The organism is Qaidamihabitans albus (assembly GCF_016464705.1).
Lineage (GTDB): Bacteria > Actinomycetota > Actinomycetes > Mycobacteriales > Pseudonocardiaceae > Qaidamihabitans > Qaidamihabitans albus.
In genome coordinates, this window is record NZ_JAEHOB010000006.1 from 223,449 (window position 1) to 326,922 (window position 103,474).

Annotated in this window: 85 protein-coding genes and 2 pseudogenes (1 of these 87 running past the window's edge); 39 read left to right on the forward strand and 48 right to left on the reverse strand. The window is 72.4% G+C overall.

The window, feature by feature from the left end; translation table 11 throughout:
* The 5 genes from JAP66_RS14560 to JAP66_RS14580 form a co-directional block, all read right to left on the reverse strand.
* A protein-coding gene (locus JAP66_RS14560; RefSeq protein ID WP_199432254.1) for a sensor histidine kinase crosses the window boundary here: on the reverse strand, window positions 1-1,197 show its 5' portion. It extends 537 nt beyond the left edge of the window; the window shows 1,197 of its 1,734 coding nt (coding positions 1-1,197); it begins with the start codon at window positions 1,195-1,197; the stop codon falls past the left edge of the window.
* Between the two features lie 106 nt (window positions 1,198-1,303).
* On the reverse strand, window positions 1,304-2,047 hold the full coding sequence (locus JAP66_RS14565) for a nitroreductase family protein (RefSeq protein WP_199432255.1): 744 nt from the start codon (window positions 2,045-2,047) through the stop codon (window positions 1,304-1,306).
* Window positions 2,037-3,023: an Acg family FMN-binding oxidoreductase gene (locus JAP66_RS14570; RefSeq protein ID WP_199432256.1), complete on the reverse strand. Its 987-nt coding sequence runs from the start codon at window positions 3,021-3,023 to the stop codon at window positions 2,037-2,039. Before JAP66_RS14570 ends, JAP66_RS14565 begins: the two co-directional genes overlap by 11 nt.
* Window positions 3,020-4,153: an acetate/propionate family kinase gene (locus tag JAP66_RS14575; protein ID WP_199432257.1), complete on the reverse strand. Its 1,134-nt coding sequence runs from the start codon at window positions 4,151-4,153 to the stop codon at window positions 3,020-3,022. The genes JAP66_RS14570 and JAP66_RS14575 overlap by 4 nt, the downstream gene beginning before the upstream one ends.
* Window positions 4,153-6,513 carry a phosphoketolase family protein gene (locus JAP66_RS14580; RefSeq protein WP_199432378.1) on the reverse strand — a complete coding sequence of 787 codons (2,361 nt, stop codon included), beginning with the start codon at window positions 6,511-6,513 and terminating at the stop codon, window positions 4,153-4,155. Before JAP66_RS14580 ends, JAP66_RS14575 begins: the two co-directional genes overlap by 1 nt.
* Before the next feature lie 214 nt (window positions 6,514-6,727).
* On the opposite strand from JAP66_RS14580, the pseudogene JAP66_RS14585 reads away from it, so the two are divergent.
* A pseudogene (locus tag JAP66_RS14585) lies at window positions 6,728-7,913 on the forward strand (cytochrome ubiquinol oxidase subunit I); the annotation flags it as partial.
* A gap of 11 nt (window positions 7,914-7,924) precedes the next feature.
* Here the strand turns inward: JAP66_RS14585 and cydB are convergent.
* Window positions 7,925-8,253: pseudogene (gene cydB / locus JAP66_RS14590) on the reverse strand (cytochrome d ubiquinol oxidase subunit II); the annotation flags it as partial.
* A gap of 125 nt (window positions 8,254-8,378) precedes the next feature.
* Here cydB and cydD point away from each other — a divergent pair.
* From cydD to JAP66_RS14605, 3 genes are all read left to right on the forward strand, one after another.
* Window positions 8,379-11,450, forward strand: a complete 3,072-nt coding sequence (gene cydD / locus JAP66_RS32930) for a thiol reductant ABC exporter subunit CydD (protein WP_199432379.1) — start codon at window positions 8,379-8,381, stop codon at window positions 11,448-11,450.
* A 71-nt stretch (window positions 11,451-11,521) separates the two neighbouring features.
* Complete coding sequence (locus JAP66_RS14600; protein ID WP_199432258.1) at window positions 11,522-11,986, forward strand: universal stress protein; 465 nt, start codon at window positions 11,522-11,524, stop codon at window positions 11,984-11,986.
* 25 nt (window positions 11,987-12,011) lie between these two features.
* Window positions 12,012-12,425: a CBS domain-containing protein gene (locus JAP66_RS14605; RefSeq protein ID WP_199432259.1), complete on the forward strand. Its 414-nt coding sequence runs from the start codon at window positions 12,012-12,014 to the stop codon at window positions 12,423-12,425.
* A 91-nt stretch (window positions 12,426-12,516) separates the two neighbouring features.
* Here the strand turns inward: JAP66_RS14605 and JAP66_RS14610 are convergent, their stop codons facing one another.
* The 6 genes from JAP66_RS14610 to JAP66_RS14635 form a co-directional block, all read right to left on the reverse strand.
* Window positions 12,517-13,143, reverse strand: coding sequence for a CBS domain-containing protein (locus JAP66_RS14610; protein WP_199432260.1), 627 nt, complete (start codon window positions 13,141-13,143; stop codon window positions 12,517-12,519).
* Complete coding sequence (locus JAP66_RS14615; RefSeq protein WP_199432261.1) at window positions 13,143-14,063, reverse strand: universal stress protein; 921 nt, start codon at window positions 14,061-14,063, stop codon at window positions 13,143-13,145. The genes JAP66_RS14610 and JAP66_RS14615 overlap by 1 nt, the downstream gene beginning before the upstream one ends.
* Before the next feature lie 137 nt (window positions 14,064-14,200).
* Window positions 14,201-15,109: a universal stress protein gene (locus tag JAP66_RS14620; RefSeq protein ID WP_199432262.1), complete on the reverse strand. Its 909-nt coding sequence runs from the start codon at window positions 15,107-15,109 to the stop codon at window positions 14,201-14,203.
* Window positions 15,110-15,200: 91 nt separating this feature from the next.
* On the reverse strand, window positions 15,201-15,908 hold the full coding sequence (locus JAP66_RS14625) for an RraA family protein (RefSeq protein ID WP_199432263.1): 708 nt from the start codon (window positions 15,906-15,908) through the stop codon (window positions 15,201-15,203).
* A 12-nt stretch (window positions 15,909-15,920) separates the two neighbouring features.
* Window positions 15,921-16,823: a MarR family winged helix-turn-helix transcriptional regulator gene (locus JAP66_RS14630; protein ID WP_199432264.1), complete on the reverse strand. Its 903-nt coding sequence runs from the start codon at window positions 16,821-16,823 to the stop codon at window positions 15,921-15,923.
* Between the two features lie 57 nt (window positions 16,824-16,880).
* Window positions 16,881-19,583 carry an HAD-IC family P-type ATPase gene (locus tag JAP66_RS14635; RefSeq protein ID WP_307849562.1) on the reverse strand — a complete coding sequence of 901 codons (2,703 nt, stop codon included), beginning with the start codon at window positions 19,581-19,583 and terminating at the stop codon, window positions 16,881-16,883.
* 184 nt (window positions 19,584-19,767) lie between these two features.
* Here JAP66_RS14635 and JAP66_RS14640 point away from each other — a divergent pair, with 184 nt between their 5' ends.
* The 3 genes from JAP66_RS14640 to JAP66_RS14650 are packed head-to-tail and all read left to right on the forward strand — an operon-like array spanning window position 19,768 to window position 23,681.
* Window positions 19,768-21,231: a wax ester/triacylglycerol synthase domain-containing protein gene (locus JAP66_RS14640; protein ID WP_199432266.1), complete on the forward strand. Its 1,464-nt coding sequence runs from the start codon at window positions 19,768-19,770 to the stop codon at window positions 21,229-21,231.
* 27 nt (window positions 21,232-21,258) lie between these two features.
* Complete coding sequence (locus JAP66_RS14645) at window positions 21,259-22,167, forward strand: universal stress protein (protein WP_199432267.1); 909 nt, start codon at window positions 21,259-21,261, stop codon at window positions 22,165-22,167.
* A gap of 14 nt (window positions 22,168-22,181) precedes the next feature.
* Complete coding sequence (locus JAP66_RS14650; protein WP_199432268.1) at window positions 22,182-23,681, forward strand: bifunctional aminoglycoside phosphotransferase/ATP-binding protein; 1,500 nt, start codon at window positions 22,182-22,184, stop codon at window positions 23,679-23,681.
* A gap of 14 nt (window positions 23,682-23,695) precedes the next feature.
* On the opposite strand, the gene JAP66_RS14655 is transcribed toward JAP66_RS14650, so the two are convergent.
* Both JAP66_RS14655 and JAP66_RS14660 read right to left on the reverse strand, forming a co-directional pair.
* Entirely contained in the window at window positions 23,696-24,670 is a 975-nt protein-coding gene (locus JAP66_RS14655; RefSeq protein ID WP_199432269.1) for a DUF3048 domain-containing protein, read from the reverse strand.
* Between the two features lie 92 nt (window positions 24,671-24,762).
* A complete protein-coding gene (locus tag JAP66_RS14660; RefSeq protein ID WP_199432380.1) occupies window positions 24,763-25,764 on the reverse strand; it encodes a zinc-binding alcohol dehydrogenase family protein in 1,002 nt (333 codons plus the stop codon).
* A 189-nt stretch (window positions 25,765-25,953) separates the two neighbouring features.
* On the opposite strand from JAP66_RS14660, the gene JAP66_RS14665 reads away from it, so the two are divergent.
* Window positions 25,954-26,565 (forward strand): DoxX family membrane protein, encoded by a 612-nt coding sequence (locus JAP66_RS14665; protein ID WP_199432270.1) that lies wholly within the window; start codon window positions 25,954-25,956, stop codon window positions 26,563-26,565.
* Between the two features lie 51 nt (window positions 26,566-26,616).
* Here JAP66_RS14665 and JAP66_RS14670 read toward each other — a convergent pair whose 3' ends face one another.
* Window positions 26,617-27,204: an Rv1733c family protein gene (locus tag JAP66_RS14670; protein WP_199432271.1), complete on the reverse strand. Its 588-nt coding sequence runs from the start codon at window positions 27,202-27,204 to the stop codon at window positions 26,617-26,619.
* Between the two features lie 306 nt (window positions 27,205-27,510).
* Between JAP66_RS14670 and JAP66_RS14675 the strand changes: the two genes are divergently transcribed.
* A complete protein-coding gene (locus JAP66_RS14675; RefSeq protein WP_199432272.1) occupies window positions 27,511-28,338 on the forward strand; it encodes an alpha/beta fold hydrolase in 828 nt (275 codons plus the stop codon).
* 79 nt (window positions 28,339-28,417) lie between these two features.
* Here the strand turns inward: JAP66_RS14675 and JAP66_RS14680 are convergent, their stop codons facing one another.
* The 3 genes from JAP66_RS14680 to JAP66_RS14690 all read right to left on the reverse strand — a co-directional run bounded on the left by JAP66_RS14680 (window position 28,418) and on the right by JAP66_RS14690 (window position 32,939).
* Window positions 28,418-29,404, reverse strand: a complete 987-nt coding sequence (locus JAP66_RS14680) for a universal stress protein (RefSeq protein ID WP_199432273.1) — start codon at window positions 29,402-29,404, stop codon at window positions 28,418-28,420.
* A gap of 116 nt (window positions 29,405-29,520) precedes the next feature.
* Complete coding sequence (locus tag JAP66_RS14685; RefSeq protein ID WP_199432274.1) at window positions 29,521-32,172, reverse strand: bifunctional acetate--CoA ligase family protein/GNAT family N-acetyltransferase; 2,652 nt, start codon at window positions 32,170-32,172, stop codon at window positions 29,521-29,523.
* Window positions 32,169-32,939 (reverse strand): CBS domain-containing protein, encoded by a 771-nt coding sequence (locus JAP66_RS14690; RefSeq protein WP_235999000.1) that lies wholly within the window; start codon window positions 32,937-32,939, stop codon window positions 32,169-32,171. Before JAP66_RS14690 ends, JAP66_RS14685 begins: the two co-directional genes overlap by 4 nt.
* A gap of 217 nt (window positions 32,940-33,156) precedes the next feature.
* On the opposite strand from JAP66_RS14690, the gene JAP66_RS14695 reads away from it, so the two are divergent.
* From JAP66_RS14695 to JAP66_RS14715, 5 genes are read left to right on the forward strand one after another with little or no spacing between them, the layout of a single operon-like run.
* The gene (locus tag JAP66_RS14695; RefSeq protein ID WP_199432275.1) at window positions 33,157-34,161 is read left to right on the forward strand and encodes an ABC transporter substrate-binding protein; all 1,005 of its coding nucleotides are present in this window, start codon (window positions 33,157-33,159) and stop codon (window positions 34,159-34,161) included.
* Complete coding sequence (locus JAP66_RS14700) at window positions 34,161-34,952, forward strand: ABC transporter permease (protein WP_199432276.1); 792 nt, start codon at window positions 34,161-34,163, stop codon at window positions 34,950-34,952. The genes JAP66_RS14695 and JAP66_RS14700 overlap by 1 nt, the downstream gene beginning before the upstream one ends.
* Window positions 34,949-35,725: an ABC transporter permease gene (locus JAP66_RS14705; protein ID WP_199432277.1), complete on the forward strand. Its 777-nt coding sequence runs from the start codon at window positions 34,949-34,951 to the stop codon at window positions 35,723-35,725. The genes JAP66_RS14700 and JAP66_RS14705 overlap by 4 nt, the downstream gene beginning before the upstream one ends.
* A gap of 20 nt (window positions 35,726-35,745) precedes the next feature.
* Window positions 35,746-36,531, forward strand: coding sequence for an ABC transporter ATP-binding protein (locus JAP66_RS14710; protein WP_199432278.1), 786 nt, complete (start codon window positions 35,746-35,748; stop codon window positions 36,529-36,531).
* A 22-nt stretch (window positions 36,532-36,553) separates the two neighbouring features.
* A complete protein-coding gene (locus JAP66_RS14715; protein ID WP_199432279.1) occupies window positions 36,554-39,313 on the forward strand; it encodes a patatin-like phospholipase domain-containing protein in 2,760 nt (919 codons plus the stop codon).
* Between the two features lie 38 nt (window positions 39,314-39,351).
* On the opposite strand, the gene JAP66_RS14720 is transcribed toward JAP66_RS14715, so the two are convergent.
* From JAP66_RS14720 to nhaA, 9 genes are all read right to left on the reverse strand, one after another.
* A complete protein-coding gene (locus JAP66_RS14720) occupies window positions 39,352-40,827 on the reverse strand; it encodes an aldehyde dehydrogenase family protein (RefSeq protein ID WP_199432280.1) in 1,476 nt (491 codons plus the stop codon).
* Window positions 40,824-41,945, reverse strand: a complete 1,122-nt coding sequence (locus tag JAP66_RS14725; protein WP_199432281.1) for an NDMA-dependent alcohol dehydrogenase — start codon at window positions 41,943-41,945, stop codon at window positions 40,824-40,826. The genes JAP66_RS14720 and JAP66_RS14725 overlap by 4 nt, the downstream gene beginning before the upstream one ends.
* Window positions 41,946-42,207: 262 nt before the next feature.
* The gene (locus JAP66_RS14730; protein ID WP_199432382.1) at window positions 42,208-43,026 is read right to left on the reverse strand and encodes an IclR family transcriptional regulator; all 819 of its coding nucleotides are present in this window, start codon (window positions 43,024-43,026) and stop codon (window positions 42,208-42,210) included.
* Between the two features lie 223 nt (window positions 43,027-43,249).
* Window positions 43,250-44,488: a styrene monooxygenase/indole monooxygenase family protein gene (locus JAP66_RS14735; protein ID WP_199432282.1), complete on the reverse strand. Its 1,239-nt coding sequence runs from the start codon at window positions 44,486-44,488 to the stop codon at window positions 43,250-43,252.
* Window positions 44,481-45,146, reverse strand: coding sequence for a GTP-binding protein (locus JAP66_RS14740; RefSeq protein ID WP_199432283.1), 666 nt, complete (start codon window positions 45,144-45,146; stop codon window positions 44,481-44,483). The genes JAP66_RS14735 and JAP66_RS14740 overlap by 8 nt, the downstream gene beginning before the upstream one ends.
* Window positions 45,121-45,462 carry a DUF742 domain-containing protein gene (locus JAP66_RS14745; RefSeq protein ID WP_199432383.1) on the reverse strand — a complete coding sequence of 114 codons (342 nt, stop codon included), beginning with the start codon at window positions 45,460-45,462 and terminating at the stop codon, window positions 45,121-45,123. Before JAP66_RS14745 ends, JAP66_RS14740 begins: the two co-directional genes overlap by 26 nt.
* 59 nt (window positions 45,463-45,521) lie before the next feature.
* Window positions 45,522-45,974 (reverse strand): roadblock/LC7 domain-containing protein, encoded by a 453-nt coding sequence (locus tag JAP66_RS14750; RefSeq protein WP_199432284.1) that lies wholly within the window; start codon window positions 45,972-45,974, stop codon window positions 45,522-45,524.
* Window positions 45,971-47,323 (reverse strand): sensor histidine kinase, encoded by a 1,353-nt coding sequence (locus tag JAP66_RS14755; protein WP_199432285.1) that lies wholly within the window; start codon window positions 47,321-47,323, stop codon window positions 45,971-45,973. Before JAP66_RS14755 ends, JAP66_RS14750 begins: the two co-directional genes overlap by 4 nt.
* A 192-nt stretch (window positions 47,324-47,515) precedes the next feature.
* Window positions 47,516-48,850: a Na+/H+ antiporter NhaA gene (nhaA, locus tag JAP66_RS14760; RefSeq protein ID WP_199432286.1), complete on the reverse strand. Its 1,335-nt coding sequence runs from the start codon at window positions 48,848-48,850 to the stop codon at window positions 47,516-47,518.
* 187 nt (window positions 48,851-49,037) lie between these two features.
* Here nhaA and JAP66_RS14765 point away from each other — a divergent pair, with 187 nt between their 5' ends.
* The gene (locus JAP66_RS14765) at window positions 49,038-49,544 is read left to right on the forward strand and encodes an ATP-binding protein (RefSeq protein WP_199432287.1); all 507 of its coding nucleotides are present in this window, start codon (window positions 49,038-49,040) and stop codon (window positions 49,542-49,544) included.
* Between the two features lie 21 nt (window positions 49,545-49,565).
* Here the strand turns inward: JAP66_RS14765 and JAP66_RS14770 are convergent, their stop codons facing one another.
* From JAP66_RS14770 to iolC, 8 genes are read right to left on the reverse strand one after another with little or no spacing between them, the layout of a single operon-like run.
* Complete coding sequence (locus tag JAP66_RS14770) at window positions 49,566-50,426, reverse strand: sugar phosphate isomerase/epimerase family protein (RefSeq protein ID WP_199432288.1); 861 nt, start codon at window positions 50,424-50,426, stop codon at window positions 49,566-49,568.
* 1 nt (window position 50,427) lies between these two features.
* The gene (locus JAP66_RS14775; RefSeq protein WP_199432289.1) at window positions 50,428-51,435 is read right to left on the reverse strand and encodes a Gfo/Idh/MocA family protein; all 1,008 of its coding nucleotides are present in this window, start codon (window positions 51,433-51,435) and stop codon (window positions 50,428-50,430) included.
* Window positions 51,432-52,406: a TIM barrel protein gene (locus JAP66_RS14780; RefSeq protein ID WP_199432290.1), complete on the reverse strand. Its 975-nt coding sequence runs from the start codon at window positions 52,404-52,406 to the stop codon at window positions 51,432-51,434. The genes JAP66_RS14775 and JAP66_RS14780 overlap by 4 nt, the downstream gene beginning before the upstream one ends.
* Before the next feature lie 9 nt (window positions 52,407-52,415).
* Complete coding sequence (locus JAP66_RS14785) at window positions 52,416-53,912, reverse strand: CoA-acylating methylmalonate-semialdehyde dehydrogenase (RefSeq protein ID WP_199432291.1); 1,497 nt, start codon at window positions 53,910-53,912, stop codon at window positions 52,416-52,418.
* 7 nt (window positions 53,913-53,919) lie between these two features.
* The gene (gene iolD / locus JAP66_RS14790; protein WP_199432292.1) at window positions 53,920-55,803 is read right to left on the reverse strand and encodes a 3D-(3,5/4)-trihydroxycyclohexane-1,2-dione acylhydrolase (decyclizing); all 1,884 of its coding nucleotides are present in this window, start codon (window positions 55,801-55,803) and stop codon (window positions 53,920-53,922) included.
* On the reverse strand, window positions 55,800-56,660 hold the full coding sequence (gene iolB / locus JAP66_RS14795) for a 5-deoxy-glucuronate isomerase (RefSeq protein WP_199432293.1): 861 nt from the start codon (window positions 56,658-56,660) through the stop codon (window positions 55,800-55,802). The genes iolD and iolB overlap by 4 nt, the downstream gene beginning before the upstream one ends.
* Window positions 56,657-57,526 (reverse strand): Cgl0159 family (beta/alpha)8-fold protein, encoded by an 870-nt coding sequence (locus tag JAP66_RS14800; protein ID WP_199432294.1) that lies wholly within the window; start codon window positions 57,524-57,526, stop codon window positions 56,657-56,659. Before JAP66_RS14800 ends, iolB begins: the two co-directional genes overlap by 4 nt.
* Window positions 57,519-58,478: a 5-dehydro-2-deoxygluconokinase gene (gene iolC / locus JAP66_RS14805; protein WP_307849564.1), complete on the reverse strand. Its 960-nt coding sequence runs from the start codon at window positions 58,476-58,478 to the stop codon at window positions 57,519-57,521. The genes JAP66_RS14800 and iolC overlap by 8 nt, the downstream gene beginning before the upstream one ends.
* Window positions 58,479-58,623: 145 nt before the next feature.
* On the opposite strand from iolC, the gene bluB reads away from it, so the two are divergent.
* Window positions 58,624-59,250, forward strand: coding sequence for a 5,6-dimethylbenzimidazole synthase (gene bluB / locus JAP66_RS14810; RefSeq protein ID WP_199432295.1), 627 nt, complete (start codon window positions 58,624-58,626; stop codon window positions 59,248-59,250).
* Here the strand turns inward: bluB and JAP66_RS14815 are convergent.
* Together JAP66_RS14815 and JAP66_RS14820 are read right to left on the reverse strand one after the other, a co-directional pair.
* The gene (locus JAP66_RS14815) at window positions 59,238-60,551 is read right to left on the reverse strand and encodes a pyridoxal phosphate-dependent decarboxylase family protein (RefSeq protein ID WP_235999034.1); all 1,314 of its coding nucleotides are present in this window, start codon (window positions 60,549-60,551) and stop codon (window positions 59,238-59,240) included. The genes bluB and JAP66_RS14815 overlap by 13 nt on opposite strands.
* Window positions 60,457-61,482: an EamA family transporter gene (locus JAP66_RS14820; RefSeq protein WP_235999001.1), complete on the reverse strand. Its 1,026-nt coding sequence runs from the start codon at window positions 61,480-61,482 to the stop codon at window positions 60,457-60,459. Before JAP66_RS14820 ends, JAP66_RS14815 begins: the two co-directional genes overlap by 95 nt.
* A 69-nt stretch (window positions 61,483-61,551) precedes the next feature.
* On the opposite strand from JAP66_RS14820, the gene JAP66_RS14825 reads away from it, so the two are divergent.
* Window positions 61,552-62,406, forward strand: a complete 855-nt coding sequence (locus JAP66_RS14825; protein ID WP_199432296.1) for a LysR family transcriptional regulator — start codon at window positions 61,552-61,554, stop codon at window positions 62,404-62,406.
* Window positions 62,407-62,507: 101 nt separating this feature from the next.
* The gene (locus tag JAP66_RS14830; protein ID WP_199432297.1) at window positions 62,508-63,653 is read left to right on the forward strand and encodes a cysteine--tRNA ligase; all 1,146 of its coding nucleotides are present in this window, start codon (window positions 62,508-62,510) and stop codon (window positions 63,651-63,653) included.
* A gap of 61 nt (window positions 63,654-63,714) precedes the next feature.
* Here the strand turns inward: JAP66_RS14830 and JAP66_RS14835 are convergent, their stop codons facing one another.
* The 5 genes from JAP66_RS14835 to JAP66_RS14855 form a co-directional block, all read right to left on the reverse strand.
* A complete protein-coding gene (locus JAP66_RS14835) occupies window positions 63,715-65,046 on the reverse strand; it encodes an ABC transporter substrate-binding protein (RefSeq protein WP_199432298.1) in 1,332 nt (443 codons plus the stop codon).
* Entirely contained in the window at window positions 65,043-66,164 is a 1,122-nt protein-coding gene (locus JAP66_RS14840) for a branched-chain amino acid ABC transporter permease (protein WP_199432299.1), read from the reverse strand. Before JAP66_RS14840 ends, JAP66_RS14835 begins: the two co-directional genes overlap by 4 nt.
* Complete coding sequence (locus tag JAP66_RS14845; protein WP_199432300.1) at window positions 66,164-67,042, reverse strand: branched-chain amino acid ABC transporter permease; 879 nt, start codon at window positions 67,040-67,042, stop codon at window positions 66,164-66,166. The genes JAP66_RS14840 and JAP66_RS14845 overlap by 1 nt, the downstream gene beginning before the upstream one ends.
* A 64-nt stretch (window positions 67,043-67,106) precedes the next feature.
* The gene (locus tag JAP66_RS14850; RefSeq protein WP_199432301.1) at window positions 67,107-67,829 is read right to left on the reverse strand and encodes an ABC transporter ATP-binding protein; all 723 of its coding nucleotides are present in this window, start codon (window positions 67,827-67,829) and stop codon (window positions 67,107-67,109) included.
* Window positions 67,822-68,655, reverse strand: a complete 834-nt coding sequence (locus JAP66_RS14855; RefSeq protein ID WP_372448970.1) for an ABC transporter ATP-binding protein — start codon at window positions 68,653-68,655, stop codon at window positions 67,822-67,824. Before JAP66_RS14855 ends, JAP66_RS14850 begins: the two co-directional genes overlap by 8 nt.
* 185 nt (window positions 68,656-68,840) lie before the next feature.
* On the opposite strand from JAP66_RS14855, the gene JAP66_RS14860 reads away from it, so the two are divergent.
* From JAP66_RS14860 to JAP66_RS14895, 8 genes are all read left to right on the forward strand, one after another.
* On the forward strand, window positions 68,841-70,061 hold the full coding sequence (locus tag JAP66_RS14860; protein WP_199432303.1) for a PucR family transcriptional regulator: 1,221 nt from the start codon (window positions 68,841-68,843) through the stop codon (window positions 70,059-70,061).
* Between the two features lie 122 nt (window positions 70,062-70,183).
* Window positions 70,184-70,897 carry an iron-containing redox enzyme family protein gene (locus JAP66_RS14865; RefSeq protein ID WP_199432304.1) on the forward strand — a complete coding sequence of 238 codons (714 nt, stop codon included), beginning with the start codon at window positions 70,184-70,186 and terminating at the stop codon, window positions 70,895-70,897.
* Window positions 70,898-70,968: 71 nt separating this feature from the next.
* Complete coding sequence (locus JAP66_RS14870) at window positions 70,969-71,346, forward strand: Rieske (2Fe-2S) protein (RefSeq protein ID WP_199432305.1); 378 nt, start codon at window positions 70,969-70,971, stop codon at window positions 71,344-71,346.
* The gene (locus JAP66_RS14875) at window positions 71,325-72,545 is read left to right on the forward strand and encodes an NAD(P)/FAD-dependent oxidoreductase (protein WP_199432306.1); all 1,221 of its coding nucleotides are present in this window, start codon (window positions 71,325-71,327) and stop codon (window positions 72,543-72,545) included. The genes JAP66_RS14870 and JAP66_RS14875 overlap by 22 nt, the downstream gene beginning before the upstream one ends.
* Window positions 72,542-73,987, forward strand: coding sequence for an aldehyde dehydrogenase family protein (locus JAP66_RS14880; RefSeq protein ID WP_199432307.1), 1,446 nt, complete (start codon window positions 72,542-72,544; stop codon window positions 73,985-73,987). The genes JAP66_RS14875 and JAP66_RS14880 overlap by 4 nt, the downstream gene beginning before the upstream one ends.
* Before the next feature lie 22 nt (window positions 73,988-74,009).
* The gene (locus tag JAP66_RS14885; protein ID WP_199432308.1) at window positions 74,010-74,366 is read left to right on the forward strand and encodes a Rieske (2Fe-2S) protein; all 357 of its coding nucleotides are present in this window, start codon (window positions 74,010-74,012) and stop codon (window positions 74,364-74,366) included.
* A 6-nt stretch (window positions 74,367-74,372) separates the two neighbouring features.
* The gene (locus JAP66_RS14890; protein ID WP_199432309.1) at window positions 74,373-75,986 is read left to right on the forward strand and encodes a gamma-glutamyltransferase family protein; all 1,614 of its coding nucleotides are present in this window, start codon (window positions 74,373-74,375) and stop codon (window positions 75,984-75,986) included.
* Window positions 75,979-76,449, forward strand: coding sequence for a RidA family protein (locus JAP66_RS14895; protein ID WP_199432310.1), 471 nt, complete (start codon window positions 75,979-75,981; stop codon window positions 76,447-76,449). Before JAP66_RS14890 ends, JAP66_RS14895 begins: the two co-directional genes overlap by 8 nt.
* A gap of 60 nt (window positions 76,450-76,509) precedes the next feature.
* Here the strand turns inward: JAP66_RS14895 and JAP66_RS14900 are convergent, their stop codons facing one another.
* Entirely contained in the window at window positions 76,510-76,962 is a 453-nt protein-coding gene (locus tag JAP66_RS14900; RefSeq protein WP_199432311.1) for a GlcG/HbpS family heme-binding protein, read from the reverse strand.
* A gap of 124 nt (window positions 76,963-77,086) precedes the next feature.
* Here JAP66_RS14900 and JAP66_RS32935 point away from each other — a divergent pair, with 124 nt between their 5' ends.
* The gene (locus JAP66_RS32935; protein WP_199432312.1) at window positions 77,087-78,757 is read left to right on the forward strand and encodes a PucR family transcriptional regulator; all 1,671 of its coding nucleotides are present in this window, start codon (window positions 77,087-77,089) and stop codon (window positions 78,755-78,757) included.
* 10 nt (window positions 78,758-78,767) lie between these two features.
* On the opposite strand, the gene JAP66_RS14910 is transcribed toward JAP66_RS32935, so the two are convergent.
* Window positions 78,768-80,144, reverse strand: coding sequence for an MFS transporter (locus tag JAP66_RS14910; protein ID WP_199432313.1), 1,377 nt, complete (start codon window positions 80,142-80,144; stop codon window positions 78,768-78,770).
* Between the two features lie 291 nt (window positions 80,145-80,435).
* Here JAP66_RS14910 and JAP66_RS14915 point away from each other — a divergent pair, with 291 nt between their 5' ends.
* The 5 genes from JAP66_RS14915 (at window position 80,436) to JAP66_RS14935 (ending at window position 89,989) form a co-directional block, all read left to right on the forward strand.
* Window positions 80,436-81,944 carry a hypothetical protein gene (locus tag JAP66_RS14915; RefSeq protein WP_235999002.1) on the forward strand — a complete coding sequence of 503 codons (1,509 nt, stop codon included), beginning with the start codon at window positions 80,436-80,438 and terminating at the stop codon, window positions 81,942-81,944.
* A gap of 147 nt (window positions 81,945-82,091) precedes the next feature.
* Window positions 82,092-83,891 carry a thiamine pyrophosphate-requiring protein gene (locus JAP66_RS14920; protein ID WP_199432315.1) on the forward strand — a complete coding sequence of 600 codons (1,800 nt, stop codon included), beginning with the start codon at window positions 82,092-82,094 and terminating at the stop codon, window positions 83,889-83,891.
* Complete coding sequence (locus JAP66_RS14925; protein WP_199432316.1) at window positions 83,891-85,024, forward strand: enolase C-terminal domain-like protein; 1,134 nt, start codon at window positions 83,891-83,893, stop codon at window positions 85,022-85,024. Before JAP66_RS14920 ends, JAP66_RS14925 begins: the two co-directional genes overlap by 1 nt.
* A 32-nt stretch (window positions 85,025-85,056) precedes the next feature.
* Window positions 85,057-88,206, forward strand: coding sequence for an FAD-binding and (Fe-S)-binding domain-containing protein (locus JAP66_RS14930; protein WP_199432317.1), 3,150 nt, complete (start codon window positions 85,057-85,059; stop codon window positions 88,204-88,206).
* Between the two features lie 55 nt (window positions 88,207-88,261).
* Complete coding sequence (locus JAP66_RS14935) at window positions 88,262-89,989, forward strand: glycoside hydrolase family 15 protein (protein WP_199432318.1); 1,728 nt, start codon at window positions 88,262-88,264, stop codon at window positions 89,987-89,989.
* A 96-nt stretch (window positions 89,990-90,085) separates the two neighbouring features.
* Here the strand turns inward: JAP66_RS14935 and JAP66_RS14940 are convergent, their stop codons facing one another.
* Window positions 90,086-90,979, reverse strand: a complete 894-nt coding sequence (locus tag JAP66_RS14940) for a manganese catalase (RefSeq protein WP_199432319.1) — start codon at window positions 90,977-90,979, stop codon at window positions 90,086-90,088.
* Between the two features lie 120 nt (window positions 90,980-91,099).
* Here JAP66_RS14940 and JAP66_RS14945 point away from each other — a divergent pair, with 120 nt between their 5' ends.
* A complete protein-coding gene (locus JAP66_RS14945; protein ID WP_199432320.1) occupies window positions 91,100-91,591 on the forward strand; it encodes a GNAT family N-acetyltransferase in 492 nt (163 codons plus the stop codon).
* Here JAP66_RS14945 and JAP66_RS14950 read toward each other — a convergent pair.
* Together JAP66_RS14950 and JAP66_RS14955 are read right to left on the reverse strand one after the other, a co-directional pair.
* Window positions 91,575-93,941, reverse strand: a complete 2,367-nt coding sequence (locus JAP66_RS14950; RefSeq protein WP_372448971.1) for a beta-xylosidase/alpha-l-arabinosidase — start codon at window positions 93,939-93,941, stop codon at window positions 91,575-91,577. The two genes, JAP66_RS14945 and JAP66_RS14950, sit on opposite strands and share 17 nt — an antisense overlap.
* A gap of 68 nt (window positions 93,942-94,009) precedes the next feature.
* Complete coding sequence (locus JAP66_RS14955; RefSeq protein WP_199432321.1) at window positions 94,010-95,014, reverse strand: LacI family DNA-binding transcriptional regulator; 1,005 nt, start codon at window positions 95,012-95,014, stop codon at window positions 94,010-94,012.
* 290 nt (window positions 95,015-95,304) lie between these two features.
* On the opposite strand from JAP66_RS14955, the gene JAP66_RS14960 reads away from it, so the two are divergent.
* The 6 genes from JAP66_RS14960 (at window position 95,305) to JAP66_RS14985 (ending at window position 102,668) form a co-directional block, all read left to right on the forward strand.
* The gene (locus JAP66_RS14960; protein WP_199432322.1) at window positions 95,305-96,597 is read left to right on the forward strand and encodes an ABC transporter substrate-binding protein; all 1,293 of its coding nucleotides are present in this window, start codon (window positions 95,305-95,307) and stop codon (window positions 96,595-96,597) included.
* A 39-nt stretch (window positions 96,598-96,636) separates the two neighbouring features.
* Window positions 96,637-97,512, forward strand: coding sequence for a carbohydrate ABC transporter permease (locus tag JAP66_RS14965; protein WP_199432323.1), 876 nt, complete (start codon window positions 96,637-96,639; stop codon window positions 97,510-97,512).
* A complete protein-coding gene (locus tag JAP66_RS14970) occupies window positions 97,509-98,432 on the forward strand; it encodes a carbohydrate ABC transporter permease (protein WP_307849565.1) in 924 nt (307 codons plus the stop codon). Before JAP66_RS14965 ends, JAP66_RS14970 begins: the two co-directional genes overlap by 4 nt.
* Before the next feature lie 164 nt (window positions 98,433-98,596).
* The gene (locus JAP66_RS14975) at window positions 98,597-100,999 is read left to right on the forward strand and encodes a wax ester/triacylglycerol synthase domain-containing protein (protein WP_307849566.1); all 2,403 of its coding nucleotides are present in this window, start codon (window positions 98,597-98,599) and stop codon (window positions 100,997-100,999) included.
* Window positions 100,996-101,931, forward strand: coding sequence for a DMT family transporter (locus tag JAP66_RS14980; RefSeq protein ID WP_199432324.1), 936 nt, complete (start codon window positions 100,996-100,998; stop codon window positions 101,929-101,931). Before JAP66_RS14975 ends, JAP66_RS14980 begins: the two co-directional genes overlap by 4 nt.
* A complete protein-coding gene (locus tag JAP66_RS14985; protein ID WP_199432389.1) occupies window positions 101,928-102,668 on the forward strand; it encodes an SDR family NAD(P)-dependent oxidoreductase in 741 nt (246 codons plus the stop codon). The genes JAP66_RS14980 and JAP66_RS14985 overlap by 4 nt, the downstream gene beginning before the upstream one ends.
* A 41-nt stretch (window positions 102,669-102,709) precedes the next feature.
* On the opposite strand, the gene JAP66_RS14990 is transcribed toward JAP66_RS14985, so the two are convergent.
* On the reverse strand, window positions 102,710-103,378 hold the full coding sequence (locus tag JAP66_RS14990; RefSeq protein WP_199432325.1) for a VC0807 family protein: 669 nt from the start codon (window positions 103,376-103,378) through the stop codon (window positions 102,710-102,712).
* Window positions 103,379-103,474 lie beyond the last annotated feature (96 nt).

Consider the following 103,474-nt stretch of genomic DNA (forward strand, 5'->3'; position numbering starts at 1 on the left):
CAGCCGCTGGATCACGTGGTCGTGCAGGTCCTGGGCGATCCGGTCGCGGTCCGCCAGCAAGTCGAGCAGCCGCTGGTTGCGCTGCTTGTCGGCGAACTCGAGCGCCACCGCCGCCTGGTCGGCGAACGACGAGAGCATCGGCAGCTGGTCGGCGAGGAACTGGGCCGCGCCCTTGGCCCTTGCCGCGAGCAGCACCGCCCCACCCCCGGAGGCGCTGGTCAGGGGAACCGCGACCGCCGGACCGAGACCGGCGGCGGAGACCCGCGAATCGTCCGGCAGGATGGCGGCGACCTCGGGCAGCACCACCGGCTCACCCGAACGCAGAATCTCCGCGACGCCGGATTCGCCGGTGGCGTCCACGGAGAGGCCGACCAGACCGGCGCCACGCTCCCCCGACGCGACACTCACCGACATCTCGGCGCCGTCCTCGGCCCCGGGCAGCAGGATGAGCGCGTCGTCGGCACCGGCCAGCTCCCGGACCCGCCGGACCACCAGTTCGAGGGTGGCCTTCACGGACGCGCCGCCGAGCAGCTCACCGTTGATCTCGGCGACCGCGCCGAGCCAGCGCTCGCGCATCCGCGAGTTCTCGAACAGCCGGGCGTTGTCCACGGCGACTCCGGCGGCGGCCGCCAGTGCCTGGAGCACGACCTCGTCGTCGGGGGTGAACTCGGCGCCGTCGCGCTTCTCGGTGAGGTAGAGGTTGCCGAACACCTTGTCGCGAACCCGCACCGGAACACCGAGGAAGCTGTGCATCGGCGGATGGTTGGGCGGGAACCCCACCGACGCCGGATGCTCCGCCAGGTCGGCGACGCGGACCGGCTTCGGGTCGTCGATCAGCAGCCCGAGCAGGCCGCGCCCCTCGGGGAGGTGGCCCATCCGCGCCCGGGTCTTCTCGTCGATGCCCACGTAGACGAACTCGGAGAGGCCGTTGCCGTCGTCCGAGAGCACGCCGAGCGCCCCGTACTGGGCGTCGACCAGTTCGGTCGCGGCCTGCACGATGCGCTGCAGCGTGGAGTCGAGCTCCAGCCCGGTCGCCACCGCCAGCACGGCGTCGAGCAGTCCCTGCAGCCGGTCCCTGGTCCGGACGATCTCGGTCAGCCGCTCCTGCACCCCGTGCAGGAGCTCGTCGAGCCGAAGTCCCGCGAGCGCGCTCGCCCCCGGCCTCGGCTCGCCGGCCGGGGTCATCTCGACGGGCATCCAGCCTCCGATCCGCTTTGCCAGCTCAGTTGCATCATCGCCCTGCAGGCACCCAACGTTCCACCTGGGGATCATCTCGGCAAACACCGTCCCCTTCAGGAACCCTTCAGGCTATGCCGAGCCCGAGGAGCAGCTGCGGGCTCCCGTCGAGCCCGGCCGAGCGCACCACCCGCTGCCGGTACTCCCGGGACTGGAAGGCGCGGATCTGCGGCCGCACGCTGAACCCCCGCGCCACCGCGGCGAGCCAGGAATGCTGCATCGCCGCACCGGCGAGCACCTGGTCCCTGCGCCCGTCGGCGTCGGTCACGACCAGCAGCGCCGGCTCGCCCCCCTGCTTCCTGCCCGCGGTCACGAACTCGCTCACCGGAACCAACCGGACGCCGGGAAGTGCACCGGCCCGGACTATCTCGCCCACGGCGCCGACGGGCAGCTCGCCCGGGTCGGCTGTGCGCCGGTGCCGCCGGTGGCCGAACAGTGCCTGGAACCGGCGTACGTCGTCGCTCGCCGGCCTCGCCCGGGTACCGGCGGACACGGTGGCGACCAGGTCGGGCCGCTGGAAGTCCCCGAGCAGCTCGGTCTCGGGCAGCCAGCCGAGCACGCGCACGGCGACGGTGAGCCCGGCCACGGCCGCGCCGCAGGCGATCACCCTGTCGCGGCCCGCACCGTCGTGGTGCCAGGTCGGCGCCCCGAAGCGCTCGTAGATCTCGATCCGGTCGCCGCCGATCTCCAGTGCCCAGGGGCCGCCGACGCCGCAGTGCTGACTGCGCAGGGCCGCCCGGGCCAGCACACTCTCCTCCTGCGCGGCCCAGCGGTGGGCTGTCGGGAGCCGCATCGGCGCGCTAACGGCCATCGGACCGCTCCCGCCTCGTGACCGCCTCGACAGGGCGGCGCGGAGTGGACGGCCCCGGGTAGCCGTAGCCGAACCTCAGCACGGTCTGCGGCTGGTCGTGCCCGCCCAGTTCCGCGCGCAACTCCGTGCGGGTGGACTCGACCTCGATCGGCTGGGAGAGAAACGAGGCGTTGAGCCCGGCCGCGGTGGCGGTGAGCAGCGCCCGCTGCATGGCCTGGCCGGCCCGCAGCCGGTTCGACCGCGTATCACTCACGGTGGTGAGGATCGCGACGAGCGGATTCTGCTCGAACGAGCGCTCCGCACGGCTCGCTGGACCACCGTAGTCGCGCAGCGCGAGCAACCCGCCGTCCAGCGCCCGGGGACCGCCCGCCGACCGCGGCACCCCGTCCGGCCGGTGGTGCTGGGGGGTCCACTGGTGCAGCTCGGCCTGGAAGGCCGCGTCCTGGCTCTGCAGGTGATCGGCCCGGCGAAGTAGCGCGACCAGGGCGTCGAGACGCACGGGCTGCTCCAGCAGCACGAGCCGCGCACCCTCCTCCGCGGCGGCCGCGACGAGCGCGTCCCGTACGTGACCGGGCACGGTCCGGTCCAGGAAAGGCCTGCGGTTGGTGTGCCGGTACCTGATCGCCCCGGCCAGCTTCAGCTCGTGCGGGGACGCGTTGTGCCTCCCGCCGACCCGGACACGCGCCAGCAGAGTGGGCCGGGCGTGGTCGGGCAGCAGGTCCACCACGTGCGCTCTTCCCTGCTCGGCGAGCGCGAGGCGCATGTTCAGCAGCGCGGCGCCGCAGGCGAGCGTGGCCTCCCTGGCGTCCGGGTCACAGACCCCGAGCACGCGGCGCTCGTCCAGCAGCAGATCGATCCGGTCCTCCCGTACCTCGAACCGCCACGGCTGCGTGTTGTGCGGCGACGGCGCCCGGATCGCCGCGCGCAACGCGGCGTCGACGACGGCGAACGTGGCCGCGGCGTGCGGACTTGTCATGACAGTGCTCCTACCGCTCCTACCGCTCCTACCGCTCCTGCTGAGTCGCCGGACAGCGCCTGCCCGGCCTGACGGGCCAGCTCAAGGTCTTCCCTGCAGCCGACCACCGCGATCGCGACGGGCACGCCGTCCGGGCTGATCAGCCGGTCCCCGGCACCGGCGTTGCGCGCCGCATCGACGCGCAGGCCGAAATGCGCGCCCGCGAACAGCTCGGCCCGCAGCGCAGGGTGATGCTCCGCCACTCCCCCAGTGAGCACCACCGCGTCGACACGGGGAAGCGACACGGCGGCGGCCGCGATCTCGCGGCGCAGCCGGTGCAGATACACCTCGGCGGCCAGTGCCGCATCCGGGTCTCCCGCGGCGCGGGCACGGAGGACGTCGCGGATGTCGCCGCCGGTGCCGGAGAGACCGGCCAGCCCCGAGCTGCGGTTGAGCGCGTCGTCGATCTCGTCCGACGACAGACCGTGGTGCCGCTGCAGGTGCAGCAGGATGCCCGGGTCGAGGGCGCCCGGCCGGGTGGCCATCGGCACCCCGTCCAGCGGCGTGAAGCCCATCGAGGTGTCCGCGCTGCGCCCGCCGTCGACCGCCGTCACCGAAACCCCGGCTCCCAGGTGACAGCACACCAGTCCGAGTTCGGTCTCGGGGCGGCCGAGCAATCGTGCCGTCTCGCGGGTCGCGTGGGCCAGCGAGAGTCCATGGAACCCGTACCGGCGGATCCCGTAGTCCTCCCGCCAGCCACGCGGCAGCGCATACGTCGCGGCGCGCGCGGGCAGCCCGGCGTGGAACGCGGTGTCAAAGCCCCCGACCACAGGCACGCCCGGCAGCGCGGCCAGGATGTGCCTGACCAACCCGAGCGAGCGAGCCTGGTGCAGCGGCGCCAGCGGCACCCAGCGTTCCAGGTCGGCGAGCGTGTGCGCGTCGAGCCGCGCCGGGGCGGTGCGCTCGCCGCCGTGCACGATCCGGACGGCGACGGCGTCCACCGGCCCGTACAGCTCGGCCATGTCGTTGACGTCGCCAATCTGCGTGCCGCCGTCCCAGTCGCCGATCGTCAGATCACCGATTCGCTCGGTGCCGTCCAGCACGCTGATCTTCAGGCTCGACGAGCCGGGATTGACTGTAAGCACGCGCATCAGGGCCTCCACCGCCAGTCGCGGATCTCCGGCAGGTCCTCGCCCTCGCGCCGGATGTGGTCGTGGTGCCGGGCCAGCTCACCGAGCAGGTGCTGGCGCAGGTGCCCGAGCCTGCCCGCCACTCGCGGGATCCGTTCGAGCGCGGCGAGTGCGAGGCCGAAGCGGTCGATCCCGTTCAGCACGCACATGTCGAACGGCGTGGTCGTGGTGCCGTTCTCCCTGAACCCGCGCACGTGCAGGTCGCCGTGGCCGGGCCGGTTGTACGTCAGCTCGTGGATCAGCCACGGGTAGCCGTGGAAGGCGAAGATCACCGGGACGCCCCCGGGGAAGATCGCGGTGTAGTCACGGTCGCCGATACCGTGCGGGTGCCGCTCCGGCGCGCACAGCCGGGTGATGTCGACAACGTTGACCACCCGGATCCGCAGGTCGGGCACCAGGCCGCGGAGTACCCCGACGGTGGCGAGGGTCTCCTGCGTCGGCACGTCCCCGGCGCAAGCCAGCACCACGTCGGTGCCATCCATGCCGTCCGTGCCGTCCGGGTCAGCGGTGCCGTTGTCGGTGCTCGCCCACTGCCACACGCCGAGGCCCTGCTCGCAGTGCGCCCTGGCGGCGTCGATGTCGAGATACTGAGGCTCGGGCTGCTTGCCGGCGACGATCACGTTCACCAGGCCGCGGCTGCGCAGGCAGTGGTCTGCCACGTGCAGCAGGCAGTTGGCGTCCGGCGGCAGGTAGACGCGGGCCACCTCGGGCCGCTTGGAGAGGATGTGGTCGATGAAGCCGGGGTCCTGGTGCGAGGCTCCGTTGTGGTCCTGCCGCCACACGTGCGAGGTCAGCAGGTAGTTCAGGCTCGGAACCGGCCGCCGCCACGGCACCTCCGCGGCCAGGTGCAGCCACTTGGCGTGCTGGGCCACCATCGAGTCGACGAGGTGGGTGAACGCCTCGTAGCTGGAGAACAGCCCGTGCCGCCCGGTGAGCAGGTAGCCCTCCAGCCAGCCCTGGCAGAGGTGCTCGGAGAGCACCTCGAACACGCGACCCTCGGTGCTGAGATGGTCGTCGCCGGGCTCGGTGGCCAGCCGCCAGCGCCGCCCGGTCACCTCGAAGACGTCGTCCAGCCGGTTGGACGCCTGCTCGTCCGGCGCGAAGAGCAGCAGGTTGCGCGCGCCGGCGTTGCGGGTTAGCGCGTCGCGGAGGTAGCCGCCGAGCGCGCGGGTGCTCTCCGCGCTCCGCTCGCCCGGCGCAGGCACGGCGACCGCGTGCTCGCGGACGTCGGGCAGCCGCAGGCCCCGCTGTAGCTGGCCGTGCGCACCGGGCTGCGCGCTCATCCGCAGTCCGGCCCTGGGATGCCAGTCCCGGATCAGCGGAGCGGGCTTGCCGTCCGCATCGAACAGCTCCGCGGGCCGGTACGAGCGCAGCCACTCCTCGAGCTGCAGCAGCCGCTGCGGGTCGTGCCGCGCACCGGAAATCGGCACCTGGTGCGAGCGCCAGGTGCCCTCGACCGGCATTCCGTCCACAGTGGCCGGACCGGTCCAGCCCTTCGGGGTCCGCAGCACGATCATCGGGCGGCGCCCTCGGGCGATCCGGTCGAAGCAGTCGTCGAGCGCCACCGCATAGGCCTCGTGCACGGCGGCCGGGTCGTCGCCCTCGACCTCGATCGGTTCCCAGCCGTGCCCGGTCAGCAGGGCGGTGAGGTCCGCGCGGGGCAGCCGGGACAGCACGGTCGGGTTGGCGATCTTGTAGCCGTTGAGGTGCAAGATCGGCAGGACCGCGCCGTCTCCGGCCGGGTCGAGAAAGGCCGGGGCGTGCCAGCTCGCGGCAAGCGGACCGGTCTCGGCCTCGCCGTCGCCGATGAGGCACGCCACGACAAGGCCGGGGTTGTCGAGTGCCGCGCCGGTGGCGTGGGCCAGTGCGTAGCCGAGCTCGCCGCCCTCGTGGAATGAACCCGGCACGTGCGGCGAGGCGTGGCTGGGCACGCCGCCGGGGAAGGAGAACTGGCGAAACAGCCGCCGTAGCCCGTCGAGGTCCTGCCCGACCTCGGGGTAGCACTCGGAGTAGGTGCCCTCCAGCCAGGTCGCGGCGTTCAGCCCGGCCGCGCCGTGTCCCGGTCCGCAGACGAAGAGCACGTTCCCTGACGTGCGCATGATGACGCGGTTGAGGTGGGCGTAGGTCAGCGTGACGCCGGGAACGGTGCCCCAGTGCCCGAGCAGGCGGGGCTTGACGTGCTCCGGCGCCAGCGGCTCCCGCAGCAGCGGGTTGTCGAGCAGGTAGATCTGCCCGGCGGCGAGGTAGTTCGCCGCACGCCACCACGCGTCCACCCGCGCGAGTTCGTGCGAGCGCTCCGCGTAGGCGAACCGCGCGGGCATGCGGCGACCGGTCACGTCGTCCAGGCTCATGCTTTCAGCGTGCCCGGCACGAGTGCGCCGAAACAGAAGCGGTCGTCCCCGCCCGGGAGGGTCTTTCGTCCCTTCGCGCCGTCGAGTGCCCGAGGGTCCCGCCCGGCGGTGACGTTGGGCCCTAGGCGGCGCCCGCCCCTCCGGCGATCTTGGCGACTGGATCACGGCCCCAGGGAGAAAGCCCATGAACGCGCTCGATCTTGCCCGATGGCAGTTCGGCATCACGACCGTCTACCACTTCGTCTTCGTGCCGCTGACCATCGGGCTCTCCCTGGTGGTCGCCATCATGCAGACCGCGTGGATGCGCACGGGCAAGGAGCACTACCTACGGATGACGACGTTCTGGGGAAAGCTCTTCCTCATCAACTTCGCGATGGGTGTCGTCACCGGCATTGTGCAGGAGTCCCAGTTCGGGATGAACTGCAGTGACTACAGCCGCTTCGTCGGCGACGTCTTCGGCGCGCCACTGGCCATCGAAGGGCTGCTCGCATTCTTCCTCGAGTCCACGTTCCTGGGGCTGTGGATCTTCGGCTGGAACCGGCTGCCCCGGCGGCTGCACCTGGCCACGATCTGGGCCACCTCGATCGGCACGATGCTCTCCGCCTACTTCATCCTGGCCGCGAACTCGTGGATGCAGCACCCGGTCGGCTACGCGATCAACGAGGCCACCGGGCGGGCCGAGCTCAACGACTTCGGCGCGGTGCTCACCAACCCCACCGTGCTGGTCACCTTCCCGCACACGATGTTCGCGAGCTTCCTCACCGCGGCGGCGGTGCTCGTGGGCATCAGCGTGTGGCACCTGCGAAATGGCAGGGAGACTGCCGTGTACCGGCCGTCGATACGGCTGGGGCTGGTGTTCATGCTGCTGTCCAGCATCGGCGTGGTCGTCAGCGGTGACCTGCAGGCCCGGGTGATGACCGAGCAGCAGCCGATGAAGATGGCGGCGGCCGAGGCGCTGTGGGCCACTTCGGCACCCGCGTCGTTCTCCCTGTTCACCATCGGCTCGCTCGACGGGTCCGAGGAGGTCTACAGCATCCGGGTGCCCGGGGTGCTGTCGTACATGGCCACCGGCTCGCTGGACGGCGAGGTCGAGGGTATCGACGACCTCCAGCATCAGGCCGAGCAGGAGCTCGGGCCCGGCGACTACACGCCCAACGTCGCGCTCGCCTACTGGTCGTTCCGGATCATGGTCGGCTTCGGCTTCCTGATGGGGTTGCTGTCCCTTACCGGGCTGTGGGCACTGCGCAGGGGGCGGACGCCGGTGAGCCCGTGGTTCTACCGGGCGGCCGTCGCGATGATCGCGGCCCCCGTTCGTCGCTGACAGCGTCGGCTGGATCTTCACCGAGATGGCGCGGCAGCCGTGGGTGGTTTACGGCGTCCTGCGCGCGCTGTCGATCTTGCCCCGGAACTCGAAGGCTGCCCCGCGCACGATCAGTGCGACCAGGATCACCAGCAGCGCGAGGTAGAACCCGGAAAACAGGCTCGCGTACCAGTGCGGGAACGCGGCGAACGTCGCGCCGCCCGCGACGAGCAGCCACACCTCGTTGCCGTCCAGACCGGGCCGGTCGTGTTGATCATCACTCGGCGGTCGGTGTCGTCCCGGCCGAGCACCTTCAGTAGTGCGCCGACGCCGAAGTCGAAGCCCTCCAGGACGAAGTAGCCGGTCCACAGCACCGCGATGAGGATGAACCAGATGTCGGTGAGCGCCATGATGTCAGTTCTCCAACTCGGTCGGTCAGTAGGCGAAGACGGGGTGCCGGGGCTCCTGGTCGTCGCCCTCCCCCGGCGGCTCGGCGAGCTCGGACGGCGGCGGACCGGCCTTGGCGTAGCGGTACATCAGCGCGACGCGGGGGCTCGACGGCTTGGACGGCTACTTCGCGCGGTACCTGCCGCAGCTGCTGATCGCCGCGGTGGTCCCAGTGACCGTCACGGCGTGGATCCTGTCGCAGGACTGGATCGCGGCGACCGTCGTCGGGGTGACCGTTCCGCTGATCCCAATCTTCATGATTCTGATCGGGCTCGACACGCAGCGCGACACCCGCCGCCAGTGGCGCACGCTCTCCGTACTGGGCAACCACTTCCTGGACCTGGTCGCGGGCCTGGACGTGCTCACCGCGTTCGGCCGCGCCCGCACCCAGGCGGGCACGATCCGGCGGATCACCGAGCGCTACCGCGCCCAGACGATGAAGACGCTGCGGGTCGCGTTCCTGTCCGCGCTGGCGCTGGAGCTGCTGGCCACCCTTTCGGTGGCGATGGTCGCGGTGTCAGTCGGTCTCCGCCTGGTCTCGGGCGTGCTGGACCTGCGCACGGCGCTGGTCGTGCTGATCCTGGCGCCCGAGGTGTACCTGCCGCTGCGCGCGGTGGGGGCTCGCTTCCACGACAGCGCCGAGGGGCTCGCCGCCGCCGAGGAGGCGTTCGAGGTGCTGGCCGACTCCGCTGCCGGGGCCGGGACCGAGCCGGCACCCGACCCGTCGTGCACCGGACTGCGGGTCCGCGACATGCGGGTGGACGGACGGGCCGGGCCGATCCTGGACGGGCTCTGCCTCGATGTCGGCCCCGGCGAGATCGTCGGTGTGACCGGCCCCAGTGGCGCGGGCAAGTCCACCCTGCTCGACCTGGTACTCGGCCGTCGCGTGCCCGATCGGGGCACCATCGAGGTCGGCGGCGTCGACCTGGCGCGCGTCGAGCCGGACGCGTGGCTGCGGCGGGTGGCGTGGGTGCCACAGCGGCCGCGGCTGCTGGCGGGCACGATCGCGGACAATATCCGGCTCGGCGACCCGGACGCGCCCGCTGACCGGGTCCGGGCGGCCGCGGCCGCCGCGGCGCTCGACCTGCCGCTGGACCATGTGGTCGGCGAACTCGGCGCCGGGCTCTCGACCGGGCAGCAGCGCAGAGTTGCGCTGGCCAGGGCACTGTTGCTGGACCGGCCGCTGCTGCTGCTCGACGAGCCCACCGAGGGCGTCGACGCCGAGACCGAGGCGGCCATCGTCGCCGCCCTGCCCGCGGCGCTTGCGGGACGCTCCGCTGTCGTGGTGACGCACCGCGTGAGCGTGCTCGGGATCTGCGACCGCGTGATCGCCCTCCCGCATCGCCAGGCCCCGGCCGAGCGCCGCGCGCCGGCTCCGGTGGCCGCGGCCCCCGCGAGCGTCCCCCGGCCCGCACCGGGGAGCACGGGCGAGACCGCCGGCGCACCACCGCCGAACCATCGCCCCGCGCGACGGTGGCTGGCGGCGGTGCGGCCGTACCGCGCGCGGCTGGCTCTGGCCGTCGCGGCCGCCGCGGGAGCGCTCGGCTCGGGGGTGGCGCTCACCGCTACCTCGGCCTGGCTCATCACCACGGCGGCGCTGCACCCGCCGGTACTGACGCTGACGGTCGCGATCGTCGCCGTGCGGACGTTCGGCATCGCCAAGGGCGTGCTGCGCTACGTCGAGCGGCTCGCTTCGCACGACGCCGCACTGCGCGCGCTCGCTGACCTGCGGGTACGAGTGTGGGACTCGCTGGTGCGCCTCGGCCCCGCGGTGACCGCGCGGTTACGCCGTGGCGACCTGCTGAACCGACTGGTCTCCGATGTGGACAGTCAGCAGGACGTGCTCGTGCGCGGCGTGGTGCCGGGGACGGCCGCGGCCGTGGTCGGCGCGGGGACGGCGTTCGCCATCGGCCTGCTGCTGCCCGCCGCCGGTCTCGCGATAGCGGCCGGGCTGCTGTGCGCCGGACTGGCCGCGCCCGCACTGTCCGCGCTCGCCGCACGATCGGCCGAGCGGCGCACCGGCCTGCTGCGCGCCGAGGTGGCCGCGGGCACCGTGGAGCTGCTCGAGGCGGCGCCCGACCTGGTCACTCTGGGGGCGGCCGACGCCCGCCACGCCCGCGTCCGCGAACTCGGTGACCGGCTCATCACGGCGCTGCGCGCCTCGGCGCTGGCCCGCGGGCTCGGCCTCGGTGTCGGCACGTTCGCGATCGGCGCCACCACGCTGGCCTGCACCGTGCTCGGCATTGCCGCCCTGCGGGCCGGCGAGCTCTCCGGCCCCGGGCTGGCCGTGCTGGCGCTCACCCCGCTCGCCACGGCCGAACTCGTGGCGGCCCTGCCGGAGACCGCGCAGCGGCTGCTCGGCGCGGGGCACGCCGCCCGCAGGCTCGCGGCCTTCGACGACGTCCCCGCTCCGATAACCGAGCCGGTCGCTCCGCGGCCCGTGCCGGTACCCGGCACGCTGACCGCCGAGTCGCTCGCGGTGCGCTGGCCGGGCGCGGCCACCGTCGCGGTCCGGGACGTCGACCTCACCGTCTCGCCGGGCCACCGGCTCGTCCTCACCGGCCCGTCCGGTTCGGGCAAGAGCACCGTGCTGGCCGTGCTCATGCGCCACCTCGACCCGGCGTCGGGACGGGTCCACTTCAACGGCACGGATGCCCGCCACCTGGCCGGCGACGACGTGCGTTCGGCGATCGGCTGGTGCGGGCCCGCCAGTCACCTGTTCGACTCCACCGTGCGCGAGAACCTGCGGCTGGCCCGGCCGGATGCCACCAACGGCGAGCTGCGCTCGGCCCTGCGCGCGGCGCAGCTGCGAGCCTGGCTCGACGAGCTGCCGGACGGACTCGACACCCCGCTCGGCGCACACGGGGCCGTCCTCTCCGGCGGGGAGCGGCAACGGCTCGGCGTGGCGAGAACGATCCTCGCGGGGCGGCCCGTGCTGCTGCTCGACGAGCCGACTGCGCACCTGGACCGGGAGAACGCCGCGGCACTCGCCCGCGACATCACCGAACTGACGGCGGGCCGGGCGGCGCTGATCGTGAGCCACCGCCCGGACGAGTTCGGGCGGATCCCGGCGCTGTCGTTGCCCGGTGCCGCGAGCCGGGTAACCGATCTGCGGGCACCGGAACCCAGCGGGCACCTCGCCGGGGACCTCCGGCCCTAGCAGGCGAACCCGGCCGAGCGCACGATTCGAGGAAGCGAACACGAGCACGTGTTCCCGGACAGGAGTGAACCATGCCCGACAACGAAGACACGCGATTGCACCGCACGATCATCGCCGGCGTCGACGGATCCCCCGCCGGTGCTCGCGCTCTGCGCTGGGCCGTGTCCGAGGCAGGGCGGCGCGGCGGCGAGGTACACGCCATCACCGTTCGCGAACGGGACGAGCTGCTGCCCGGCACCTCGTTCGCCATTCAGCCGCACGGCCGCAGGCCCGTCGCGGACGAGGCCACGGAGCGGGCGCACCTGCACTCGCAGGTGCTGGCCGCGGGCGGCGAAGGCGTCCCGGTCACCGAGACCGTCGTCACCGGGGACCCGGCGACCGAGCTGATCAAGGCCTCGGCCGATGCCGACCTGCTGGTCGTGGGCAGCCACGGGCACGGACCGCTGAGCGAGGTACTGCTGGGCAGCGCCGCCGCCGACTGCGTGCGGCACGCGCAGTGCCCGGTCGTGCTGATTCCCGCCGCGTCCCTGCGCTGACCGCGGCCCAGCAGGAGGACATCCGATGACGCTGATCCGCGATGTGATGAGCAGCCCGGTCGTGGCGATCACGGCCGACGCCTCCCCCGCCGAGGCGGCCGGGCTGATGCGTGAGGCGGGCTTCACGACGCTGCCCGTGCTCGACGAGAACGGGCAGCTCGCCGGCCTCGTCACCGAGGCCGACCTCGCCCGTGCCTACTTCGCCTCACCGGCACGGCGGGCCAGCACGCCCGAGGACGGCGTGCTGCTCTCCGGCGGGCGCACGGTCGGCGCCCTCATGCGCGCACCGGCGACGTCGGTGACCTCCGACAGCACCGTGCCGGAAGCGGCCGCCGTACTGCTCGACTCACATCAGCGCTGCCTCCCCGTCGTCGATGGCGGCCGGATGGTGGGCATCGTGAGCTGGCGCGACATCGTCGGCCTGCTGGCCAGGCGCTGACGAGGCAGGCCACCGGTCGTGAGTGCGTAACAGCGTTCTAACTCGTGTACGCACTCACGAGGGTGACCAGGCACAACGCCGCGCCTGTGGCTCAGTCGGCTGGCCGGCCGGACTCGGCCGCGGATTTCGTCTCGGCGCGCACGACCCCCGGCACGGACTCCGCCAGCAGCGTGGCCGCGTGCCGGTCCGCCGGGTCGTCCCGCTCGTCGACGACGCTGGCCACCCCGTCGCGCACATCGACCCGCCAGCGGCCGGCGCCACCGTAGATCTCAAGGCGGTGCCGGACGTCCCTGGCGATCTCCGTGTCGTCCCGCGACAGGGCGCGGACGATGTCGCCCCTGGTCACGATGCCGGCCACCCGCGATCCCTGCACGATCGGCATGGCGCGAAAACCCGCGTCGAGCAGGGCCGAGACCACCTCGGCAACATCGGCACCCGTACTCATCGACACGGCCGGGCTGGACATCACCGCACCCACCGTGGGCGCGGGCGGCTCGGTGGTGCCCGCCGCGTCCGCGCCGCCGCGGAAACGCGGATCCCGTGGCACGCGGTCACGTACGAGGTCGGCCTCGGTGACGACGCCGACCAGCCGCTCGTCGTCGTCGACCACGGGCAGGGCCGTGAACCCGTGCCGAGTCAGCAGTTCCGCGGCATGCTTGACGGTCGTGTCCGGGGTGACCGTGATGACCGGGCTGCTCATCGCCTCGCGTGCGCGCATCAGCCGCTCCGCTCCGGCTCTTCGGTGCTGCCGATCTCGTCCTGCTCGGCGCGTACCACAAGCACCGGACACGGCGCGTGGGTCACCAGCGCACGGCTGGTCGAGCCGAGCAGCATCCCGGTGAAGCCGCCGCGTCCCCGGCTGCCGACCACGAGGAGCTGGGCGCGCTCGGCATGTTCGAGCAGAGTGCGCACGGGCCGCCCGCGGGTCACGACGCGCTCGACCGGCACGTCGGGGTACTTCTCCTGCCAGCCGGCCAGCTGCTCGGCGAGCACGATCCGTTCCTCCTCGTCGACCTGGGCGGGGTCGGCGCTCAGCGGGTACATCCGCAGGCTCGTGTCCACCGTGACGTCGTTCCAGGTGTGCACGGCCACGAGCGGAACGCCGCGAATCGACGCCTCCTCGTACGCGAGCCCGACCGCCGCCGCGCCTGCCGCGGAGCCGTCGGCGCCGACCACCACCGGGCCTTCCTGGGGCGGCGCGGCGTCCGCGTCCCTGCCCCGGACCACGGTCACCGGTGAATGCCCGTGCGCGGCCAGCGCGACCGCCACGGAGCCCACGAGCATGCCGGTGAACCCACCGAGACCGCGAGAGCCGAGCACGACCATCCGGGCATCGCGGGACTCGCGCAGCAGCGCGGGCACCGCGGCGGCCTCGACGAGCTCGGTCTCGACACGCAGCTCGGGCGCGACCCCTTCGACAGCCTTCCTTGCCTCGTCCAGCCACTCGCGGCCCTGTGCCCGCAGTCCCTCGCGCAGCTCCTGCGACGAGACCAGGAATCCCGGGTACCCACGCGTCGGCACCACGTAGGCGTGCACGAGTCGCAGGGGCTCGTTGCGCCTGCCGGCCTCGGTCGCGGCCCACACCGCCGCGTTCACCGCGGAAGGCGATCCGTCCACACCCGCAACAACCTTGCCCATCAGTTCTCTCCTCCGGTCCCGCAGCGCCGATCGCTGCTCTCAGCATGCCCTGGCGGGCCGTGCCCGGGCAGAGCCGAGCGTCCCGGGGACGTGGGTCCTTCGGCCCGGGCATTCCCCGCGGCGGCATCGGCGAAACGCTAGGAACCGGGCTCGGTGCGCATGATCAGCAGCGGGCACGGGGCCGAGTGGACCAGCGCGTTGCTCGTCGAGCCGAGCAGCATTCCGCTGAACCCGCCCCTTCCCCGGCTGCCGACGACGAGCAGCTGGGCGTGCTCGGCTTCGCGCAGCAGGCTGCGCACCGGGCGGTCGCGGGTGACGACCCGGTCGACGGCGACGTCCGGGTAACGCTCGCGCCAGCCGGCCACCCGCTCGGCGAGCACGATCCGCTCGCTGGTCTCGATCTCCTCCCACGGCAGCTCCCCCGGCACGAAGCCGACCACGCCGGACACCGCCGCGTCGCTCCAGGCGTGCACGGCCACCAGCCGGGCGCCGCGCGCCGACGCCTCCTCGAACGCGGCACCGACGGCCGCCTCGCTCAGCGGCGACCCGTCCACGCCGACCACCACGGGGCCTTCTGCGGGCGGCTCCGCGCCGGGAGTACGGCCGCGCACCACGACCACGGGGCACGGGCCGTGCGCGACCAGCGCGACCGCCACCGAGCCGACGAAGGTGCCGGAGAACTCGCCGAGGCCCCTGGTGCCGAGGACGAGCATGCGTGCCTCCCGCGCGCGCTCACGCAGGATCGGCACGGCGTTGCCGGTGTGGTACTCGGTGCTGATCTTCAGGCCGGGTTCCTCGCCCGCCACGCGCTTCGCCACCTCGGCGGCCTCGTGGAGACGGCGCCGGCCCTCCCGTTCGAGTTCGTCGAAGGAACCCGGCGGCAGGCCGATTCCGGCTCCGTAGGGCGCGGGGATCGTCATGGCGGCGACCAGCGACAGCGGCGCGTGCCGCCCGGCCGCGGCGCGGGCGGCCCACGCGGTCGCGCGAAGAGCCGAGTCGGACCCGTCCACCCCTACGAGGATCGGTGCGTTGCCGGTCGCGGTCATGGTCTCCTCCTGACGCGGTTCCCCCTTTCATGGTCGCGGTGCCCGCGGCCCAGGGAAGTGGGCCGAAGGGCCCTCTGCGCCAGGGCCGCGGTCACTCCTCGATGGCGCCGCCCACCGCACGCAGATGCTCGCGGAAGCTGAGGCCGGGTCGTTGCCGTCGCTGCGCGAGGTAGTGGTGGAAGCGCACCTGCTCGCGCAGGGACTCACCGGCACGGATCCGGTCGGCCTGCCGGCGTTCGGTGTCGCGGATCGTCTCCGCGAGGCCGCACAGCTCCTCGACCCGGCCTGCGGGCAGGAACAGCACGCCGTCGTCGTCGCCCACCACCACGTCCTCGCGGCAGACGGTCCACTCCCCCACCGTGGCGTGTTCGAGGGCATCGGGAGGAAGCGGATCGAGCCGCTGCGGTCCGGTGGGCATCGACCCCACGCTGAAGACCGGCAGCCCGATCGAGCGGATGTCGGCGGTGTCCCGGTGCAGCCCCCAGATCACGATCCCCGCCAGCCCGGCCGCCTGGGCCTCCAGTACCACGAGATCGCCCACACACGCCTCGTCGAGCCGCCCGCCGTTGTCGACCACCAGCACGTCACCGGGCGCGGCGCCCTCGATCGCCTCCAGGAAGACGTCGACGCTGCCGACGTGCCGCGCCGGGCACGCCCGGCCGGCCACGCGGTCTCCCGGCGAGACGGCGCGCGTGATCGCGGGCGCGCAGCGCACCGGGAGCCGGGCGCGGATGCAGGCGTCCGCGAGGTGGGCCGTGGTCAACATCGCGAACCGCCGGCTGAACCGCTGCTCGTCCATACCTTAATCCACTCACTCCGCAGGGCTGCCCGGTCCGAGGGTCTTCTCGAACCAGTGGTGGGCGTAGGGCTCGTCGTTGAACGCCCGCACTTCGCGGTATCCGGCGGCGCGGTACAGGCCGATCGCCTCGGTCAGCGCGCGGTTGGTCTCCAGCCGCAGGACGCAAACACCGTGCGCGGCCGCGTGGGCCTCGAGCTCCGCGAGCAGCCGCCGGCCGAGGCCCAGCCCCCGCGCGGAGGGTGCGACCCACATCCGCTTCACCTCCGCGAGACCGTCCCGCCGGAGTTTGAGGGCTCCGCAACCGACGGGATCGGTGTGCAGCGTGGCGACGAGCAGCAGCCCCGCGGGCGGGGTCAGTTCGCCGTCGGCGGCTGAGATGCTCCGGGAGGGCTCGAAGCCGATCTCGAACCTGTCCGCGAGCTCGGCGAAGTACGCGCGCATGCAGTGCCGTGCGGCCGGCCGGCGCGGGTCGGCGACGGTGACGCGGACCATGGACGCAGTGAGCAGGCGCTCGACTTCGCCCATGGCGGCGACGAGCCGATCTCGCTGGCGGTCGTCCAGCGGCCGCAGGATCGAGGCGGCCAGGTCGTCGGAGCGCCGGTCCAGCTCGGCCCGCTCGGCGAGGCCGGCCGGCGTGAGCCGCACCGTACGCACCCGCCCGTCGGACTCGTCCGTATCGATCATCACGAGCCCGTCGGCCCGCAGGGTGTGCAGCAGCCTGCTCAGATAGCCGGAGTCCAGGTCGAGCCGCGATCGCAGCGAGCGCGCCGCACATCCCTCGGTGCCGATCTCCCAGAGCAGGCGCGCCTGCCCGAGCGGCCGGCCGCGGGCGAGGAACGCGTCGTCGAGCGCGCCGATCCGCTGCGTGACGGTCCGGTTGAACCGCCGCACCCGCTCGATCAGCGTGCCGCGCATTCTCTGACCTTAGTCAGACAATGGGGGCGGCGCCATACCCGCGCCCGCCGGCCACGATCACATGACCTCGGGACGCAGTCGCTTGTGGGCGGCCACCACCACGGACGCGAGCAGCGCCACGGCCAGGATGCGCAACCAGGTGTCGCCGCCGATCGGTGCGGTGCCGAACAGCGTGTGCATCACCGGCAGGTAGGTGATCGCGAGCTGACCCGCTGTCTGGAACGCGACGCCACCGAGTATCCAGCGGTTGCCGAACAGCCCGATCCGCCACATCGAGTGCGTCAGCGACCGGCAGCTGAACAGGTAGAACAGCTCGACGGCGACGAAGAGGTTCACCGCAGCGGTACGGGCCTCCGCGAGTGTCGCGCCCGCCGCCAGCTCCCAGTCGAACATCCACCACGTCCCGCCGACCAGCAGGGCGGACACCAGCAGGATGCGCACCACCAGGCCGCCGGTCAGCAGTGGCCGCCGCGGGTCCCGGGGCGGGCGCAGCATGATGCCCGGCTCCTTCGGCTCGAACGCGAGCATCAGCCCGAGGGCCACCGCCGTGGTCATGTTGATCCACAGGATCTGCGTCGGCAGGATCGGCAGCGCGGAGCCGAGCAGGATCGCCACGAGGATGACCAGGCCCTCGGCCATGTTCGTCGGCAGTGTCCATACGATGAACTTGGTGAGGTTGGCGAACACCCCGCGGCCCTCCTCGACCGCGGCCTCGATGGTGGCGAAGTCGTCGTCGGTCAGCACCATGTCGCCCGCCTCCTTGGCGACCTCTGTGCCTGCCTTGCCCATCGCGATGCCGATATCGGCCTGCCGCAGCGCCGGCGCGTCGTTGACGCCGTCACCGGTCATCGCCACCACCTCGCCGCGCGACTGCAATGCCTCGACCAGACGCAGCTTCTGTTCCGGCGACACCCGCGCGAACACCGAAGCCCGCTCGACCGCGTCCGGGAACGCGGACGGCGACAGCTCGGCCAGCTCGGCACCGGTGAGCACGTCGCCCTGGCGCCGCTCGGTCAGCACGCCGACGCTGCCGGCGATCGCGGTCGCGGTCGCCGCGTGGTCGCCGGTGATCATCTTGACGGATACCCCGGCGTCCCGGCACGACCGCACGGCCGCGGCAGCGGCCGGGCGCGGCGGGTCGAGCATCGCTTGCAGCCCGGTGAACACGAGCGTGCCCGGCAGCTCCCGCTCGCCGAAGGCCGCTGGATCCGCGAGCCGTGCGAAACCGGTCGCCAGCACCCGCAGCCCGGCAGCCGCGAGCTCCTCGGCGGCCCGCGCCACCGTGGCCCGGTCCAGCGGCCGCACCGCGCCGTCCTCGGCCAGCTCCGCGTGGCAGAGGTCCAGAACCCGTTCCACCGCGCCCTTGGCCAGCACCACGTGACCGTCCTCGTCCCGGTGCAACGTCGCCATGTACTGCCGGTCCGAGCTGAACGGGATCGCCGCCACGCGGGGCAGCCCGGACAGTGCGGGAGTGCCGATCCCGCCCTTGCGGGCGGCGACCAGCATCGCGCCCTCGGTCGGGTCTCCGACGACCTCCGTCCGGCCCTCCCTGCAGGCCAGGGTGGCGTCGTTGCACGCGGCTCCCGCGAGCAGGGTCCACCGCAGCGATGCGCTCGCCGACGCCGTCACCCGCCCGCCCGCGGCGTCCCGCAGTTCGCCGTCCACCGCGTACCCGGACCCGGAAACCTCGTAGCGGTGCCCGGGTGTCCACACGGCACGGACGGTCATCTGGTTCTCGGTCAGCGTGCCGGTCTTGTCCGAGCAAACCACCGTCGTGCCGCCGAGCGTCTCGACCGCGGGCAGCCGCCGGATCACGGCCCGGCGGCGCGCCATGCGGGCAACCCCGATAGCGAGCGTGATGGTCACCGCGGCGGGCAGCCCCTCCGGGATCGCGCCCACCGCCAGTGCCACGGCCGCGGTGAACATCTCCACGGCCTGCTCGCCGCGCACCAAGCCGATCCCGAAAGTCACCGTGGCGAGGGCGAGGATGGCGACGGTCAGCAGCCTGCTGAAGCCGGCGAGCTTGCGCGTCAGCGGCGTCGCCAGGGAAACTGCGCTGCCGACCAGCCGGTGGATCCGGCCTAGCTCGGTCTCCGCGCCGGTGGCGACGACGATGCCCACGCCCGTGCCGCCGGTGACCAGCGTTCCCGAGTGCAGCATGTTGCGCCGGTCGGCGACCGGGGTCGGCCCGGGCAGCACCGCCTGGTCCTTCACCACCGGCAGCGCCTCGCCGGTCAGTGCGGACTCGTCGACGGCCAGCTCCGCGGGGCGCGTCAGCCGCAGGTCCGCGGGGACGCGGTCGCCCGCCTCCACGACCACGAGGTCGCCGGGCACGAGGTCGGCCGAGGGCACGATCCGCTCGGTGCCGTCGCGGAGCACCCTTGCCTCGGTGCGCACCATCGCGCGCAGCGCGTCGAGCGCGGCCTCCGCCTTCGACTCCTGGATGAACCCGACGATCAGGTTGAGCGCGACCACACCGAAGATCACCGCCGAGTCGACCCGTTCGCCGAGTGCCAGCGTCACGGCGCCTGCCACGAGCAACACGTAGATCAACGAGTTGTGCAGCTGCCGCAGCAGCCGCAGCAGCGGGCCCGCGGTGCGGGTCCGGGGCAGCACGTTGGGCCCGAAGCGGGCCTGCCGCTCGTGCACTTCGGCGGCGCTCAGGCCGCCGTCGGGATCGGTGTCGAGCAGCAGCACAACCTCGTGCACCGGGAGCGCGTGGTGCGGCTCGGCTGGTTGGGTCGGCGCGGTGGTGGGCACTCCTTCAGTGGACCGGATCGGAAGCGGCGCGCCAATCGTCGTTCGACCCCGCCACCTGGGCCCTTCGGCCCTGCAAGCACCGCGGGGACCACCGTCACGGGCGTACCATCGAAGATCACGTGATCCGGCCTCGCTCGCCGGCGAGAGCGGGAGCGACGCAGGGCGGAGGCAACGAAGGGGGACCATGCTCGGCAGGCTCATCCGGCGGCGCGGCACCGGTTCCCGGCAGGCCCACGACGCACCGGCCCCGATCGAGCGCATGGGTGCCGGAGACCTGATGACGCTGGCCTCCGACCTGGGTTCGCCACCGATGCAGATCGCCGGGATCATGCGGCTGGGCGGCGGGTCTGCGCTGCGCGAGGAGGACGTGCTCGACACCGTCGCCGACAGGGCCGGCGCGATCCCGCGGCTGCGCCAGCGCCTGGTCCGCGCCCCGCCGGGCGGTGGCCGGCCCTACTGGACCGACGAGCCCTCGTTCGACCCGCGCGAGCATCTCCGGCACGAGCGCTGCGCCGGGCCGGGGGACGACGAAGCTTTGCTGGCGGTGGCGAACCGCGCCGTCACCCACAGGCTGCCGCGCAACCGGCCGCTGTGGTCGGCCACCCTCGTGACGGGCATCGCCGGCGGCGACGCCGCGCTCGTCTTCGTGTTCCATCACGTGCTCACCGACGGCCTCGGCGGACTTGCCGTGTTCACCCACATAGTCGACGGAGCGCCGCCACCCGCCGATCCAGGGTTCCCGCGGCCCGCGCCGCCGCGGCGCCGGCTGTACACCGAGGCGACCCGGGACCGCCTTCGTGCGCTGACCCGGTTCCGCGCCGGGCTGCACAACGTCCGCCGGGCCGCGTACGAGCTGCGGGTGAGCCGCGCGAGCGCCCCTCGTTCCTCGCTGAACCGGCCCACCGGCCCGCGGCGGGACTTCGCGGTCGCCCGTGCCGACGTGTCCGCGGTCCGTCCCGCCGCCCGCGCCTGCGGCGGCACGCTCAACGACATCGTGCTCACCGCGGCGACGGGCGCGCTGCACGCCCTGTTGCGGCACCGTGGCGAGTCCGTCGACGAAGTGGTCGTGTCCATGCCTGTCGCCGCGCGCGGCCGGGAACCCCGCGGCGGCCTCGGCAACCATGTCGGAACGGTGCCGGTCGCTCTGCCCGCGGGCGGGGCCACCCTCGACCGCCTGGCGGCGATCGCCGCGGTGACCAGGCAGCGCCGGGGCGGTTTCCGCGGCGCTTCCGCGACCCTGCTCAGCCCGGCGTTCCGGGTGCTGGCCCGGCTGGGCCTGCTGCGCTGGTTCATCGAGCGGCAGCGCCTGATCTCGACATCGATCACGTATCTGCCGGGCCCGCCGAGACGTCTGTCGTTCCTCGGCCTGCCCGTGACCGAGGTCGTGCCACTGTCGACGATCAAGGGGAACATGACGGTGTCGTTCGTGGCACTGTCCTACGCGGGCCGGCTCACAATCACCGCGGTCACCGATCCGGCCCGGTGTCCCGACCTCCCCGTGCTGATGGCCGCCCTGCGGGAGGAGCTGGCGGCGCTGGCCGGCACGCGACCGAAGTCCCCATCGGCAGAGTCCAACGGCACCAGCGCCGCTCCCCGCCCCGCTCCTAACGTCGACCGTGGCAGCGCCGAACACGACTCCGCGCGGTGACGCGCGGACCGGACAGGGAGTACCGAGATGACCAACGCCAACCAGGGCAACGCCCCGATCGTCGTCGGTGTGGACAGCTCCGAGGCATCGCTGCGCGCGGTGCGCTGGGCCGCGAACACCGCAGCGAAGCATCACGCGCCGCTGCACCTCGTGCACGCGGCGGGCTTTCCCGACCTCTACGTCGGCTCGAACGTGCCACCCCCGGAGGCATTCAAGGAGGAGCTGCGCGAGAAGGCGTGGGAGTCGCTGCACCAGGCGAAACGGGTCGCGGAGCAGATCGGTGACATCCAGGTCGAGGCGCGGTTCGAGACCGACCCGCCCGTTCCGTACCTCATCCACGCATCCAGGACCGCCCGCATGATCGTCCTCGGCTCGTCGGGTCACACCGGTTTCGCCGGGATGATGCTCGGCTCCGTCACCCTCTCCCTGGTCAGCCACGCCCGGTGCCCGGTGGTCTCGATCCGCGACGACTACGACGAGATCGCGATCAGCGACGACCGCCCGGTCGTCGTGGGCGTCGACGGCAGCCCGCTCAGCGAGCGCGCCCTCGGCTACGCGTTCGACGAGGCGTCCTTCCGCGGCGTCGAGCTGGTCGCGGTGCACACCTGGAGCGACGCCGACAGCGAGTTCGCCTTCAGCCAGGCCCGGCTGTACTACGACTGGGAGCCGCTGCGCGACACCGAGGAGCGACGGCTCGCCGAGCGTCTCGCCGGCTGGCCGGAGAAGTACCCCGACGTGCACGTCCGGCGCGTCGTCGTGCGCGACCGGCCGCGGCACGAACTACTGGAGTGGAGCAAGAAGGCACAGCTCGTCGTCATCGGCAGCCGGGGCCGTGGTGGTTTCCGCGGCATGCTGCTCGGCTCGACCAGTCAGGCGCTGACCCACAACGCCCACTGCCCGGTCATGATCGCCCGCCCCGAACCCGACGAGGACTGAGGAGAACAGGCTCGGTGCCGGATCACGAAGGCGGCCCGCCGGCCGAAGCCGGCGGGTTCGCAGCCGTCCACGAGACCCACATCGGTGTGGTGTTCCTGGTCGGCGACCGCGCGTACAAGCTCAAGAAACCGGTCGACCTCGGCTTCGTCGACTTCAGCACCCCGGAGCGCAGGCGGGCCGCCTGCCACCGCGAGGTCGAGCTCAACCGGCGGCTCGCACCCGACGTCTACCTCGGCGTCGCGGAGGTGTCCGGCGTTCCCGGTGCATCCACAGCGGACGATGACGTCGCCGACTATCTCGTCGTGATGCGCCGCATGCCGCCCGAGCGGCGCCTCTCTACGCTCGTCGAGTCCGGTGTGGACACTTCGGACACGATCGACCGGCTGGCCAGGATGGTCGCCGCCTTCCACGCGGCCGCCGATCGCGGGCCGGAGATCGCCGCCGACGCCACCCGCGACGCGATCCGGCAGCGGTGGCGGGACAGTTTCGCCCAGGTCCATCCGCTCGGTGTCCTCGAAAGCGGCCTGGCCGCCGAGATCGAACGGCTCACGCTCGACTTCCTCGCCGGTCGCGAGCCCCTCTTCGACCGGCGGATCGCCGAGGGCCGGGTCGTCGACGGGCACGGCGACCTGCTGGCCGGGGACATCTTCTGCCTCGAAGACGGCCCGAGGGTGCTGGACTGCCTCGAGTTCGACGACCGGCTGCGCCGGCTCGACGGCCTGGACGACATCGCGTTCCTGGCGATGGACCTGGAGCGGCTGGGCGCGCAGGGGTTCGCGCGGCGGCTGCTCGAACGCTACGCGGAGTTCGCGGGCGATCCCGCCCCCGCCGCGCTGCGTCATCACTACGTGGCCTACCGGGCGTTCGTCCGGGCGAAGGTCTCGTGCCTGCGCGCGGCGCAGGGCGATACCGGTTCCGCCGGGCAGGCCCGCGACTACGCCGAGCTCGCCCTCCGGCATCTGCGGGCCGGCCGGCCCCGGCTGGTCATCGTGGGCGGGCTGCCGGGCACCGGCAAGTCCACGCTGGCCGGCCTCGTCGCCGACGAGCTCGGCGCGGTGCTGATCTCCAGCGACCGGCTCCGCAAGGAGCTCGCGGGAGTGTCCCCGCACGACTCCCGCGCCGCCGAGTACGGCGCAGGCATCTACTCGCGGGCGCATACCGAGCACACCTATGCGGAGCTGCTGCGGCGGGCGGAGGAACTGCTGTCCCTCGGCGAGACCGTGGTGCTGGACGCGTCGTGGATCCGCGCGGCCGACCGCCAGGCGGCCACCGAGACCGCGGCGCGCGTGCACAGCGAGGTGGTGTCGCTGCGCTGCGCGGCCCCGGCCGAGGTCACGGCGCAGCGGATCCGGGAGCGGTACGGCGACGTCTCCGACGCCGATCCGCGGGTGGCCGCTGCCATGGCCGCCGAAGCCGACCCGTGGCCCGACGCCACGGAGATCCCCACGACCGGGGCGCCGTCCGAGGCACTCGCGCACGCGCGGGCCGCGCTGGCGCCCTTCGGCACCGAGTGACCCTCCCGCACAGCTCAGCGCGGGACGAGCAGGACCCAGACGGGGCCTTCGGCGAGGGGCAGTGGCTCGCCCGCCTTGGTGGTGAACCGGGTGCCATCAGCGGGTTTCTCGCGCTTCCATGTGGCGGCGTAGGACTTTCCGTCCCGCAGGACGGTCGCCGGGCCGCTGCCGACGCTGCGCACCACCGGTGACACCGCGCCCGCCGCGTCGGCGACCTGCGCGCCCTGCCGGATCTCGACGCGCTGCACGATCACGGTCGCCGCGGACACCCGGCCGGACTCGGCCGACCGCAGCGGTGTGCCGTTCATCGACACCAGCCACCGGCCCTGCCGCGGCGCCCAGGTGAAGCGGTACGACGCGGCCGGGTAGCGCGCGCCGTGTTCGGTGGCGGCGGTGCCGCCGCCGGGCGCGGCGCCGAACTCGAAGACCTGCCGGGGACCGGCACCTCGGCCCTCGGGCAGCCTGGCCGGGCGCACGAACAGGTTGTGCGGCCGCGGGCGGGAGGAGTTCCGGAAGTACGCCCCTGGCGCGGCCGCCTCCGGGGCGATGACGAGCGGCGCGGAGCGCAGCAGCGGGCGGATCTCCGGTGCGGCACCGGAGTACGCCAGGGTCGGCCTGCCGTACTGGGCGAGCAGCTGGATATCGGTCTGCCGCGCGCTGCGGACCGGCCCGGCCACGTCGGGCAGGTTCGCCGAGTACACGGCCGCCAGCCGGGTCAGCCCGCCCTCCACCGGTTCGACGTAGACCACCTCGGCCGCACCGAGCCCGGTCTGCGGCCGCGCGGGTTCGACATTGTCGATCTTGATGACCAGCAGGCGCCGCTGCGGTTCGGGCGGCTCGCTCGGCGTCGCCGACGGTTCCGAGGGCGGCGGGGCGGCCGGGGGCGGGGTTTCGTCGTCGCGGTCCCACAGCAGCAGCACCGCCACGACGGCCACGGCGGCGAACACGGCTACCGCGGCCAGCAGCTGGCGGACGTGCTTGCTCGGCATGTCACCACCCTCTCCGGCTCGTCCGGCCACCTCCCTTACTAGTGGATCACGTCCGGGCCCGCAGCGGGCAGTGCCAATCGGGGCCGATCGCGCTACGGCACGAGCACAGCGGCACCGTTCACCCCGTCGGCGGCCAGGTCCGCCAGCGCGCGGTCGGCGGCGTCCAGCGGGTAGGAGGTCGTGCTGACCCGAAGCCGGTGCCGCGCCGCGAACCCCAGGAACTGCCGCGCGTCCTCGCGCGTGTTCGCGGTGACACTGCGCAGCTGGCGCTCCTGGAAAAGGTGCCGGCCGTAGTTCAGCGGCGGGATGTCGGAAAGATGGATGCCCGCGATCGCCAGCGTCCCTCCGCCGTCCAGCGCGGCGAGCGCAGGTGGCACCAGCTCGCCGACCGGGGCGAACAGGATCGCCGCGTCGAGCGGCTCGGGCGGCGGGTCGGCCGCGCCCTGCGCCGACGCTGCGCCCAGCTCGCGGGCCAGCTCGGCGGCCCGCTCGCTGCGGGTCATCACGTGCACGCGCATTCCCTCGGCCAGCGCCACCTGCGCGGCGAGGTGCCCGCTGGCACCGAACCCGTAGATGCCGACCCGGCCGCCTGCGGGTGGCTCCGCGCGGCGCAGTGCGCGGTAGCCGATGATGCCGGCACACAGCAGAGGCGCCAGCTCGGCGTCGGTGTAGCCGTCCGGCAGCGGGTGCGCGTACGCCGCCGGCACGGTGGTGAACTCCGCATAGCCGCCGTCCGCGTCCCAGCCCGTGTACACCGAGTCCGGGCAGAGGTTCTCGGCGCCACGCTCGCAGAAGCGGCAGTGCCCGCAGGTGCCGCGCAGCCAGGCCACCCCCACCCGGTCGCCGACCGCGAATCCGGGCGCTGCCGCCGGATCGACGGCGACGACCTCGCCGACCACCTCGTGCCCCGGCGTGACCGCCTGCCGGTGCACCGGCAGGTCCCCTTCCGACACGTGCAGGTCGGTGCGGCACACACCGCACACCAGTACGCGCAGCAGCAGCTCGCCCGCTGCGGGCTCCGGCACCGGCGTGGTGCGCAGTTCCAGCGGCCCGGTGGCGATGGGGCCGGGCCGGACGACGTGCCAGGCACGCATCACCGGATCATGGGCGCTCATCGCATCCTCCCCTTCGGATGTCCTCACCGGACACTACGACGTCCGCGGTTCCCGCACCGGTGACGATCGCCTCGCCATCGTGGGCACTTCGGCCCCAGTAGCCGCGCGGCGACGACACGACACTGGAGGTGACGAGACGTCGACAACGAACGAGGAATGGAGCGCACCATGTCTCTCCGAGAGCAGAGCCGGACCGAGGGCTCGATGCAGATTCCACCGCAACGGGCCGCGGAGACGGCGCCCGTGCACGGTGCCGTGATGACGACGACGGCCGGAATGCTCGTCGCCACCCTCCGGATCGCCACGGGCCTGGTGTTCCTGTGGGCCTTCCTGGACAAGACGTTCGGCTGGGGCTACGCCACGGCCGCCGACAAGGCATGGGTCAACGGCGGCTCGCCGACCGAGGGGTTCCTGAGCCGCGTCGAGGTGGGGCCGTTCGCGGAGACGCTGCGGTCGTGGGCGGGCGCGGGCTGGGCCGACTGGCTGTTCATGCTCGGCCTCGGGGGCATCGCCGTGGCCCTGCTGCTCGGCGTGTGCCTGCGGCTCGCGGCGGTCGCCGGAACCGTGATGATGCTGCTCATGTGGGCGGCCGAATGGCCGCTCGACCGGGTCACCGAGGCCGGCGAGCCCACGATGTCCACCAACCCGCTCATCGAGTACCACATCATCTACGCGCTGGTGCTGATCGTGCTGGCGGCCGTGTACGCCGGCAACACGTGGGGCCTCGGCCGGCGGTGGGCCGACCTCGGCTTCGTGCGGCGGAACCACTGGCTGCGCTGAATGGCGAGGGTGCGTGGCCGGCGGCCGCGCACCCTTTCCCTGTGCGGTGGTTCAGCTGCGGGACCACTCCCGCTCCACGCGGGCCCACTCCTGGGCCCAGCGCTGCGCGTGCGAGCGGGTCACGAGCAGGCGGGCGACGCCGAACACGACGCCACAAAGGACGGTGAAGCCGAGCCAGATCGTCAGCCCGGCACCGACCCCCTCGAACGCCGCACCGGCCGTCGTGGTGGGCGCGCCCGTCACCGCGCCGGACCGATCCACCCAGACGGTGACCTCCGTGCCCTCGGTCGCTCCCGAGTACGCGGGCACCTGGCCGGTGTGCTCGGTGCCGTCGGGCAGTGTCCAGCGCGCCGGTACGTGCGGCGGCCGTGCGGCCGGCGCTCCCATGCTCATCAGAGCGTCGGCGAGCAGCTCCGCCGTGACCTGCTCCCGCGAGGCGGACTCCGCGCGCGCCGCATCGAGCCTGCTGGTATAGGTCTCGGAGCCGATCGCGGCGGCGACCGGGATCGCCAGCAAGGCGAGCAGCACGAGGACGACGAGCAACCGGGCCTCGAACCGGTCGCTGGGCCTGGCCAGGGGGTTGCGGCCGGGCCGCAGGAGACGCCACCAGCGCCCGATCCGGGTATCAGGTGAACGCATCGCCACCGACCTCCTTCACACGCTCCCCGGCGGAGCCCTCGACCGGATTCGCCCCGGTAAGCCGATGCGAGTCATTATCCCGAAGGAGGCGGGGGTGGTTTCAACGTGACCTGGTACTGGGAAAACCCAGGAGTCGGTGATCAACAGGCAGGCGCCCGTCGCTGCCGAGATGCGCCTCGGTCCCGTGGGACGGTGTCCCCGCCCCCTCGAAACGTCCTGCTGGCGAGCGATGAGTTCGCGGGCCCGCCGGAGTCCTACCCCCGTCACCGCGACCGCGGCGACGACTCGAGGAAGGAATCACCGGCCATGACTACCAACCACACCATCAAGGTCCCCGGCGCGCGCCTGCACTACGAGGTCCGCGGCTCGGGACCGCTGCTGCTCGTCATGGGATCCCCGATGGACGCCGCGGCGTTCGCGCCGCTGGCCGACGCGCTCGCCGGCGACCACACCGTCGTCACCCACGACCCGCGGGGCATCTCGGGCAGTGCTCTCGACGACCCCACGCAGGATTCGACGCCCGAGCTGCGAGCGGACGACGTCGCCGCGCTGCTCGACGCCCTCGGGGAAGGGTCCGCCGACGTCTTCGGCAGCAGCGGGGGCGCGGTGACGGGGCTCGCCCTGGCTGCGCGGCACCCCGGAAGGGTACGCACGCTCGTCGCCCACGAGCCGCCGCTGCTGGAGCTGCTACCCGACGCCGCCGAGCGGCGCGCCGAGACCGAGGACCTGATCGAGACGTTCCACCGCGACGGTGTGGCGGCCGCATGGGGCAAGTTCATGGCCAACGCCGGATTCGGCGAGGGGGATGGCGGTGCTGGCGGGACACCCGCCGAGGCCCCCGATGAGCCTTCACTCCAGGACCTCGCCAACAGCGCCCGCTTCTTCGCGCACGAGCTCCGGGGCACCACCCGCTACGTGTCCGACATCGACGCGCTGACGAAGGGCGCGGCCCGCGTCGTCGTCGGCATCGGTGCCGCCTCGGGCGACCTGAGCACGTACCGGACCTCGATGGCACTCGCCGACCTGCTCGGCACGGCACCGGTCGAGTTCCCCGGCGACCACGGCGGCTTCATCGGGCAGCCCGCCGAGTTCGCCGACGTCCTGCGGAAGACGCTGGCGCCGCTGCTCCGGTGAGCGGCCCGCCCGCCGATGCCGTGGCGCGTCACGGTGACGACAGTGTCCGGCCGGGCCACCGGACCGGCCGGACACGCGGTCAGCGGGGCGACCGGACGACGGCCACCGGGCAGGGCGCATGGTGCAGCAGCGTCCTGCTGGTCGAGCCAAGCAGGATACCCGCGACCGGACCGTGCCCGTGCGATCCGACGACGATCAGTTGCGCGTGCCGGGCGGCGCCGAGCAGGGCGTCGGCCGCCCGGTCCGCCCGCACCACGGCCTCGCTCACCTCGACGTCGGGGTACTTCTCCCGCCAGCCGGTCAGCTCCTGCCGCAAAGAGTGCGTCTCCGCTTCGCCGATGGCCTCGACCTCGCCGCGCTCGGCGAGGCCGTCCCAGGCCGCGTCGGCTGAGGGAACGCGCCACGCACGGACGGCGATCAGCCGGGCGCGCCTGGCGGCGGCCTGGTCGAAGGCGAACGACAGCACCTCGCCGCTCGTCGCCGAGGCGTCCACGCCGACGACCACATGACCGCCGTCCGCGGTCACCGTGCCCTCCCGCACCACGACCACCGGACTGTGCGCGTGCGCCGCGCTCGCCATGGCGACCGAGCCTACGAGCATCCGGCGGAAACCACCGAGACCGCGCGATCCCACGGCGAGCATCCGGGCGCCCGCGGACTCCTCGACGAGAACGTCGACGACCCGGCCGACGCGGACGTCCCAGTCGACGTCCACGCCCGGAGCAGCCTCGGCGGCGTCCGCGGCCGCCTCCCGCAGCCACTCGTGTCCCGACTCGACCAGCGCGTCCTCATAGCTCCGGGGCAGCGGTGTGCGCGCCCGCGGGTTGAATGGCGGCAGGTCGCAGACATGCGTCAGCCGCAGCGGGGCGCCGAGACGGGCGGCCTCCCGCGCCGCCCACCGCGTCGCCTCCCGCGCGGCGGCCGAGCCGTCCACGGCGACCACCACGGGCCGCGATCGCGCGCCGTCCTCCTGCGCCGGTTCCGTGCTGCCACGGCTGCCCCGCTCCCGCTCCGAGTACAGAGCGGCCGCGACGGTGTTGTAGATCGCCCGGTCCACGTCCCTCATTGGTCTTTCCTTCCTCGCTCGATGACTCCACGATTCCGGGTGAGCGCGTCCGGCGAGACGGGACAAGGGTCGCTGTCGAGGGGACCAAGGTCCCCGGCGCGGCCCTGCTTTCGGCTTCAGGACCTGAGAGAGCGCAGGAACGGGTCCCCCGCCAGGCACCGGCGCGCGCGCACGCGGCTGTCCAGCACGATGCAGTCTCGTCCGGTGGCGACGAGCGGGTTGAGATCGAGCTCGGCCACCTCGGGGATGGCCTCCGCGAGCGCCCCGAGGCGCAGCAGGACGTCGCGCACGGCCCCCACCGGCAGTCCGGCGGCGAGCCGCGGCGACGAGCGGAGCCCGCCGATCAGGCGATCGGCGTCGCGCTCGGTCAGCGGCGCGAGCCGCGCGGCCCGGTCGGCGATGAGGTCCGTGTCGACACCGCCGAGCCCGAAGACGACCAGCGGACCGAACACGTCGTCGGAGCTGATACCGGCGAGCAGTTCCCGGCCGCGTGGCGCCATCGGCTGCACCACCACACCCCGCAGTGCGGTACCGAACCGCTCCCGGAAACCGGCCACGGTGCCACGGACCCCCGCCGCGTCGCGCACGTCGAGCACCACACCACCACCCGCGCTCTTGTGCAGCAAGCCCTCGGCACTCGCCTTGACCGCCACCGGCCCTCCCCCGAACCGGCCGAACAGTTCCACGGCGGCATCCTCGTTGGCGGCGAAACCGGTGGGCACCACCGGAATACCGAAGCAGCCGAGCAGCTCCGTGGTCTCCTCCGCGCTCAGCCAGCCCTCCCCCGCCTGCCCGGCAAGCCTGCGCCCGATCAGCTCCCTCGCGGCCGGCACATCCAGGCCGGGCAACGTGGGCGGTGTCCCCGCCGGCTCGGCCAGCCAGCGGCCGTACCGCGCCAGCCTGCCGAGTGCCTGCGCGGCAGGCTCCGGATCGGCGTAGCTCGGCAGGCGCCGCCCGCCGTCCGGGGCCGGAACCACGGTCGCCGGCTGGCCGGGACGTACCACCAGAACCGGCTTGCCCAGCCGCGCCGCGCGCCCCGCCAGCCCGGTCACCGGATCGCCGACGGCGGTGGGCAGGGCGGCGACGATGACCGCGTCCACGGCGTCGTCTGCCGTGACCGCGTCCACGCAGGCGCCGAAGGTCTCCGGGGACACGGCGGCGGTGGTGTCGACCGGGTTGCGCGTGCTCGCCGGTCCCGGCAGTAACGCGCGCAGCCGCGCCGTCGTCTTCTTGTGAAGTTCGGGCACCTCGAGTCCGTGCCGGGCGCACGCGTCGACGGCGAGCACTCCGGTGCCGCCCGCGTTGCTGACCACTGCCACCCTGGCGCCCCGGGGCAACGGCTGCCAGCTCAGCGCGGCCAGCACGGCGAGCAGCTCGCTGACGGTGTCCACCGCAATGACCCCGGCCTGTTCGAACAGCGCGTCCCTGGTGACGGCCGGGGTGGCCGCGGCCGCGGTGTGCGACGCAGCGGCGCGCTGCGCCAGCTCGGTGCTCGCCGCACGTACCGCGAGCACCGGCTTCTCCCGGGCCAGGCCGCGGGCGAGATGTCCGAACTTGCGCGGGTTGCCGAACGACTCGAGGTACAGCACCGCCGCCGCGGTCCGCGGGTCGTGCTGCCACCACAGGAGCAGGTCGTTGCCGCTGACGTCGTGCTTGTCACCCGCCGAGACCAGCGAGGAGACGCCGAGCCCGACCGAGGCCAGCAGCTGGGTGAGCGCGATCGCGATGCCCCCGGACTGGGTCATAAGCCCGATCTCGCCCGGCGGCACGTCCTCGCGGAGGAACGTGGCGTTCAGCCGCACCTCCGGGTCGGTGTTCGCGATGCCGATGCAGTTGGGCCCGACGACGCGCAGCCCGTGGCGCCGTACAGCGTCCCGCACGCGCCCGGCCGCGGCCAGGTCGAGCCCCGCGGTGATGATCACGACGGCACGCACGCCCCGGCGGCCGCAGTCCTCGACGGCATCGGCCACCGAGGCCGCCGGGACGGCGACGACCGCGAGCTCGGGGCAGTCCGGCAGGTCGGCCACCGAAGGGTGGCAGGCGACACCGACGATCTCCCTGGCGTGCGGGTTGACCGCCTGGAGCCGCCCGGTGAACCCGGCCCGGACGAGATTGCGCAGTACCGCGTGCCCCACCGCGCCCGCGCGCCGGCTCGCGCCGATCACCGCGACCGAGCGCGGTTCGAGGACGTGTCGCAGGCTGGCCACCTCCGCCACGCCCTCCCTGGCGGTGACGGAGTCGAGGTACCCCCCGCCGGGGGTGAGCTGCAACGTCACCTCGCGCTCAGCCCCGGTGCCCGTGACGGTCAGCGGCAGGCCGAGGTCGTCCAGCACCCGCAGCATCCGCCTGTTCTCCGCCGAGACCACGGCGAGCAGTCGCGTGACGCCGTGCCGGCGGGCCGTCGAAACGAGGTCCTCGAACAGCAGGGTGCCGACTCCCCCGGCCTGCGCCGTGCCGTCCACGACAAGCGCGATCTCGGCCAGCGCCGGATCGGTGAGCACCTCGTAGCTGCCGACCCCGATCAGCACACCTTCGAGGAAGGCGCCGACCGCGGCTCTCCGCTCGCCGCCGGCGACGATCCTGCGTGCGAAGGCGTCCAGTGTGGAGGGAAGAGGGCCGAGGAAGCGGAAGTGGGTGTCGCGTTCGGACAGACGCCGGTGCAGTGCCGCGACCGCAGCCGCGTCGGCGGGCACCAGCGGAGCGACGAGCACGACCCTGCCGTCGGCGAGCAGGGACCGCCAGCCCGCCCGTTCGGTGGTCACCGTCATGAGCGCATCCGTGCCCGCTTGCCGTCCGGGTGGTCTTTCCACACGTAGTCCAGCCGGTTGCGCACCGCGACGACGCCGGGTACCTCCCCGGCGAGCCGCCCGGCCAGCGCCGCGTCACTGCTCCGCTCAAGGCGGCCGAGCAGTGTCACGACACCATGTTCGACCGCGATACCCACCGTGTCGGGCTCCACCCAGAGCACCCGGATGAACACCTCCCGTGCGATGTCGTGCCGGATCTCGTCGTCGGAGCGCAGGTAGCCGCGCAGCAGATCGCGCCGCGCGAGCACGCCCACGAGCCTGCCACCCGACACCACGAACAGGCGCCGCACACCGCGGCGGTCCAGCTCCCGCGCCGCGGCGGACAGCGGCTCGCCGGCATCGACCGTCAGTGCCGGAGCGGTCATCAGCTCCCGCGCGCGCGTGCCACCGGCCTTCCGCAGCCGCTCGCGGGTGGTGTGCCGGGCGAAGTGCGCACGCCGGCCCGCGCGCCCGCTCTCCTCCCGCTTGTGCAGCAGGTCCGCCTCGGACACCACACCGAGGAGGTGTCCCTCGGCGTCCACGACCGGGACGGCGCTTACGGCCCGGTTGGCGAGCAGCGCCGCGATCTCCTTGTACCCGGTGCCGGGGCCGACGGTGTACGGGTTCGGCGTCATGGCCGTCCGCACGGTGAGCGCCTCCGTGGCGCCCTCCCCGGGGCATGCGGGGCAGCTCATCGCGTGCCCTCCGAACTCGTCGCCGGAGCCCGTGTCGTTCACCGGTACGTTCATCACGTTTCTCCCTCGTCCTCGCTGTTTCCGACGATCGCCGAGGCCGGGAGAACCGGGTAGGGACCAACTGCCCCGATCAGCGGGACGGTCGGCCCGCGCGCGCCGAAGCGGTGGCGTATAGATCGTTATACAAGGTGATTTTGATCTATTCATTAACCCACCTGAGTGACACACTGGACGGGTTCCGGAAAGCGTCCCGGCGCACGAAGGAGTGCCCATGCCGACCCGTGCACGTTCGTCCGTCCGTCCGTTCCGCAGGCTCGGCGCGCTCATGGCCGCGGCACTGCTGTCGGTGGCGGCCGCCTGCGGCGGTGGCGACTCCGGCGGCTCCGCGACCGGCGACGGGCCGGTCACCGTCCGGGTCGGCGTGATCCCCATCGGGGACGTCGCTCCCCTGTACCTGGGCCGGGAACAGGGCTTCTTCGAGGCCGAGGGGCTCAGGGTCGAGCCGCAGGAGTTCGCGGGCGGTGCCGAGATCCTGCCTGCCGTGCAGAGCGGCGACCTCCAGTTCGGGTTCTCCAACACGACGTCCCTGCTCATCGCGGGCAGCCGTGGGCTGCCCGTCCGCATCGTCGCGCAGGGCGTGCAGGAAGCCGCAGACGAGGAGAACTCCTGGTCGCACATCTACGTCCGGTCCGACAGCGACATCCGATCGCCTAAGGACCTCGAGGGCAAGCGGATCAGCCTCAACACGCTGAGCAACATCACCGAGGTGACCGCGAAGGCCTCGCTGGAGGCCCACGGCGTGGACATCTCCACGCTGCAGTTCGTGGAGGTGCCGTTCCCCGAGGCGAACCAGGCGCTCGAACAGGGCGAGGTCGACGCCATCTACGTCGTCGAGCCGTTCGACACCGTGGCCAGGCAGAGCGGCGCGCGGCCCATCGTGGCCCCGCTGTACGAGACCGAGCCCAGCCTCACCGTCGCGACCTACTTCACCACCCAGCAGTACATCGAAGGCAACCAGGACGTGGTGGAGCGCTTCGTCCGCGCCATGGACAAGTCCCTCCAGTACGCCGCCGCCAACCCGGACGAGGTCCGCACGACGCTCGGCGGCTACACCAAGATCCCGGAGGAGCTGCTCGGCGACGTCCGGCTCGGCCAGTGGGGCACGGACCTCAACCGGTCCTCGATCGAACGGATCGCCGAGCTGAGCCAGAAGTACGGGCTGCTCGAACAGCCGCCCAACCTGGACGAGCTGATCTGGACGCCCGGCGGGAGCTGATGACGGAGGCACCGCGCATGTCCCGCCGCGCTCGCGGGTGGGCGCAGACCTGGGCCGGGGTGGCCGCCGTGCTCGTGCTGGCCGAGGTGGCCGCCCGCACCGAACTGGTACCCAGCCGCTACTTCCCGCCCATGTCACGTACCTTCGCCGAGCTGGCAGGCCAGCTCGGCGAGGGGGCGTTCTGGGCGGCGGTCGGCCAGACGTTGCAGGGCTGGGCACTGGGGCTCGGCATCGCGGCCGCTTTCGCCGTGCCGGCCGGCATGATCCTCGGTACCAGCGTGGTGCGGTACCGGGCCTTCCGGGTGATCATCGAGTTCCTCCGGCCGATCCCGTCCGTGGCCCTGATCCCACTGGCCATCCTGGTCTACGGCGCCGGCCTGGAGAGCAAGGTGTTCCTGGCGGCGTTCGCCGCGTTCTGGCCGCTGCTCATCCAGACGCTCTACGGCATGCAGGACGTCGACCCTGTCGCCGTCGACACGGCACGGGTGTTCGGCCTGAGCAGGCTGGAGCGGCTGACGCGGGTGGTGCTGCCCGGCGCGGTGCCCTATCTCGCCACGGGGCTGCGCATCTCCTCCTCCGTGTCGCTCATCCTCGCCGTGACCGCGGAGCTGGTGATCGGCGCGCCCGGCCTCGGCCGCGAGATCAACGCCGCCCGCGTCGGCGGCGCCACCGAACTGCTCTATGCACTGATCATCGTCACCGGCCTGCTCGGCTGGGCGCTGAACTCCGGCTTCGCCACGGCCGAACGCCGCGTGCTGCACTGGCATCCGGCCCAGCGAGGTGCGCGATGAACCGGCGCCGCGCCCTGCTGATCGCGCTGGAGGCGGGGGTTCCGCTGGCCGCACTGGTGACCTGGTGGGTCTGGTCGGCGCAGGCGGGCAGCTTCTACTTCCCGCCGCTCGCGGACATCCTGACGACCTTCGCCGACACCTGGGTGTTCGAACGGGTCGGCAGCGACGTGCTGCCGAGCCTGGCCCGGCTCGCCGCGGGTTTCGGCGCGGCGGTCGTCCTCGGCGTCGCCGTGGGCACGGCGCTCGGCTCCTTCCCGCTCGCCCGGCGGGTCGCGGGTCCGCTCGTCGAGTTCGGCCGCGCCATCCCGCCGCCCGCCCTGCTGCCGTTCGCCATCCTGGTACTCGGCGTCGGTGACGCGATGAAAGTGTTCGTGATCGCGGTGGTGTGCCTGTGGCCGGTCCTGCTCAACACCGTCGACGGCGTCCGCGGCGTCGACCCCACGATGCTGGAGACGGCCCGGGTGTACGGCATCCGCGGAGCCCAGCGGCTCCGGACGATCATCTGGCCCGCCGCGCTGCCGCAGATCTTCGCGGGCATGCGGACCAGCCTCTCGCTCGCCCTGATCCTGATGGTGATCAGCGAGATGGTGGCCAGCACGCATGGGATCGGCTACTTCGTCCTGCAGGCGCAGCGCTCGTTCGCGATTCCCGAGATGTGGTCGGGGATCGTGCTGCTCGGGCTGCTCGGGTACCTCCTCAACGCCGCCCTCGCCCTCGTGGAACGGCGCGTGCTGCGCTGGCACCGCGGTGCGCGGTCGAGCGCGCTCCAGTGATCCGACAACCAGAGGTGACCATGCTGGAAGTCAGTGGCCTTTCCAAGACCTACGGTGAGGGCGCGCGTGCCACGCACGCGATCGCGGAGCTGAGCTTCACGGTGCACGAGGGCGAGTTCGTGTGCGTCGTGGGCCCTTCCGGGTGCGGCAAGACGACCCTGCTGCGCTGCCTGGCCGGGCTGCTTCCCCCTTCGGCCGGCCGCGTCACCCTGCGGGGCCGGCCGGTCTCCGGACCGCCGGAGGAGGTCGGCTTCGTCTTCCAGGAGTACAGCCGCTCGCTCATGCCGTGGCTGTCGGTCCGTGAGAACATCGCGCTGCCACTGCGCCACAAGCGGCTCGGCAGGGCGGAGCGCGACCGGCTCGTCGAGGAGGCCGTCGAGTCGGTGGCACTGACCGGTTTCATCGACCACTACCCGTGGGAGCTCTCCGGCGGCATGCAGCAGCGGGTGGCCATCGCCCGTGCGCTCGCCTACCAGCCGGAGATCCTGCTGATGGACGAGCCGTTCGCCTCCGTCGACGCCCAGACCCGCGCCGACCTCGAAGACCTGCTGCTGCGGGTGCGCGCCGCATACGGGGTCACGGTCGTCTTCGTGACCCACGACATCGACGAGGCCGTGTACCTCGGGCAGCGCATCGTTGTGCTCACCCCGCCCCCGACCTCCGTGCAGGAGGTGCTCGACGTGACGCTGCCCGAGCCGCGCGATCAGGTGGAGACCAAGGAACTGCCCGAGTTCGCGCACCTGCGCGCGCACATCTTCCGCTCCATCAAGCGCAGGCAGTCTTTACAGGGTCAGGGGCCGGGATGAGACTGCTGACGACGCTTCTCGAGTGAGCCAGCCACACACCGGGGGAACCGTGCCGTTGCCGATCACCATACCGAGCGGTGCCCCTTCCCGCCCGGTCGCGCTCGCCGTCGCCTTCGCCACCGTCGCACTTCCGGCGGTCGCGGCGGGTGGCGCCGCCGCGGCCGGACCGGCGCTCGGCTGGGACCTGCTGTTCCTTGCCTGCTACGGCGCCGGCCTTTGGCTGGGCACGGTGGCGGCCTCCTGGGTTGCCTGGACCCCGCGGGTGGCGGCCGCGGCCCGCTTCGGCCGCACCGCGACCGTGCTCACCGTGCTCGCCGGGACCTTGCAGAGCCTGCTGCCGGGCCACGCCGCCGCCGCGGCGGCCACCGTGAAGTACTCGGCCGCCCTGTCCGCCACGCTGATCGCCGGCTGCGGCGCCACCATCCTCGCGTGGCGCTGCGCCGCGCACTCGGCGCGCCGCCTGGCGCGGCGGGCCGCGAAGGACCTTGACGCCGTGCCGCCCCGGCCGCTGGAGCCGGACGACCCGCTCGCCCCTTCGCCCGAGCGGTCCACCCCCGACGCCGAGGCCACCCGCTGGCGCAACGCGTACACGGTGCCCGGCGTGGACCCGGCGGAGGTCAACGCCCGCTGGGCGCGCGGCGAGCACACCACGGGCTGCTGCCTCTCCGGCGGCGGCATCCGCGCCGCCGCCGTCGCGATGGGTGCGCTGCAGTCCCTGCGCGGCGAGCTGCTCGGTGCCGACCATCTGGTGTCGGTCTCCGGCGGCGGCTACACCGCGGGCGCGCTGCAACAGGCCCTCACCGGCGCGTCGCCACCCGGCGGCCCGCCGGTGCGTGGCGAGGTGCTGCGCGATCCGGAGTCCGCCTACCGGGAGGGCAGCGCGGAGCTGCACCACATCCGGCGGCATTCGAGCTACCTGGCCGACACGCCGGGACAGCTGCTGGCGGCGCTCGGCCGGGTCGCCCGCGGGCTGGTGCTCTCACTGGCCCTGCTGTTCGGCCCGGCGATCGCGCTCGGGGTGGCAGCGGGCTGGCTGTACCGGCACGTCCCCTTCACCGATCCCGCGCTCGGCCCGCTCGCGTTCCCCGTACCGCGGCCCGCGACGCTGGCGGCACTCGGGGTGGTCGCCGTCGCCGCGTTCCTGCTCGCGCTGTTCGCCGCGGGCGCCGCCGCCGAACGGCCCCGCTCCGCGCGGCTGGCCCGGCAACTGGCGACGCTGGCGGGGCTGACCGCCGTGCTCACCCTCGCCGTCCCCGCGCTCGGCTGGCTCGCCGGGTGGCTGCTCGCCAGGACCGGCCAGGGCGTGGAGATCGCCGGGCCGGTCGGCACCGTGCTGCTGACCTTCGCCGCCACGCTCGCCTCGATCGCGTGGCGGCATCGCGGCGCGCTCGGGCGGCGGCTCTCCGGCCTGACGCGGTCCCGCCGCGACGGTGCGGTGCCCGCGGCACTGCCCAACGGGGTCCTGCAGCGGCTGCTGGTGATCGGCACGCTCGGCGTGCTGGCGGGGGCGTGGCTGCTCGTCTTCGCCGGTTCGGCGACGACGCGCGGAGCGCCCGCGGCGCTGGTGACCGGCGCCCTCGTGCTCGCGGTGCTGGTGGTGCTCGGCGCGCTGTTCGACGTCACCTCGCTGAGCCTGCACCCCTTCTTCCGGCAGCGGCTGGCCGCCGCGTTCGCCGTGCGGGCGGTGCGGCGCGCCGGGGACGGCCAGGTCGTCGCGGTGCCGTACGAGCCCGCCGAGCGCACGACCCTGTCCTCGTACGGCAGGGTGGCCGAGGGGGTCCGGTTTCCCCGGCTGGTGTTCGCCGCGGCGGCGAACCTCACCGGCGAGGGCCGCACGGCGCCGGGGCTCAACGCCGTGTCGTACACGATGAGCGCCGACTGGACCGGTGGCCCCGACGTGGGCTGGGTGCGGACCCGCGACCTGGAGGGCAGCGTGCCGCCGCGGTTCCGGCGGGACCTCACGGTGCAGGGCGCCGTGGCGGTCAGCGGCGCCGCGTTCGCGTCGGCGATGGGCAGGGCCAGCCGGTGGTACCAGGTGCTGTTCGCGGTGTCCGGCGCCCGGCTGGGCGCATGGCTGCCCAACCCCGGTTTCCTCCGGCGTGCCCACGAGGCGGCCGGCCGGGGACACTGGACGCATCCCTGGCTGCCGAGGGCGCGGCGGCTGCCGTACCTGTGGCGCGAGGTGTTCGGCAGCCACCCGCACCGCGACCCGCTCCTGCACGTCACCGACGGCGGGCACTACGACAACCTCGGCCTGGTCGAGCTGTTGCGCCGGCGCTGCACCCGGATCTTCTGCGTCGACGCGACCGGCGACGCCCCACCCTCGGCGACCGCGCTCGCGCAGGCACTGACGCTGGCGCACCAGGAGCTCGGCGTCCGGGTGGAACTCGACGAACCGTGGCTGGCCGAACCGGGCACCGGGCAGCCGTGGGAGGGCGGGCATCCGCTCAACTCCCGGCTGTCGCAGAGCCCGGTGCTCACGGGCACGATCGTCTACCCGCCGGAGAGCGGGCTCGACGCCGAGATCCGCGGCCGGCTGGTGGTCGCGAAGGCGCTGCTGTGGCGGGATCTGCCGTACCCGCTGCTGTCCTACGCCGCGCGGCACCCCGAGTTCCCGCACGACTCCACCGGTGACCAGTGGTTCGGCCACGAGAAGTTCTCCGCCTACACCGAGCTGGGCAGGCACATCGGTGCCGCGGCCCGGGAGGCGGCGGACCCTTTGCACGTCCCGCTCGCCACGCCGGACGACACCGAGGTGGTGCTCACCACCGATCCCTCGTGAGTGCGCACCCGCGTTGGAACTCGTGTGGCCACTCACGACTACGGGCGCTCGGCTCCGCTGATCGTCACGGTTTTCACCTGGGTGTACTCGCGCACGGCGTCGGCACCCATCGTGCGCCCGTAGCCGCTGTTCTTGTACCCGCCGAACGGCGCGCCGATGACGCCGAACGAACCGGAGGTGTTCACCGCGACCTGCCCCGCCTCGATCCTCTTCGCCAGCCGTGCCGCACGGCCGACGTCGGCCGTCCACACCGACGCCGCGAGCCCGTAGTCGGTTCCGTTGGCCACGTCGAGTGCCTGCTCCTCGCCGTCGACCGGGATCACCGACAGCACCGGGCCGAAGATCTCCTCCTGCGCGATCCGCATTCCCGGCTCGACGTCACCGAAGATCGTGGGCTCGACGAAGAACCCGTGCTCGAACTCCGGGCCGGTGAGCTTGCGGCCGCCGGTGAGCAGCGTCGCGCCCTCCTTCCGCCCGATCTCCAGGTACTCCAGGACCCGCGCCTCCTGCCGCGCGTTGATGAGGGGGCCCATGTCGACGTTCTCGTGCCACCGGCCGACGCGCACCTTGGCGAACCCGTCGGTGAGCGCGCGCACGACCTCGTCGTAGCGGCTCCGGTCGACCACGACGCGGGAGCCCGCCGCGCAGACCTGCCCGGTGTTCAGGGTGATGCTGCGGATCATCGCCGGGACCGCGCGTTGCAGGTCGGCGTCACGCAGCACCACCTGAGGTGACTTGCCGCCGAGCTCGAGGTGCAGCGGCGTCAGGTTCCGCGCGCACGCGGCCATCACCTCGGCACCGGTCGGTGGCGACCCGGTGAAGCTCATCCGCCGGACCCTCCGGTGCGCGGGCAGCGCCGCGCCCGCCTCCGCGCCGTAACCCGTCACCACGTTCACCACCCCGGGCGGGATACCGGCCTCCATCGCGAGCCGGGCGAGCAGCAGCGCCGCCAGCGGCGCGTCCTCGGCCGGCTTGACGACGATGGTGTTGCCCGCGCCGATCGCCGGGGCCACGTCGTTGACGAACATCGGCGCGGGGGCGTTCCACGGGACGATGCTCCCGACGACGCCGTAGGGCTCGCGCAGGGTCAGCGCGATGTCGTCGGAGTCGTGAGTCGGCAGCGAGCGCCCGGAGACCTTGTCCACCTGCCCGGCGATGAACATCAGCATCCGGCGCAGCGGCGACGGCCCCCAGTGCGGCCTGCCGACCTCCATGGACTCAAGCACGTCGAGTTCGTGTTCGTAACGCCCGGCCAGCTCCGCCCAGCGGTACAGCAGTTCGGCGCGGACCGCCGGGCTGGTGTCCCGCCAGCGCGGGAACGCGGCGGCGGCGGCCCGCACGGCGTCGGCGATGTCGTCCGCGCCACCGCGCGGCACCGGCAGCAGCAGTTCCTGCGTGGCAGGGTTGAGCACGTCGATCGTCCCGCCGCCACGGGCGGCGACCCACTCACCACCGACGAGGTGCGTACGCGCGGTCAGCAACGAGGTGATGTCGATCCGCTCCGGCGCGGTCATGCGCCGAAGCCACTGTGGACGATGACGCCACGGATGTTCCGGCCCGCCAGCATGTCGTCGCAGGCCTGGTCCACCTGGTCGAGCGAGTAGCGCGTGGTGACCAGCTCGTCCAGCTTGAGATCGCCGGCCCGGTAGAGGCCGATCAGCCTCGGGATGTCGTAGAGCGGGTTGCAGCTGCCGAACAGCGCACCGCGGATGGTGCGCTCGAAGCCGATCAGCAGCCCGCTGCCGACCTTGACCTGCTGCTCGCCCAGCGCGCCGACGGCGGTGACGGTGATCCGGCCGCGCTTGCCCGTGACGGCCACGGCGCTGTCCACGACGTCCTCGGTGAGCACGCCCTGGGTCAGGATCGCGTGGTCGGCCAGCCGTCCCCACGTGGTCTCGACGACGAACTCGTGAGCGGCGCCGGCGTCGGTGAACGTGTGCGTGGCACCGAAGACCTTGGCCATCTCCAGCTTGAACGGCACCGGATCGACCACCACGACGTTCTTCGCACCCGCGTACCGGGCGCCCTGCACGGCGTTGCTGCCGACACCGCCCGCGCCGTAGATCACCACCGTCTGCCCGGCCCGCACCTCCGCGGCGTACACGGCGGAGCCCCAGCCGGTGGGCACGCCGCAGCCCAGCAGTGCCGCGATCTCGAACGGAAGATCGTCCTCCAGTGGCACGCAGGACCGCTCGGAGACCACCGCGTACTCGGCGAACGTGCCGAGGCTGCAGAAGCCGCCGAGGTCCTCGTCACCGGAGTGGAACCGGAAGGTACCGTCGAGGAACATGCCGGTCGAGGCGTTGATCCCGGACTCGCACAGGTTCTGGTGCCCGGTGGAGCAGGGCCCGCAGGTGCCGCACACGGGGATGTAGGAGCAGACGATCCGGTCGCCCTCCCGCACCCTGGTGACGCCGGGACCGACCGCGTCGACGACGCCGGCGCCCTCGTGGCCGCCCACCATCGGGTAGCGCACGGGCGCGTCGCCGGTGCGCACATGGTCATCGGAGTGGCACAGCCCGGCCGCCGCGAAACGGACCCGCACCTCCCCCGTTCCCGGCTCGTCCAGCTCCAGTTCCGTGATCTCCCAAGGAATCCCGGGGCCACGCGAGATCGCCGCCTTCGTCTTCATTCCCGCCTCCAGTCGGACTCGCCACCGCCGCCAATCCTGTGCCGCGGCGGCACTGCTCACAATGACGATTCCGCCGGACGGAAAAGCCCCAGTACGTCCACTGTAGACAGACACGCGAGTCCCTCGCCGGTGCCCGCGAGTTCCCCGTCGGCGGCGTGGCGGATGTGCCGTTCGCGAAGCGCGAGGCACGGACCAGCGGCCGGATTGCGCAAGCCGCGGACCTGAGTGCGGGACTCGCGGGCCTGAGCGGGGGACTTGCGGGTTAGTGCCGCGCGCCGAGCGCCCGCGAGATGCGCCGCGCGGTGGTGACGACCGCGGGGACGATGGTCTGCTGCTTCCAGCCGCCGGCCGGGGGCCGCTCCGTGCCCCGGGGCGCGAACCCGTTGCTCGGCACCACCACGCCGACGGCCGACACGACCTCGCCGTCGGCCCCGTGGACGGGGCTGGCGATCGCGACCGCACCCGGCGTGATCTGCCCGTCGGTGACCGCGACCCGCGTGCGCTTCACCTCCGCAAGGGCCTGGCGCAACGTGCGGGAGTCGCAGATCGTCTTGCTCGTGAACCGTTGGAGCGGCCCGCTGAGCACCTGCTCCTGCACGTCGTAGCCGGCGTGTGCGAGCAGCACGAGACCGGTACCGGTGGCATGCAGCGGCCAGCGCCCGCCGATGCGGCTCAGGATCTCGACGCCGCCGGGGGCGTGCAACCGCTCGACGTACACGATCTCCAGCCCGGCCCGGACGGCGAGATGCACGTTCTCCTTCGTCGCGGCGTGCAGGTCCATCAGGTACGGCATCGCGATCTCGCGGAGCTCCAGGCCCCTGGTCGAGGACGCCGCCAGTTCGAGCACGCGGATGCCGATCCGGTACTGGCGGTCGTGTCGCTCGAGCGCACCCCATTCGGTCAGCTCACCGACCAGCCGGTGCGTGGTGGTCAGTGACAGGCCGGCCCGCCTGCTGATGTCCGTCAACGACAGTGATGCGCCGCTCGTGGCGGCGAACGCCGAAAGCACGGCGAGCACGCGAGCACAGGCGGTCTGCTTGTCACCGGATTCCCGTGGGCCGGCCCCGGCCGCGACATGCACGTCACGCCGCTTCCCGTTGCTTGCGGACCGTTCCTTCGGCTGAACGTGCACCGATCCCACCGTGCCCTCCTGTGCTCCGCTGCATAGGCGACAAGGGGGCCATCGTGACGCAGATTTGTGACGTCCGTCAACTAAGAGACCTTCCTGTGACCTCTCGTGCGGGCCCGCCGAACGGCAGCAGCCCCCGAACCGGACGGCTCGGGGGCTGCTGCCGGGAACGGGATCAGGAGGCGGCCGACACGCTCGCCAGGTAGTCGGCGGCCTTGCCCGGGTCCATGAACCAGCGCTCGTAGTCGGAAGGATCGCTGAACCCGTTGACGAAGCGCCGGGCGACCACGTCGTTCGACTGCGCCGCGCCGAGGATGTCCATCACGTGCGGCGGTGGCGGCTGCAGCATCGCGTTGGTCCAGTCGGTGACGTGCCGCGCGTACTCCCAGTAGCGCTCGAACGTGTTCTCCATCCACTCCGCGTCGTACGGGCGATCGCCGCGCTCCAGAATGCTGTCCAGATAGGACTGAGCGCATTTGCTGGCGTTGTTGGAGCCCTGGCCGGTGATGGGATCGTTCGCCACCACCACGTCCGCCATGCCCAGCACCGCACCGCCCGAGGGCAGCCGGCCGACCGGATGGCGCACCACCGGCGTGTAGCCGCCGGAGAGCGTGGCCCGCGGATCGGTGAGCTCCACACCGCGGCAGCGCTCGTACTCCCACGGCAGGTACTGCTTCATCAGTCCGAGCATGCGCTCCAGATGCTCGGCGGGGCCGGGCCGATCCGACCAGCAGTCCAGCGGTCCGCCCGGGATCCCCTCGAAGAAGAGGATCTCGCAGTTGCCGGTCAACGTGTAGCCCGGGATCATGAACAGCTCGCCCACCCCGGGAATGATGTTGAACCGCACCGCGGCGAACTCCGGGTGCTCGGGTCGGCGGCCCGCGCCGTGGACATACACCACCGACAACGTCCGCTGCGGAGTCGTGTACGGGGACCGGTCGGGATTGCGATCGAACAGCTCGACCAGCTCGCCCTTGCCCGCCGAGACGATCACGAGGTCGTACATCATCGCCAGCGCGTCGAGGTCGGCGGTGGTGACGCCGTGGATGATGAGCTTGCCGCCGCGCTGCTCGAACAACTCCAGCCAGCCGGCCATCTTCACCCGCTGGTCGACCGACTGCGCGTAGTTGTCGAGCCGGCCGACCCAGTCCATCGCGCGGCTGGAGTCGGGCGCCGCGATCGACACGCCGAGGCCCTCGACCGGTTGCGCCTGCTCCTCCCACAGGTTCAGCCCGTGGTCCCGCTCGTGCTGCAGCGCGTCGTGGAACATGCACTGGGTGGACATCACCCGCCCGTTGCGGATCTCGTCGGGCGTGCGGGCCGACATCAGCGTGACGTCGTAGTCGTGCTCCCTCAGGGTCAGCGCGAGCTGCAGGCCCGACTGGCCCGCGCCGATGATCAGAATCTTACGCATGAGCCCGCATCCTCCCCGGTTCCGAGAGCTCGGCGAGCGAGAGGGTGTAGGAGACCAGTTCGCGCAGCGCCTCCGCCGTGGACGCCGGATTGCGGGCGTCACAGGTGATCAGCGGGATCTCGGGGTTCAGCGCGAGGGCGTCGCGCACCTCGTCGAGATCGTGCTTGAGCTCGCCGTCGAAGAGGTTGACGGCGACGATGAACGGCAGGTCGGAGTCGTTCTCGAAGTAGTTGATCGCCGCGAACGACTGGTCGATGCGGTTCGTGTCGACCAGCACGATCGCGCCGAGCGCACCGCGGGCGAGGTCGTCCCACAGGAACCAGAAGCGCGCCTGTCCCGGTGTCCCGAACAGGTACAACAGCAGATCGGGGTGCAGCGTGATCCGGCCGAAGTCCATCGCGACGGTGGTGGTCGACTTGCTGCCGTTGGGCGGCAGGTCGTCCACCCCCTCACCGGCCTCCGTCATCCACGCCTCGGTGTTGAGCGGTGCGACCTCGGAGACGGACGCGACGAAGGTGGTCTTCCCGACACCGAAGCCGCCCGCGATGACGATCTTCGCGGAGACCGTGAGCAGCCCCGCGTCCGTTTCCCCCACCTGCTCGGCGCCTTGCCCGGTGGCCGCGACCGCCTCGTCAGACCGGTAGCCGCTTGAGTCCATCGAGGATCCTCTCGAGTACGTTCCGATCGTGCTGATAGGCGTGGGCTGTCGGGTGGATGTAGACCGCACCCTGCGCCGCCAGGTCGCTGACCAGGACGCGCACCACACCGAGCGGCATCTCCAGCAGCACCGAGAGCTCGGCGATCGACACCCGGGTGCGGGCGCGCTCGTACAGCTTCCGGGACTCGGGCATCAGCGAGTCGCTCAGGCTCGGATCGTAGTGCGGCACCGAGATCAGCGACTCCACCAGAAGGTCGTAGCGCGTCCTGGTCCGGCCGCCGGTGAGCGTGTACGGGCGGATCCGCTTGCTGCGCATCCGCTGCTGCCGACCGGGTCCGCTGTCATTGGACACAGTGATCACATCCTCGGCCCGGTTCAGACCTGCGAACGGCGTGCGGTGAGCACCCGTCGCAGGTCGGCGCGTATCTCGGGAGTCAGCGCGTGGCCTGCGTTGGTCACGAACTGCGTCATCTCGTAGGCCACGACCTTCATGTCGCAGTCGGGGCCGGTCAGTACGGCGAGACCGGCGCCGGAGCCGATGCCCATGAACAGGAAGTAGCCACGGCTCAGCCGGATGATGATCTGCTCGCAGGTGCCCTTGTCGAACAGCGAGGCGCTGTTGTGCGCCAGGCTGAGCAGGCCGCTGGAGATGGCGGCCAGCTGCTCCGCGTCATCGGTGCTGACCGCATCCGACGCCGTCAACGGGAACCCGTCGGACGACATGATCAGCGCGTGGCTGACGCCGTGGACCTTGCGGACGAAATCGTTGAGCAGCCAGGTGAAGTCGGGCTTGCGGGGGCTGTAGCTGTCGGAACTGTTCGCCGTCACTGCTCTTCCTCGGATGCTGCGTCCACGTCACCGCGCGTGCTGTCCTGTCGCCGCTCCAGTGCGGCCTGCTCGCCGTCGGCGAAGGCGCCCAGGTCCGCGAGCAGTTGCTCGTGGCCCCCGCTCTCGGCCCGGTTCTCGCCACCGTCACCGCCGTTGCCACCGTCACCGCTCGCCGGTCCGCCGTCCTGCCGCGGTGTCTCGTCTCCCGACGGCTTCCGCAGGCTGCGCGACACCCGGCGTGGCAGGCCGCTGGCCGTCGTACCGCCGGTGGCCGGTACCGGAGCCGGGCGGTGGCGCGGGGCCGGCTCGCCGTTGCCGGAAGGCACCCGCCGGGGCAGGCCGCTCGCCGTCGTGGCGGGTTCGGTGGCCGGGTCCGGCGTGAACATGTCCGCCGTGCCCTCAGCGGACACAGCGGGCGCGGTGGGCTCGGTGGGCTCGGCGGGCACAGACGGCTCGGCCGCACGGCCGTTCGCCGCGAACACCACCGTTCGCGAACCGGACCAGCTCGCCTCGGGCAGCTCACAGACGAGTGAGGTCGGCAGCAGCACGGTGGCGGTGGTGCCGTGCGGTACGCGCCGGTCCAGCGCCGCCCGCATGTCGTGCCGCCCGGCGAGCCTGCGCACGACGGCGAGGCCCATGTGCCGCACGGCGTCGTCGTCGAGCACCGGGTCGCCGGAGAGCCGCTCGTTGAGCTCGCGCAGCCGCTCCGGCGGCAGGCCGATGCCCTCGTCCTCGATCCGGACGAGCACGCTGCCCTGTTCGGTCAGGTGGGCGCTGACGCGCACCGAGGAGTTGGGCGGCGACTGGTTGGCGGCGTTGTCGAGCAGCTCGGCCAGCAGCCGGCTCAGGTCCTCGGCGGCGAAGCCGACGACACCCAGCGACACGACGCGCCCGATGGAGATGCGTGAGTAGTGGTCGATCGAGGACATGGCGGCGCGGACCACGTCGACCAGCGACACGGTGTCGGACGCCGTGTCGCCGGCGTCCCGTCCGGCGAGCACCCGCAGGTTCTCCGCGTTGCGGCGGAGCCTGGTCGCGAGGTGGTCGAGCCGGTAGAGCTCGGCCAGCCGGTCCTCGTCCTCCTCCTTCGCCTCCATCTCCTCGAGGCGCGACAGCAGCGAGTCGACGAGGTTGAGGTCGCGCAGCGCGACACTCGCGCAGATGTCGACCAGCACCTGTTCCCTGGCGCTGGGCGGTGGTTCGGGCGGCGCGGCCTCGATGGCCGGCCTCGCCGCCTGCGGTTCGGGATGCCGTGGCGCCGCGAGGAACTGCGCGGCCGCCTCGCGGGAACGGTCCAGCACCACCCGGGAGCGGTCCAGCAGCTCTCGCGCTCTCGCCCGCCTCGCCATGTGTTCACTACCTTCTCGTCGCGTACGGGCCTCGTGAATCGGCCACCCCCTCACCGACGGACGCTATGCAAGCAGAGACCACGAGTCTTGTCCACAACCGGTCCCCGTCACGTCGCTCGCAGTGATCTACGCGATCGGACGTTCCGGACAGCGGCCGCCCGGCGGCACCGCGGCTGCGGCGCCGGTACGAGGTCATTCGCCCGTCCGGCCGCCTGCCGGGTCGGTCGGGTCCGTGTCGGTCGACTCGGTCGTGTCCTGGTGCACATCCGGGACTCCGTCGGCGTCCGCGTCGAGATTCTCGGCCTCGCAGGCCCGCCGGTGCACGCCGTCGCGGACGCGCAGGATCACCGTGGCGATCAGGGCCGCGGTCAGCGAGCCGGCCAGCACCCCGGCCTTGACGTGCTCGGCATGGTCGCTGCCAGCGCCGAAGGCCAGCTCGCCGACCAGCAGTGACACGGTGAACCCGATCCCGCCGAGCACCGCGACACCCGCGACGTCGATCCAGGACAGCGGTGGCGGCGGCCGGAGCCCGGTGATCCTGGCGACGACGTAGGTCGCCCCGAGGATCCCGGCCGTCTTGCCGAGCACGAGCCCGGCGATGACGCCGAGTGCGACGCTGTCCCCGAGCGAGTTGCCGAGCCCTTCGAGGCCGCCGAAGTCGACCCCCGCGGCGAAGAAGGCGAACACCGGTACCGCGAAGCCCGCCGACAGCGGCCGGAAGCGGTACTCGAAGTGCTCGGCCAGCCCGGGCCCCTCGCCGTGCCTGCGCAGGACCGGGACCGCGAAGCCGAGCAGGACGCCCGCGACGGTCGCGTGAATGCCCGAGGCGTGCACGAGCGCCCACACCGCCACGGCGAGCGGCAGCAGCAGCCACCACGACCGCACCCTGCGCTGGACGAGATACGTGAACGCGGCGAGCGGAGGCAGCGCGAGCAGCAGCGGCACGAACTCCAGCTCGTCGGTGTAGTAGCCGGCGATGATCACGATGGCGATCAGGTCGTCGACGACGGCGAGGGTCAGCAGGAACGTCCGCAGCGCCGACGGCAGGTTCCGGCCCACCACGGCGAGCACAGCGAGGGCGAACGCGATGTCGGTGGCGGTCGGCACCGCCCAGCCTTCGAGCGCGTCGCCGCCTGCACCGGAGTTGATCGCGACGAAGATCACCGCGGGCAGCACCACACCCGCGAACGCGGCCGTGACCGGAACGCTCGCCCGCCGCGGGTCCCGCAGGTCCCCGGCCGCGAACTCCCGCTTCAGCTCCAGCCCGGCCACGAAGAAGAACACGGCGAGCAGGCCGTCGGCGGCCCACTCCGCGAGGGTGAGGTCGAGGTGCAGGGCCGCCGGGCCGAAGGTGCGCTCGCCGAGCGCGGTATAGCCCTCCGCCCACGGCGAGTTGGCCAGCGCGAGGCCGAGCGCCGCGCCGGCCAGCAGCAGCGCACCGCCGATGGTCTCCTTGCGCAGCACCTCACCGAGGCGCCGCCGCTCCGGCCACGAGCGCAGGCCGATCAGCGCGAGTCGGTTGCTCACGTTCCCCCTCGGACGTGCGGTCGCCGGTACGCGAAGACCACGAAGACCGTAGCCGCCACCACCACGATCCGCAGAAGTATCGTCGATCCCGAACCCTGATCGACAGGCCGGCGAGCGAGTTGGCAAGATACGGGCCTTCGGGCGCAGCTTGCAGCTCGCGCGGGACGCGACCTTGGAAGGATCATCCGTGAATTCCCAGACCGCTCAGGTCGACGACATCCGGCTCGTCGCACTGCCCAGCGCCGTGAACTGCACCGACATCTTCATCCGGTTCTCGCTCACCGAGTGGTCGCTCCCCGGGCTCATGGACGACGCCTCCGCGGCCGCGCGGCGGCTGGTGAAGGCCATCGTCGACCGCACCGACTCCAGGGCGCCGGGCTTCGTCACCGTGCGTGCCCGGGTCACGAGCGACTGCCTCGTGATCGAGGTGGAGGACGACGAGCCCGCCGCGCCGAACGCGGCACCGCCCGCGCTGGACGGCCTGCGGACCGGTGTCGTCCCGCTCAACGCCAGGGGGAAGCTGGTGTGGTGCGAACTGCCGCTGCCTGCGGGGGTGTCGGGGACCGAGGTGCGGCTACCCCGGCGCGACGCACGGCGGTCCCTCGTGGCCGAGCAGGCCGACGGCGACCGGTCCCAGATCGATCCCGAGCTCGTCGAGCGTGTGCTGGTGGGGCTCAACCGCCGCGAGTGGTGAGCCGCGGGCACGGCCCGTGCCTCACGCGGCGAGCTCCCTGCTGACGCGGTCGAGCATCGACCTGCTCGACTCGACGGCGCGCTCCTCCCAGGCGAACACGCAGACGGTGGCGACGCCGTCGAAGTCCAGCTCCCGCAGGGTGCCGAAGAAGGAGTCCCAGTCGACCTCGCCCTGGCCGACGTCCAGATGCTGGTGCACCCTCGCCTGGGTTCCCGGCGGGTTGAGGATGTAGCGCAGCCCGGACGATCCCTTGTGGTTGAAGGAGTCGGCGATGTGCACGTGCCGCAGCCGGTCACCGGCGTAGCGCAGCATGCCGGCGACGTCACCGGTGCCGTCGGAGAGGTGGAACGTGTGCGGGGCGCAGTACAGGTAGTTCACCCAGTCCTTGTTGATCGCCCGCACCAGGTCCACCGCCGGATCGTTGAGCTCGCAGAAGTCGTCCGGATGGGCCTCCAGGTTGAGCGCGATGCCCTCGCGCTCGAACACCGGCAGCAGCTCCTCGAGCGAGCGCCAGAACGCCGCCTCGCTCTCCGCGGCGCGTTCCGGGCGGCCGTTGAACTCGGAGTTCATCAGCGGGCACTCCAGCTCGGCGGTCACCTCGATCATGCGCCGCCAGTAGCGCACGGCGGCCAGCCGCTCGGCCTCGTCGGGGCTCGACCACCGGTACAGCGGCAGCGTGCTGGACAGCTGGACACCGGTCTCGCGTAGCACCTTCCGCAGCCGGGCGACCTGCTCGTCGTCGGCCCTCGGGTGCAGGAAGAAGGGCATGAACTCGGCTCGCGGGGACAGCTCGATGTACTCGTAGCCGATCTCCGCCACGGTGCGCGCCATCTCCTCCATCGGCAGCGCGCGCAGCATGTAGGGGTCGAGTGCGATCTTCATGTCAGCTCCCGTAGAAGGTCGGCCGGTCCTTCATGCGGACCTCGGCGGGACGGCCGGTGTGCAGGGCCTCGACCGTCGTGTCGCAGATGACCGCCGCGGCGTAGCCGTCCCAGGCGCTCGGCCCGGCGGGCTTGCCCTCACGCACCGAGGCGGCCCATTCGACGAACTCCAGGTCGAACGCCGCCCCGAAACGCCGCTGCCAGTCCTGTAGCACGCCGGTGCGCAGGTTCCCGGCCTGGCGCAGCCACACGTCCGCGGGATCGGGCAGGCGGACCGCCCCGGTCTCCCCCACCGTCTCGCACTGGATGTCGTAGCCGTACTGGCAGTTCACGAACACCTCCAGGTCGATCCGCACCCCGCCCGCGGTCTCGAACAACATGAGCTGCGGGTCCCGCAGGTGCGGGAACCGCCTCGACGTGGAGCGCGGCGTGAGCACCTGGACCGTGACGATCTCGTCCGCGAGCAGCCAGCGGATGGTGTCGATCTCGTGCACGGCCGTGTCGTGCGTGGCCATCTCGGAGTGGTACGACTCCGGCACCGTCGGATTGCGGTGCGCGCAGTGCATCAGCAGCGGCGCACCGATCTCCCCAGCGTCGAGCACCCGCTTCAGCGCGCGGTACCCGGCGTCGTAGCGCCGCATGAAACCGACCTGCACCAGCCGCCGCCCGCCGGCCTGCTCCGCCTGCACGATCCGCAGGCAGTCCTCGGCCGCCGTGGCCAGCGGCTTCTCGCAGAACACGTACTTGCCCGCCTCGACGGCCGCCAGCACGTACTCGGCGTGCGTGGGGCCCCACGACGTGACCACGACCGCGTCCACCCGCGGATCGGCGATCACGTCCTGCCCGGACGGCAGCGCACTCGCGCCGACCACGGAGGCGGCTTCCTCCGCCCGCACCGGGTCGACGTCGGACACGACCACCACCTCGGCGTCCGGCACCACCTCGGTGATGCGCCGGATGTGCTCCCGCCCGATCATCCCGGTGCCGATCACTCCGATTCGGACGGTCATGAACGGCCCCTCTCCCCGGGCCGCCGGGTGCCGGAGAGGCCGCGCCCGTTCAGGTACTCGCGGGTGCGGAGCGCGATCGGCAGCGGAACGTCCGGGGCGCACGGGTAGAGGTCCTGCTCGACGACGACGAACAGCTCGGCGTCCAGCGTGGCCAGCTCGTCGATGATCGTCGCGGGATCCGGCACGCCCGCTGGCGGCTCGACGCAGACCCCCCGCTGCACGGCCTCACCGAAGGACAGGTCCTCGGCGGCCACCTGGTCGAGCACGGCGGGGTCCATCTGCTTGATGTGCACGTAGCCGATCCGTTCCGCGTAGCGGCGGATCAGGTCCACGTTGTCCCCGCGGCCGTAGGCGACGTGGCCGGTGTCCAGGCACAGGTTGGCGTAGCGGGAGTCGGAGTTGTCGAGGTAGCGCTCGATCTCGGTCTGGCTCTGGATATGACTGTCGGCGTGCGGGTGCAGGCACAGCCGCACGCCGTACTCCTCCAGCAGGATCCTGCCCAGCTCGCCGGCCCGGCCGCCGAAGGCGTTCCACTGCTCGGCCGTGAACTCGGGAGAGTCGGTGAACTCGCCGGTCTTCTCGTCGCGGTACATCGGCGGGATGTAGACCAGGTGGCGGGCGCCGGTCGCGGCGGTGAGCTCGGCGACCTTGCGCGTGGTGGCCAGCATCTCGTCCCACTCGTCCGGGCGGTGCAGCGCGCCGAAGGTGGTGCCGCCGGACACCCGTAGGCCACGGGTGCCGAGCTCGTCGGAAAGGCGCTGCGGATCGGTCGGCAGGTAGCCGAACGGCCCCAGTTCCAGCCATTCGTAGCCGGCCTCGACGAGCTCGTCGAGAAACCGGGTGTACGGCGGCTGGTGCTCGTCGTGGGGGAACCAGACCCCCCAGGAGTCGGGGGCGCTGCCGAGGCAGAGGTTGCCGATGACGGTGCGCGGCGATTGCGCGGGCGAGGACGGCGAGGACGGCACTGTCATGAGGAGCTCCTAGCTGGACGTCGGGAAGTTGAAGGCGGCCTCGACCGAGCGGCCGCCCCGCGGCCAGCGCGACGTGACGACCTTGGCACGGGTGTGGAAGCGCACACCTTCGGGACCGTGGATGGGTGAGTCGCCGATGAGCGAGTCCTTCCAGCCGCCGAAGGAGTAGTAGGACATCGGGACCGGGACGGGCACGTTGACGCCGACCATGCCCACGGTGACCTCGCGCTGGAAGCGGCGGGCCGCCTCGCCGCCCGCGGTGAACAGCGCGGTGCCGTTGCCGTAGGGGTTGGCGTTGATCAGGCCGATGGCCTCGTCGAGGTCGGCCGCGCGCACGATCGCCAGCACGGGGCCGAAGACCTCGTCGCGGTAGACATCCATCTCCGCGGTGACGTGGTCGAGCAGCGAGGGGCCGACGAAGAAGCCGCCCTCGTGACCGGGAACGGTGAGCCCGCGGCCGTCGGCGACCACGGTGGCGCCCTGCTCGGCGGCTCTGCCAACGGCCTGGGCGACGCGTTCGCACGCGGCCCGGGTGATCACCGGGCCCATGTCGCTGCCGGGCCGGTCACCGGGGCCCACGGTGATCTCGGCCGTCTTCCGCCCCAGCGTCTCCACGAGTGCGTCCGCCGCCTCGCCGACGGCCACCGCGACGGAGACGGCCATGCAGCGCTGCCCGGCGGAGCCGAACGCGGCGGCGGTGAGGTGACTCGCGGCGAAGTCCAGGTCGGCGTCGGGCAGCACGACGGCGTGGTTCTTCGCCCCGCCGAGGGCCTGCACCCGCTTGCCGGTGGCGGTGGCCTGTTCGTGCACGTACCTGGCGACCGGGGTGGAGCCGACGAACGACACGGCCGCGATACCGGGGTGCCGCAGGATCGCGTCCACGGCCGTCTTGTCGCCGTGGACGACGTTGAAGACGCCGTCCGGAAGCCCGGCCTCGGCGTAGAGCTCGGCGACGAGGCCGGAGACGGACGGGTCGCGCTCGCTGGGCTTGAGCAGGAACGTGTTGCCGGTGGCGATCGCGATCGGATGCATCCACAGCGGCACCATGATCGGGAAGTTGAACGGGGTGATGCCCGCGCAGACTCCGAGTGGCTGCCGGAAGGAGTGCAGGTCGACGTCGCGCGAGACCTGGCCGGAGAAGCCGCCCTTGAGCACCTCGGCGATGCCGCACGCGTACTCGACGACCTCGCGGCCCCGCACGATCTCACCACGCGCGTCGTCGACCATCTTGCCGTGCTCGGCCGAGATGAGCCGGGCCAGCTCGTCCTCGTGCCGCACCAGCAGCTCGCGGAAGGCGAACATGACGCGCATCCGCTGGGACAGCGACGAGTTCCCCCACGACTCGAACGCCTTGCCCGCCGCGGCGGCGGCGGTGTCCACATCGGATGGTTCGGCCAGCAGGACGGAGGCCTGCCTTCGGCCGGTGGCCGGGTCGTGGACGGGCGCGGTGCGGACCGAGCCCGCCGGAGTGCGGGCGCCGTCGATCCAGTGCTCGATGGTGTTCACGTGGTCCTCACAGGTAGTGCCGCTGGGCGGCCTTGGCGGCGGTGTACTTCTCGCGGGCCTCGCGTGTCGAGTCCAGTTCGGACACCTCGCTGACCGGCACGTCCCACCAGCCGGACCCGGGCGGGCCGGGCGCGAACAGGTCGACCTCGACGTGCACCACGGTGGTGCGCTCGTTCGCCCTGGCCCTGGTGATCGCGTCGCGGAACCCGGTGACGCCGTCGGCCCTGATGACGTCGGCGCCGAGGCTCGCGGCGTTGGCGGCGAGGTCGACGGGAAGCACGCCGCCGTCGAGCAGGCCGGTCTCCGCGCTGCGGTAGCGATAGGCGGTGCCGAAGCGCTGGGAGCCAAGCGATTCCGAGAGCGCGCCGATGGAGGCGAACCCGTGGTTCTGCACCAGCACGATGATCACCTTCAGGCCCTCGGCGACCATCGTGACGATCTCCTGCGACATCATCAGGTACGAGCCGTCGCCGACGAGCACGAAGACCTCGCGGGACGGGTCGGCCATCCTGGTGCCGACCCCGGCGGCGACCTCGTAGCCCATGCAGGAGTAGGCGTACTCGACGTGGTAAGCCTTCGGGTCCCGCGCCCGCCACAGCATCTGCAGGTCGCCCGGCATCGATCCGGCGGCGTTGATCACCACGTCCCGGTCGTCCACGATCTCGTTCAGCGCGCCGAGGATCTCGGTCTGCGCGGGCAGCGGGCCCGGCCCGGGCGCGCGGCACTCGTCGGCCGCGCGCCGCCAGTCCGCGGCCAGCGTGCGGGCACGCGCCCGGTAGGCGTCGCCGACCTGCCAGCCCTCCAGCGCGCCGTGCAGCGCCTCGATACCGAGCCGGGCGTCGGCGAGCAGCATCTCCGCGGAGTGTTTGGCCGCGTCCAGCCTGGCGACGTTGAGGTTGACGAACGTGACGCCGGGCTCGGCGAACACGGTGTGGCTGGCGGTGGTGAAGTCGCTGTAGCGGGTGCCGATGCCGAGGACCACGTCCGCCCCGGCCGCGAGGGTGTTGGCGGCCGTGGTCCCGGTGGAGCCGAGGCCGCCGACGGCGCACGGGTGGTCCCAGGGCAGCGCACCCTTTCCGGCGTGCGTGTCGGCGACCGGGATGCCGGTGGCCTCGGCGAAGGCACGCAGCTGCCCGGTGGCGCCGGAGTAGACGACGCCGCCGCCCGCGACGATCAACGGGGACCTGGCGCCACGCAGGATCCGCGCCGCGCGGGCGAGCGCCGGCGGTTCCGGCACCGGCCTGCCCACGCGCCACACCCGGTGCCGGAAGAAGTCCTCGGGCCAGTCGTACGCCTCGGCCTGAACGTCCTGCGGCAGGCACAGGGTGACGGCGCCGGTCTCCACGGGGTCGGTCAGCACCCGCATCGCCGCCAGCGCGGCGGGGATCAGCTGTTCCGGGCGGGTGATCCGGTCGAAGAACTTCGACACCGGCCGCAGCGTGTCGTTGACGGTCACGTCGCCGCCGCGCGTGTCCTCCAGCTGTTGCAGCACCGGATCCGGGTAGCGCGTGGCGAACATGTCACTGGGCAGCAGCAGCACCGGCAACCGGTTCGCCGTCGCCAGTGCCGCACCGGTGACCATGTTCGTCGAACCCGGCCCGGTCGAGGCGGTGCAGGCGAAGGTCTGCAACCGGTCGCGCATCTTCGCGAACGCAGCCGCCGCGTGCACCATGCCCTGCTCGTTGCGCGCGAGGTAGTAGGGCAGCTCACCGTGTTCGGGCGTGCCAGTGCGGGCGGCCTGCAGCAGCGCCTGTCCCAGCCCGGCCACGTTGCCGTGCCCGAAGATGCCCCACACGCCGGGGATCAGCCGCCGCTCGGTCCCGTCGCGCTCGCTGTACTGCGCGATCAGGAACCGCACCAGGGCCTGCGCCGTCGTCAGCCGGACGGTCACGACGACCTCCCGAACGGCAGCCGCGGGTCGACCTGCTGCGACTCCCAGGTCCGGCGGACCCAGCCGTGCGCGGGGTCGTCACAGATCAGCCACGCCCGGTCCTGGCCGGGACCGGCCATCACGTTGAGGTAGTAGAGGTCGTAGCCGGGCACGGCCATCGACGGCCCGTGCCAGCCGTGCGGGATCAGCACCACGTCCCCGGTGCGCACCTCGGCGAGCACGTCGACCGGCCGCTCGTCGGTTCCGTAGACGCGCTGGTATCCCATGCCGGGCCCGCCGGGTCCGGAGGCGACCTCGAAGTAGTAGATCTCCTCCAGTTCGCTCTCCCCCTCGCGAGCCTCGTCGTGCTTGTGCGGCGGGTACGACGACCAGTTGCCGCCCGGCGTCAGCACCTCGCACACGAGCAGCTGATCCGCTTCGAAGGTGTGCGGCAGGCAGTAGTTGTTCACCTGGCGGCTGCACCGATCCGCGCCGCGCAGCTCGGCGGGCACGTTCCCGGCGGGCCCGTAGCGGGCGGGCAGCCTGCGCTCGCAGCGCGCCGAGGGCAGCGCGAACCGGCCGGTGCCCGTGATCGTGGCCTCCGCGTCGCGGGGCAGGTAGGCGAAGTCGGTGACCGCGTCGAACACCCCGGCCCGCCCGGCCAGCTCGAAGCTCTCTCCGTCGACCGTGACCGTGCAGCCACCGGAAAGCGGCAGCACCAGCGTTTCGGCTTCACCGGTGGTGATGGTCTCGGTGCGCCCTCCGAGCTCCACGACGCGCAGTCCCGAATAGCTCCATCCTGCCGACTCCGGCGTGACCACCAGCTCGAAGGGCCCTTCGGCGGTGCTTCCCGCCGGCCGGTACGGCTTCTCGTTCACAGCAACCCCACAGCGGTGTCGACGGCTTCCGCGACGTCGCCGTCCCGCGGATACAGCAGCGAGCGGCCGACGACGAGGCCCTGCACGGTGGGCAGGGAAAGGGCCTTCCGCCAGGCGGCGAAGGCGGCGTCCGGGTCTCTGACCTCCCCGCCGAGCAGAACCGCGGGCAGCGTCGAAGCGGCGAGCACCCGTTCCATGTCGGCCACGACGGGCAGCTTCAGCCAGGTGCGGGCGGAGGAGCGGCCGAGCCCGGAGACGATCGTGACCGACCTGATCACGGCCTCGGGCGACAGGTCGTTACGGAGCCTGCCTTCGGCCCACCGGGAGAGGAACGGCTCGACCATCGCGATCAGCCCGGCCTCGGCGAGCTCGTTCACCGCGCGCGCGGTGTTCTCCAGTACCGACGGCGTCGCCGGGTCCTCAAGGCAGATCCGGGTGAGCATCTTGCCGCCGTCGAAGCGCATCCGCGCGATCGACGCGGCGTCGTGGCAGGCGAAACGATCGTCGACCTCGAAGGTGGATCCCGCCAGCCCGGTGCGGTTCATCGAGCCGAACACGGACTTGCCGTCGAGCACGCCGAGCAGCAGCAGGTCGTCGAGGATGTCCGCCGTCGCGAGCACGCCGGTGACGCCGGGACGCTCCAGCGCCAGGCACAGCCGCTCCAGCAGCTCACTGCGATCGGCCATCGCGAGCGGGTCCGCGCCGACGGCGTTGGCGCCCCGCGCCGGGTGGTCGGCAGCGATGATCATCGTCCGGCGGTGGTCGCCGAACGGGGAGGTTGCCCGTTCCCGCCTGGCCGCGGCCTCGGCGATCGCCTCCGGCTCGCGCACCCTGGCCGTCACGATCCGGCTCACCAGCTCAGACACCGGCCACCTCCGCCAGCCTCGCCTCGACCTGTGCCTCGGTCGGCATGGCCTCCGAGCACGCCAGCTCACCCGCGACGTGGGCACCGGCGGCGTTGGCGAAGCGCATGATCCGCTCGGTCGGCCAGCCCGAAAGCAGGCCGTGGCACAGCGCGCCGCCGAACGCGTCCCCGGCGCCGAGCCCGTTGACGACCTCCACCGGCACCGCCGGCACCTCCACCTCGCCGGTGCCGTCGGCCGCCAGCACCCCCTTCGGTCCCTGCTTGACCACGGCCAGCGACGCCCCGGCCCCGCGCAGTGCCGCGGCCGTGGCGGCCGGTGTGCCTGCCGGGCCGACCGCGACCTCGCACTCGTGCAGGTTCCCGACGGCCACGGTGACGTACGGCAGCAGCTCGCGGACCCAGCGTGTGGCCTCGCCCGCCGAGTCCCAGAACATCGGCCGGTAGTCCAGATCGAGCACGGTGATCCCGGCGCGGTCGCGCGCCCGCAGCGCCGCCAGCGTCGCCGAGCGGCTCGGCTCCTGGCACAGTCCCGTCACCGTGACCCAGAAGATGCTCGCGTCGCGGATGGCACCGACGTCGAGCTCGTCCGGGTGGATGTCCAGATCGGGCGCCTTCGGGAAGCGGTAGAAGTACAGCGGGAAGTCGTCCGGCGGGAAGATCTCGCAGAACGTCACCGGCGTCGGCAGGTGCTCGGAGGTGCCGACGAGGCGGTCGTCGACGCCGTACCCGGTGAGGGCCCGGCGGACGAACCGGCCGAACGGGTCGGCGCCGGTCTTGGTCACCACGGCGGCGCGCCTGCCGTACCGGGCCGCCGCGACCGCGACGTCCGTGGGGCTACCGCCGAGGAACCTGCCGAACGTCTCGACGTCCTCCAGCCGCACCCCCACCTGCCGCGGGTAGATGTCCACCCCGACCCGTCCCATCGTGACGACGTCGAACGCGCCAGCAGTCACGGACACACCTCCTCGTGCACGGCACCGGACGCGCCGGGGATCACTTCTAGCGCGCTCTACTAGCGCGCTCTAGTTTCGGTACTATGCCCGCCGTCACACAACCCTGTCAATACGCCCGCAGCGGGGGTTCGTAGAGTCGGTGCGCGTGTCCACCGACTTCTACGACCTCATCCGGCGGCGCCGGGACGTCCGCGCCGAGTTCACCGGCGCCCCGATCGACGACGCACTGCTGGAGCGCGTGCTCTCCGCCGCGCACGCGGCGCCGAGCGTCGGCATGAGCCAGCCATGGGACTTCGTGCTGATCCGGGACCGGGACACCCGGGAACGGTTCCGCGAGCACGTCCGGCGGGAGCGGGACACCTTCGCGGCCGAGCTGAGCGGCGAGCGGGCCGAGACGTTCCGCCGGATCAAGGTGGAGGGCATCCTCGAGTCGACCCTGTCGGTCGTGGTGACCTACGACCCCGAGCGCGGCTCACCCGCCGTACTCGGCAGGCACGCGATCGCCGACGCCGGTCTGTACTCGGTGTGCCTCGCCATCCAGAACCTGTGGCTGGCGGCCACCGCGGAGGGGCTCGGCGTCGGCTGGGTCAGCTTCTACCGCGAGGACTTCCTGCGCGGGCTGCTCGGCATCCCGGCCGGGGTGCGGCCGGTGGCGTGGTTGTGCCTCGGGCCCGTAACGCACCTGCAGGACGTGCCCGACCTCGAACGGCACGGGTGGCGCGACCGGCTGCCGCTCGATGCGGTCGTGCACAACGAGCGCTATCCGGGCTGATCCGCGGCGGCCCGCAGGATCGCCGCGGCGGAGCGTTCCACGTCGGCCTCGGTGGTCGACCAGTTCGACACCGCGATGCGCATCAGCCGCCTGCCGCGCCAGGTCGTGCCACCGAGCCAGCAGGTGCCGTCGCGCTGCACGGCGTCGATGATCCGCTCGGTCCGGGCGTCGTCGCCGAATCCGACGAGCACCTGGTTGAGCACCACGTCGTTGACGACCTCCGCCCCGCCGCCCGCCAGCAGGGCGGCGAAGCGGCGGGCCAGCCCGCAACAGCGCTCGACCAGCTGGGCGGCGCCGTCCCGGCCCAGCTCGCGCAGCGCCGCCCAGACGGCGAAACCGCGGGCCCTGCGGGAGGACTCGAGCGTGAAGTCCGCGCCCGCCGCTGCGCCGCCCGAGCCGACCAGGTAGGAGGCGCTGTAGGCGACGGCGGCGGCGTGCACGGCGGGACGGGAACAGAAGGCGAACCCGGAGTCGTAGGGCACGTTGAGCCACTTGTGGCCGTCGCAGGCCCACGAGTCCGCGAGCTCCACGCCGTCGACGAGCGCGGCAGTGCCGGGGTTTGCGGCGGCCCAGAGCCCGAACGCGCCGTCGACGTGCGCCCAGCCACGATGGCGGTGCGCGAGCTCGCAGCCGGTGCGCAGGTCGTCGCAGGCGCCGGTGTTCACGTTGCCCGCCTGCAGGCACACGATCGGGGGAGCACCGCCCCGGGCCAGCACACGTTCCAGGTCGTCTGCGTCGATCGCGCCGTCGCGGCCGGTGCGCACCGGCTCCACCAGCGCGGTGCCGAAGCCGAGCAGCCGCAGCGAGCGGTCGATCGTGGCGTGCCGCTCCTCGCTCGCCACGACACGCAGGCGCGGCGCGCCGGCGAGCCCGTCCCGCTCGACGTCCCAGCCCTGCTCGGCGAGCAGGTGGTGACGCGCGGCGGCCAGGCCGACGGTGTTCGCCGACTGCCCGCCGGTCACGAAGCCTGCGGACGCCGTACCCGGAATGCCCAGCAGATCCTTGAGCCACTCCCCCGCACACCGTTCCGCGGCCACGGCCGCCGGAGCGACCACGGCGTTGAACGCGCACTGGTCCCAGCCGGTGGTCAGCACGTCCGCCGCCGTGGCGGCGGGCAGGGAACCACCGATGACGAAGCCGAAGAAGCGCGGCCCCGCGGTGCCGACCAGGCCGCCACCGGCCACCCGGATCAGCTCGTCGACGACCTCACCGGGCGGCCTGGGCTCGTTCGGCAGCGCGCCGCCGAAGGCCGCGCGCAGCTCCTCCTGATCGACCGGGCCCGCCACCGGACGTTCCGGCAGGCCCGCCCGGTACCCCGCGGCGGTGGCCGCCGCCCTGCCCAGCAGGTCCCGCAGCTCTTCCACGGGGTTCGACTCTACGCATCCGCACCGCACCGGCGCTCGCGGCGATCACCAGACCGATGCCGATCGTCTCGACGAGGGAGAGCAGCTGGTGCAGCACCAGGAAACCGGCCAGCGCCGCGACGGCGGGCCCGAGGCTCATCAGCACGGCGAAGGTGGCGGCGGGCAGCCTGCGCAGCGCCAGCAGTTCCAGGGTGTACGGCAGCATGGACGACAGCAGGGCCACCACCGCGCCGAGCCCGAGCGTGACCGGGTCGAGCAGGGCGGGACCCGCGGCGGCCACGCCGAGCGGCAGGCTCAGCACCGCGCCCGCGGTCAGCGCCAGCGCCAGCCCGTCGGCTCGGGCGAAGCGCGCGCCCACCCGGGCGCTGAGCAGGATGTAGCAGGCCCACAGCGCCCCCGCGCCGAGCGCGAAGGCGACTCCCGCGGCGTTGAGCTCGGCGAACCCGCCGCGGCCGAGGAGGAACACCCCGCACAGCGCCAGCACGGCCCACAGCAGGCTGGCGAGCCTGCGCGAGGCCAGTACCGACAGCGTGAGCGGGCCGAGTACCTCCAGCGTCACGGTCGCGCCGAGCGGGATCCGTTCGATGGCCTGATAGAACAGCGTGTTCAGGCCGCCGAGGGTCACCCCGAACGCGGCGACGTGCGCCCAGTCCGCCCTGGTGTACCCGCGCCACCGCGGCCGGCAGACGAGCAGCATCAGTGCCGCCGCGAACACCAGCCGCAGGGTCACCACACCGAGCGCGCCTGCGCGCGGGAACAGCAGCGCGGCCAGCGCCGCGCCGAACTGCAGCGACAGCGCGCCGCCGAGCACCAGCGCGACCGCGCCCGGCTGTGCTCGCCGCGCCGCGCGGGTCGAAACCTCGGTCATGACCTGGACGCTAGGCAGCCGCGATCGCGGTGTGAAATGCCGATCCAGCTCCCGTTATGCTTGGCACGCATGACCGCTGAGCTGCGCCATCTCCGCTGCTTCCTCGCCGTCGCCGAGGAGGGCAACGTCACCCGCGCGGCCGAGCGGCTGCATCTCACGCAGCCCGCCGTCTCCCGCACCCTGCGCCAGCTCGAAGTACATCTCGGCGTCCGGCTCGTCGACCGCTCCACGCACCGTCTCGCGCTCACCGCCGAGGGCAACGCGTTCCGGGACAAGGCGGCCGCCGCCGTCGCGGCGGTGGACGACGCACTCGATCCTGCAAGGCTGTTCCCGTGGCCACTGCGGTTCGGGCATGCCTGGGCGGCCGTGGGCGGTCACACGGCCGAGCTGCTGCGGCGGTGGGAGCAGCGGCACCCGGACACACCGCTCGAACTGCTGCGCATCGACGACCGGACCGCGGGCCTGACCGGCGGCAAGGTCGATGTGGCGCTGCTGCGCGGCCCCGTCCGCGCGGCGGGGCTCGTCACCGAGCCGCTGATGACCGAGTCGCGGGTGGCCGCCGTGCCCACCGGCAGCCCGCTCGCCGGGCGGGAGTCGCTGACCCTGGCGGACTTCACCGGTGAGACCGTGGCCGTCAACCACGTCTCGGGAGTGACGACCCTGGACCTGTGGCCGCCGGAGCTGCGGCCGGCGCGGACGCTGCCCGTGGCCAACACCGACGACTGGCTCGCCGCCATCGCGGCCCGCCGCGCCGTCGGGGTCACGACCTCGGCGACCGCGCGCATCCACTCCTATCCCGGGGTGGCCTTCGTACCCCTCACCGGCGCGCCCGGCATTCCAGTGGTGCTCGCCTGGCGGCGTGCCCCCGGGCATCCGGCGATCGCCGACCTGGTCGCGCTCGCGCACGAGGTGGTCGGCTCGTGAGTGCCTACCCGAGTTAGAACACTGTTACGCACTCACGAGCCGGGCACGCGAGAGGGCACGGGACAGTGGCCGCCGGGGACGCCGCGTGGGACGGTAGGGCCATGATGATCGAGTCCATGACCAGGCGCCGCCCGGCTGCGGGCGCGACCGGCGTCACGCTCGCCGGCCGGCGGGTGAGCCTGCTCGACCGCGCCCGGGTCTACGCGTGCGGCATCACCCCGTACGACGTGACCCACCTCGGACACGCGAGCACGTTCGTGTGGGTGGACACGCTCAGCCGCGTGCTCCGGGTGCTCGGGGTGGAACCGGTCGTGTGCCGCAACGTCACCGACATCGACGACGTCCTGGACACCGCGGCACAGCAGGCCGGGGTCCGTTACGACCACTTCGCGGCCTTCCAGCAGTTCCGGTTCGAGGACGACATGGCCGCGCTCAACGTGCGCGCCCCCGACCACGAGCCGCGCGCGCACAGCTACGTCGACCCGGTGATCCGGCTCGCCGGTGCGCTCGCCGAGAGCGGCAGCGCGTACGTGCGGGAGGGCAGCGTCTACTTCCGTGGCCGTGCCGTGCTCGACCGCAGCGGGCTGGCCGAGGCGGAGGCGCTGCGGCTGGCCCGCGAGTACGGCGGGCGGCCCGACGACCAGGCCAAGGAGGACCCGTTCGACGTCGCGGTGTGGCAGGCCGCCGAGCCGGAGCATCCGGCGTGGGACTCACCGTGGGGTCCCGGCCGTCCCGGCTGGCACGCCGAATGCGTCGCGATGTCGCTTTCGGTGTTCGGCGTCGGCGTCGACGTCCACGCCGGTGGCGCGGACCTGCGGTTCCCGCACCACGCCTACCACGCGGCGATGGCCGAGGCGCTCACCGGCGTGGCGCCGTACGCGCGCGCCTGGCTGCACGCGGGCACGGTCACCGTCGACGGCGCGAAGATGGCCAAGTCGGCAGGCAACCTGGTGCTGGTGAAGAACCTGCTCGCCGGACATCCGGCGCCGGTGGTCCGCCTCATGATCGTCGACCGTCCGTGGGCGCAGGGCTGGGACTACACCCCGGACCTGCTCGACCGGGCCGCCACCCGGCTGGAGAGCCTGCACCGCGCGGCCGGCCGCCCGCTGGAGGCTCGCGAGAGCGAGATCGAGCGGCTGCGCCGCTTGCTGGGCACCGACCTCGACGTGCCGGCCGCGATCGACCTGGCCGTCGAGACCGGCGGGAGCGCGGCCCGCCTGCTCACCGCTGCTCTCGGCCTCAGCTGAGCGGCCCGGACCCGGTGCGGGCCACCCGGCCGCCGCCGGCGTGGCCCGCACCGGACAACGATCAGCCGACCGGCTCGACGTTCGGGATGCCGTTCTCCGGCGGCGGCGCGTGCTCCTCCGTGTACTCGGTGATCTCGGCGTCCCCGTTGTCGGTGACCATCACCGGGCTCAGCTCCTTCGTCGTGGTGCCGGTGATCTGGACGACCTTCACCCCGGACAGGCCGGCGTGCGAGTCCGGCGAGTAACGGTACGGCACCAGCGCGGGTCCCTGCAGGTCCTGGCCGACCTGTTCCAGTGCGTCGACGATGCCCTCACGGGTCGGCTCCGGGCCGGCGGCCTGCAGCGCCTGGACGAACGTGTACGCCTGGGACATGCCGTAGATGCGGTAGTTGCTGAGGTCGCCCTCACCGCCGTGCTCGTCCCAGATCCGCTGCCAGAGCTGGGTCCACGGGTTGTCCGCCTCGTCGACGCCGGGCAGGTACTCGGTGGTGATCGCGCCGTCGAGCATGCTCGCGTCGGTCACCTTGCCCTCGGAGAAACGCCCGAGCAGCGAACCCACCAGCGCCGGGTCCGAGCCGACATTGCTGTAGATCCACTGCGGCTCGTAGTTCGACCGCATCGCGGTGAGCTGGCTCAGCGCGGTGTAGGACGGCACGTTGAAGCCGATCACCAGATCCGCCCCGGACGCCTGCAGCGCGGCGATCTGCGGCGCCACGTCCGTGTTGCCCGGCGCGTAGCGCTCGGCGGCCACGATCTGGTCGTCGATGTAGGCCCGCGCTCCCTTCTCGCCGTCGTCGCCGAAGTCGTCGTCCTGCAGGAACAGCCCGACCTTGGCGTCCGGGAAGTTCTGCTTCACGTACTGGCCGATGATCTTGCCCTCGACCTCGTAGTCCGGCTGCCAGCCGAAGGTCATCGGGTTCTTCTCCGGCTGGTCCCACAACAGCGATCCGGAGGACACGAACAGGTCCGGCACGCCGTTGCTGTTCAGGAAGTCCAGCACCGCGCTGTGGGTCGGGGTGCCGAGGCCGCCCACCATCGCGAAGATCTCGTCCTGCAGCACCAGCTCGTTGACCACCTGGCTGGTGTTGGTGGGGTTGTACGCGTCGTCCCGGAAGACGTAGTCGATCGTGCGCCCGTGCACCCCGCCGTTGGCGTTGACGTAGTCGAAGTACGCCTTGGCACCGGTGGGGATGGCGCTGTACCCCGGCGCCGCCACCCCGGTCAGCGGGAAGTGCGCGCCGACCTTGACGCTGTCCTCGGTCACGCCGACCTCGGCGGCACCGCCCTCGTTCTCGTCCGGCCTGCCGCCCGCACCGCACGCCGAGGCGATCACCGCCACTGCCGTGGCCACCGCCACGATGCCCGCACCGCGGCGTCTCACCCGCTTGCTCATCCTCGTCCTCCTTGATCGGTTGCCCCGACGCCTTGTTTCCCGGCCGCCGGCCGGGACGGACCGCCGCGCCCCCTGGCACGGCGCCCGGCGTGCCGCAGCCTGCGCACGATCCCCATCACCCCGCCCGGCGCGGCGAGCATCACGACCACCAGCACCACGCCGTAGACGAACGGCGCGAGCTGCGCGGCCTGAACCCCCGACATGCCGAGGTCCGTTCCGATGTCGGTCACGGCGGGCGGGAGGAACACCAGCAGCGCGCTGCCGAGCAGCGCACCGCCGAGGCTGCCGAGCCCGCCGACGACGACGGCGGTGAGCAGCGCCAGCGAAAGCACGATCGTGAACCCGCTCGGCGCGGCCAGCCGCACCACCATCGCGAGCACGGCGCCCGCGAGACCGGCGCACGCGGCGCTCACCACGAACGCGAGCACCCGCATCCGGCCGAGCCGGACCCCGGCAAGCTCGGCGGCGATCTCGTCGTCCCGCACCGCGCGCCAGATCCGGCCGTAGCGGCCGGCGATCAGGTTCGCCAGCAGCAGCACGACCAGCAGCAGCGTCCCCCAGCCGATGTAGGCGAGGTAGCGGGCGCTGGTCATCTCCCCCGCGGTGAGGAAGTACATCGCGTCGGCGAACCAGTCGGGCGGCGTCGGCGAGGAGATGCGCAGGCCCTGCTCGCCGCCGAGCAGGCCGTCGAAGTAGATCGCGATCCCGGGCACGCCGACGGCCAGCGCCAGCGTCGCGCCGGCCAGGTACGGGCCGTGCAGGCGGGCGGCCGCCGCACCGACCACGATTCCGGCGACCGCGGTGACGACCATCGCGGCGAGCATCGCCACGGGGAACGGCATCGCCTCGTTCTCCAGCAGCAGGCCGGTGGTGTATGCGCCCACGGCCATCAGGGCGCCGTGCCCCAGGGATATCTGCCCGTTGAGTCCGGTGAGGACGGTCAGGCCCACGGCCGCGATGGCGTAGTACGACATCGTGGCCAGCTGTGAGTTGCGGAACGGGCTCGTCAGCTCCAGCACGAGCACCACCGCGACCAGCGCGACCAGCACGGTGAGCAGGTTGCGGCCGAACACGGAGGAAGGCAGGAAGCGGCGGGCGGCCGCGGTCGGCGCGCTCATCACACCCGCCTCGCCGTCGTCCGGCTGAACAGCCCGTGCGGTCGCACGAGCAGTACCGCCACGAGGATGCCCAGGGCCGCCAGCGTCACCAGCTCACTGCCGAGGTAACCGCTCACATAGGACAGTGCCAGCCCGATCAGCAGGCCGCCGACCACCGCGCCCGCCGGGCTCTCCAGCCCCCCGAGCACGGCGGCAACGAAACCGTAGACGATGACCGGATCCATGTACGCCGGGTGCACCAGGTTGCCGCCGGCGATGAGCAGGCCGGCGAGCGAGCCGACCACCGCGGCGAACGCCCAGCCGAGCGTCAGCATGTTGCCGACCCGGACGCCGAGCAGCCGGGCCACTTCCTGGTTGAAGGCCGAGGCACGCATGCGCAGCCCGATGTCGGTGAACCGGAACAGCGCCACCAGCGCCAGCATCACGACGACAACCGAGCCGATCACGAAGGCGCTGAACGGGGTGAACGCGACGGTGAACTCGCCCACGCTGAACCCGCTCAGCCCGAAGGGGGCCGGGAAGGACTCGAAGCTGGCGCCGAAGAGGATCGCCGCCAGCGCCTGGATCGCCACGAAGAGGCCGAGTGTCACGATCACCGCGTTGAGCTCGGGGCCGCCTTCGACGGGGCGGATCACCACCCGCTCGATCAGCGCCCCGAGCACGAGTCCGGCCAGCAGCGCGGCCGCGAAGCCGGCCCAGTAGGACTGCCCGCTCTCGATCAGCACGAGCGCGATGTAGGTGCTGAACATCGCCATGGAGCCCTGCGCGAAGTTGATGATCCTCGTGGCACGCCAGATCAGCACGAGCGCCAGCGCGAAGGCCGCATAGATGGCGCCCTGGCTGAGCCCGCCGAGGGTGACGTTCAGGAACTGTTGCATCGTCTTGCTTGTCCTCCTTGGATGAACCGCGCAGAGAGAGCTGTCCTTCGCGGGACCGCGAGCGTCAGAAGCCCAGGTAGGCGTGGCGCAGCTCGTCGTCCGCGGCGAGGGTGTCCGCGGCGTCGGCGGCGACCACGCGGCCGAGGTTGAGCACGAACCCGGTGTCGGCGATCGCCAGCGCGCTGCGCGCGTTCTGCTCCACGAGCAGCACCGTCAGACCGTCCCGGTCGACGAGGTCGCGCAACAGGCCGAAGAGCTGCGTCACGATGCGCGGCGCCAGCCCGAGCGACGGTTCGTCGAGCAGCAGCACCTCGGGGCCGGAAAGCAAGGCCCTGCCGATCACGAGCATCTGCCGCTCGCCGCCGGAGAGCGAGCTGGCCTCCTGGCGACGCCGCTCGGCGAGCGCGGGGAACATCTCGTAGACGCCGTCCAGCCGGTGCCTGCGCTGCGGGCGGGTGGCGCCCAGCAGGTCGCCGAGCCGCAGGTTCTCCTCGACGGTGAGCTCGGTGATCACGCCGCGGCCCTCCGGCACGTGCGCGACGCCCGCCCGCGCGATCGCCTCGACGGGTGCCCTGCTCATGTCGCGCCCGCCGAGGAGCACGCTGCCGTCGGTGCCGCGGACCAGGCCGGAGATACTGCGCAGCAGGGTGGTCTTGCCGGCGCCGTTCGCGCCGAGCACCGCGGTGATCTCGCCGGGCCTGGCCCGTACGTTCACACCGTCGAGCGCGGTGACGGGGCCGTACCGCGTGGTCAGATCGCGTACCTCGAGCGTCGCCTCGTCAGTCATGCTCTCCTCCCCGGTCGGCCGCTTCGCCGAGATAGGCGTCGATGACGGCCGGGTCGTCCCGGACCTCGCCGGGGCTGCCTGCCGCGACGACCCGCCCGAAGTCGAGCACGGTGATCCGGTCGCAGGCCGACATCACCAGGTCCATGTGGTGGTCGACGAGAATCACCGCCATCCGTTCGGTGAGCCCGCGGACGAAGGCCCCCAGCTCCTCGATCTCGTCGTGGCCGAGGCCGCTCGCCGGCTCGTCGAGCAGCAGCAGGTCCGGCTCGGTGGCCAGCGCGCGGGCCAGCGCCACCCGCTTCTGCACCGGATACGGCAGGCTGCCGGGGTAGGCAGCGGCGTAGCCGGCCACCCCGGCTTCGCTCATCGCGTGCCACGCCCGCTCCCGCAGCCGCCGCTCGTCCGCGGTCGACCGGGGCAGCGCGAACAGGCCGGACAGGAAGCCGGAACGGTGGAACCGGTCGGCACCGACCATCACGTTCTCCACGACGGTCAGGCCCCGGAACAGTCCGAGCCCCTGCAACGTCCGGGCGATGCCCATGCCCGCGAGCCGGTGCGGGCGCAGGTCGCCGATCTCGCGGCCCCGCCAGCTCAGAGTTCCCGCATCGGGCCGCACGAAGCCGCAGCAGACGTTGAACAGGGTGGTCTTGCCCGCACCGTTGGGACCGATGACCCCGTGCACCTCACGGGGCAGCGCGGCGAGCGAGACGTCGTCGAGCGCCGTGAGGCCGCCGAACCGGACCGTGACGCCGGTGGCCGCGAAGAGCGGCGCCGGATCGGTTCGCGTGCCCAGATAGCGCGTCTCGGATACTCCCGGCGACGTCACAGCCGCGCCTCCCGACGTTGGGTGGATGGAATGCCGCGTGTCGTCCGACACAGCGGAGGTCCCTAAGACTGATGCGCGGCGCCCAATCCGGGCCATAGGCGCCGCGCCCAAAGATGACCCGGATTTATGGGCTCCGCGCCCGGATTGGCTGGACGCGATGCAGCGCTCCGTGCAATTGTCTGCCCATGAGATCGACGGCGGACGACTCGGCGACCGCCGAGTCCTCCGGACCTGCCAAGGACGCGCTGCACATTCTCAGCCGCGTCCTGCTGGACAACCTGGAGAGCCTCGCGGACCGGCTGACGCTCATGGTGCTCCAGTGCGAGCCCGCCTACGCCCAGCTCGGTGTGTCCGCGCCCGACGAGCTGCGGGAGAACCTGCGCGGCAACATCGAGCGAGGCATCCAGTCTCTTGGCGCGAACGTGCCCGATGGCGCGGATCCGCAGGACACGTCGATAGAGACCGGCCGGGTCCGGGCGCGTCAGGGCGTGCCGCTCGAAGCGGTGCTGCGGGCCTACCGGCTCGGCGGGCGGGTGATCTGGGAGGGGCTGCTGGCCACCTCGCGCGAGCGTTTCGACGGCCGCTACGACCATGCTCTGCTCGACGCGGCGGCATACGTGTGGCGGGTGATCGACTCGAGTTCCTCCGCGCTCGTCGACGCCTACCGGCTGGAGGAGTCCCGGCTGCGCAGCCAGGAGCTGAGCAGGCGGCATGCGTTCCTCAACGCGCTGCTGGAAGGGCGTGGCGGCGACCCCGCGCTGGCCGCGGACGCGGCGGCGGCGCTCGGGCTGCCCACCGACACGCCGATGCTCGTCGTCGTGGCCCCGGTCGACTCACCCCGCGACGACCCGCTGCGCTCGCCCCGGGACGTGCTCGCCACGCAGGGCGTCGTGTCGTCGTGGCATGTCCGCCCGGCGGACATCGTCGGGCTGGTCGCACTGGGCGAGCGCTCCCCCGCCGCCGTACTCGACGCCCTGGAGCCCGCGGTCGCGGGCCGGGTCGGCGCCTCGCCGGTGATCCACTCGCTCGCCGAGGTCGGCGACGCCTACACGCTGGCGCACACCGCCGCGCGCACGCTGAGCGAGTTCGGCGTCGCGATGCTCGACGACCGGCTGCCGGAGGCACTGCTTGTCGGCAGCCCGCAGCTCATGCCGCGGCTGCAGGAGGCCGCCTTCCGCGACCTGCTGCGGCTTCCCGCGCAGGAGCGCGACACCATGCTGGAGACGCTCGAGGCGATGATCGAGAGTGGCGGCTCGCCCACCCACGCCGCGCAGCGCCTGTACTGCCACCGGAACACGGTCATCTACCGGCTGCAGCGGATCGAGTCGGTGACCGGCCGCAAGGTCGCCGAGCCCCGGGACCGGCTGCTGCTCACCCTCGGCCTGATGGCGCACAAGCAGCGCTGACCCACCCACAGCGTGCACAGGAGATCGCGGGAACTCCTGTGCACTCTGTCCGTGGAGGGCGTCACCTGCACCTCCGTAGCTTCTGGTTACGGCAGCAGACCCGACGGCCAGAAGGTGATGACATGACCGAGCTTCTCCCGCAGGCGGAATTCCGCGCCGCACTCGAGGATGCGATCAAAGGACGCGAGGCGAAGAACGCCTCCTTCAGCAAGGCCTGGGCGGACGGCGATCTCCAGCGGCATCACTTCGCGCGCTGGGCGGAGAACCACTTCCACTACGTCGGCCCGTTCGCCGACTACCTCGGCTACATCTACGGCAACACGCCGGAGCAGTACACCGGCGCGAAGGACTTCCTGCTGCAGAACATGTACGAGGAGGAACTCGCCGACATCCGGCACACCGACCTGCTGATCCGCTTCGCGGAGGCGTGCGGGACCACGCGCGAGCGGGTCGAGAACCCGGACAACATGAACGCGGTGACGCGGGGATTGCAGGCATGGTGCTACGCGACATCGATGCGCGAGCATTTCGCCGTCGCCACCGCGGCGCTCGTCGTCGGCCTCGAATCACAGGTGCCGAGCATCTACAAGAAGCAGATCATCCCGCTGCGCGGCGTGTACGGCTTCACCGAGGACGAGATCGAGTTCTTCGACCTGCACATCACCTCGGACGAGGTGCACGGCGAGCGCGGCTTCCAGATCGTGCTCGACCACGCCGACACACCCGAACTCCAGCAACGCTGCCTGAAGTTCGTCCGATGGGGCGCGGAGATGCGGTTCGCCTACACCAAGGCGCTCTACGACAACTACGTCGCACCGGACCTCGTCGCCGCATGAGCAGCCCGTGCGGGCCGGCCGCCACGGATGGCCGGCCCGCACCGGCTCGGATCCCCGGAGGGACCGCCACGATGCAGGAGTGGGTTTACCTCGCCGACGTGAGTGAGCTCGCGCGGCGCAAGAAGAAACGAGTCGAGGCCGGTGGCCGGAGCATCGCGCTGTTCTACATCGACGGTGACGTATACGCACTGCACGACGTCTGTGTCCACAAGCAACGGTCGCTGAGCAAGGGAACCGTGCTGCAGGGCCGCATCGTCTGCCCTGGCCACCAATGGCGGTTCGATCCGGCGACCGGCGCGGCGGACGATCAGCCGCTGTGCCAGCCGACCTACGACGTGCGCGTCGAGGACGGCCGGGTCTATGTCAACCCGCTGCGGCCCCGCCGGGCCCCCGGCTCCGCGCCGGACGTACGGGGAGGGGACCGAGCATGCTCTCCGACATCGTCCTGATCGGCGCAGGCCAGTCGGCCGCCGTGGCCGCGCGAACCCTCCGCAGGCACGGCTTCGACGGCCGCATCGAGATCATCGGCGCCGAACCGGACCCGCCCTACCAGCGGCCTCCACTGTCCAAGGAGTACCTGGAGTCCGGGGATCCCGAGGGCCTTTTCCTGCTCACCGAGCCCTGGTGCGCCGAGAAGGACGTGCGGCTGAGGCTGGGCGAGCGGGTGAGCGGCATCGACCCGGCGGCCGGGCGGGTCCTGCTCGCGAGCGGCGGGTCGGTACGCGCCGACGCCGCGCTGATCGCCACCGGGGCGCGGGCCCGGACCCTGCCGGGCATCACCGGTGAGCGGGTCCACACTCTGCGCACGAAGCACGACGCCGACCGGCTGCGGGAGTACCTGCGGCCGGGTGCGCGGATCGTCGTGATCGGCGCCGGGTTCATCGGCTCGGAAGTCGCCTCGACCGCACGGGCCAAAGGTGCGGAGGTGGTCCTCCTCGACGCGCTGGAGACACCGCTGCGTCATGTGCTCGGTGCCGAGATGGGCGAGGTTTGCGCGAGCCTGCACCGGGCGAACGGCGTGGAACTGCGGCCACGCGAGACCGTGGAGTCGGTCACGGAAAGCAGCACGGGGATCGGCGTGCTGACGTCAGGCCACCGGTGGATCGACGCCGACGCCGTGGTGGTCGGGACCGGCGTCGAACTCAACGTGGACGTCGCGACCGCGTCCGGGATCGAGGTGAACGGCGGCATCGTGGTGGACGAATGCGGCCGCACCAGCGTGCCGTCGGTGTTCGCCGCCGGAGATGCCGCCAGCCGGTACCACCCGCTCTTCGGCGAGCACATTCGCGGCGAGCACTTCGACAGCGCCAGCCGGCTCGCCACGGCGGCGGCGAACGCGATGCTCGGCAGGCACGCGGCCGCCGTCGACCCGCCCTGGTTCTGGTCGGACCAGTACGGCGTGAACCTGCAGTACACCGGCCACGCCCGCGAGTGGGACGAGCTGGTGATCCGCGGCTCGGTGGCCGAACTGGACTTCTGCGCCTTCTACCTGGTGGGCGGCGTGGTGCGGGCGGCTTTCGCCGCCGACCGGGGCGGTGACGTCATGGGCGCCAAGGAGCTCATCGCCTGCGGCCGCGCGGTGAATCCGGCCGCGCTGCGCGACGAGGACACGGACCTGCTCGAACTGACGATGGACGGGGCCCGATGACGGCGAACCTGATCGGCGGCGAATGGACCGGCGCCGCGAACGACCGCTGGACCGAACGGCGCAACCCCGCCGACACCAGAGAGGTCGTGGCCTCCGCGCCCGACTCGGCCGCCGAGGACGCCCGCTCGGCGGTCGGCGCCGTCGCGGCCGGCTACCACGAGTGGGCGCGGACCAGCCCGGAACGGCGGGCCGAGGTGCTGGACACCGCCGCGACGGTCCTGGAACGGGACCCGGAGAAGCTGGCGACGGAACTCGTCGCCGAGGAAGGCAAGACACTGGCCGAAGCGCTCGGCGAGGTGCGCCGCACCCCCGCCAACCTGCGCTTCTACGCGGGCGAGGCGCTGCGGCTGACCGGCCGGACCTACCCCGCCGCCGGCGGGCTCGTCTACTCCGCACGGCAGCCGGTCGGTGTCGTGGCCGCGATCACCCCGTGGAACTTCCCGCTCAACATCCCGTCCCGCAAGCTCGGCCCGGCGCTGGCCGCCGGCAACGGCGTGGTGTTCAAACCGAGCGAGGTGACGCCGGTACTCGCCCGGCGGCTCGTCGAGGCGCTGCTGGAGGCCGGGCTACCGGCCGGTGCGATCGCGCTCGTGCACGGCGGCGGTGAGGTCGGCGCCGCCCTGGCGGCCGACGACCGGGTCGGCGCGGTGACCTTCACCGGTTCCACCACGGTCGGCGGGCGCATCCATGCCACGGTGGGCCCGAGCCGGCGTACCCAGCTGGAGATGGGCGGTAAGAACCCGGTGGTGGTGCTGGAGGACGCCGACCTCGACCGGGCGGCCGACATCGTGGTGCGGGGCGCGTTCGGGCTCTCCGGCCAGGCCTGCACCGGCACCAGCCGGGTGATCGCCCACGACGCCGTGCACGACGAGCTGCTCGACCGGGTGGTGCGGCGCGCCGAGCGGCTGCGCGTCGGCAACGGGCTCTCCGAGGGCGTCCAGATGGGGCCGCTGGCCACGCGGGAACAGTACGACAAGGTGCGCGAGTACGTGCGGATCGGGATCGCCGAGGGCGCGCGCCTGCACACCGGTGGCGAACCACCCGAGGGCACGGACGTCCGGCACGGCCACTTCGTCCGGCCCGCGGTGTTCTCCGGTGTCACACCGGGTTCGCGGCTCGCCCAGGAGGAGGTCTTCGGGCCCGTACTCGGCTTCCTTCGCGTCGGCTCGTTCGACGAGGCGGTGCGCGTCGCCGACGGCACCTCGTACGGCCTCTCCGCCGGCATCGTGACCCCGGACCTGGCCCGCGCGCTCGCGTTCGCGGAGCGGGTCGAGTCCGGTCTGGTGAAGGTGAACCAACCCACCACGGGGATGGCGATGAACGCCCCGTTCGGCGGCGTGAAGGACTCGAGCACGCAGACGTCGAAGGAACAGGCCGGCGAGCAGATGACCCACTTCTACACCATCGACAAGACGGTCTACCTCACCCCCGAGGCACGGTGAACAGGCGCTGAAGGAGAACAGCATGGAGTTCGTCAGGGTGGCCCGCTCCGGCCAGGTTCCGGACGGCTACGTCCGCCGGTTCTACGCCGGGGAACTGGAGGTCGCGGTCGCGCGGTTGCGCGGAACGGCATACGCGACGTCGAACTACTGCACACACCTGGACTGCCTGCTCTCCTCGGGCAAGCTGGTCGACGAGGGCATCGGCTGCTCGTGCCACGGCAGCGTCTTCGACCTGGAGAGCGGGGAACCAGTGTGCCCGCCGGCCACCGAGCCGATCCGCACCTACCCGGTCAAGGAGGAGGACGGCGAGATCTTCGTCGGGGTGACCGAACAGGACCTCGCCGACGGCGGCCCGCGCCGCCGCGGAGCCGTGGGGTAGCCGGCGATGCGGCGGCATACCTGGCCGGAACCCGCTCGCGCCGCCGTGCTCGGCAGCAGACACCTCGCGGCGGCCGCCCACCCGGCGGTGAGCGCCGCCGGGCACGAGGTCCTGGCGGGCGGAGGCAACGCCGTGGACGCCACCCTGGCGATGGCCGCGCACTGCTGGCTCACGCTACCGGGCCAGTGCGGGGTCGGCGGGGACGCGTTCGCGATCGTCCGGGAACCGGACGGTTCGGTGTGGACGGTCTGCGGCAGCGGTTTCGGCCCGGACGGCGGAGACTCCCGGTTCTACCGCGAGCGGGGATTCGGCGCGGTTCCGGTGCGCGGACCGCTGTCGGTGGCCGCACCGGGCGCGGTCGGCGCGCTGGCGACGCTGCACGCCCGCGCCGCGACCCGCCCGCTGACGCGGCTGTGGCGGCCTGCGATCGATGCGGCCGTCAACGGAGTGCCGTGCACGGGCAAGACCCGGGACGACATCGTGGCGCACGAGGCGCTGCTGCGCGCCGACCCGGGCGCCGCCGCGATGTTCCTGCCGGGCGGTGCGCCACCTGCCGTCGGCTCGCGGCTCGTCTTCGGCGAGTTCGCCGGCACCCTCCGTGCTCTCGCCGAGGACCCGGCCGCGCTGTACTCGGGTGCGCTGGCACAGCGGGCGGTCGCGGCGCTGACCGCGGCCGGCGCGCCGTTCGCGGGCGGCGAGTGGGAGGCGAGCGCGGCGGCGCCGGCCGCTGCCGCGATCACGGCCGAGTACCAGGGGCTCACGGTTCACCAGACACCACCGCCCGCACCGGGCTGGATGATGCTGCAGCAGGCGGCGATCTGCGCCGGCTCGCTCAGCGATCTGGCACCGCTGGGCGCCGAGGCGGTGCACTGGATGGCGGCCGCGGCCCGGCGCGCATTCCATGACCGCTTCGCGCACTGTGGCGCGGATTCCACGGCGTGGCGGGCCCTGCTGGAGCCGGGTGCCGTCGCCGCCGCACGGGCGGAGATCGCCGCCGGTGCGCTCGCCGCAGCGGCGGGTGTGCGCGCCGGCGGCGACACGACGTCGACGGTCGCGGTCGACGCCGACGGCCGCGCGGTGAGCTTCATCCACTCGCTCGCCTTCACCTTCGGATCCGGGGTCACGGTGCCCGGCACCGGGATTGTGCTGAACAACCGGTTCGGCCGCGGCGCCTACCTGCTCGACGGCCATCCGAACGAGGCCCGGCCCCGCAGGCGCCCGCTGCACACCCTCAACGCGTGGATCGTCACCGACGGGGTGGGGCGGCTCCGGTTCACCGGGAACACACCGGGCGGCGACGGGCAGGTGCAGTGGAACACGCAGCTTCTCTCCCACCTCGCCGACCACGACCTCGATCCGCAGCAGGCCGTGTCCGCGCCGCGGTTCACCGTCCACCCCGGCAGTGACGCCGACACGCTCGGCGCCGCACCGGAGCTGCGCTGCGAGGACCGGCTCGGCGACGAGGTGCTGCACGGCCTGCGGGCCCGCGGGCACGACGTGCGGCGGCTGGGCGGATGGGACGCAGGCGGCTCGGCGCTGGTCATCGCGGCCGACCACGAGCGCGGCTGCCTCTCCGGCGGCGCCGATCCACGGCAGGACGGGGTGGTGCTCGGTGCCTGAGCGAGCGGCTGACAACCGTGCCGTGCCCGCCGGAGATACGTCGCCGGCGGGCCCGCGGCCCCAGGGCGACTACGTGCCGGCCGTGGTGCACGGCGGGCTGGCGTTCAGCGCGGGCATGACGCCGCGGGCCGGCGGGACGCTGCGGGTGCGCGGCCGGGTCGGCGCCGAGGTCGGGGCCGCGACCGCGCGGCGGGCGGCGGCGCTGGCGGCCGCGAACGCGCTGCTCGCGGTCGCGGAGGCCGCGGGCGGGCTCGACCGGATCGCCCGATGCCTGCGGTTGACCGTCTACCTCGCGTGTTCCGACGACTTCACCGGGCACACCGCCGTGGCCGACGGCGCATCGGAGACCCTGCGGGCGTGGCTCGGCGAGCGGGGTGCGGCGGCCCGCACGGCGGTGGGCGTGCGAACCCTGCCCTCCGGCGCCCCGGTCGAGGTGGACCTCACCGCCGCCCTGACCACCTGACCTCCCCGCGAGTCCCCCGCCCCAACCCGAGAGTTCCGCGCTCCACCTCCGCCGCGGCGCTCACCCGGCGCGCACCCCGGCCATCAGGTCGGCGAACGCGCCCAGCGCCGCCGCCCCGACCGCCTTGTCCTGCTCACCGTTGCCACCGCTGACCCCCACCGCACCGACGATCTGCCCGTCGTACTCGATCGGGAAGCCACCGACGAAGATCGCGAACTTGCCGGGCAGCATGTGGCTGATGCCGAAAGCCTCGTTGCCCGGGAGTGCGGGGCCGTCCGGCGGCTCGTTGAACCTGTGGGTCGCCCGCTCGTGCCCGGCCGCGGTGAACGCCTTCGCCATCGCGATCTCCACGCCGGTCAGCCGCGCGCCCGGCAGCCGGTGCAGCGCGATGACGTGACCGCCGTCGTCGCAGACGCAGATCGTCTGCCTGACCCCGATCTCCTCCGCCTTGGCACGGGCCGCGGCCAGCATCGGCAAGGCGTCGTCCAGCGTGATCCGGTTGACCGTGTGCACGGTAGTCCTCCTCGGCTGTAGTGCGATGGTGACCAATCTGCCCCTTGCGCCGAACCGCCAACAATGGTCAAGCTGCCGTAACGCGACAGGGAAAACCTGTGCAGTCTGTCCATAAGGGGGCAGCGTGGAAGAACGGTCACCCAGCGAGCTCACCCTGTCCCGGTTGTTGCAGGAGCGGCTGTTCCGTGACGCCGGGGTGATCGAACCGGACGCGGGCGACGACCGCGTGGTGACCTGGTGCCTGCCCTGGGAGCAGGCGGTCACCAGTGCGGCGGAGCTCGACGGCGTGCTCGTCTTCGCCCGCGAGCCGCAGCTCGACGAAGGTGAGCTGGCACGGCTGTGCCGGCGCGGGCCTGCGGCGCTGCTCGTGTCCGGCGCCGGGAGCCGCCGGTGGCCTTCCGCGGCGACCGGGACGGTGCCCGTGGTGCCCGTCGGCGAGCACACCGGCTTCCCCGAGGTCGGCCGCCTGGTGGCGGAGCTGACACTGGCCCACGAGGCGCACGTGCTCCGTTACGGCGTCACGGTGCACCGCGCACTCGCCGAGCTGCTCTACCGGGGCGCCGGCATCTCCGCGCTCTGTCACCAGATGTCCCGCCTTTCCCACTGTTCGGTGGCCATTCTGGACAGTCAGGCCCGGGTGCTCGCCTTCGTGCAGCCGCCGGCCGGTGACCTCGACCCCGACGCGCTCGCCCAGCAGCTCACGGAGGACCCGCCCGGCCTGTTCGCCACGTCGCTGGACGGCGGGCGAGGCCCCGCCGTCGGCGAGGTGAACTTCGGCGACCGGGCGCTGACCTGTGTCGTGGGCCCGATCGTGCTCGGCGGCCGGCACGACGGCTGGGTGCTGCTCATCGAACCCGCGCTTCGCCCGCATCCGCACGACCTCGCGCAGCACCGGGTCGTCGTCGAGCAGGCGGTGACCATCGTGGGAACCGAGATGCTGCGGGTCCGCAGCATCTCGGAGGCCGAGGAGCGGGCCAGGGGCGACTTCGTGCATGCCCTGCTGCACGGGCGGTTCGCCACCGAGAGCGATCTGGCGGCCAGGGCCGAGCACTACGACTTCCCCACCGGTTCCACCTACGGAGTGCTCGTCGCGGGCGGATTCCGGGCCGGTGGCGCCGATCCGGCGAGCACGGTGCCGAACGTGGCCAGGGAGGTCGGCAGGCTCGCACCGCAGGGCACGCAGACCCTGGCGGCCGCGGTGGGCGACGTGCTCGCGGTCATCTACCAGTTCGACCCACCACGGCGGGCCACGGCCGATGCGGCGAACCGGATCGTCGCCGACCACGCCGCCGCGCTGGAACGCGACCTCGCGCAGCGCGTGCGCAGCGGCGTGCAGGTCGCCTACGGACGGCCGGTCACCGGTGCCGTGCGCATCACCGACAGCTACCGCGAGGCGCGGATCGCGCTCGGCCTGCGCCAGCAGCTGGGGCTCGGCGACGTCTGCGGCTTCCACGACCTGCGCGTGTTCGCCACGCTCGCGGACCTGGCGGCGAGCACCGCGGGGCGGACGTTCGCCGAGGAGCTGCTGGCGCCGCTGCGCACGGGCGGCGCCGGCGGGCCGGACCTGGAGCGCGCGGTCGTGGCCTACATCGAGTGCGGCGGCAACGTCAACGCCGCGGCCCGCAGGCTGCACGTGCACCGCAACACCATGCTCTACAAGCTCGAACGCGCCTCCCGGGCACTGCACGTGGACCTGCGCGAGGCCGAGCACCAGTTTTCCCTGTGGCTTGCCTGCAAGCTGGATCTGCTCGCCAGGACAACGGGCTCCGTGGACCGGGAGCTGCGGCCGAGCTGACCGCGAACGCTCAGACCGGTGCCGGGTCCCGGCCGGCGAAGCTGACGAGCAGACCGGCCAGTGCGAAGGCGGCGGCGCCGCCGAAGAGCACCAGCGGCGGGGCGTGCGTGTAGCTCAGGCCCACCCAGACGGTGCCCAGTGTCGCGCCGCCGAAGCGAAGCGTGTTGAACAGGCCGAGCGCCGCGCCCGCCTGTCCCGCGGCCGAGCGGGTCGCACCGGCGGCGGCGGGAGTCTGCACGAGCGCCACACCGGCGCCGATCGCCACCAGCAGGATGCACAGCACGACCAGGTCGCCGCCCTGCGCGGTCACGTATACGCCGAGCCCCAGTTCCGCGGCGACCAGCGTGCCCAGCCCGCCGCGCAGCACCCACCGCGGCCGGGTGCGCTCGCTGAGCCTGCCGACCACCGTCGCGAGCACCGCCATCGTCGCGGGCAGCGCGAACACCAGCACGCCGGCGAGCGCGGTCGGCAGCCCCAGCGCCCCCGTGACGTAGAGCGGCATCGCGACGAGGGTGGCGCCGAGGCAGAACATCTGCGCGCACGCCGCCACGCCGCTGCGCAGGAACCGCGGCTCGACCAGCAGCGCGGGCGGGACGAACGGCTCCGCGGCCCGGCGCGAAACCAGGACGAACACGATGAGGCCGCCGACGCCGACCAGGCCGAGCGCCCCGAGCCACCACCACGGCAGGACGCCGCCCGGCGCGAGCGCGGCGGCCGCCATCAACAGCGCGATGCCGGTCGTGAACGCCACCGTGCCCGGCCAGTGCAGTCGTCTCGGCCGGGCACGCTCGGCGGGCACCAGCCACACCAGCGCCACCACGAGCAGCGCGCTGACCGGCACGAGCAGCCAGAAGATCGCCCGCCATCCCCACGGTCCCGCCACCAGCCCGCCCAGTGGCGGACCGAGCGCCTGACCGATGCCGTTGGCCGCGGCCCACGCGCCCATCGTGCGGTTGCGCCGCGCGGGCCCGTAGACGCTGGCGAGCATGCCCATCACGCACGGCGGCGCGGCCGCGCATGCCAGGCCCTGCAGTGCCCTGGACGCCGCGAGCACCGGCAGCGACGGCGCGAGCGCCGCGCCGACCATCCCGGCCAGCAACAGCACCTGCGCGACGATCAGCGTCCGCCTGCGCCCGAAGCGGTCGCCGACCCAGCCCATCAGCGGCATCGTCGCCGCGAGCACGAGCACGAACGAGGCCACCGCAAGCACACCGGCGGACAGCGGCACACCGAGCTCCCGGCTGATGTCGCGCAACGGCACGTTGATCACGTTGTTGCTCACCGTGCCGAGCAGCGTCACCGCGAGCAGCGTGAGCAGTACCCGCCTGCCGGGTCCGGCCGTCGCGCTCGTCCGGTGCACCGCGGGCCGCGCGGTCGTCTTCGCCACGGGCAGCGGACCTCCGGAATCGTCCGAACAGGAAGCCGGCCGTTGTCGCGCCGGTGTTACGCCGTCATTGCGATCTGTTCCATTTCAGACTGCTCCGGTGACAACCGGTGAAGCTAGGGCAACGTGCACAAACTTGGCGGCTTGTGCTGTGCACATGGCTGGTAGACGGTATACCGGTCCGGCGCGGAACCTCTTCGGTTAACGCCATGACCGCCGCCGAAGGGAAACCCGATGCAATTGACAGCAGCACACTGGGTGTATCTGTCAGGGGTCGTCGTCATTCTCGGTACGATGATCGCCCGCAAGAACATCGTCGTCCCCGCTGTGGTCGCGACCTTCCTGACCGCGCTGGTGTTCTCCGGCAGCCTCGTCACCGGGATCACGTCGGTGTTCAACGCCAGCCTGGTCGCCGCCACCAACCTGTTCAACATCTTCCTGATCATCGCGCTGGTCACCGCGATGCTGCATTCGCTTCAGGTGCTCGGCGCCGACCGGAAGATGGTCGCGCCGTTCCGCCGGGTCATGCGCAACGGCCACCTGGCCTTCTGGGGCCTGGTGGTCGTCACCTACTTCATGTCCCTGTTCTTCTGGCCGACACCGGCAGTTCCGTTGATCGGCGCCGTGCTGATCCCGGTCGCGATCAGGGCCGGCCTGCGGCCCATGGCGGTCGGCATGGTGGTCGCTTGCGCCGGCCAGGGCATGGCGCTGTCCTCGGACTACGTGATGCGCGTCGCCCCCGGGCTGTCCGCACAGGCGGGCGGGCTCGACCCGAACTCGGTGGCCGACCGGGCGATGGTGCTCTCGATCGTGGTGGGCGTCGTGGCGCTGCTCGTCGGGTACGCGACCGAGTTCCGCAAGATGCGGGCACCGTCGGCACAGCTCCTCGCCGAGTGGGAGGGCCGCGGCAAGAGCCTGGACCCGGGGGCCACGCCGCCGCGGGAGCGGGAGCTGGTCGAGACCCCCGCCGGTGCGCGCACCGCCGCCCCGGCACCGGCGGCCGCCGGCGGTGGCACCGTGATCACCGGTGAGCCCGGCGAACCGGACGGGCCCCCCTGCCCCGCGGAAGATCCGCCCCAGACCCCACCGGCGACCCACCCGGCGGCGTCCACGTTCTTCGCGTTCCTGGTCCCGCTGGCCTATCTGTCGCTGATCGGGTACATGGTCGCGGCCAAGGCCTCGGGCGGGATCCCGGACCTTGAGGCGGGCGAGGCGGCAGGGCTGGTCGGCGGCGTCGCGGCGATCATCGTGCTGTTCGCGTCGCTGGTCGGCGAGGGCCGGGGCTTCCTGGAGTCCTCGGCCACCCATGTGGTGAACGGCCTCGTGTTCGCGTTCAAGGCGATGGGCGTGGTACTGCCGATCGCGGGGTTCTTCTTCATCGGCAACGGGGAGTTCGCCTCGGAGATCCTCGGCACCGAGAACGCCGGAGACGGCATCCTCTTCGACCTCGTCGCCGCCGCGCAGCAGCACATTCCGGACAGCCCGTTCATCGCCGCCTTCGGCATCCTCCTGGTCGGCCTGGTCGCCGGCCTCGACGGATCGGGCTTCTCCGGGCTCCCGCTCACCGGCACGCTCGCCGGCGGGCTCGGTGAGAGCGCGGGCATGAGCGCGGACACGCTGGCCGCGCTCGGGCAGATGGGCAACATCTGGTCAGGCGGCGGCACGCTGGTGGCGTGGTCGTCGCTGATCGCCGTCGCCGGATTCGCCAGGGTGCCGGTGCTCGACCTCGCGCGGCGGTGCTTCCTCCCCGTCATGTGCGGTCTGGCCGCGGCGGCGGTGGTCGCCGTGGTGTTCCTCGGCTGACGACGCCGGCGTGCGCGCGGTCCGGGACCGTGGACACGCGTGCGTAGACGGCGGACACGCGTGCGCGAAGCGCGGACACGCGGGTTTGGCAGCCTGGGCTCCGGGAAGCCCTTCCATGGCATATCGCAGCGAGTCATGGGAGTAGTAATGCAGCAGGTGGCCGATTACATCGTCGGCCGTCTCCGGGAATGGGGCGTCCACCGCGTCTACGGGTATCCCGGCGACGGCATCAACGGGTTGCTCGGGGCGTTCGACCGTGCCGAGGGTGACCCGCAGTTCGTCCAGACCCGGCACGAGGAGATGGCGGCCTTCATGGCCTGCGGCCATGCCAAGTTCACCGGCGAGGTGGGCTGCTGCGTGTCCACCTCGGGGCCCGGCGCCATCCACCTGCTGAACGGCCTGTACGACGCGAAGCTCGACCACCAGCCCGTGGTGGCCGTCGTCGGGCAGCAGAAGCGGATCTCGCAGGGCGCGCACTACCAGCAGGAGGTGCACCTCGAGAGCCTCTTCGCCGACGTGTCCGAGTTCATCCAGTCGTGCATGCACCCCGGCCAGGTCCGCCACGTGATCGACCGGGCGTTCAAGACCGCGCTGACCACGCGCAGCGTCGCGACGATCGTGGTGCCGGTGGACCTCCAGGAGGAGGAGGCCCAGCCCGCACCGCCCCGGACGCACGGTGCCGTCTACTCGAGCGTCGGCTGGAGCCAGCCGCGTGTCCTCCCGAACCGCGAGGAGCTCGGCAAGGCCGCGGAGGTGCTCAACGAGGGCAGCAAGGTCGCGATGCTCATCGGCCAGGGCGCCAAGCATGCCGAGAGCGAGGTGGTCGAGGCCGCCGAACTGCTCGGCGCCGGCGTCGCCAAGGCGCTGCTGGGCCGCGAGGTGCTTGACGACGACCTGCCGTTCGTGACCGGCCCCATCGGCCTGCTCGGCTCGCAACCCAGCGACGACATGGTGATGAACTGCGACACCCTGTTCATGATCGGCAGCAGCTTCCCCTACGCCGAGTGGCTGCCCGAGGAGGGCAGCGCCCGTGGGGTCGAGATCGACATCGACGGGAGCATGATCGGGGTCCGCTACCCGATGGACGCCCATCTCGTCGGTGACGCCAAGGAGACGCTCAAGGAGCTCATCCCGCTGCTGAAGCGCAAGGAGGATCGCAGCTGGCGCGAGCGGATCGAGGAAAACATCCGCACGTGGAACCGCACCATGGAGGACCGGGCGGGCCAGCACTTCCAGGGCCAGATCAACCCGCAGGCGGTTGCGCAGGTGCTGTCGCCGCTGCTGCCGGACGACTGCATCCTCACCGCCGACTCCGGCTCGGCCACGAACTGGTGGGCGCGGCACCTCAAGCTGCGCAACGGAATGCGAGCGTCGCTTTCGGGCACACTGGCCACGATGGGGCCAGGGGTGCCGTACGCCATCGCGGCCAAGTTCGACTACCCGGACCACCCGGTGATCGCCTTCGTCGGCGACGGTGCGTTCCAGATGAACGGCATGAACGAAATGATCACCGTCCAGCGCTACGCCGAGCAGCTCGGTGGTTCCCCGCCGCTGATCTTCTGCGTGTTCAACAACCAGGACCTCAACCAGGTGACCTGGGAGCAGCGCGCGATGGGTGGCGACCCGAAGTTCATGGGCTCGCAGTACATCCCGGACGTGCCCTACGCCCAGTACGCCGAACTGCTTGGCATGAAGGGCATCTACTGCGAGGAGATCGGCAAGATCGAGGACTCGTGGCAGCAGGCGCTCGCCAGCGACCGCCCGGTCGTGCTGGAGTTCAAGGTGGACCAGGAGATCCCGCCGCTCCCGCCGCACATCAAGAAGGAGCAGGGCAAGAAGTCGGCCAAGGCGATGGTGCACGACCCGGAGAAGGTCGGCATCGGGGTGCGCGGCTTCCGCCACAAGCTCAGCGAGTTCTACGAGAATCTTCCCGGCCGCGACCGCTGATGGTGGCGGTCTCCGAGGCGGTGCCGGTCGAGGCCGTCGAGGCCCACGCCTTCACGGTGCCCACCGACGGTCCGGGCGGCGTGGAGACCGACGGCACGCTGGAGTGGGACTCGACCACGATGGTGCTCGTCCAGGTGCACGGCGGCGGCTTCACCGGGACCGGCTACACCTATGGTGACGTGGCCGTCGCGACGTTGGTCGAGTCGAAACTCGCCTCGATCGTCCGCGGCGGCGACGCACTCGCCCCGCCCGCGTTGTGGCACCGGATGTTCGCGGCCATCCGCAACGTCGGCCGCCCCGGCGCAGGCGCGATGGCGGTCTCCGCCGTGGACATCGCCCTGTGGGACCTGAAGGCGCGGCTACTGGGGTTGCCGCTCTACCGCGCCGTGCCCACCTTCCACGACGAGGTGCCGGTCTACGGCAGCGGCGGGTTCGCCAACTACCCCGTCGACCGGCTCGTCGACCAGCTCGGCGGGTGGGTCGAGCAGGGGATCGGCCAGGTCAAACTGAAGACGTCCCGCAACCCCTCCGACGACCCGCACCGGCTGACCGCCGTCCGGCAGGCGATCGGCGTCGACCCGGCAATGCTCACCGACGCCAACGGTGCGCTGACGCGCAAGCAGGCGCTGTACTGGGCGCACCGCTTCGCCGAGGAATGGGACGTGTGCTGGTTCGAGGAGCCGGTCAGCTCGGACGACGTGGACGGGCTCCGGCTGGTCCGCGACCGCGGTCCCGGCGGGCTCGACGTGGCCGCGGGCGAGTACGGGTTCGTCCTGCACGACTTCGCGGACCTGCTCGGCGCGGGCGCGGTCGACTGCCTGCAGGCGGACGTGACCCGCTGCGGCGGCGTCACCGGCCTGCTGGAGGTCTCCGGGCTGTCGGCGGTGCACCAGGTCGATCTGTCCGCACACTGCGCGCCGGCCGCCTCCGCGCACGCCTTCTGCGGAGTGAAACGGCTGCGGCATCTGGAGTACTTCCACGATCACGTCCGGGTCGAAGGACTCGCGTTCGACGGCACCCTCCGTCCCGCCGGGGGCATCCTGCGGCCGGATCCGCAGCACCCGGGGCTGGGGCTCGACGTGCGATGGGCGGATCTGGAGCCGTACCGCGTCCACGGTTCGCGCGCCGGCTGAGCGTGCGCGCGGCAGAGTGAAAGGAGATCGCCATGGCCGGCACGGCTCGGCAGGCCGTGCGTGACGTACCGGCGAAGACTGATCCCGCGATCGCGGGACCGCCCCGGGGACGGGTGCGCGTCGACGTCCGCGCGCTGGAGCGCGCGCTGCGCGACGCGGTCGAGGGTGAGGTGCGGTTCGACACGGGATCCCTGGCGTTGTACGCCAACGACGCCTCCAACTACCGGCAGGTACCGATCGGCGTCGTCGTGCCGAAGACCCTCGACGACGTCGTCGCCACGCACCGGGTCAGCCACGGCTTCGGCGCCCCGATCCTCAACCGCGGCGGCGGCACCAGCCTGTCCGGGGAAACGGTGAACTACGCGGTGGTCATCGACCACACCAAGTACCTCACCGGCATCGGAACGTTCGACACCGGGCTGCGGCAGGTCACGTGCGAGCCGGGGGTGATCAACGAGCAGCTGAACATCGTCACCGGCCGGCAGGGACTGGTGTTCGGCCCCGATCCGTCGTCCCACTCCCGGTGCGCGATCGGCGGGAACATCGGCAACAACTCCTGCGGTATCCACTCCGTGCAGTCCCAGCTGTACGGGCCGGGACCGCGCACCTCCGACAACGTGCACGCGCTGGAGGTCCTCACCTACGACGGCGAGCGGTTCTGGGTGGGCGTCGACGAGGAGGACCGGCTCGACGAGATCATCGCCGCCGGCGGCCGCAAGGGCGAGATCTACGCGAAGCTGCGCGACCTGCGCGACCGTTACGCCGACGCCATCCGCCGCGGGTTCGCCCCGGTGTCGGAGGTACCGCGCCGCGTGTCCGGCTACAACCTCGACGAGCTGCTGCCGGAGCGCGGGTTCAACGTCGCCCGCGCGCTCGTCGGCACCGAGAGCACCTGCGTGACCGTGCTCCGCTCGACCCTGCTGCTCACCCCGGCCATGCACCAGCGCACGCTGGTGGTGGTGCGCTATGCCGACATCGTGCGGGCCGGTGCGGAGGTCGCCGAGATCGTCGAGCGCTGGCGGCCGATCGGGCTGGAGGCCCTTGACGGCGAGCTCGTCCAGAGCCAGCAGGAACAGAACATGCAAGTCGAGGACATCGCCGAGCTGCCCGGTGATCGGCACGGTGCGTGGCTGCTCGTGCAGTTCGGCGCGGACACCGGCGAGGAGTCCCTCGGCACGGCGAACGAGTTCGTGCACTGGCTGCGGCGGGAGAAGGGTATTCGCGAGGACGACATCGTCGTCGCGAAGAGCGTGCAGGAGGGTGGCAACAGCGAGGACATCTGGCAGATCCGCGAGGGCGGCCTCGGCGGCACCGCGTTCGCGCACGGCCGGGACAACTGGCCGGGCTGGGAGGACTCCGCGGTACCGCCCGCGCGGGTCGGCGAGTACCTGGCCGCTCTGCGCGCGAAGATGACCGAGTACGGCCTGCACGGTGCGATGTACGGGCATCTGGCGCAGGGCTGCATCCACTCGCGCATCGACTTCGACCTGCGTAGCCGTGACGGCATCCGCAACTACCGCGCCTTTCTGGAGGACGCGGCCGACCTCGTGGTGTCCTTCGGTGGCAGCCTGTCCGGCGAGCACGGCGACGGCCAGCAGCGCGGCGAGCTGCTGGAGAAGCAGTACGGACCGGAGCTGATCCAGGCCATGCGCGAGTTCAAGGCGATCTGGGACCCGGAGTGGAAGATGAGCCCGGGCAAGGTCGTCGATCCCTACCGCCTCGACGAGGACCTTCGCCTCGGTACGGACTACAACCCCTGGCGGCCGGAGACGAAGCTGTCCTACCCGGAGGAGAAGGGCGACTTCGCCCACGCGGGGCTGCGCTGCGTCGGCATCGGCAAGTGCCGCAACCCGACGGCGACGCAGACCATGTGCCCCAGCTACCAGGTGACCCGCGAGGAGAAGCACAGCACACGTGGTCGCGCGCGGCTGCTGTTCGAGATGATGCAGGGCGACGTCGTCACCGACGGATGGCAGTCGAAGGAGGTCGCCGAGTCGCTGGATCTCTGCCTCGCCTGCAAGGGCTGCACCAGCGACTGTCCGGTCACAGTGGACGTTCCCACGTACAAGGCGGAGTTCCGGCACCACCACTACCGGTCATGGCGGCGCTGGCGGCCACGGCACGCCTACGCCTTCGGCTTCATCGACCAGGCCGCACGCCTCGCGGCCCGGATCCCCGGGCTGGCGAACGTGGCGACGCACGCGCCCGTGCTGTCCAGGATCGCGAAGTTCGCCGGCGGCATCGACCAGCGGCGGCCACTGCCCCGGTTCGCGCCGATGACCCTGCAGGAGTGGTTCCGCCGGCGCGGCGGGACCACCAACCCGAACGGCCGCCCGGTGGTGCTGTTCCCGGACACGTTCAACAACCACTTCCACACCGACGTGGGCGTCGCGTGCGTCGAGGAGATCGAGGCCGCGGGCTGGCGCGTGGTGATGCCCGCGCGGCACGTGTGCTGCGGCCGCCCGCTCTACGACTACGGATTCCTCGACGCGGCGGAACGCTACCTGCGCCGGGTGATCGACGAGCTGCGCGACTACGTGCGCGAGGACATTCCGATCGTCGGCATGGAGCCGAGCTGCCTCGCCGTGTTCAAGGACGAGTTGTTCCGCGTGCTGCCGCACGACGACGATGCCCGGCGGCTGGCGAAGAACTCCTACCACTTCCCGGAGTTCTTCCGCACGTTCGGCATCGAGCCGCCCCGGCTGCGCGGACAGGCGTTGCTGTGGACCCACTGCCACCAGCGCGCGACCGGGGGCACGGCACCCGGCGACGAGCTGCTGGAGCGGATGGGGCTCTCGGTGCGCAGCGTCGAGGGGGGCTGCTGCGGGCTCGCCGGCGCATGGGGATTCGAGGACGGCAAGTACGGCATCTCCATGGACTGCGGTGAGCAGGCGCTGCTGCCCACCGTGCGGGAGGCGGACGAGTCGACCCTGGTCGTCGCGGACGGGTTCTCCTGCACCACGCAGATCGCCGACGCCGGAACCGGGCACGATGCCCTGCACACGGCACAGGTCATGCGGCACGCCCGCGGCCGCGGGGAGCGCGTGCCCGGCAGACCGGTACCGCCCGTCGCGCGCCGGGCGCTGCGGACCGGGCTGGCCGTGAGCGCCGCCGTGGGCGGCCTGTCCGCAGCGGGCTGGTCCGGGACACGGCTCGTGCGCCGCCTGGCAGGACGCCGATGACAGAGCGTCCGAGATCCGGGGCCGCGCGAGGCCGATACCACTGGCCGATACCACTATGACGCCCGTGCCGAAGATCCTCCGCGAGTACGCGCTGCTCGCCGACGGGGAACGGGGAGCGTTGATCGGACCGCGCGGCGAGATCGTGTGGCTGTGCGCCCCCAGGTGGGACTCCGGTGCCGTCTTCACCGGGCTGCTCGGCGGCGAGGGTCGGTACACCGTACGCCCCGCCGACCCCTGGTTCGTGCCGGGCGGGTTCTACGAGGACGGCTCCCTGATCTGGCGGTCCAGGTGGCGCCGGTCGGGCGGTACCGTGGAATGCCGCGAGGCACTGGCGCTGCCCGGCGATTCGCGGCGACTAGTGCTGCTGCGCCGTCTCCACGCGGTGGAGGGCGATGCCCGGGTGATCGTGGAGCTCGATCCCCGCGCCGGGTTCGACCGGTGGCCAATGCGTGAGATCACCCAGGAACAGGGATGCTGGCGCGCGCGGGCGGGCGAGCTGTACCTGCGGTGGTCCGGCTGCCCGCGGGCCCGGCACTCCGGCGCCGGGCTGGCGGCGACTCTCTCGATTCCGGCGGGCGGGCAGCACGATCTGGTCCTGGAGATCTCCGACCGGCCACTCGACGGCCCGCCGCCCGATCCCGACCGCGCCTGGGAGGTCACCGAACATCAGTGGCGAGCGCAGGTGCCCCGGCTGGACGGGGTCGTCGGATCCCGCGACGCCCGCCTCGCCTACGCGGTGCAGCGGGGCCTGACCAGCGCGCAAGGCGGGCTTGTCGCGGCCGCCACCACGTCGCTGCCGGAACGCGCGAGGACGGGCCGCAACTACGACTACCGCTACACGTGGGTCCGCGACCAGTGTTATGCGGGGCATGCGCTGGCCACCGCAGGGGACGACGACCTGTTCGACAGGCACGTCGACTGGATCACCGAGCGGCTGCTGGCCGACGGTCCGGGGCTGCGGCCCGTGTACACCGTCGACGGCGGCCCCGTACCGCCGGAGCGCGAGCTGGAGGGCCTGCCCGGCTATCCCGGCGGCTTCCCGAAGACGGGGAACAACGCCGCCGAACAGTTTCAGCTCGACGCGCTGGGCGAGGCGTTGCTGCTGCTGGCCGCGGCGGGCGGGCTCGACCGCCTGGACAACACGCGCTGGCAGGCGGTGCAGACGGCGGTCGCGGCCATCGAGAAACGGTGGACCGAGGCCGACGCGGGCGTGTGGGAACTCGACGACGAGCACTGGGCGCACTCGCGACTCATCTGCGCCGCCAGCCTGCGGAACATCGCGGCGGCCGGCCCCGGCCGCGCCGAGGCGGCGTCCTGGAGCGCACTCGCCGACGCCATCGTCGCCGATGCCGCCCGCGACTGCGTGCACCCGACCGGACGCTGGCAACGCTCCCCGGCGGACGGGCGGGTCGACGCGGCGCTGCTGCTGCCGATGGTCCGTGGGGCGGTGCCCGCCGAGGACCCGCGCAACGCCGCCACGCTCGACGCGGTCCGCGATGAGCTGACCGAGGACGGCTACGTGTACCGGTTCAGGCACGACCGGCGGCCGCTGCATGCGGCCGAGGGGGCGTTCCTGCTGTGCGGGTTCTTCACGTCGCTGGCGTGCCTGCGGCGCGGCGAGCGGGCCGAGGCCAGGGCCTGGTTCGAACGAAGCAGGTCGGCATGCGGACCACCGGGGCTGTACTCCGAGGAGTACGACGTCGTGCAACGCCAGCTGCGCGGCAACCTGCCACAGGCGTTCGTGCACGCGCTGATGCTGGAGACCGCCTGTGAGCTGACCTGACCCGCCGATCCCCCACCGCAGCCGCTAGTTGCCATGAAAGACTCGTTACCGGCATTTTTCGCAGTAACGAGTCTTTCATGGCAGTTGTGGGTCAGGTCAGGTCAGTTCGTCCTTCAGTTTGCCCACCATGCCCTTGCCGTGGCTCAGTTCGGGATCGCGCGGCGTCTCGCCGCCCGCGTAGGTGGCGTAGAGGTCCGGGTTCGGCGGCGGCGCCGTGCCGGGGCCGCCGAGTGGCTCGGGAGACTCGACGATGCCCATCTGGTGCTGGCCGTCCGGTGCGGTGCCGTGCGCCCAGGCGCCTTCGGCGGAATCGTTGCCCTCCGACAGGTTCCACAGGCTGGTCGCGTGTTCCCGGTGCTCCTCGTCGAACAGCGCACCGGGAGCGACAGTGTCCTCGTAGCCGTCCTGCTTGAGCTGCTCGATCGCGGCCAGCCACATGTTCTGGTGGTAGGTGTCGCGGGCGAGGTTGAACTTGAGCATGTCCTTCACGCCCGGGTCGTCGGTCATGTGGTACAGCCTGGCGGTCTGCAGCCTGCCCTGCGCCTCCGCCGCGACGTTGGCCCTGAAGTCGGCGAGCAGGTTGCCGCTGGCGACGATGTAGCCGCCATTCCACGGCACGCCCTGGCTGTTGGTCGGCATGGCACCGCCACCGGCGACGATGGCCTGCTGCGGGTCCATCCCGCCCATCACCGCGGCCATCACCGGGTCCTGCACCGCGCGGGTCGTCTCGGTCGCCGGTGCGCCCTCGAGCAGCCGGGCGACCATCGTCGAGATCATCTCGACGTGGCCGATCTCCTCGGTCGCGATGTCCATGATCAGGTCCTTGTACTTGCCCTCCATGCGGCAGTTCCAGCCCTGGAAGAGGTACTGCATGGTCACGGTCATCTCACCGAAGGCGCCGCCGACCAGCTCCTGCAGTTTCCTGGCGTAGAGCGGATCCGGCCGCTCCGGCTTTGCCTCGAACTGCAGTCGTTTCGTGTGCTCGAACATGAGGCTCCTGCTCACCGTGTGCCGTTGCTTACCTCCCGTGTGTTGCCCGTCGCGGCGCACCGAAACCGGATCGGCGCGGGAAATCTCCCTGGCCCCCGGCAGGCACGGGACAATCGCGGCATGAACGACATCGCGGTCCGCCCCGCCCGCCACGGCGAACTGGACGCCGTGGCGGAGCTTCGCTGGCGGTGGGTACTGGAGAACGACGGCACGCCGGTCACCACGCGCGGCGACTTCGTGCGCCGCTTCCGCACGTGGGCAGCGGAGAACGCGGCGTCGCACCGCTGCCTCGTGCTCGTCCGCGGCGAGGTGGTCATCGGCATGGCGTGGCTGGCGGTCACCAGGCGCGTGCCCACTCCCGGTGCCCTGGACCGGGCATCCGGCGACGTGCAGTGCGTCTACGTGGTGCCGGAGGAGCGGGACACCGGCCTTGGCGGGCGGCTCATCGACGCGGTCCTTGAACTCGCGCGGGAGCTCGGGCTGGAGCGCGTCACCGTGCACTCCAGTCCCCGGGCCGTTCCGGCCTACGCCCGGCGCGGTTTCACGGCGTCTCCCCGGCTGCTCCAGGCCGGCGTCGCGCGGCCGGGCTCACCCGCTACGGTACGGACGTGACAGTGGCAGGGGTCACCAGCTCGCGGTCGTAACCGACCACGCGGGTCACGCCGGTGAGCGTGAACGCCCCTTCGAGCCGGATGTCCTCACTGGAGGAGCCGACGAGCGCGCGCAGGTCACCCGGTTCGATGATCCGCTCACCGCTCCTGCCGGTGAAGGACGTGCGGTCGGCGTGCAGCCGGAAACCCACCCGGACCGCCTCGCCGGGGTCGAGCTCCACCCTGGCGAAGCCGGCGAGCTGCCGCAGCGGCCGGGTCACGCTGGCGACAGGGTCGTGCAGGTACAGCTGCACGACCTCGGCACCGCGGCGCTCCCCCGTGTTCCGCACGACACACGAGATCTCGACCGCACCGTCGGTGGGCACCCGCGGTTCGTCGCCGTCCCCGATGCGCAGATCGCTGTAGCCGAAGGCGGTGTAGGACAGGCCGTGCCCGAACGGGAAGCACGGCGCCGGGTCCGCCGAGCTGATGTCGGTGGGCCCGCCCAGCCGTGGGTGCAGGTAGCTCGCCGGCTGGCCGCCGGGCGTGCGCGGCACCTGCACGGGCAGCCGTCCGGACGGGTTCACCCGTCCGCTGAGCACCCCGGCCACCGCGCTCGCGCCCTCCTCGCCGGGGAAGAACGCCTGCACGATCGCGGCCGCCCGGCCGGCCACCGCGCCCAGTGCGTACGGGCGGCCGGCGAGCAGGACGAGCACCACCGGTACTCCGGTATCGAGCAGGGCGTCCAGCAGCTCCGCCTGGACCCCCGGCAGGGAGAGGTCGTCGGCGTCGCAGCCCTCCCCCGATGTGCCGCGGCCGAACAGCCCGGCCCGGTCGCCGAGCACGGCGACACAGACACCGGCCCCGCGGGCGGCCGCCACGGCGGCTTCGATGCCGTCGCGCTCGGGGCCGTCGACCGTGCAGCCCGCCGCGCAGACCACCTCGGCGGCAGGGAACTCGGCACGGATGCCGTCCAGCAGCGAGGTCACCTCGAGGCCGAGCGGCGAATCGGGGTACTGCACACCGACGTGGCTCGGGAACGAGTAGCAGCCGAACAGCGCGAGCACGTCGTCCGCGCACGGGCCGACCACGGCGACCCGTTCCGGGGAGACCAGTGGCAGCGCGTCCCGGTTGTCCAGCAGCACCACGGAGCGCTCCGCCATCGTCCGCGCGAGGTCGCGCAGTTCGGGCGGGTCCAGGTCGATGGGTTCCCCGCGCAACGTGGCCGCCGGCCGCGGCTCCCAGTCCGCGTCGAGCAGCCCGAGCTCGCACTTCTGCCGCAGCACCCGCTCGACCGCCCGATCGACGAGGTCGGTGTCCACCTCCCCGGCGCGGACGAGGTCGGCGAGCGGCTCGCCGTAGCAGCGCACGCTCGGCAGCTCCACGTCGACGCCGGCGGCCAGCGCCAGCGCGGCGGCCTGCCCCGGCGAGCCGGCCACCCCGTGCATGGTCTCCAGAAACGACACCGCGAAGTAGTCGGACACGACGACGCCGCGGAATCCCCAGGTGTCGCGCAGCAGTTCCGTGAGCAGCCACTCGTCCGTGGCGGGCGGCACGCCGTCCACCTCGGCGTAGGACTGCATGACCGACCGCGCGCCGCCGTGCCGCAGCGCCATCTCGAACGGGGGCAGGATCACGTCGGCGAACTCCCGCCTGCCCACCGCCACGGGGGCGTGGTTGCGGCCGCCCCGGGAGGCCGAGTACCCGGCGAAGTGCTTGAGCGTCGCGACGATCCCGGCCGACTCCAGCCCTCGCGCGTAGGCCGCGCCCACCATTCCCACCAGGTACGGGTCCTCGCCGATGGTCTCCTCGGTGCGGCCCCACCGCGGATCCCTGGCCACGTCGAGCACCGGGGCGAGCCCCTGGTGGATGCCGACATCCCGCATCAGCCTGCCGACCTCGGCGGCCATCCGCTCCACGGCTTCCGGATCGAACGCCGCGCCCCACGCGAGCGGCGTGGGAAACACGGTCGCCTGCCAGGCGGTGAATCCCGACAGGCACTCCTCATGCGCGATCGCGGGCACGCCGAGCCGGTTGTTGGCCACCAGCTGCCGCTGCGTCTCGCCGAGCACCGTGGCGGCGGCGAGCGGATCGACGGGCCGGGTGCCGAAGACGCGGGTGAGCTGGCCGAGACCCGACTTGGTCAGCTCGTCCCACGCCGGCAACGGCTCGGCGAACTCGTGCTGCGCGGGCGCCACCTCGCCGTCGGCCTCGGAGACCCCCACCCAGACGCCAACCAGCTGCGCGAGCTTCTCCTCCAGCGTCATCTCCGCGAGGAGCAGGGCGACCCGCCGCTCGACGGGCGTGCCCGGATCGGCCCAGATCGCTCCGGTGGTGCGGGAAAGGCCGGCTTCGGGGCGGGGCTCACTCACGTGCACTGCGCTCCTCGGGGGTGCGGGGTCAGGTTCGCCCGGCGCGGTTCTCGCGCGGGGACGGGGAATCAGAGCGAAGCGGTCGAGGACCGGACGGTCAGGTGCGTGGCCAGCTCGACACGCCGGCTGTCCGGCGGGTTGCCGGCGATCAGCCCGGCGAGCATGCGGCCGGCGTGCCTGCCCATCTCCGCCAGCGGCTGCCGCACGGTGGTCAGCGGCGGTGATGACCAGCGGGCCACCGGGAGGTCGTCGAAGCCGACCACGCTGAGGTCCGCGGGCACCGCCAGCCCGCACACCCTGGCCGCCTCGATGGTGCCGAGCGCCTGCTCGTCGTTGCCCGCGAAGATCGCGGTCGGCGGCAGCGGCAGCCGGAGCAGCTCCAGCGCGCGGCGATAGCCGCCCTCGTGATGGAAGTCGCCGTTGCGCACCAGCTCCGGGTCGAACGCCAGCCCGGCCCGGTCGAGCGCGGTGCGGTAGCCGTCTATCCGCGCCTTGCTGCACAGGAAGCCGCTCGGCCCGCCGATCACGGCGATCCGCCGGTGCCCGAGTTCGAGCAGGTGCTCGGTGGCGGAGAGGCCACCCGCCCAGTTCGTCGCGCCGACACTCGGCACGTCCGGGCTGGGCAGATCCACCGGGTCGATGACGACCAGCGGCAGCCGGGCGCGCTCCAGGATCCGCCGGTCGCCGGCCGTCAGCTCGGAGGTCACCAGCAGCGCGCCGCCACGGCGCGACTTGACCAGCGACTCGGCCCACCGGTCGCGGTGCGGGGCGTTGGCCATCGAGGAGACCACCACGTCCAGGCCCGACTCGACGACACCGCGGATGATCTCCACCGCCCACGGGCTGTCCAGCGCCGTGAACACCAGGTCCACCAGTGTCTCGTCGGTGGGCCGCCGGCCACCGACCGGAACGTAGTCGTGCTCCTCCAGCAGGCGCAGGATCCGGGCGCGGGTCTCGGCCGCCACGTCGTCCTTGCCGTTGAGCACCTTCGACACCGTCGGGAGTGAGACACCCGCGGCCTCGGCGATGGTGGCCAGCGTGGCCCGGCGCGTACCGACCGCCGTCTTTGCCATCTCTCCTCCTCGACGTGGGTTGTGCCGGACAGAGTTTATCGAAAGAAGTCCGAAACACAAGGACCGTTTTCGGAACCGCGACGCCGTGGCACTTCGTGCGATTTTCTGCAGTTATGCAGGTAGAAGGCGCGGCCTTGTGACTCTTGACACTGCACTTCCGTCGCCCTACTGTCCTCGGCGAATTGAGAATGTTTCGAAACATTTTCGAACCCTCTGCCTCCGCGAAGTCTTCAGGGCTTCGGAGTTCTTCGGCGGAGTTCCGCAGAGTTGCAGAAAGGATGGCGGTGGCAATGTTGCGCCGATCTTGGAAGCGGCCCCTGGCCGCGATGGGCCTCGCGACCGCGATGGCCCTGGTCTCCGCGTGCGGCACGTCCGGACCCGCCGGTGCCGGGGACGGCATCGAGGTGTGGGCACTGCAGGACGATGTCCTCAACCCGATCGAGAAGGCCTCCATCGAGTCCTTCAACGCCGAGGGCGGCAACGCGTCGCTGCAGACCTTCGGCAACGATCCCTACAAGCAGAAACTGCGCGTCGCGCTCGGCTCGCCAAACGCACCCGACGTGTTCTTCAACTGGGGCGGCGGCAACCTCGCGGAGTACGTCGACGCGGGCCGCGTCGCGGACCTCACCCCCATGCTCGAGGAGAACCCGGAGCTCAAGGAGGCGTTCATCCCGAGCGTGCTCGACGCGGCCAAGATCGACGACAAGTACTACGGCGTCCCGATGCGGGGGATGCAGCCGGTCGTCCTCTACTACAACAAGGCGGTGTTCCGGGACGCCGGCGTGCAGCCGCCGGAGACCTGGGAGGACCTGGTCTCGCTGGTCGACACGTTCAAGAGCGAGGGTGTCCAGCCGATCGCGCTGGCCGGCTCGCAGGCGTGGACCGAGCTGATGTGGGCCGAGTACCTCCTCGACCGCATCGGGGGCCCCGAGGTCTTCCAGAAGATCCGCGCCGGCGAGCCGGACGCCTGGCGCCAGCCCGCCGTCATCGAGTCGATGACGAAGATCGAGGAACTCGTCCAGCAGGGCGCGTTCGGGGACGACTACGCCTCGGTCGGTTACGACGTCGGTGGCGCCTCCACCATCCTCGCCCAGGGCGACGCGGCCATGCACCTGATGGGCTCCTGGGAGTACGTCAACCAGCTCGGGCAGAGCCCGGAGTTCGTCGAGCGCGGCGACCTCGGCTGGGTGCCGTTCCCGTCCGTGGCCGGCGGCGAGGGCGATCCGGGCAACGTCGTGGGCAACCCGACGAACTTCTACTCGGTCTCCGCGGACTCCGAGGCTCAGGACAGCGCGAAGGAGTTCGTCTCGACACAGCTCCACGAGCCCGAGTACGTCCAGGACCTGATCGACGCGGGTGACGTGCCCGCGGTCACCGGGGTCGAGGACAAGCTGGCGGACGCCCCGAACTCCGAGTACACGACGTGGATCTACGAGCTGGTCCAGCAGGCGCCGAACTTCCAGCTCTCGTGGGACCAGGACCTGCCGGCCGACGAGGCCACCTTCATGCTGACCCAGCTGCAGGAGTTGTTCCTCGGCAACCTTTCCCCGCAGGCGTTCGCCGACTCGCTCGCCAAGCGCTGACAAACACTGACAAGCACCGACCGGAGAGACCGCGCCCACATGAGCCACACCGCCCATCACCGGCCCTCGGCCCTGTACGCACTGCCCGCGTTCGGCTTCTTCGCCCTCTTCGCGGCTCTGCCCATGGTTCTGGTGGTCTACCTCAGCTTCACCTCGTGGGGCGGGCTGGGCCTGCCGGAGCCGAACGGGCTGCAGAACTGGTCCCGGCTGCTGAACGACGAGGCGGCACTGGCATCGATGTGGCGCACGGCGCTGTTCACCGCCCTCGCCTGGGCCGCCCAGACACCGATCGCCCTGCTGATCGGTGTCTGGGCGGCGGGCCGGCAGCGCAACCGCGCGGTGCTCAGCTCGCTGTTCTTCCTGCCACTGCTGCTGTCCACGGCCGCGATCGCGCTGCTGTGGCAGGCACTGCTCGATCCGAACTTCGGCATCACCCAGGCCGGGCCGCTCGGCGGCATCCTCTTCCTCGGCGACCCGGCGATCGCCCTCTACACAGTGGTGTTCGTCATCACCTGGCAGTACGTACCGTTCCACACGCTGCTCTACCAGGGAGCCGCCCGCACGATCCCGGCCAGCCTCTACGACTCCGCCACCCTCGACGGCGCGGGCCGGTTCAAACAGTTCTGGCACATCACGCTTCCGCAGCTGCGCTACACGATCATCACGTCTTCGATCCTCATGGTCGTCGGCACGCTGACGACGTTCGAGACGGTGCTCATCCTGACCGGCGGCGGCCCGGGCACCGCGACCCGTATCGCGCCGCTGCACATGTACATCACCGGGTTCAGCGGTTTCGAGATGGGCTACGCCAGCACGATCGCCGTGCTGCTGGTCGTCTTCGGCACCGGACTGTCGCTGCTCGTGATGCGAATCAGCCGGTTCCGCTCGATGAGCAGCCAGCAGGAGGGCTTGTGAGCACGCAACACGTCACCACCACACCCGTCGCCGCGCCCGGTCCCGGCGGTCCCCGGCCGCCGGTCAGCGCACCGCGCAGGCGGCGTCCGCTGCGCGCTCGCCTCCGCAGGCGCCCGAACCTGCTCGCCGGCGTGCTCGCCACCATCTGGCTGATCCTGGTGGCCGGGCCGCTCTACTACATGATCTCGTCGAGCCTGCGCAGCCGCAGCGACTACCTGTCGGGAAACCCGCTGGCACCGCCGAGTTCCCCGACACTGGAGAACTACTGGACCGTTCTCGAGGGCGGGTTCACCCGCTACCTGTTCAACAACGTCGTCGTGACTGTCGCGACGGTGCTCATCGTGGTGGGACTCGCGGTACCCGCCGCCTACGCCATCGCCCGCAGCACGAGCAGGCTCGTCCAGCGGGGCTTCACGCTGCTGCTGGCCGGCCTGGCGATTCCGGCACAGGCCACGATCATCCCCGTCTACCTGCTGATCACCCGGATGAACCTCTACGACAGCCTGACCGCCATCATCCTGCCGACGGCGGCGTTCGCCCTGCCCGTCGGCACCCTGGTGCTGACCAACAGCCTCCGGGACGTACCGAGGGAGCTGTACGAGGCGCAGGCCATCGACGGCGCGGGCGCGTTCCGCGTGCTGCGGCACCTGGTACTGCCGCTCGCGCGCCCGGCGATCGTGACCGTGGTGATCTTCACGTCGCTGACGGCGTGGAACGGGTTCCTGTTCCCGCTCGTGCTCACCCAGTCGGAGTCGACCCGGGTGCTGACCCTGGGGCTGTGGAACTTCCAGGGGCAGTTCGGCACCAACGTGCCCGCGCTGCTGGCCGCCGTCACGCTGTCCGTGCTGCCCATCTTCGTCGTCTACCTCATCGGAAGGCGGTTCCTGCTCAGCGGCCTCACCGCCGGGTTCGGCAAGTAGGGCGTGCCCGATCGCGGCGGCGCCGCGGTCGTGGCAGGCTGACACCGCCGAGTGAGATCGATGTGTGCTCGCCCGGATTCCGGGTATGGGTAGAGCGTGCCTGCCAAACTCGAGATACGGCCGGAACGCTCGCCGTCGCGCACATCAAGGAAAAGGCGTAGGCGGTGGTGACCACGACTGACAGTTCGGGCCCGACAGGGCCACGGCGCATCCTGATCGTGTCGGCCGACATGGGTGAGGGGCACAACGCGACCGGGCGCGCGCTGGAGGCCGCGGCCCGTGCGCAGTGGCCGGACGTCGACGTGCGGTGGGTCGACGTGCTCGACGCGATGGGAAAGGGCACCGGGCCGCTCTTCCGCTGGATCTACGCCACCAGCGTCGAGCGGCTGCCCCGGCTGTACGACTTCTTCTACTCGTCGGTCTGGCGCTATCGCTGGTTCGCCCGCGCCGCCAAGCTTTTCATCGGCGTGTGGACCGGCAGGCGGCTGGCCCCCGCGATCGACGACCTGCGGCCGGACCTGGTGCTGTCCACCTATCCGATGGCGAGCACCGGGCTGGAATGGCTGCGCAGGCACCGCGGCCTCACCGTGCCTACCGGTGCGTGGGTGTCCGACTTCGCGCCGCACCCGTCGTGGGTGCACGCGGATCTCGACCTGAACCTGGTCATGCACGAGGTCGCCGTCCGCCCCGCGCGGGACGCGGTCCCCGGTGCACCGGTTGCCGTGTCCGCGCCACCGGTGCCGCCCGCATTCGCCCCCGGCGACCGGCGGGCGGCGCGGGACCGGCTCGGCCTGCCCGCGGCCGGACTGCTCGCCGTGGTCTCGTGCGGCTCGCTCGGCTTCGGCCGGGGCGAGGACACCGTGCGGGAACTGCTCGACGGCGGCCCGGACATCCACGTCGTGGTGGTGGCCGGGCGCAACGAGCGCCTGCGGCACGACCTCGAAGCCCGCTTCCGTGGTGACGTCCGGGTGCGGGTGCTCGGCTGGGTCGACGACATGGCCGCGCTGATGACCGCCGCCGACGTCGTGGTCACCAACGCGGGCGGGGCGACCTCGCTGGAGGCGCTCGCGTGCGGCCGGGCCGTGCTGATGCACAAGCCGATCGCCGGGCACGGCCGCGCCAACGCGGAGCTGATGGCCGAGGCCGGGCTGGCGAGGGTGTGCGCGGCGCCCGGCGAGCTCGCCGGAGTGATCCGCGAGTTCCGCGCAGAGCCGGACCGCCTGCGCGAGCTGGAGGAGGCGGCGTCCGCACACGCGGGCGCGCACCGGCTCGCGGACGGGCTGTGCCATCTCGCCGCCACCGCGGACGCGCGGCGCGAGCGGCCGCTGCCCGCCTCGGACGCGCTGTTCCTGCATGTGGAGACACCAGAGGCGCCGCAGCATGTCGGCACCGTGCTGCTGTTCGAGCCGGGGCCGCAGGCACTGAGTCCCAAGCACGCCGGTGAGCTGCTCGCCGGCGTACCCGGCCTGGACGGCACGTTGCGCGGGCCAGGGCCGCTGCGCCGGGCCCGGTGGACACCGTTGCCCGCCACGGATCCACGCTCGCTCGTCGACGAGGTGGCGCTGGGGAAGGCCACCGGTCCCGACGGCCTGACCGGCGCGGTCGACGAGTTCTTCTCCAGCGCACTGGATCTCACGCGTGCCGCCGGTGCCGCGCGGCTGGTCACGGGGCTACCGGACGGCCGTGCGGCACTGCTCGTGAAGCTGCATCACGCGCTCGGCGACGGCGTGACCGTGCTACAGGCGCTGCTCGCCGACACCGACGGCGCCGCGGGCCGCTCGTGGTCGAGCACACCTGCGAGCGCGGTCAGCGGCGGCCCCTTTCCCGCACCGCGCAGGCTTCTCCGTGGCCTGCGCAGGCTCGCCACCGCCGGCCGCGCGCCCGCGAGCCCGCTGGACGGCCGGGCACCCGGCCCCGGGCGGCACCACGAGCTGGTGCGGCTGCGCGGACGGCAGGTCCGGCAGGCCGCGAGCGCACTCGGCGTCACCCCGGCGGAGCTGCTGCAGACGGCGTTCGCCGAAGCGCTGCGGCGCACGCTGGGGCCCGGCGCACCGAGCCGGTTCCGGCTGATGGTGCCGTGGTCGCTGCGTGGCACGACGCGCCTGCGCGCCGCGGGTAACCACACCGGTGCCGTTTCCGTGGACCTGCCGCTGGGACCGATGCCCGCCCGCGAGCGGGCCGCGCTGATCGCCGCCTCGGTGCGGGAGCAGACCGGTTCCGCCGTGCCGGAGGCCGCGCACACCGTCGTCCGCGTGCTGGGCTGGCTGCCCCCGCCGTTGCACGCCGCCGCAGCCCGCGCGGTGTACCGCCGCGCCTGGTTCAACGCGGTCGGCACGGTGCTGCCCGGACCGCGGAGGGAGGTCCGCTGGCACGGCGCGCGCCTGGCGGAGGCCTACCCCCTGCTCGCGTTGGCCCCCGGGACAGGACTGGCGTGGGGCGCGATGACCTGGGGAGAATGGATCACAGTGTGCCTCACGGGCACGACCGGGCACGCCCACGTGGTCCGCGGGCTCGCGTCGGCCCTGCCGGGCACGCTCACCGAGCTCGCCCAGGAAGTCGGCCCATGAACGGCAGCAGCACCACGCTCTGGATCGCGGTACCGGCCGCGGTCCTCGCCGCCGCCGCGTTCGGCCTGACCGGTGCCCTGCAGCACCGCGCGGCGCGGCAGACCGACATCAGCGGGACGGTGAGCTTCGAGCTGGTGCTCCTGCTGCTGCGGCATCCGCTGTGGCTGGCGTCGCTGCTCGCCAACGGCCTTGGCATCGCGCTGCAGTGGCTCGCGCTCAGCACCGCGCCGCTGGTCATGGTGCAGCCGCTGCTGGTGACCGCCCTGGTCTTCGCGGTGATCAGCAGCAGCATCCTGCGCCGGCACCGGCCGGACCGCGTGGTGCTGTTCGGCTCCGGTCTCTGCGTCGCAGGGCTCACCGCGTTCTTCCTGCTGGCGAGGCCCACCGGCGGCAACGACACCCTGGCACTCGGCGAGGTACTGCCGCTGGCCGGCGGGCTCGCGCTGGTCCTGGCCGGCTGCATCGCCGCCGCGGTGCGCTATCCCGGCCGTATCCGGGTGCTGGCACTGGCCACGGCCACCGGCGTGCTGTACGGCGTCACGGCGGGGCTGGCGAAGCTGGCCGCAGGGGACCTGCGGCACGGTGTGCCCGCGCTGCTCACGAACTGGCATTTCTACCTGGTGCTGGCCTGCGGGATCAGCGGATTCGTGCTGAACCAGAACGCGTTCCGGGTCGGTGTGGCGCTCGCTCCCGCGCTGGCGGTGATCGTCGCGCTCGATCCGCTGGTCAGTATCGGGGTCGGCGCGCTGTGGCTCGGCGAGCGGCTGCACGGCAGCCCCGGCGCGATCGCCGGGCAGGTGCTCGCACTGGCCGTGCTGCTCGGCGGGATCACGCTGCTGAGCAGGCGGGCGCCGCAGGCGGCACAGGCCGAGGAGGACAGCGCGGAACAGCGCTCCGGACGGGAGTCCCGATGGCGTCCCCGGCCCGCGTGATCGGTCCGGGGACGCGCGCGGTGGTCACCGGCGCGTCGTCCGGGATCGGCGCGGCGACGGCGGAGCTGCTGGCCCGGCGCGGCTGCCACGTCGTACTGGCCGGCCGCGACGGTGCCGCGCTCACCGAGGTGGCCGGCCGCACCGGCGGCCGGGCCTGCGCCGCCGACCTGGCCGGGCCGGACGCTCCCGCACGGCTGCTCGCCGAGGCCGGGGAGGTCGACCTGCTCGTGTGCAACGCGGGCGTGGGCTGGGCAGGCCGGTTCGAGGACATGCCGCTCGCCGACATCGAGCGGCTGGTGCAGGTCAACCTGTTGTCGGTGCTGCGCCTGGTACGGGCCGCGCTCCCCGCGATGCTGGCGCGCGGACGCGGGCACATCGTGCTGGTCTCGTCGATCGCCGGGAGCATGGGCGTGGCACGGGAGGCGGCGTACTCCGCGAGCAAGGCGGCGGTGCAGGTGCTGGCCGGCAGCCTGCGGCACGAGCTGGCCGGGCGCGGGGTGGGTGTCTCCGTGGTCGTGCCCGGTGTGGTCGACACGGCGTTCTTCACCCGGCGCGGCGCGCCGTACGACCGGCGCAGGCCCCGCCCGGTGCCGCCGGAGCGGGTCGCGAAAGCCCTGGTCCGCGCGGCCGAGCGTGGCCGCGCGGAGGTGTTCGTGCCGAGCTGGCTGCGCCTGCCCGCGCGCCTGCGCGGCCTCGCGCCGGGCCCGGTCGACGCACTGCAACGAAGGTTCGGCTAGCGCCCGCGCGAGTCCCCGGCCCCAGCCCGCGAGTCCCCCGCTCAGGCCGGGACGAGATCCGGGCGCGGTGGCGCGCCCAGCCGCAGCCGGATCCCCTGCGCGCGCAGGGAACGGCGGAACCAGGCCAGCGAGGCCACGGCGGCCAGCGCCACGAGGCTGTACGAACCTGCCGTACTGGCGGCGAGGAAGTGCTCGACGGTCGCGCTGGCGAGGATCCACAGGGTCGTAACGCCGTTGGCCAGGAACACCAGCGCCCACAGCAGCGACACGCGCCGGAAGAACTGCTGCACGTGCACGTTCCCGGTGACCTCGGCGGGCAGTGCGCAGAAATCGCCCGCGAGCTTGGCGATGAACGGCCGGCCCAGCGAGGCCGAGGCCAGGAACACGAACGCGATCAGGAAGTTCTGCAGGGTCGGCTGCAGGAAGTACAACACGAGGTCACCGGTGAGGTAGCCGATCACCGTGCGCGCCACCAGCAGGATCGTGGTGAGCACGAGCACGGCCGGGACCCCCTTGCGGAGCACGACCCGCATCGCCACCGCCGTCAGCGACCAGCCCAGCGCGGCGAACAGGCCGCCCTCCATCCCGACCAGCACGAACAGCAGGTAGAACAGGCCCAGCGGAACGAGAGTGGCCTCCAGCAGTTGCCGGGCCGCCCTGCCGAGCACCGCTCGCGGGGCGGGCAGGTGGATCGTCTTGAAATGCGTCATCGAGGCAGCCAGTCCCCTGACAGATCTGTTGTGGGGAAACACGGACCCTGTCAGGGTACCCACTAGGTGCGTGACACCCTCGTGAGTGTTGGCGCG

Coding starts and splice junctions, on each gene's coding strand:
- JAP66_RS14780 (WP_199432290.1), bottom strand. CDS start 52,406: ATGACAGTGCCGTCCTCGCCGTCCTCGCCCGCGCAATCGCCGCGCACC.
- JAP66_RS14695 (WP_199432275.1), top strand. CDS start 33,157: ATGCCGACCCGTGCACGTTCGTCCGTCCGTCCGTTCCGCAGGCTCGGC.
- JAP66_RS14670 (WP_199432271.1), bottom strand. CDS start 27,204: ATGCGTTCACCTGATACCCGGATCGGGCGCTGGTGGCGTCTCCTGCGG.
- JAP66_RS14700 (WP_199432276.1), top strand. CDS start 34,161: ATGACGGAGGCACCGCGCATGTCCCGCCGCGCTCGCGGGTGGGCGCAG.
- JAP66_RS14930 (WP_199432317.1), top strand. CDS start 85,057: ATGGCCGGCACGGCTCGGCAGGCCGTGCGTGACGTACCGGCGAAGACT.
- JAP66_RS14920 (WP_199432315.1), top strand. CDS start 82,092: ATGCAGCAGGTGGCCGATTACATCGTCGGCCGTCTCCGGGAATGGGGC.
- JAP66_RS14845 (WP_199432300.1), bottom strand. CDS start 67,042: ATGCAACAGTTCCTGAACGTCACCCTCGGCGGGCTCAGCCAGGGCGCC.
- JAP66_RS14675 (WP_199432272.1), top strand. CDS start 27,511: ATGACTACCAACCACACCATCAAGGTCCCCGGCGCGCGCCTGCACTAC.
- JAP66_RS14705 (WP_199432277.1), top strand. CDS start 34,949: ATGAACCGGCGCCGCGCCCTGCTGATCGCGCTGGAGGCGGGGGTTCCG.
- JAP66_RS14725 (WP_199432281.1), bottom strand. CDS start 41,945: ATGAAGACGAAGGCGGCGATCTCGCGTGGCCCCGGGATTCCTTGGGAG.
- JAP66_RS14825 (WP_199432296.1), top strand. CDS start 61,552: ATGACCGCTGAGCTGCGCCATCTCCGCTGCTTCCTCGCCGTCGCCGAG.
- JAP66_RS14640 (WP_199432266.1), top strand. CDS start 19,768: ATGCTCGGCAGGCTCATCCGGCGGCGCGGCACCGGTTCCCGGCAGGCC.
- JAP66_RS14980 (WP_199432324.1), top strand. CDS start 100,996: ATGAACGGCAGCAGCACCACGCTCTGGATCGCGGTACCGGCCGCGGTC.
- JAP66_RS14710 (WP_199432278.1), top strand. CDS start 35,746: ATGCTGGAAGTCAGTGGCCTTTCCAAGACCTACGGTGAGGGCGCGCGT.
- JAP66_RS14720 (WP_199432280.1), bottom strand. CDS start 40,827: ATGACCGCGCCGGAGCGGATCGACATCACCTCGTTGCTGACCGCGCGT.
- JAP66_RS14990 (WP_199432325.1), bottom strand. CDS start 103,378: ATGACGCATTTCAAGACGATCCACCTGCCCGCCCCGCGAGCGGTGCTC.
- JAP66_RS14820 (WP_235999001.1), bottom strand. CDS start 61,482: ATGACCGAGGTTTCGACCCGCGCGGCGCGGCGAGCACAGCCGGGCGCG.
- JAP66_RS14565 (WP_199432255.1), bottom strand. CDS start 2,047: ATGGCCGTTAGCGCGCCGATGCGGCTCCCGACAGCCCACCGCTGGGCC.
- JAP66_RS14770 (WP_199432288.1), bottom strand. CDS start 50,426: ATGAAGATCGCACTCGACCCCTACATGCTGCGCGCGCTGCCGATGGAG.
- JAP66_RS14870 (WP_199432305.1), top strand. CDS start 70,969: ATGCAGGAGTGGGTTTACCTCGCCGACGTGAGTGAGCTCGCGCGGCGC.
- JAP66_RS14575 (WP_199432257.1), bottom strand. CDS start 4,153: ATGCGCGTGCTTACAGTCAATCCCGGCTCGTCGAGCCTGAAGATCAGC.
- JAP66_RS14615 (WP_199432261.1), bottom strand. CDS start 14,063: ATGGGCAAGGTTGTTGCGGGTGTGGACGGATCGCCTTCCGCGGTGAAC.
- JAP66_RS14885 (WP_199432308.1), top strand. CDS start 74,010: ATGGAGTTCGTCAGGGTGGCCCGCTCCGGCCAGGTTCCGGACGGCTAC.
- JAP66_RS14620 (WP_199432262.1), bottom strand. CDS start 15,109: ATGACCGCGACCGGCAACGCACCGATCCTCGTAGGGGTGGACGGGTCC.
- JAP66_RS14835 (WP_199432298.1), bottom strand. CDS start 65,046: ATGAGCAAGCGGGTGAGACGCCGCGGTGCGGGCATCGTGGCGGTGGCC.
- JAP66_RS14735 (WP_199432282.1), bottom strand. CDS start 44,488: ATGCGTAAGATTCTGATCATCGGCGCGGGCCAGTCGGGCCTGCAGCTC.
- JAP66_RS14625 (WP_199432263.1), bottom strand. CDS start 15,908: ATGGACGAGCAGCGGTTCAGCCGGCGGTTCGCGATGTTGACCACGGCC.
- JAP66_RS14775 (WP_199432289.1), bottom strand. CDS start 51,435: ATGACCGTCCGAATCGGAGTGATCGGCACCGGGATGATCGGGCGGGAG.
- JAP66_RS14690 (WP_235999000.1), bottom strand. CDS start 32,939: ATGAACGTACCGGTGAACGACACGGGCTCCGGCGACGAGTTCGGAGGG.
- JAP66_RS14940 (WP_199432319.1), bottom strand. CDS start 90,979: ATGTTCGAGCACACGAAACGACTGCAGTTCGAGGCAAAGCCGGAGCGG.
- JAP66_RS14655 (WP_199432269.1), bottom strand. CDS start 24,670: ATGCCGAGCAAGCACGTCCGCCAGCTGCTGGCCGCGGTAGCCGTGTTC.
- JAP66_RS14610 (WP_199432260.1), bottom strand. CDS start 13,143: ATGCGCGCACGCGAGGCGATGAGCAGCCCGGTCATCACGGTCACCCCG.
- JAP66_RS14580 (WP_199432378.1), bottom strand. CDS start 6,513: ATGCCCGCGCGGTTCGCCTACGCGGAGCGCTCGCACGAACTCGCGCGG.
- JAP66_RS14755 (WP_199432285.1), bottom strand. CDS start 47,323: ATGGCGAGGCGGGCGAGAGCGCGAGAGCTGCTGGACCGCTCCCGGGTG.
- JAP66_RS14605 (WP_199432259.1), top strand. CDS start 12,012: ATGACGCTGATCCGCGATGTGATGAGCAGCCCGGTCGTGGCGATCACG.
- JAP66_RS14915 (WP_235999002.1), top strand. CDS start 80,436: ATGATCGCCCGCAAGAACATCGTCGTCCCCGCTGTGGTCGCGACCTTC.
- JAP66_RS14890 (WP_199432309.1), top strand. CDS start 74,373: ATGCGGCGGCATACCTGGCCGGAACCCGCTCGCGCCGCCGTGCTCGGC.
- JAP66_RS14935 (WP_199432318.1), top strand. CDS start 88,262: ATGACGCCCGTGCCGAAGATCCTCCGCGAGTACGCGCTGCTCGCCGAC.
- JAP66_RS14680 (WP_199432273.1), bottom strand. CDS start 29,404: ATGAGGGACGTGGACCGGGCGATCTACAACACCGTCGCGGCCGCTCTG.
- JAP66_RS14570 (WP_199432256.1), bottom strand. CDS start 3,023: ATGACAAGTCCGCACGCCGCGGCCACGTTCGCCGTCGTCGACGCCGCG.
- JAP66_RS14630 (WP_199432264.1), bottom strand. CDS start 16,823: ATGCGCGGCACGCTGATCGAGCGGGTGCGGCGGTTCAACCGGACCGTC.
- JAP66_RS14875 (WP_199432306.1), top strand. CDS start 71,325: ATGCTCTCCGACATCGTCCTGATCGGCGCAGGCCAGTCGGCCGCCGTG.
- JAP66_RS14880 (WP_199432307.1), top strand. CDS start 72,542: ATGACGGCGAACCTGATCGGCGGCGAATGGACCGGCGCCGCGAACGAC.
- JAP66_RS14740 (WP_199432283.1), bottom strand. CDS start 45,146: ATGGACTCAAGCGGCTACCGGTCTGACGAGGCGGTCGCGGCCACCGGG.
- JAP66_RS14925 (WP_199432316.1), top strand. CDS start 83,891: ATGGTGGCGGTCTCCGAGGCGGTGCCGGTCGAGGCCGTCGAGGCCCAC.
- JAP66_RS14600 (WP_199432258.1), top strand. CDS start 11,522: ATGCCCGACAACGAAGACACGCGATTGCACCGCACGATCATCGCCGGC.
- JAP66_RS14830 (WP_199432297.1), top strand. CDS start 62,508: ATGATGATCGAGTCCATGACCAGGCGCCGCCCGGCTGCGGGCGCGACC.
- JAP66_RS14660 (WP_199432380.1), bottom strand. CDS start 25,764: ATGCGTGCCTGGCACGTCGTCCGGCCCGGCCCCATCGCCACCGGGCCG.
- JAP66_RS14745 (WP_199432383.1), bottom strand. CDS start 45,462: ATGCGCAGCAAGCGGATCCGCCCGTACACGCTCACCGGCGGCCGGACC.
- JAP66_RS14865 (WP_199432304.1), top strand. CDS start 70,184: ATGACCGAGCTTCTCCCGCAGGCGGAATTCCGCGCCGCACTCGAGGAT.
- JAP66_RS14960 (WP_199432322.1), top strand. CDS start 95,305: ATGTTGCGCCGATCTTGGAAGCGGCCCCTGGCCGCGATGGGCCTCGCG.
- JAP66_RS14645 (WP_199432267.1), top strand. CDS start 21,259: ATGACCAACGCCAACCAGGGCAACGCCCCGATCGTCGTCGGTGTGGAC.
- JAP66_RS14685 (WP_199432274.1), bottom strand. CDS start 32,172: ATGACGGTGACCACCGAACGGGCGGGCTGGCGGTCCCTGCTCGCCGAC.
- JAP66_RS14860 (WP_199432303.1), top strand. CDS start 68,841: ATGAGATCGACGGCGGACGACTCGGCGACCGCCGAGTCCTCCGGACCT.
- JAP66_RS14955 (WP_199432321.1), bottom strand. CDS start 95,014: ATGGCAAAGACGGCGGTCGGTACGCGCCGGGCCACGCTGGCCACCATC.
- JAP66_RS14665 (WP_199432270.1), top strand. CDS start 25,954: ATGTCTCTCCGAGAGCAGAGCCGGACCGAGGGCTCGATGCAGATTCCA.
- JAP66_RS14965 (WP_199432323.1), top strand. CDS start 96,637: ATGAGCCACACCGCCCATCACCGGCCCTCGGCCCTGTACGCACTGCCC.
- JAP66_RS14945 (WP_199432320.1), top strand. CDS start 91,100: ATGAACGACATCGCGGTCCGCCCCGCCCGCCACGGCGAACTGGACGCC.
- JAP66_RS14850 (WP_199432301.1), bottom strand. CDS start 67,829: ATGACTGACGAGGCGACGCTCGAGGTACGCGATCTGACCACGCGGTAC.
- JAP66_RS14840 (WP_199432299.1), bottom strand. CDS start 66,164: ATGAGCGCGCCGACCGCGGCCGCCCGCCGCTTCCTGCCTTCCTCCGTG.